84 protein-coding genes are annotated in these 101,409 nt (G+C 52.5%); 26 read left to right on the plus strand and 58 right to left on the minus strand.

Going from position 1 to position 101,409, the window contains the following annotated elements:
• From KKG35_05990 to KKG35_06025, 8 genes are all read right to left on the minus strand, one after another.
• On the minus strand, positions 1 to 449 hold a 449-nt coding region (locus KKG35_05990), incomplete at its 3' end, for a bifunctional ornithine acetyltransferase/N-acetylglutamate synthase (protein ID MBU1737672.1).
• Positions 450 to 478: 29 nt separating this feature from the next.
• Positions 479 to 3,016 carry a preprotein translocase subunit SecA gene (secA, locus tag KKG35_05995; GenBank protein MBU1737673.1) on the minus strand — a complete coding sequence of 846 codons (2,538 nt, stop codon included), beginning with the start codon at positions 3,014 to 3,016 and terminating at the stop codon, positions 479 to 481.
• Between the two features lie 16 nt (positions 3,017 to 3,032).
• Positions 3,033 to 3,494, minus strand: coding sequence for an N-acetyltransferase (locus KKG35_06000; protein ID MBU1737674.1), 462 nt, complete (start codon positions 3,492 to 3,494; stop codon positions 3,033 to 3,035).
• 323 nt (positions 3,495 to 3,817) lie between these two features.
• Positions 3,818 to 4,384: an SPOR domain-containing protein gene (locus tag KKG35_06005; protein ID MBU1737675.1), complete on the minus strand. Its 567-nt coding sequence runs from the start codon at positions 4,382 to 4,384 to the stop codon at positions 3,818 to 3,820.
• An 8-nt stretch (positions 4,385 to 4,392) separates the two neighbouring features.
• Entirely contained in the window at positions 4,393 to 6,051 is a 1,659-nt protein-coding gene (locus KKG35_06010) for an arginine--tRNA ligase (GenBank protein MBU1737676.1), read from the minus strand.
• A 143-nt stretch (positions 6,052 to 6,194) separates the two neighbouring features.
• Complete coding sequence (alr, locus tag KKG35_06015) at positions 6,195 to 7,328, minus strand: alanine racemase (GenBank protein ID MBU1737677.1); 1,134 nt, start codon at positions 7,326 to 7,328, stop codon at positions 6,195 to 6,197.
• 7 nt (positions 7,329 to 7,335) lie between these two features.
• Complete coding sequence (locus KKG35_06020; GenBank protein MBU1737678.1) at positions 7,336 to 7,770, minus strand: hypothetical protein; 435 nt, start codon at positions 7,768 to 7,770, stop codon at positions 7,336 to 7,338.
• Between the two features lie 388 nt (positions 7,771 to 8,158).
• The gene (locus tag KKG35_06025) at positions 8,159 to 8,344 is read right to left on the minus strand and encodes a 4Fe-4S binding protein (GenBank protein MBU1737679.1); all 186 of its coding nucleotides are present in this window, start codon (positions 8,342 to 8,344) and stop codon (positions 8,159 to 8,161) included.
• Positions 8,345 to 8,793: 449 nt separating this feature from the next.
• Between KKG35_06025 and KKG35_06030 the strand changes: the two genes are divergently transcribed.
• Positions 8,794 to 9,153 carry a hypothetical protein gene (locus tag KKG35_06030; GenBank protein MBU1737680.1) on the plus strand — a complete coding sequence of 120 codons (360 nt, stop codon included), beginning with the start codon at positions 8,794 to 8,796 and terminating at the stop codon, positions 9,151 to 9,153.
• Positions 9,154 to 9,880: 727 nt separating this feature from the next.
• Here KKG35_06030 and KKG35_06035 read toward each other — a convergent pair.
• The 5 genes from KKG35_06035 to KKG35_06055 all read right to left on the minus strand — a co-directional run bounded on the left by KKG35_06035 (position 9,881) and on the right by KKG35_06055 (position 15,433).
• Positions 9,881 to 10,516, minus strand: a complete 636-nt coding sequence (locus tag KKG35_06035) for a hypothetical protein (protein ID MBU1737681.1) — start codon at positions 10,514 to 10,516, stop codon at positions 9,881 to 9,883.
• The gene (locus tag KKG35_06040; GenBank protein MBU1737682.1) at positions 10,516 to 11,280 is read right to left on the minus strand and encodes a L,D-transpeptidase; all 765 of its coding nucleotides are present in this window, start codon (positions 11,278 to 11,280) and stop codon (positions 10,516 to 10,518) included. The genes KKG35_06035 and KKG35_06040 overlap by 1 nt, the downstream gene beginning before the upstream one ends.
• Positions 11,240 to 12,397: a L,D-transpeptidase gene (locus KKG35_06045; GenBank protein MBU1737683.1), complete on the minus strand. Its 1,158-nt coding sequence runs from the start codon at positions 12,395 to 12,397 to the stop codon at positions 11,240 to 11,242. The genes KKG35_06040 and KKG35_06045 overlap by 41 nt, the downstream gene beginning before the upstream one ends.
• 102 nt (positions 12,398 to 12,499) lie before the next feature.
• Positions 12,500 to 13,111, minus strand: coding sequence for a hypothetical protein (locus tag KKG35_06050; GenBank protein ID MBU1737684.1), 612 nt, complete (start codon positions 13,109 to 13,111; stop codon positions 12,500 to 12,502).
• 897 nt (positions 13,112 to 14,008) lie between these two features.
• Positions 14,009 to 15,433, minus strand: coding sequence for a cobyrinate a,c-diamide synthase (locus tag KKG35_06055; GenBank protein MBU1737685.1), 1,425 nt, complete (start codon positions 15,431 to 15,433; stop codon positions 14,009 to 14,011).
• 277 nt (positions 15,434 to 15,710) lie between these two features.
• On the opposite strand from KKG35_06055, the gene KKG35_06060 reads away from it, so the two are divergent.
• The 3 genes from KKG35_06060 to KKG35_06070 are packed head-to-tail and all read left to right on the plus strand — an operon-like array spanning position 15,711 to position 18,053.
• Positions 15,711 to 16,340: a tetratricopeptide repeat protein gene (locus tag KKG35_06060; protein ID MBU1737686.1), complete on the plus strand. Its 630-nt coding sequence runs from the start codon at positions 15,711 to 15,713 to the stop codon at positions 16,338 to 16,340.
• A gap of 2 nt (positions 16,341 to 16,342) precedes the next feature.
• Complete coding sequence (locus tag KKG35_06065) at positions 16,343 to 17,488, plus strand: HEAT repeat domain-containing protein (protein ID MBU1737687.1); 1,146 nt, start codon at positions 16,343 to 16,345, stop codon at positions 17,486 to 17,488.
• Positions 17,481 to 18,053, plus strand: a complete 573-nt coding sequence (locus KKG35_06070) for a tetratricopeptide repeat protein (protein MBU1737688.1) — start codon at positions 17,481 to 17,483, stop codon at positions 18,051 to 18,053. The genes KKG35_06065 and KKG35_06070 overlap by 8 nt, the downstream gene beginning before the upstream one ends.
• A 121-nt stretch (positions 18,054 to 18,174) precedes the next feature.
• On the opposite strand, the gene KKG35_06075 is transcribed toward KKG35_06070, so the two are convergent.
• The 3 genes from KKG35_06075 to dsrA form a co-directional block, all read right to left on the minus strand.
• On the minus strand, positions 18,175 to 18,429 hold the full coding sequence (locus tag KKG35_06075) for a dissimilatory sulfite reductase D family protein (GenBank protein ID MBU1737689.1): 255 nt from the start codon (positions 18,427 to 18,429) through the stop codon (positions 18,175 to 18,177).
• A gap of 24 nt (positions 18,430 to 18,453) precedes the next feature.
• Positions 18,454 to 19,584: a dissimilatory-type sulfite reductase subunit beta gene (gene dsrB, locus KKG35_06080; GenBank protein MBU1737690.1), complete on the minus strand. Its 1,131-nt coding sequence runs from the start codon at positions 19,582 to 19,584 to the stop codon at positions 18,454 to 18,456.
• A 76-nt stretch (positions 19,585 to 19,660) separates the two neighbouring features.
• Positions 19,661 to 20,941 carry a dissimilatory-type sulfite reductase subunit alpha gene (gene dsrA, locus KKG35_06085; GenBank protein ID MBU1737691.1) on the minus strand — a complete coding sequence of 427 codons (1,281 nt, stop codon included), beginning with the start codon at positions 20,939 to 20,941 and terminating at the stop codon, positions 19,661 to 19,663.
• A 390-nt stretch (positions 20,942 to 21,331) separates the two neighbouring features.
• On the opposite strand from dsrA, the gene KKG35_06090 reads away from it, so the two are divergent.
• Both KKG35_06090 and KKG35_06095 read left to right on the plus strand, forming a co-directional pair.
• The gene (locus tag KKG35_06090; protein MBU1737692.1) at positions 21,332 to 23,056 is read left to right on the plus strand and encodes an FAD-dependent oxidoreductase; all 1,725 of its coding nucleotides are present in this window, start codon (positions 21,332 to 21,334) and stop codon (positions 23,054 to 23,056) included.
• Complete coding sequence (locus KKG35_06095; protein MBU1737693.1) at positions 23,038 to 23,610, plus strand: phospholipase; 573 nt, start codon at positions 23,038 to 23,040, stop codon at positions 23,608 to 23,610. The genes KKG35_06090 and KKG35_06095 overlap by 19 nt, the downstream gene beginning before the upstream one ends.
• Positions 23,611 to 23,737: 127 nt before the next feature.
• On the opposite strand, the gene KKG35_06100 is transcribed toward KKG35_06095, so the two are convergent.
• The gene (locus tag KKG35_06100) at positions 23,738 to 26,377 is read right to left on the minus strand and encodes a topoisomerase DNA-binding C4 zinc finger domain-containing protein (GenBank protein ID MBU1737694.1); all 2,640 of its coding nucleotides are present in this window, start codon (positions 26,375 to 26,377) and stop codon (positions 23,738 to 23,740) included.
• 204 nt (positions 26,378 to 26,581) lie between these two features.
• Here KKG35_06100 and KKG35_06105 point away from each other — a divergent pair, with 204 nt between their 5' ends.
• On the plus strand, positions 26,582 to 29,485 hold the full coding sequence (locus KKG35_06105; protein ID MBU1737695.1) for an SUMF1/EgtB/PvdO family nonheme iron enzyme: 2,904 nt from the start codon (positions 26,582 to 26,584) through the stop codon (positions 29,483 to 29,485).
• Here the strand turns inward: KKG35_06105 and aroB are convergent.
• From aroB to KKG35_06140, 7 genes are all read right to left on the minus strand, one after another.
• A complete protein-coding gene (gene aroB / locus KKG35_06110; GenBank protein MBU1737696.1) occupies positions 29,482 to 30,561 on the minus strand; it encodes a 3-dehydroquinate synthase in 1,080 nt (359 codons plus the stop codon). The two genes, KKG35_06105 and aroB, sit on opposite strands and share 4 nt — an antisense overlap.
• Positions 30,562 to 31,015: 454 nt before the next feature.
• The gene (gene sat, locus KKG35_06115) at positions 31,016 to 32,296 is read right to left on the minus strand and encodes a sulfate adenylyltransferase (GenBank protein MBU1737697.1); all 1,281 of its coding nucleotides are present in this window, start codon (positions 32,294 to 32,296) and stop codon (positions 31,016 to 31,018) included.
• Between the two features lie 286 nt (positions 32,297 to 32,582).
• Positions 32,583 to 32,984: a flagellar protein FlaG gene (locus KKG35_06120; protein MBU1737698.1), complete on the minus strand. Its 402-nt coding sequence runs from the start codon at positions 32,982 to 32,984 to the stop codon at positions 32,583 to 32,585.
• A 27-nt stretch (positions 32,985 to 33,011) separates the two neighbouring features.
• The gene (locus tag KKG35_06125; protein MBU1737699.1) at positions 33,012 to 33,413 is read right to left on the minus strand and encodes a hypothetical protein; all 402 of its coding nucleotides are present in this window, start codon (positions 33,411 to 33,413) and stop codon (positions 33,012 to 33,014) included.
• A gap of 14 nt (positions 33,414 to 33,427) precedes the next feature.
• Positions 33,428 to 33,916 (minus strand): flagellar export chaperone FliS, encoded by a 489-nt coding sequence (gene fliS / locus KKG35_06130; GenBank protein MBU1737700.1) that lies wholly within the window; start codon positions 33,914 to 33,916, stop codon positions 33,428 to 33,430.
• A 54-nt stretch (positions 33,917 to 33,970) separates the two neighbouring features.
• Complete coding sequence (gene fliD / locus KKG35_06135; GenBank protein MBU1737701.1) at positions 33,971 to 35,410, minus strand: flagellar filament capping protein FliD; 1,440 nt, start codon at positions 35,408 to 35,410, stop codon at positions 33,971 to 33,973.
• Positions 35,411 to 36,368: 958 nt separating this feature from the next.
• Complete coding sequence (locus KKG35_06140) at positions 36,369 to 39,269, minus strand: flagellar protein FlaB (GenBank protein ID MBU1737702.1); 2,901 nt, start codon at positions 39,267 to 39,269, stop codon at positions 36,369 to 36,371.
• A gap of 554 nt (positions 39,270 to 39,823) precedes the next feature.
• Between KKG35_06140 and KKG35_06145 the strand changes: the two genes are divergently transcribed.
• Positions 39,824 to 42,709 (plus strand): DUF115 domain-containing protein, encoded by a 2,886-nt coding sequence (locus tag KKG35_06145; protein ID MBU1737703.1) that lies wholly within the window; start codon positions 39,824 to 39,826, stop codon positions 42,707 to 42,709.
• 74 nt (positions 42,710 to 42,783) lie between these two features.
• Here the strand turns inward: KKG35_06145 and KKG35_06150 are convergent, their stop codons facing one another.
• The 6 genes from KKG35_06150 to KKG35_06175 all read right to left on the minus strand — a co-directional run bounded on the left by KKG35_06150 (position 42,784) and on the right by KKG35_06175 (position 50,857).
• Entirely contained in the window at positions 42,784 to 43,680 is an 897-nt protein-coding gene (locus KKG35_06150; protein ID MBU1737704.1) for a class I SAM-dependent methyltransferase, read from the minus strand.
• A gap of 379 nt (positions 43,681 to 44,059) precedes the next feature.
• A complete protein-coding gene (locus KKG35_06155) occupies positions 44,060 to 45,520 on the minus strand; it encodes a B12-binding domain-containing radical SAM protein (GenBank protein ID MBU1737705.1) in 1,461 nt (486 codons plus the stop codon).
• A gap of 66 nt (positions 45,521 to 45,586) precedes the next feature.
• Complete coding sequence (locus KKG35_06160; GenBank protein ID MBU1737706.1) at positions 45,587 to 47,869, minus strand: N-acetylneuraminate synthase family protein; 2,283 nt, start codon at positions 47,867 to 47,869, stop codon at positions 45,587 to 45,589.
• A gap of 36 nt (positions 47,870 to 47,905) precedes the next feature.
• Positions 47,906 to 48,730, minus strand: coding sequence for an SDR family oxidoreductase (locus tag KKG35_06165; GenBank protein MBU1737707.1), 825 nt, complete (start codon positions 48,728 to 48,730; stop codon positions 47,906 to 47,908).
• Between the two features lie 340 nt (positions 48,731 to 49,070).
• Entirely contained in the window at positions 49,071 to 50,147 is a 1,077-nt protein-coding gene (locus KKG35_06170) for an SPASM domain-containing protein (GenBank protein MBU1737708.1), read from the minus strand.
• 29 nt (positions 50,148 to 50,176) lie between these two features.
• Complete coding sequence (locus tag KKG35_06175) at positions 50,177 to 50,857, minus strand: acylneuraminate cytidylyltransferase family protein (GenBank protein ID MBU1737709.1); 681 nt, start codon at positions 50,855 to 50,857, stop codon at positions 50,177 to 50,179.
• Between the two features lie 471 nt (positions 50,858 to 51,328).
• Here KKG35_06175 and KKG35_06180 point away from each other — a divergent pair, with 471 nt between their 5' ends.
• Together KKG35_06180 and KKG35_06185 are read left to right on the plus strand one after the other, a co-directional pair.
• Positions 51,329 to 52,537, plus strand: coding sequence for a putative DNA binding domain-containing protein (locus KKG35_06180; protein ID MBU1737710.1), 1,209 nt, complete (start codon positions 51,329 to 51,331; stop codon positions 52,535 to 52,537).
• Positions 52,534 to 53,550 carry an AAA family ATPase gene (locus tag KKG35_06185; GenBank protein MBU1737711.1) on the plus strand — a complete coding sequence of 339 codons (1,017 nt, stop codon included), beginning with the start codon at positions 52,534 to 52,536 and terminating at the stop codon, positions 53,548 to 53,550. The genes KKG35_06180 and KKG35_06185 overlap by 4 nt, the downstream gene beginning before the upstream one ends.
• A gap of 502 nt (positions 53,551 to 54,052) precedes the next feature.
• On the opposite strand, the gene KKG35_06190 is transcribed toward KKG35_06185, so the two are convergent.
• From KKG35_06190 to KKG35_06200, 3 genes are all read right to left on the minus strand, one after another.
• Positions 54,053 to 54,274 carry a type II toxin-antitoxin system ParD family antitoxin gene (locus KKG35_06190; GenBank protein MBU1737712.1) on the minus strand — a complete coding sequence of 74 codons (222 nt, stop codon included), beginning with the start codon at positions 54,272 to 54,274 and terminating at the stop codon, positions 54,053 to 54,055.
• Between the two features lie 213 nt (positions 54,275 to 54,487).
• Positions 54,488 to 55,018: a twin-arginine translocase subunit TatC gene (gene tatC, locus KKG35_06195; GenBank protein MBU1737713.1), complete on the minus strand. Its 531-nt coding sequence runs from the start codon at positions 55,016 to 55,018 to the stop codon at positions 54,488 to 54,490.
• Positions 55,015 to 55,230 carry a twin-arginine translocase subunit TatC gene (locus KKG35_06200; protein MBU1737714.1) on the minus strand — a complete coding sequence of 72 codons (216 nt, stop codon included), beginning with the start codon at positions 55,228 to 55,230 and terminating at the stop codon, positions 55,015 to 55,017. The genes tatC (KKG35_06195) and KKG35_06200 overlap by 4 nt, the downstream gene beginning before the upstream one ends.
• A 122-nt stretch (positions 55,231 to 55,352) precedes the next feature.
• On the opposite strand from KKG35_06200, the gene KKG35_06205 reads away from it, so the two are divergent.
• A complete protein-coding gene (locus KKG35_06205) occupies positions 55,353 to 56,237 on the plus strand; it encodes a YkgJ family cysteine cluster protein (GenBank protein ID MBU1737715.1) in 885 nt (294 codons plus the stop codon).
• Between the two features lie 7 nt (positions 56,238 to 56,244).
• Here the strand turns inward: KKG35_06205 and KKG35_06210 are convergent, their stop codons facing one another.
• Both KKG35_06210 and KKG35_06215 read right to left on the minus strand, forming a co-directional pair.
• Positions 56,245 to 56,934, minus strand: coding sequence for a 5-formyltetrahydrofolate cyclo-ligase (locus KKG35_06210; GenBank protein MBU1737716.1), 690 nt, complete (start codon positions 56,932 to 56,934; stop codon positions 56,245 to 56,247).
• A 218-nt stretch (positions 56,935 to 57,152) separates the two neighbouring features.
• Positions 57,153 to 58,277: a D-alanyl-D-alanine carboxypeptidase gene (locus tag KKG35_06215; protein ID MBU1737717.1), complete on the minus strand. Its 1,125-nt coding sequence runs from the start codon at positions 58,275 to 58,277 to the stop codon at positions 57,153 to 57,155.
• Positions 58,278 to 58,677: 400 nt separating this feature from the next.
• Between KKG35_06215 and KKG35_06220 the strand changes: the two genes are divergently transcribed.
• Entirely contained in the window at positions 58,678 to 59,211 is a 534-nt protein-coding gene (locus tag KKG35_06220) for an MGMT family protein (GenBank protein MBU1737718.1), read from the plus strand.
• A gap of 99 nt (positions 59,212 to 59,310) precedes the next feature.
• Here the strand turns inward: KKG35_06220 and KKG35_06225 are convergent, their stop codons facing one another.
• The 10 genes from KKG35_06225 to KKG35_06270 all read right to left on the minus strand — a co-directional run bounded on the left by KKG35_06225 (position 59,311) and on the right by KKG35_06270 (position 72,259).
• Positions 59,311 to 60,366, minus strand: coding sequence for a chemotaxis response regulator protein-glutamate methylesterase (locus KKG35_06225; GenBank protein ID MBU1737719.1), 1,056 nt, complete (start codon positions 60,364 to 60,366; stop codon positions 59,311 to 59,313).
• 102 nt (positions 60,367 to 60,468) lie between these two features.
• On the minus strand, positions 60,469 to 60,948 hold the full coding sequence (locus KKG35_06230; GenBank protein MBU1737720.1) for a chemotaxis protein CheX: 480 nt from the start codon (positions 60,946 to 60,948) through the stop codon (positions 60,469 to 60,471).
• A 46-nt stretch (positions 60,949 to 60,994) separates the two neighbouring features.
• Complete coding sequence (locus KKG35_06235; protein MBU1737721.1) at positions 60,995 to 61,432, minus strand: response regulator; 438 nt, start codon at positions 61,430 to 61,432, stop codon at positions 60,995 to 60,997.
• A 55-nt stretch (positions 61,433 to 61,487) separates the two neighbouring features.
• A complete protein-coding gene (locus KKG35_06240; GenBank protein MBU1737722.1) occupies positions 61,488 to 62,333 on the minus strand; it encodes an HDOD domain-containing protein in 846 nt (281 codons plus the stop codon).
• Entirely contained in the window at positions 62,330 to 62,809 is a 480-nt protein-coding gene (locus tag KKG35_06245) for a chemotaxis protein CheD (GenBank protein MBU1737723.1), read from the minus strand. Before KKG35_06245 ends, KKG35_06240 begins: the two co-directional genes overlap by 4 nt.
• Positions 62,810 to 62,895: 86 nt before the next feature.
• The gene (locus KKG35_06250) at positions 62,896 to 63,762 is read right to left on the minus strand and encodes a protein-glutamate O-methyltransferase CheR (protein ID MBU1737724.1); all 867 of its coding nucleotides are present in this window, start codon (positions 63,760 to 63,762) and stop codon (positions 62,896 to 62,898) included.
• A 90-nt stretch (positions 63,763 to 63,852) separates the two neighbouring features.
• On the minus strand, positions 63,853 to 64,356 hold the full coding sequence (locus KKG35_06255) for a chemotaxis protein CheW (GenBank protein MBU1737725.1): 504 nt from the start codon (positions 64,354 to 64,356) through the stop codon (positions 63,853 to 63,855).
• A 42-nt stretch (positions 64,357 to 64,398) separates the two neighbouring features.
• Positions 64,399 to 66,606, minus strand: a complete 2,208-nt coding sequence (locus KKG35_06260; GenBank protein ID MBU1737726.1) for a chemotaxis protein CheA — start codon at positions 66,604 to 66,606, stop codon at positions 64,399 to 64,401.
• Positions 66,607 to 67,013: 407 nt separating this feature from the next.
• The gene (locus KKG35_06265; GenBank protein MBU1737727.1) at positions 67,014 to 68,723 is read right to left on the minus strand and encodes a hypothetical protein; all 1,710 of its coding nucleotides are present in this window, start codon (positions 68,721 to 68,723) and stop codon (positions 67,014 to 67,016) included.
• Positions 68,724 to 68,854: 131 nt separating this feature from the next.
• Complete coding sequence (locus KKG35_06270) at positions 68,855 to 72,259, minus strand: transglycosylase domain-containing protein (GenBank protein ID MBU1737728.1); 3,405 nt, start codon at positions 72,257 to 72,259, stop codon at positions 68,855 to 68,857.
• A 290-nt stretch (positions 72,260 to 72,549) separates the two neighbouring features.
• On the opposite strand from KKG35_06270, the gene KKG35_06275 reads away from it, so the two are divergent.
• Positions 72,550 to 74,484, plus strand: coding sequence for a LysM peptidoglycan-binding domain-containing protein (locus KKG35_06275; protein ID MBU1737729.1), 1,935 nt, complete (start codon positions 72,550 to 72,552; stop codon positions 74,482 to 74,484).
• An 86-nt stretch (positions 74,485 to 74,570) separates the two neighbouring features.
• Entirely contained in the window at positions 74,571 to 75,383 is an 813-nt protein-coding gene (locus tag KKG35_06280; GenBank protein ID MBU1737730.1) for an SDR family oxidoreductase, read from the plus strand.
• Between the two features lie 75 nt (positions 75,384 to 75,458).
• Here KKG35_06280 and KKG35_06285 read toward each other — a convergent pair whose 3' ends face one another.
• The 3 genes from KKG35_06285 to KKG35_06295 form a co-directional block, all read right to left on the minus strand.
• Positions 75,459 to 75,746 carry a hypothetical protein gene (locus KKG35_06285; GenBank protein ID MBU1737731.1) on the minus strand — a complete coding sequence of 96 codons (288 nt, stop codon included), beginning with the start codon at positions 75,744 to 75,746 and terminating at the stop codon, positions 75,459 to 75,461.
• Between the two features lie 100 nt (positions 75,747 to 75,846).
• A complete protein-coding gene (locus tag KKG35_06290; GenBank protein ID MBU1737732.1) occupies positions 75,847 to 76,896 on the minus strand; it encodes a deoxyguanosinetriphosphate triphosphohydrolase in 1,050 nt (349 codons plus the stop codon).
• Between the two features lie 122 nt (positions 76,897 to 77,018).
• Positions 77,019 to 79,160, minus strand: a complete 2,142-nt coding sequence (locus KKG35_06295; protein ID MBU1737733.1) for a cation:proton antiporter — start codon at positions 79,158 to 79,160, stop codon at positions 77,019 to 77,021.
• 364 nt (positions 79,161 to 79,524) lie between these two features.
• Here KKG35_06295 and KKG35_06300 point away from each other — a divergent pair, with 364 nt between their 5' ends.
• The gene (locus KKG35_06300) at positions 79,525 to 80,037 is read left to right on the plus strand and encodes a nucleoside deaminase (protein MBU1737734.1); all 513 of its coding nucleotides are present in this window, start codon (positions 79,525 to 79,527) and stop codon (positions 80,035 to 80,037) included.
• Between the two features lie 18 nt (positions 80,038 to 80,055).
• Complete coding sequence (locus tag KKG35_06305; GenBank protein MBU1737735.1) at positions 80,056 to 81,066, plus strand: radical SAM protein; 1,011 nt, start codon at positions 80,056 to 80,058, stop codon at positions 81,064 to 81,066.
• Positions 81,067 to 81,321: 255 nt separating this feature from the next.
• Here the strand turns inward: KKG35_06305 and tatC (KKG35_06310) are convergent, their stop codons facing one another.
• The gene (gene tatC / locus KKG35_06310) at positions 81,322 to 82,089 is read right to left on the minus strand and encodes a twin-arginine translocase subunit TatC (protein ID MBU1737736.1); all 768 of its coding nucleotides are present in this window, start codon (positions 82,087 to 82,089) and stop codon (positions 81,322 to 81,324) included.
• A complete protein-coding gene (locus KKG35_06315) occupies positions 82,079 to 82,474 on the minus strand; it encodes a twin-arginine translocase TatA/TatE family subunit (protein ID MBU1737737.1) in 396 nt (131 codons plus the stop codon). Before KKG35_06315 ends, tatC (KKG35_06310) begins: the two co-directional genes overlap by 11 nt.
• 288 nt (positions 82,475 to 82,762) lie before the next feature.
• Between KKG35_06315 and KKG35_06320 the strand changes: the two genes are divergently transcribed.
• Entirely contained in the window at positions 82,763 to 84,064 is a 1,302-nt protein-coding gene (locus tag KKG35_06320; GenBank protein MBU1737738.1) for an adenylosuccinate synthase, read from the plus strand.
• 132 nt (positions 84,065 to 84,196) lie between these two features.
• Here KKG35_06320 and KKG35_06325 read toward each other — a convergent pair whose 3' ends face one another.
• Genes KKG35_06325 through KKG35_06335 form a run of 3 tightly spaced genes read right to left on the minus strand, consistent with a single transcriptional unit; the run spans position 84,197 to position 86,332 of the window.
• Complete coding sequence (locus KKG35_06325) at positions 84,197 to 84,817, minus strand: hypothetical protein (GenBank protein ID MBU1737739.1); 621 nt, start codon at positions 84,815 to 84,817, stop codon at positions 84,197 to 84,199.
• Positions 84,818 to 84,854: 37 nt separating this feature from the next.
• Complete coding sequence (locus KKG35_06330; GenBank protein ID MBU1737740.1) at positions 84,855 to 85,463, minus strand: hypothetical protein; 609 nt, start codon at positions 85,461 to 85,463, stop codon at positions 84,855 to 84,857.
• A 2-nt stretch (positions 85,464 to 85,465) separates the two neighbouring features.
• A complete protein-coding gene (locus KKG35_06335) occupies positions 85,466 to 86,332 on the minus strand; it encodes a hypothetical protein (protein MBU1737741.1) in 867 nt (288 codons plus the stop codon).
• A gap of 944 nt (positions 86,333 to 87,276) precedes the next feature.
• On the opposite strand from KKG35_06335, the gene rpoZ reads away from it, so the two are divergent.
• From rpoZ to glyS, 7 genes are all read left to right on the plus strand, one after another.
• Positions 87,277 to 87,537 (plus strand): DNA-directed RNA polymerase subunit omega, encoded by a 261-nt coding sequence (gene rpoZ, locus KKG35_06340; protein MBU1737742.1) that lies wholly within the window; start codon positions 87,277 to 87,279, stop codon positions 87,535 to 87,537.
• A 14-nt stretch (positions 87,538 to 87,551) separates the two neighbouring features.
• A complete protein-coding gene (gene dnaJ, locus KKG35_06345) occupies positions 87,552 to 88,664 on the plus strand; it encodes a molecular chaperone DnaJ (GenBank protein MBU1737743.1) in 1,113 nt (370 codons plus the stop codon).
• A gap of 203 nt (positions 88,665 to 88,867) precedes the next feature.
• Positions 88,868 to 89,227 (plus strand): RNA polymerase-binding protein DksA, encoded by a 360-nt coding sequence (gene dksA, locus KKG35_06350; GenBank protein ID MBU1737744.1) that lies wholly within the window; start codon positions 88,868 to 88,870, stop codon positions 89,225 to 89,227.
• Between the two features lie 6 nt (positions 89,228 to 89,233).
• The gene (gene galT / locus KKG35_06355; GenBank protein MBU1737745.1) at positions 89,234 to 90,232 is read left to right on the plus strand and encodes a galactose-1-phosphate uridylyltransferase; all 999 of its coding nucleotides are present in this window, start codon (positions 89,234 to 89,236) and stop codon (positions 90,230 to 90,232) included.
• Positions 90,233 to 90,308: 76 nt separating this feature from the next.
• Positions 90,309 to 90,662: a response regulator gene (locus KKG35_06360; protein MBU1737746.1), complete on the plus strand. Its 354-nt coding sequence runs from the start codon at positions 90,309 to 90,311 to the stop codon at positions 90,660 to 90,662.
• Between the two features lie 131 nt (positions 90,663 to 90,793).
• A complete protein-coding gene (locus KKG35_06365) occupies positions 90,794 to 91,534 on the plus strand; it encodes a GTP cyclohydrolase I FolE2 (GenBank protein MBU1737747.1) in 741 nt (246 codons plus the stop codon).
• Positions 91,535 to 91,581: 47 nt separating this feature from the next.
• Positions 91,582 to 93,645, plus strand: coding sequence for a glycine--tRNA ligase subunit beta (glyS, locus tag KKG35_06370; protein MBU1737748.1), 2,064 nt, complete (start codon positions 91,582 to 91,584; stop codon positions 93,643 to 93,645).
• Positions 93,646 to 93,871: 226 nt separating this feature from the next.
• On the opposite strand, the gene KKG35_06375 is transcribed toward glyS, so the two are convergent.
• The 5 genes from KKG35_06375 to KKG35_06395 form a co-directional block, all read right to left on the minus strand.
• On the minus strand, positions 93,872 to 95,785 hold the full coding sequence (locus tag KKG35_06375) for a M48 family metallopeptidase (protein ID MBU1737749.1): 1,914 nt from the start codon (positions 95,783 to 95,785) through the stop codon (positions 93,872 to 93,874).
• Positions 95,786 to 95,801: 16 nt separating this feature from the next.
• The gene (locus KKG35_06380; protein ID MBU1737750.1) at positions 95,802 to 96,398 is read right to left on the minus strand and encodes a LemA family protein; all 597 of its coding nucleotides are present in this window, start codon (positions 96,396 to 96,398) and stop codon (positions 95,802 to 95,804) included.
• Positions 96,399 to 96,465: 67 nt separating this feature from the next.
• The gene (maf, locus tag KKG35_06385) at positions 96,466 to 97,104 is read right to left on the minus strand and encodes a septum formation inhibitor Maf (GenBank protein ID MBU1737751.1); all 639 of its coding nucleotides are present in this window, start codon (positions 97,102 to 97,104) and stop codon (positions 96,466 to 96,468) included.
• Positions 97,105 to 97,623: 519 nt separating this feature from the next.
• Positions 97,624 to 98,367, minus strand: coding sequence for an enoyl-[acyl-carrier-protein] reductase FabL (gene fabL / locus KKG35_06390; GenBank protein MBU1737752.1), 744 nt, complete (start codon positions 98,365 to 98,367; stop codon positions 97,624 to 97,626).
• A gap of 138 nt (positions 98,368 to 98,505) precedes the next feature.
• On the minus strand, positions 98,506 to 99,450 hold the full coding sequence (locus KKG35_06395) for a DUF362 domain-containing protein (protein MBU1737753.1): 945 nt from the start codon (positions 99,448 to 99,450) through the stop codon (positions 98,506 to 98,508).
• A 425-nt stretch (positions 99,451 to 99,875) separates the two neighbouring features.
• On the opposite strand from KKG35_06395, the gene KKG35_06400 reads away from it, so the two are divergent.
• Together KKG35_06400 and arsM are read left to right on the plus strand one after the other, a co-directional pair.
• Positions 99,876 to 100,223 (plus strand): winged helix-turn-helix domain-containing protein, encoded by a 348-nt coding sequence (locus KKG35_06400; protein ID MBU1737754.1) that lies wholly within the window; start codon positions 99,876 to 99,878, stop codon positions 100,221 to 100,223.
• Positions 100,224 to 100,290: 67 nt separating this feature from the next.
• On the plus strand, positions 100,291 to 101,145 hold the full coding sequence (gene arsM / locus KKG35_06405; GenBank protein MBU1737755.1) for an arsenite methyltransferase: 855 nt from the start codon (positions 100,291 to 100,293) through the stop codon (positions 101,143 to 101,145).
• Positions 101,146 to 101,409 lie beyond the last annotated feature (264 nt).

The raw sequence follows: 101,409 nt of genomic DNA on the forward strand, positions 1-101,409 counted from the left end.
ACGGTATCGGTGGTCATAATCGCCAGCGAGACACTGGTGAGTCCGTCTGCCGAAAGCTTTTCCACGAGTTTCGGCACCCCTCTGGAAAAGCAATCCATTTCAAGGTGCTCACCAATCACCCCGGTTGAGGCGACCAGCACATCTTCCTCGGCAAGGGAAAGCGCTTCGGCAACCATGGCAGCCGTCTTCCTGGCCGAAGAGATCCCCGGCTGACCGGTGCAGGCATTGGCGATGCCTGAGTTGACCAGGATTGCCCGGGCTTTCAGGTCGGCAAGCCTTTCCATATCGAGAAGGACCGGGGCGGCTTTGACCAGGCTGGTGGTAAATACTCCGGCGGCAACCGCAGGAACCTCGGAAAAGATCAGGCCCAGATCGAGACGGTCCCTGCCCCTGATTCCTGATTTCACCGCAGCCGACTTGAAGCCCTGGATGGAAAGTTCGCTGGACATTTCTTTTTGCTCTTCTGAGTTTTAATGGATCAAACTGCCTGACCGCAGCATTTCTTGTATTTCTTGCCGCTGCCGCAAGGACACAGGGCGTTGCGACCAACCTTTTCACCTTCCCTGCGAACCGGCGTCCGTTCCTTGGGACTCTCACCCCGGCTCAATTCCATCTCCTGCTTTTTCTCACGCTGCTCACGGGCCAGCCTCTCCACCTCGTCTTCCTGGACCAGCTTGATCAGAAAGAGGTGGTTCAAGGTCTGGGTCTTGATGGTTTCCATGAGTTCGGAAAACATCCCGAAACCTTCCCGCTTGTATTCAATCAGCGGGTTTTTCTGGCCGTATCCCCTGAGACCGATACCCTCTTTCAGATGGTCCATGTTCAGGAGATGTTCCTTCCAGTGTTGGTCGATCACCTGCAGAAGCACCAGCTTTTCCAGATGACGCATGGTTTCAGAACCGTTTTCGGCCTCCTTCTTTTTGTATCCCTCCTGGAGGATTTCCTGGACCCGGTCCGCCAGTTTGCCGGGAGTCAAATCGGCTTTTTCGTCCTCGGTGAAAACCGGCTCCAGGCCAAAACCTTTCGCCAGCCGCTCACCGAGGCCATCCCAGTCCCACTCCGGGGAATGCAGCTTGGGATCCGCCACATCGGCAACCACCAGGTCGGCCATATCGGCGAGCATGTCCTGAATGATCTCCTCGATGCTTTCACTGACCAGGACCTTGCGCCGTTGCTCATAAATCACTTCACGCTGCTTGTTCATGACATCATCGTATTCCAGAAGATGCTTCCGGATATCGAAGTTGTGCCCTTCGACCTTACGCTGGGCGTTCTCGATGGCCTTGCTGATCATGTTGTGCTCGATGGGCTCATCTTCTTCCATGCCCAGTTTTTCCATGATTCCGGAAATCCGATCGGAACCGAAAATCCGGAGCAGATCATCCTCAAGCGAGAGGTAGAAACGGGAGGACCCGGCATCGCCCTGGCGTCCTGCCCGGCCGCGAAGCTGGTTGTCGATCCGGCGGGATTCGTGCCGGCTGGTCCCGAGAATATGCAACCCCCCCAGGTCCGCCACTCCGGCGCCAAGCTTGATGTCGGTGCCGCGCCCGGCCATGTTGGTGGCGATGGTCACCTTGCCTTTCTGGCCGGCTTCGGCGATAATTTCCGCTTCTTTTTCATGCTGCTTGGCATTGAGAACGGAATGGGGAATCCCGGCCTTCTTCAGCATGGCGGAGATCTTCTCGGAAACATCGATACTGATGGTGCCCACCAGAACCGGCCGCTGCTGCTCGTGCAACGCCTTGATTTCACGGATTATGGCCCGGTACTTGGCGTTTCGGTTCTTATAGATCACATCCGCATAATCTTCCCTGATCATGGTGTTGTGGGTCGGCATGATCACCACGTCGAGGTTGTAAATCTTTTTGAACTCAACGGCTTCGGTATCGGCAGTACCGGTCATCCCGGCAAGCTTTTCATACATCCGGAAATAGTTCTGGAAGGTGATCGAGGCGAGAGTCTGGTTTTCTTTTTCAACCTTGACCTTTTCCTTTGCCTCAAGCGCCTGGTGCAGACCATCGCTGTAGCGGCGGCCGGCAAGAGCGCGACCGGTGAATTCGTCGACGATCAGGACCTCGCCATCCCGCACCAGATAATCAACATCACGGGTAAAGACATAATGCGCCTTCAGGGACTGGTTCAGATGATGCAGCCATTCGATATTCTTCGGATCATACAGGTTATCGACCCCCAGCAGTTTCTCACCGAGAGCCACCCCTTCTTCGGTCATGGCGATCGAGCGGCTCTTTTCATCAAGGGTGTAGTGAATATCTTTCTTGAAACTGGGCGTAAACCGGTCGACCCGCTGGTAGAGCTCGGTAGACATATCCGCCGGGCCGGAAATGATCAGCGGGGTCCTCGCTTCGTCGATCAGGATGGAATCGACCTCATCAACAATGGCAAAATGGTAATCGCGCTGACAGAAATCTTCCTTGGCGAATTTCATGTTGTCGCGCAGATAGTCAAAGCCGAATTCATTATTGGTGCCGTAGGTGATATCGCAGGCGTAGGCCGCCCTGCGGTCAGCATCGGACATGTCGTGGACGATCACTCCGGTGGTGAGCCCGAGAAAGGAGTACACCTTGCTCATCCATTCCGCATCGCGGCTGGCCAAATAGTCATTCACCGTCACCACGTGAGCGCCACGGCCGGTAAGAGCATTCAGATAGACCGGCATGGTCGCGACCAGGGTCTTCCCCTCACCGGTCTTCATTTCGGCAATCTTGCCCTGATGAAGAACCATCCCGCCAATAAGCTGGACATCGAAGGGACGCATATCGACCGTTCTTCTCGCCGCCTCCCGAACCACGGCAAAGGCTTCGACCAGCAGCGCATCAAGAGACTCGCCCTTCCCGATCCGTTCCTTGAACTCAACGGTTTTGGCGACCAGCCGGTGGTCGTCCAGTTTCTGAATCTCCCCTTCCAGGGCATTGATCGCATCGACCATGGGCCTTAGAGATTTCAGGACCCTTTCATTCTTGCTGCCGAACACCTTTGTGAGCAAACTTCCAATCATTATCTGAAACTCCCGTTTATCTTTCCCAGATCATCGCTTCTTCGTTACAATCAGGGAATTTTGGGCACTGGATACAATCACTCCAGACCTTGTGAGGCAATTCTCCCTTATCTATCTTCCTGAAACCCATGGCGGCAAAAAACTGCGGCTGGTAGGTCAGGGTGAAAACCCTGCTGATTCCAAAACTGTCCGCCTCTTCCAGGCATGTCTTGACCAGCGCCCTGCCGATCCCCTTTCGCTGACTCCCTTCGACGACCGCGAGCGACCTGATCTCCGCCAGATTCTCCCAGCAGACGTGCAGGGCGCAGGCGCCGAGCACCCCTCCCGCCTCCTGCGCAGGATCGACATAAATGACAAAATCCCGCAACTGGTCATAGAGGGAGCTCAAAGAACGGCCAAGCAGCAGACCTTTGTCCGAGAAATGCTGGAGAAGCTTGTAGATGGCCTTGACATCCTCCATTCTGGCATTACGGATCATAAGCGGAACACTCCTGAAAATTAAAGTTCCCCGGGGCATGCAAATATAATTTGAGCCGCAGGGATTATATGTTCAACGTCAGGATCTGCAAACAGGCTCATTCCGGCAGATCGTTATTTTATTCTACTTACATATCGGGCGTCTAACATACTGCAGGGGACAGTGCAGGTCAAGGAGAGACACCATGACCGGGACTGACTAAAAACCCACTTTCACCCTTTGGGTATCCATCTTGATGTCTCGCAAGCTCGCTTTCGCCCAGGGGCATAAAGCTGCTTAACTTAACTAATCGGTACGAGCAGACAAGCTGCTCAATCGAAGCTTTATCTGTTTTCGGGGACCAGCGCGATAAACGGCTTCTGCTTTTCCTTTTTTTTGAGCATCTCTGCGTACTCCTTGGCCGCATCCATTTTATCAAACCTGCCGATGTATACCCGGGTGAAAGAATCCCCCCCTCCCTCCGGCGCCCGGGAAAAAGCATCATATCCCTTGGTCCGCCAGTCGGCAACTGCCTTCCCGGCGAGTTTTCCATCCTTGAAAGCAGCCACCTGGACCGAAAAGAAAGAGGGGTCTTCTTCAGGTTCAGGGCGGTTTCTGACCTTCTCCTTTGCCGGAGGAGAGGCAACTTCCTTGTCCTGCATCAACACCACCGCCGCTTTTTCAGGCGCAGGTTCTGCGGCAGGAGTCACCAGGGTTTTCTTTTTGATCGGTACTTTTTTCGCCGCCATCTCCGGGCCGGGAGGAGAGCTGAGGATTGTCTGGCCGGCCCAGACCCCCAGGAGAAACATCCAGAGAAAAATACAGAGGCAGACGATGCCGGCACCGAGCAACCCCTTCAGCGACAGTTCAAATTGTACTGAAAATTTCTTTTTCCGGTCAGTGGGGGGCATACCCAACCTCACATGGATTCAGGAGCGCCGACCCCGATAAGGTGCAGGCCGTTGCGCAGAATGATTTTAAGTCCCTCCGCCAGCCAGAGTCTGGCCTTGGAAAGTTCAAGATCCTCGGAGAGTATCCGGTGCTTATTGTAATAACTGTGGAACTGCGCCGCCAGGTCCTGCATATAAAAAATCACCCGATGGGGTTCCAGGTCCATGGCAGCGCTTCTGACCAGTTCCGGCCAGCCCGCCATTGACTTCAGCAGAGCCAACTCCTCCGGTTCCACCAGAAGCTGCAGGTCCGCACCATCGATATCCCCCCGTTCGACCCCCTTTTCCACAGCTTTCTTGTTGATACTCGCAAGCCTCGCGTGGCCATACTGCATGTAATACACCGGGTTCTCCTGGCTCTGCTGGGTGGCCAGGTCAAGGTCGAACTCAAGCTGGCTGTCGGCTTTACGCATCAGGAAAAAGAACCGGACCACATCGACCCCGACCTCGTCGACCAGCTCATCCACCGTGATAAAATTGGCCTTGCGGGTCGACATTTTCACCTGCTTGCCCTCCCGCATCAGGGTCACGAACTGGTGGAGCACCACCGTCACCTTCTGCGGATCATAGCCAAGCGCCTCCACCCCGGCCAGAACGTCGGGGACGGTGGCGATGTGATCCGAGCCGAAGATATTGACCATCCAGTCAAAACCGCGCCTGAATTTTTCCCGATGATACGCAATATCGGGCAGCCGGTAGGTGGGTTCCCCGGTACTCTTGATGATCACCCGGTCCTGATCATGGCCGAACTCGGTGGTTTTGAACCAGACCGCGCCGTCCTGGTCATAGACCAGTCCCTTGTTCCGCAAGGTCGCGACGACATCATCGATCAATCCGTCATCATAGAGGGTGTGTTCGTTGAAGTAGTTGTCGAATTTGATCCCGAGACGGGTGAGGGTCCCGTTGATATCGGCAAAAATTGCCTGCTCCGCCTTCTCCTTGAAGGGGGTGAAATCTGTCACGTCCTTGAGGCTGTCACCGGATTCCCGGATCATTGAATCGGCGATTTCCCGGATATATTCTCCCTGATATCCATCCTCGGGGAATTCAGATTCAAGGCCGAGCTGCTCAAGATACCTGGCCCGCGTTGATTCGCCGAGAACCCGCATCTGGCGGCCGGCATCGTTATAGTAATACTCGCGGGTCACCACGTGTCCGGTGGCGGAAAGGAGCCTGGCAATGGCATCGCCAAGAACCGCCTGCCGGCCATGACCGACACTTAACGGCCCGGTCGGATTGGCGCTGACGAATTCGACCATGACCTTGCGGCCTTTGCCTTCCTCGCTGAGTCCGAATTTCTCATTCTGCCGGCAGACTTCCGGCAGCACCGCCTGCCACACCCTGGGATTGATCACAAAATTGACAAATCCCGGTCCGGCGATCTCGGCACGGCTGATCAGCTCATCATGCTTCGCCACCATCCCGACCAGCCTGGCTGCGATCTCCCGCGGATTTTTCTTTTCCCGCCCGGCAATGACCATTGCCATGTTGGTGGCATAATCACCATGGGACGCCTGGCGGGGCGCTTCAACGGAATAACCGCCGTCCGCTTCCGCCGACCATAACCCCTGAACAACCCCGTCGTTGAAGCATTGATCAAGTATTTCTTTCAAACGTTTTCTGATCATCTGTCTATTTCCGCGAAAATTGATGAATTCATAAAAAGTCGTCTGCGTCCAGATGAGCCAACATTAAATCAACCTGTTAAATGGCACCGTCCGTCCATCTCGTGGCTTTTTACGAGACCGGCAAAATCTATTTCTTCCCAAGATCAAACATAAAACCTGTGATTGCTGCCGCCGAAGGTGCAGAGAACTTCGTAACTGATGGTTTCGAGCCAGCCCGCTATTTCATCGGCGCTGATCTCCTCCAGTCCCTGCCTGCCCATCAGGACAACTTCGTCTCCGGCCTGCACCCGGTCGAGATCGGTGATATCAGCCATGCAGGCATTCATGCATATCCGGCCCACCACCGGGACCCTCTTCCCGCCGATCAGAACTTCTGCCCGGCCGGACAATCGCCGCAGATAGCCGTCGTCATACCCGACCGGCAATACGGCAAGTCTGGTCGGTCGGGTTGTGGTGAATTGATGCCCGTAACTGACACCATATCCCGCCGGGACCTCCTTGACCTGGATCACCCTTGTTTTGAAAGACATTACCGGCTGCAGGGTGATCCCGGAACAGAAATCGCTGCCGGCCGAAGGGCAACAGCCGTACAATGCGATCCCGGGCCGGATCATGTTAAGACGGCTGCCGGGATTCCTGATGGCGGCGGCAGAGTTGGCAATATGAGATACACTGCCGGCAAAACGCTCATGAATTTTCTTCACAAGCTGTGAGAATACCGCCGTCTGCGTATCGGTGGCCGACTGGTCTGATGAGTCCGCCATCGGAAAATGACTCAGCACCCCCGCAAGCTCCACGCCAGCCAGCTCTGAAAAAAGCTCAAGATATTCATCCACCTCGTCGGGCATGATCCCGAGCCGCCCCATCCCGGTATCGATCTTCAGGTGAACCGGAACCTTTTTGCCTTCCTTCTCCGCCCTGGCGGAGAGTTCTTTGATCATCGCGAGATCATACACCACCGGGGCAAGGGCATATCTGATAATTTCGGAAAAATTTTCAGCCATCGCACCGAGCAGAACGATGATCTCTCCTTCAATCCCCGCCTTGCGCAACCGCACCCCTTCTTCGGTTTCCGCAACCCCGAACACAGAAGCCCCGATATCTGCAAGAGCGGCAGCAACCTCAACCAGTCCGTGACCATATGCATCCGATTTCACCACCGGCATCACCCGTGCATCGGGCCCTGCAAGATTGCTGAGATTACGGTAATTGGCCTGGAGATTTTCCAGATTGATTTCGATCCTGTTCCAGGATCCTGAAGGGGTGACTTCTGCCATCATCTTATCAGCTGTTCAGAGGAGATTTCGAGCTTCCGGAGAGGACCGACCACACCTTCCGGCTTGACCAGAAAAGACTGAAGCCCACGGTAAAATAGACCACCCCGATAAACCACAGCGGCAAAGAAGATGCCCTGAGTAACCGGCCGAAGAGGATCATCGCCAGAACCAGCATCCAGGTCCGCCATGAATAGATTCCGCCCAGACATTGATTTTCACCTTTCTCAAGAATTCTGAGCATGTTTTTCTCGGCCACCCGGTCGAGCACCAGACCTGACTTTACAAGACCGATCAAAACAGCCGCCGGAAAAAGCCACTCCAGGCCGGACCCGCTGATCCCGAAAAAACCACGGACCATCAGCATCATCCCGATCAGGCTCCAGAGCAGGGCCGCCAGAAGGATCCGGGTTTTCACCGAAGCGTTGGGCTTGAAACGATTCATAAAATTCTCCCCTCTCTGTTTTACTACAAAGGGAGCCTATTGCAAGATATCCGGGAAAAGAGAAGAAATATTCCAGAACCGGAAAAAAATCTGCCAACCGATAAGCCAATTTCAACAAATAACCGTCAAACTCCTGCGCGGCACCGGCATAAGGGGACGTACAGGGAATGGCACAGCGGTAATGGCAGTATTTACGGCCCCTAAAAAAATGGGCCCGTCTTCACAGTGAAGTGAAAACAGGCCCGAATTTCCATTCCGGAAATTTTCCGTAACCGTTCTTGCACCCTTCGGGGATAAGTTTCGTACGAGCAGACAAGCAGCTCAACTTAAGCTTTGCACCCTTCGGGGATAAGTTTCGTACGAGCAGACAAGCTGCTCAACTTAAGCTTTAAACCTCGGTTACGGTAATGGCGCCTTCCGGGCAAACCTCGATGCAGGTCTCGCAACCAAGACACTCATCCATGTTGACCGGCTCCGACTTGCCATCTTCCATCTCGAAAACCTGTGCGGGACAGGCATTAACACATTCTTCATCGCCATTGCATTTGTCTTTGTCGACTTCTACCTGATACATATTAGATCCTCCGTAAAAATTATTAATGATTTCAGTATATTATCGCTGATGTGGCCCGACCGGAAAAGTTACTGCGAGCCGGCCCTTTAACAATAGAAATTACCTTCTATTTCACCTCCGTTTTTTTGTCAATGAAAAAAAGACACATCACAATAAGTTCTAAGCTTCCCGGCCAACCAGAGAAAAATCGACAAACGGAACCGCAAAGTTTGACCCTCCTGCGGATTTTTTCATACAAGACCAAAGAATCGGTTCATTGCGCTCTCAACAACAGACAATGCGAGGATTCCGAAATGTTACAATGACACCACAGCTCCCTTGCCCATATTTCCAAGGTAGGTGTTGACCTCATTTTGCGGTTGTTATAGAGTGCGACTCGCATTTTTAAATAATAACCATACCGGTCATGACGGAGAACCTGATCGATACAAAAAGTTCTGGTGAAGCGGATGAAAATCAAAAAGAAAGCCAAAGTCTCAAAACCATCCTCAAAACTGGTCGCCCAGAAAAACGAACTGGCCATGATTGCCGGAATCATGGAAGGCAGCCCGGACGGAATCGGCGTCGCAGTGATCCGGTTGGAATGCGGTTGCAAGAAAATGGCCGCCGTGGACAAGACCGGCGAACCGGCCAGCAAGGTCGTTATTTACCGGGACCAGGCAGACAGCATCTGTGACAAGTGCAAAAAAGACAATGGCGATTTCAGCAGGGTCCTCGAACAATTCATCGACTGGGCTGCCCCTGAACCGGACGGCGCAACCCAAAAGCGGATTGAAACCAAGGTTTTCGGAACCTACCCTCAGGCCTGAGAGTTTCTCTCCCGGTGGGTGAGATAATAAGGATTTCCTTTTCGTGCTTTGCTAAAATTTGGAGGCGACCCAGAATTTACCCTCCGAATCACATAACAGTGTTTATGCGTAATGGACTTACAGCTGAATATCTGACCAAAATCAAAACTACGGACAGCATTCAGCGTAAAACAGCTCGAAAATCACGAATAAAACGCGCGCAAATTTTCATTCACTGCCTAATAATCACCACCACAACTTTCCGAGTTTGGCTAATCTCCCGATAAAGCTGAGTTGAGCAGCTGGCCTACTCGCACCGATAAGCGAGCTTGCGAGACATCGAGACTTATACCCGAAGGGTGAAACAAAGGGGTTTCGGCGATTTGTTATTGCACGTGTTCCACAAGTAGCCAGGAGTCAGAAGCCAGGAGAAACCCCCTCCAGTAGCACAGAATACCTGTAATTATCGAGACGGCAGCTATAAAAAATATTGATTACCACTGAAATTCAGCCCGTTTGCTGTCCAACAAGATAAGTGTTTGATATTATTGGCTTATTGATATATCTGTATGGAATGGAACTTCAGTCGAACCCACCTTCGACAAGCTCAGGATGAGCGGTAAAATAGTAATTCCGTTCACTCTGAGCTTGTCGAAGAGTCAATGGCTGAAATTGGGTGGTAACCAGCTAAAAAATTGAGGCTCCCTGTGATTTTCCACATCAGTAGGCGGGCATCGTCTATCGAAGATCAACCGGCCGGGAGTTTAAACAGGCATGGGGTCCCCAGGTCGAAAGACCAATAAAGTTGGCGGGCATCGGACCCGGTGAGGCCGAGCACTATTTCACCATTCTTCGCAGCCGGGGTCCAGGGCCAGAGGTGACGCAGGGTCCGCCGCAGGATCCCGACTCCGCCGGACCAGACCAACCCTGCCCTGCCGCGCCAGTCAACCGTGGCCGGTTCGATCACCAGGCTGGTGCCGTCATCCAGCAGCAGACGGTAATTATCCGGCATTTCGGTCAACTCCAGAATCTCCGGGAGGGTTGTTCCGACAAGAGCCGACTCCTGGTCAGGACCGACGATGGGCACCATCGGCCGCCGCACCGCAAAGAAGCTCTTCTTGGCCACCAACCGCCGCACTTTAGCCCGCTCCGGCTCACCATGAACCACACTGCGGCTGATCGGCAAGCGCCGGATCGTGCTGCCGCCGGCTTTAATGAGAATCACCGAACTCCGGAGATCGATGAGCAGGTAGAGCTTGTCGGTCCGGGCCAGCTTGAGCTCGGCCTTGAGTCGCAGGTTCTCGTCCCGCAGGTCGCCGCGTTCATCGGCCACCACCGGCCCGGCCAGGAGAAAGAGCAAGATGGTTAACGGGAAAAGGCGCATCAGAAGATCATCACCCGGGTGCCAAGCGGCAGATCGCGGTAGAGGCGCTCCAGGTCGCGGTCGCCAAGGCGGACACAGCCGTGTGAGACGTTGCGGCCCAGCATCCTGGTGTAGAGGGTTCCGTGGATGAAGTACCCCTGGCCCAGCCCCAGAGCGTACTCACCCATCATTCCCGCCTCGGCCCGTTGTGCCGGATCGGTCGGAATTTCCAGCCCTTCCTCGATGAAAGCCCAGTCCGGTTTCATCCAGACCGGCTTGGTCAGCCTGGACTGGATCGAGAACTGGCCGCGCGGAGTATCGAAAGTCCAGCTCCGCCCGCCCCGGGGATCAACCAGAACATTGCCACTGCCGCAGGAGGCAACCATCTCGGCCTCGGTATTTTCTCCCCGGCGCAGAATAACCCGGTTTCCTGCAGTGTCGATGACCAGGTTGAGTCCGCTCGGAGCCAGTCGCCGCAGCTGCAGCTCCAGTGCCTTATTGGCCGCCTGCAGGTCGGTAAGCGAGGGTTCCGCGCCGGAGCGGCCGAGTTGCACCTTCACTTTTGGCGAAGTCGACTTGACCTGGATCACCGGCTTTGAACCAACCCGGGCGGCCGACAGCAGGCGCAAGCCAAGCAGACCGGCCAGGGTCAGTGCAGCGACCAGAACCATGATGCACCAGATCTGGTCCCGGCGCCCAAGGTCGGAACGCAGAGCCCGACTGGAGCGAGAAGCCGCTCCCAGCCTAGCGAAGACGAGCCAGAGCCATTGCAATCGGATTATCATAATCAGTGGTACCGACAATAATTACCGGAGTATCTACTTCAATCTGCCCATAGAGTTCGGCCAACTCCTGGTTGTCCAGGGCCACACAGCCTTCGGTCATCCCCTCCCGTCCCCCGCCGTGAATCTCTATCTGCCCGCCGATCCCCGCCCCTTCCGGGATCTCTCCCCGCTGCCTGGCTGCCTTGTAGCGGCGCCGGTCTTCACCGTTCGGATAATCGATCAGCAGGGCCTTGAAAAATTTACTGTAAGGAAGTTTGCGCACCACCCGGTAAACTCCTTCGGGGGTTGCCTGATCCCCGCTGTGGAGTTTTGCGCTGAGAAACCGGAAACCGAGACCAGCATCATAGGTCCGCATCTGCCGGCCACCGCGATACCAGGTCAATTGCCGCTCGGCCTTGCTGACCACCAGCAGCGACCTTCCGCTCCGCCGTGACTCCTCGAGCATTGCGGCAATTTGTCTGCGCCATTGCCCGATTTCCTCCCGCCCGGCATATCGAGCCAGAACCGGGCGTATCCCGGCAACCACCTCGTCCAGCTCCTCGGCAATCTGGCCTAGAGAGGCCACCGCTTCCTCCCCTCGGCCACTCTCCACCTGGCGGGCGGACTTTTCAAGGCCGATCTCCATACGCACCAGCCCCGGCAGCGCCAATCGGCGATCCTTGAGCAGTTCCGAGAGTTCTCGCAGCAGGACCAGACGCACCGTAAGTTCCTGGTGACGGCCGGCGATCAGAGCCGCCTGCCGCTGCCGCGTCTTCCCAATCTTTAAAGCCAGCTCTCTCCCCTGGTCCAGCACCAACCGATAAGCCTCAGCAACCGGCTGATAGTTCCTGAACCAGGCCAACCGTTGCCGCTCCCTCTCCAGAAGGGCCCGGGCCCTGGCTTCCGCCTCCTGGTATAACTGATACTCCACCGGAACATAATGCAATGCTCCGGCCCCGCGCAGTTCCTCCTGCTGCTGCAAAAGCAGACGGACCTCGGCGGGTTCCACACGAACCCCGCATCCCTGAATACCGGCCAAAAAAAGAACGATGAAAAGCGCCGATCGCAGCTTCGGCAAGCACATGGATTCAGGCAATTTGTCTCGCCATGAGAAGTCGACCTCCACGCCGCTCGTCATGAACGGCGGCAGATCCTTGATCTGAAAAAATTACAGGGGCGCAAGGTGCCGGCAAGCCATCACCTCCGCCCCTGTTTTTACACAACAACCGACAGCAACTACTTATTTTTTCTTGGCTTTTCCCTGGGCCGCAAGTTTCTTGGCCAGGGCAGCTTCGATCTCGGTCGAAATAGCGCCAGCCTTCTCTTTTACCGACAGGGCACGCTCTGAAGCCTCGCTGTAATCACCCGCCGTCACCATGGCCTGAATTTCGACCACGGTCGCTTCCAGACCAGACAGGTCAGCCTTCATTACCATAATGTCCGCAGCAGAACCCTTGCCGGCAGGCGCCTGGTTCAACAACTCCCTGGTTGAAACCACGGCAGTCCGAGCCGACTCCAAATCGGCAACAGACTGCAGCCGCAAACGTTCCCGCTCGGCAATGGCCTTGGCCTTAACCGTCTGGGCTTCCGCCATTACTCCGGCCAGCATTTCGTTGGCCTTATCGTAATTTTTGAACATTTTGCCATCCTGGACCTTCACCTCGTCCATGGCTGCGGCCATCGCCTCATTGACCTTCCTGAAGTCCTCGGCCACAAACACCTCTGAGCCATCGCTTGCTGCTGCCTCCAACGATGCCTTGGCAGCCTCAATCTCCGCCACCGGCTGTTTATCACAAGCTGCCAACGACACCACCATGACCAAACTCACCAGAATTGCCACTAACCGCTTCACCTTGCTCCTCCTTCATCGGCTCAGCCATTGCGAGCCTTCCGAAATCGTCTTTCGCGGGATGACCGTCGAACTATTTCGCCGGTCCGGGCGAAAAACGGCGCATTTAACCTCCTTCAGAGTTGTTTAGCAAGAGGGATTTTGGCCCGCACAAATATTATGAACAACCTTAAAACAGGAAGTTAATCCAATCAGCCACCCGCCACCCCGTCACCCGGGCGAGCCGGGTGGCTGACGGAGACCATAAAACCATGGCACCCCTCCCTGCACGACAGAGTAATAAATCTTCATAAAATCTTTTTCTCTGGTCTCCTTAAGTATCAGATGAAATAATAAGTATTTGCTTTTTCGTGCTTCGCTAAAATTTGGAGGCACCCCGAATTTCCCCCGGACTATCCAACAGTGTTTATGCGTAATGGACTTACAACTGAATGCCAAACCGAAAACAAACTGCCCAGCCGCAGAGCAGTGGGGTATCCCAAAAAACATTTTCCGCCCATGGGGTAGGGAATCAAACCACAAGTTATTAAATCCCTGAATCCGTGAGCGTTCGAGAGCGGCACAGATGCAGATAGCGAGCCGGCGAGACCTTCGAGGCGACGACGATGTTGATAATACATATGGTATATCAACGAGTCGGCAACGAAGCAGGTAAGCGACCGCAGGAAGACTCCGGATGTGCCGATCTCGGGCGCCCCGCAGGGCTGCGGGTGAATGTCTGCCCCCGCAGCGAAGAAATTGTTTTTTACGTAATTATAACCACTTGAGCTGATTAATCGCGCGGAGCCGTCACGGATTCAGGAAATCCTTAATATGTCTGTGGGGAGATCAGGGTGTTTTGTACGGGAAAAATCCTTCACAATGTTTCAGGGGTATAAAAGGTTAGATTCTGAAATAGTCTCAGCTCGGCCGGTCTTTAAATTTTCTGGCCGCCTGCACCATTCCCGGCGCCCACTCCGGGGTGCCCAAGGAGTGGACGTGCGTGTACAGGGCAAAGACGTTTTTGTAAACGAGCCCATCCCGCTTTTCGGCAAAGCCGACGCCTCTGTCCATCCGGCAGGCAAGAGTATCGGATTTTCCTTCCCAGTCAACGACTTTACTGTAACGGAATTCGTGACCGCTGATCTCCGTGCCCAGGGGGTAAAAGGGGTTGTCCGCGGTAACCACCAGATCAGTATAACCATGGGCCTGGGGTTTCCGTTCCAGGGTAAAATCCACTGGAAAGATTCCGGCCAGGGTAAACTTCTCCCCCTCCAGGCTGATACTGCGGCCAAGAAAAATCAACCCGCCGCATTCCGCATAGACCGGCAGCCCCTTCTCAACCATCTCCCTGAGCGAGGCAAGGAACGACATGTTCTCAGACAAGGCGCGAGCGCTGGTTTCCGGAAATCCACCGCCGATGTAAAGGGCATCAATTTCCGGTAATTTCTTTTCCGTGATGGCGTTTATTTCTATCAGTTCAACCCCGAGGTTTTGCAGGGCGTCCAGATTCTCCTGGTAATAAAACTGAAAGGCTTCGTCCCGGATGAGACCAATCTTCAGACCATCCCCTTTGCCTGTTTTTGCAAAGGGTGGAGTGATCCCTGCCGACGACCCTTCAGGGCAGGACACCGGCGCCATCATTTGCATGAGCTTACCGAGATCAAGAAATTTCTCGGCCCGGTCCGCCAGGGTGGCAACGGCTACCCCGGCATCGGCATGCTCGGGGCCGGGAGTAATTCCCAGATGCCGCTGGGGAAAAACATCCTCCCGGGACCGGGGGAACGCGCCCAGGACCGGTATCCCCGTGTAATGTTCAACGGAGCGGCGGACAATACTTTCATGCCTGCTGGTACCGACCCGGTTCAATACGACGCCCCGGATCTCGATCCGCCGGTCGAACCGTTGACATCCGGCCACCAGAGCGGCCACGGTTCTCGTCGTCTTGGTGCAGTCAACCACCAGAATCACCGGCAGTTTCAGGAAAAACGCGAGTTCCGCGGTACTGTAGGCCCCTTCCAGGTCAACCCCGTCGAAAAGACCGCGATTGCCCTCCACGAGCACATACTCTGCAAGGCAACTTTGTGTATAAAAGGAATTGAGGAGCACCTCTCTCTTCATCAGATAAGGATCAAGGTTGAAGCAGGGGCGACCTGCGGCAAGACCAAGCCAGCCGCTGTCAATGTAATCGGGCCCCTTCTTGAAAGCCATGACCGTATGCCCTCTGCGGGCGAGCGCGGCAACGGCGCCAACCGCCACCACGCTTTTGCCGGAACCACCGCTCAAGCCGGCAATGACTGCGCCGGCTGCAGGTGTCTCTGAAATATGCGCCTGATTATTTCCCATCATTTCCCGTTCCCGTATCTCACATGCTGTCTCAATTTTCACTCCTGACAAGGGACACTAATCCAGATCAACCCACACTTCAAAGATTTTGACTATATCAGGCCATTATGTTAGTTTCGGAGCCTTGCCAATGAACCTGCAGATGCTTACAAATATACATTCGTCTCAGGCTACAATCAACAACACACAACTATAGAAAACAGGCCATTTTGCTTGCCGGTTAGAACTATCCCGATCATCATCCGGCAACTTTTTAACATATAAATGAGGAAGAAACATGTCTGACACTGAAAAAAGCCCTGATCTCTCACAAGTGATCGCCGAACTGGAAGCAAAATGCCAGGAGCTGCCGGACAACGTAGTTGCCCACCACCATCTGGCAGTTGTCTATCGTAAAGCCGGCAGAAACACTGACGCCCTGAAAAAACTTGAGGAATGCATCAAACTCGACCCTCATTCCGTTGAGGCCCATATCAACACCGGGGCCATTCATTTTGAGAGCGGGGACCTGGATAAAGCAATGACCGCCAATGAAATGGCCCTCCGGATCAACCCTGAATCGGCCCAGGCCCACACCAATATGGGAATGATCTGGTGGCAGAAAGGAGATGCTGAGAAATCCATCGAGGCCTATACCAGGGCCGTTACCAGAGATCCGAAGCTCGTCACAGCCTGGACCGGCCTTGCGACAGCACAGATCATGGCCGGGAATTTCGAAGATGCCCTGAAGGCCGCAAAAGAGAGCATCAAAATCGAGCCGGATTTCCCCCTGGCTCAGAACAATCTCGCGGTCGCCCTTTTTTATACCAGGGATTTTCAGGGAGCAAAAACCGCTGCCGACCGGGCTAAAGAACTTGGCTATCCGGTTGATCCGCGTTTTATCGCCGCAATCACCCAAGAACTTTAATCATGGCTAAAGGCGCCAACATAAAGGTCCTCCCGTGGTGTCCATTCTGCGGACAGAACGTTGACAAACCGCAGGAGCCCTTGCAGAGAAAGATGGACGAGTTCACCACCGGCACCTGTCAGTGCGGGGCAGTCTACACCTGCGATCCCACCGGTTTCAATGTCGGCGCGGCCATGGTCGAATGCCTGGTTCATGCCTGCAATGACAACTGGGACCTTGCCTGGGAATTGATGCCGGATGATGATTACCTCTCGGGACGCCTGGACAAATATGATGAACAGACCCACCAGGTAGTCGAACTCGGCAATCTGGACGGCAGGAAGATCAAAGGGGTTCTCTATTTTATCCGACTGAGCAAAGATTATGCAGAACTTGTCCAAAAACTCGACCTGGAAAAAAAAGACAAAGACAGCCGAACACTTCCGGTTTCAAATTTGAATATTCCGGAGATGGAGCCAAAGCGGGATCCTAAAAGGAAACGGCGGAAGGCCGACAAAAAACAGGTGGCGGAACTTGCCGACCAACAAGACATTGACACCCTTGTCGATCTGGCCTTTGACGACCTGAAAACCCTGCGTTACCTGCAGCGCCTCCTCTACAGTCCCGACGAAAAAAAACGCTGGGAATACGCGCATCTCATCGGCCAGGTCTGCCGGCGATTGTCTACCCGCAAACCCGGAGCGGTCAGCGACATGCTCCATCGAATGTATGAAGCGTGTTCCGATTCGGCCGCGACCCACTGGGGGCTCCTTGAAACCGTTGGGGCGATCATTGCAGCCCGCTCGGACATATATGGCGGCTTTACCCGTCACCTGCTGATGTTCAGAGGCACCGACGATTCAAGGGCCACCGTTTTATGGGCCCTTGGCGAGATCGCGGCAACCAGGCCGGACCTGGTCCGCAACACTCCATTTTACAGCCTGTTCTCTTTCGTTGAACATCCCGATCCTCTAACCAGGGGGCAGGCGATCAGACTTTTCGGCAGAATTCTTGCGGAAGAAACCCGCAGCGGAATAGAGAAACTCCTTGATGACGAGACGGTCATCACCATCTACGAGGGAGGTGAGCCCCGGAGTTATTCCATCTCGGGCCTTGCCAGGGAAGCATTATCTAAAATCGACAACCAGAGAGTGACAGCAGATGAATAATCCGGAAAAGCAGAGCGAACAATCTGAAAATGAGGAAAAAAGCGCCGCCCGGCTTGAATATGAAGCCGGCAAAGAGCAGATGAAGGACAACAACTACGCCCTTGCCGCAAACTCCTTCCACAATGCCCTGATCGGTTTCGAACAGGAGAATGACGAGAACGGGATCGCCAATGCCGCAAACATGCTTGGTGATATCTGTGCCGGAAAAGGCGACACCGAAATGGCCCTCCAGCATTACGACCGGGCCTACCGGATTTGTGAGAAACATGCCGATCGTTTCAGTCTTTTCGACATCGAGAAGAAAAGGGCCAAACTGATGCACGACGCTGGCAGATATGACAAGGCGATAGAATTATACCTGGATGTGCTTGATGAATACAGCGCCCTCGTCAACCCGAAAGGGTCGGTGGAAACCCTGGAAATCCTCGCCGAAATATACCGCAAAAAAGGCGACCTGGAAAAAGCGGCCGATTCATACCGAATGGCAGCTTCGATTCATAAGAACTTCAAACACACCAGACACGCCCAGGCCCTGCTCGACAAAGCTGCCGCACTTGAGAAATAATCTGAAGTATCAGATTATTTCCGAGTTCACCAAGAACAGACAGCTACTTCACTCTAAGGGAATAAAAAAAGCAGGAACCGGTTCGGTTCCTGCTTTTTATCTGAATATATACTGATTCTACTTACTTACTTTCTTCTGCTGCGTCACGCGCCTCTTCGTCTTTGGCGCGTCCTTTCGCACAGTACATGGTTGTACTGCCGCTTGACCAGAAAACCATCTTACCTTCCTTGACCAGATCGTTGGCGGCATTTTTTACCGCCCGCGGTTTGGCATCAGGATCACAGGCGTAAAAATCCTTGACGTAAAGCTGAGCCTTGGGGGCCGTCATCGCTTTATCAAGAATCGCCGCTTTAAGTTCGTCGTTATTGAGAGCCATCGTAATACTCCTTATAGTAGAGTTTTATTTGATATGGCTGGTGAACTTGAACTGAGTGGTGGTTCTCCAGGTATCGTAAGCCAGCCGGTAATCATCAACTGACTTAATGGTAAACGGAATCCCGGTTACTTCAAAGAATTTCTCCCAGCCAATCCTCTCAGCCCACTCACCCAGACGCTCGTACTTACGGGCATTCTTGGCATAGACCTCAAGAATATTCTTGATCGCTGCCACGGTCTCGGGCCAGCGGGGCGGAGTATTGGGCAGGAACGGAATAACAAGCTTGGAGAATTTAGGCATTGACCTGGAGTTGGAGACTTTGCCGCCGACCAGAATCGCAATACCGTCACCTTCCGGGTCTGCCAGAGGCATAGCCGGACACATGGTGTAACAGTTACCGCAGAACATGCAGCGCTCATTTTTAACTGCTACCGATTTAACTTCCTCACCGGCGCTGTTGGTCTCTTTGGAAGGCTTAATAGCACCAAGAGGACATGCGGCTACGGCAAGCGGGATCTCACAGAGACCGGTAATGGCATCATGATCAATCATCGGCGGTTTACGATGCACACCAAGGATCGCGATGTCGGAAGCATGAACCGCACCACACATATTGAGGCAGCACGCCAAAGCGATACGTACCTGGGCAGGCAGAGTCATGCTGGTGAAGTAATCAAACACCTCATCCATAACCGCCTTAACAACACCGGAAGCGTCAGTTGCAGGGGTATGACAATGCATCCAGCCCTGGGTGTGTACGATATTGGTAACACCAGCTCCGGTGCCGCCGACCGGGAACTTGTTGCCACGGCTGGCCAGATCCTTCAACAGCGGCTCAACCTTGGCTTTGGAGTCAACCATGAACTCAATATTGTTCCTGGTTGTGAAACGGAAATAACCGTCACAGTGTGCATCCGCGATATCACAGATCTCACGGATATGCTCAACACTGATCAGACGGGCTGAAGCAACCCTGACGGTCCAGCATTCGTCCCCGGACTCGGATTTGTGCATCAGAACGCCGGGCTGGGTGATCTCGTGATAGAGCCATTTGCCATAATTATTCTTAACAACCGGCGGGAAAAACTGCTCAAAATGAGGGGGACCGATGTCAGTTATCCTGTCTTTCATCGGATTTTCCGGATCGTAACCCATAATATTTCCTCCTTTATGTATAATCCTGTCTAAACTTGATTAATAGTTAGCAAACAATAAACCTTGAAGGTAAATATCACTGAGCGTGACGTTTACGGAATTCCTTGACATCACGTTCCCATCCGCCTTCGACTTCATCCTCACCCCAGAATACGTATGGGTTTGATCGCGGCTCTTTCACATGCTGCGGGACAATATCAACTTCCATAACCTTCAGGAAGGTGGGCAGACCGACTCGCATGATGGTCTCACCAACACGCTCACGATTCTTGCCGACTTCCATCCACCAATCCCAGACTTTCTCGATAACTTCAACAACTTCCTCGAACTCGTTCTCGGGATCAACCTTGATAAAAGGAACGGTCATGGTGGCAAACTGGGCGCCGTCAAGGATCGGGGCCTTGGCGCCTACGCAGATGGTCGCACCCTGGTCTTTACCAGGACGAAGCGCACGAGGCATAACGTTGATACAGTGCATGCAGCGTGTACATTCGCCATTGTCAATTTTCAGCGTGTCACCTTCCATCCACATACATCCGGTCGGACAGAGGTCGATGACTTCCTTCTTGATATTGAACTTACCCCAGTCACGTCCGGAATGCGCACCACCGTTGGAAGCGAATTCGCCATTGATGTAGCCTTTTACAGCTGCCTGGTCGATCCGGATATCGTCTCTCCAGGTACCGATAACAGCAAAGTCGGAACGGGCAATAGCCGCAACACAGTCATTCGGGCATCCGGAGAATTTGAATTTGAACTTGTAGGGGAAAGCAGGGCGATGAATCTCATCCTGATAATGCATGGTCAGATGGTAACAGAGAGCCTGGGTATCCATGCAGGCAAACTCGCAACGGGCCCTGCCAAGACAGCACGACGGGGTACGCAGGTTGGAACCGGAACCACCAAGATCCCAGTTCAGATCATGGGTCAGGTCCCAGAACAGAGGCTCAAGCTGGTCGGTCGTGGTACCAAGAAGAACCAGGTCACCGGTGGAACCGTGCATATTGGTCATACCGGAACCACGTTTTTCCCAAAGGTCGCACAATCTGCGCATCAGGTCTGATTTGTAGAACTTACTTGAAGGCTGGTTCAGACGTACGGTATGGAAATGGGCCACACCGGGGAACTGCTTGGCAACGTCGGAATAACGACCAACGATACCACCACCATAACCGAAAACACCGACGATACCGCCGTGTTTCCAGTGCGTAACCCTGTCTTTGAAAGACAGTTCCATCTGACCGAGAATATCCCAGCACTGCGGGGTTTTCTCAGCCTGTCTCTTCAGGTCACTGACAAAACTCGGCCAAGGACCTTTCTCGAGCTCATCCAACATGGGAGTGTCATGCTTCGGCATTTCATTTCCTCCTTAATATAATTTTGCCAAATAAAATCCTGCTCCACACCGAATCAGGGAGTTAACTGCACAGATGTACAAGCGTATTGCCCTCTCCCAGCATGGAAAAACAATTGTGAATGACAATTCAGAAAATACGAATCTATTCTCCAAGCACCCCTTTGTCAACAAAAAAACATCAATATGTATAAAGGAGAAAACTCTCCTCCAATCAGCCCATATTTATTTCTGGATTACCCAATTTTACCTTGCCGTAATATGTTCCTGATTCCGCATGTTTAAAGGATTCAGCCATTCTGCCTTTGACATCGGAGATGGATTGCGATATTCTCCCTTCCGATCCGCAGAATTTAATTAAACACTTAATTTTTGAATGAAGGTCCAATCATTATGAACAGCAGAGTTCTTATTATTGGTGGAGTTGCTGCAGGGCCCAAAACCGCCTGCCGTCTGAAAAGAGTGCTGCCTGAAGCTGATATTACAATCATCGATCAGGACAACCTCATCTCATATGGAGGTTGCGGCATACCTTATTATGTTTCCGGCGATGTTTCGGATGAAAAAGAACTTCGCAACACCAGTTTTCACATGACCAGGGATGAGGCGTTTTTTCTGAATGCCAAAGGGGTCAATGTCCTGACCCGAACGAAAGCGCTCTCCATCGACAGAATAAACCGTAAAGTAAACGTCTTGCGACTCGACTCCGGCACCGAGGAAAATCTCTCCTTTGACAAACTCGTCCTTTGTACCGGAGCCAGTCCCGTCATCCTTCCTATCCCAGGAGCTGAACTGGACGGGGTGTTCACAATCAGCGACCTCCACAAAGCCATCGCTATCAAGGATCGTCTTGCCAAAGGGCAGATCGGTAAGGCCGTTATTATCGGCGGCGGAGCAATCGGGGTGGAAATGGCTGAGTCTTTTGCCGATCTCTGGGGAGTGGAGACAACCCTCATTGAATTCATGCCGATTCTCCTCCCCAACATTCTTGACCCCGTATTTTCTGCGATGCTGGCAACCCATTTGCGGCAACATGGAGTGAATGTCTTCACCGGAGAAGGAGTTCGTGCCATCGAAGCCGATAACAACGGCAGAGCCTGCAGGGTAATCACCGATGCCAGAACCGTTGACGCCGACATCGTTATTATGGCCGCCGGAGTGAGGCCGCGAAGCGATCTGGCCCGGGAAGCAGGCCTCCTGGTTTCTCCCCGGGGCGGGATCATCGTCAACAACCGTCTCCAGACTTCCGATCCGGATATTTATGCGGCAGGCGACTGCATTGAAACAACCCACCTTCTTTCCGGGAAAAAATGCCACGCCCCGATGGGTTCCCTTGCCAATCGACAGGGACGGATTGTGGCGGACAATCTGGCCGGGATCCCCTCTCAATTCAATGGCTGGGGAAGCAGTTTTATCCTGAAGGCCTTCGATATCTGCGTTGGGGCAACCGGTCTCAATCTCGCTGCAGCCAGAGCTGAAGGGTTCGCCGCAGATGCGGTGATAACCGCCCAGTCCGATCGGGCCCATTTCTTTCCCGAACAATCGGTCATTCCCCTGCAGATGATTTTTGACAGGCAGAGCCGCAGAATTCTCGGTCTTCAGGGGTTCGGTCCGATGGGAGATGCCGTCCTGGCCCGGATTGATGCTGCGGCCGCACTCATCGCAAGGGGTGGAACAATCGATGATTGCAGCCAGCTGGATCTTGCCTACGCTCCACCATTCGCCACTGCCCTTGATGCCTTGAATGCCACCGCAAACGTCGCCGACAACAAGGCCTGCAACAGACTCAGAACAGTCTCGATTGAAGACTACATGGCCTGGATGACCGACCCGGGAACACACCCGGACTGGCTTGCTCTCGACATCCGCCACCCAAACGAGTCCTCTGTTTTTGTTAATAATTTCAGCAACATATGGAGAGCTCTACCATATATTGAGATCAGAAGCAGGTTCAACGACCTCCCCAAAGAAAAGACGCTGATCATCATCTGTGACGCCGGAACCCGTTCATACGAAGTCCAGTGTTTCCTCGACCACCACGGATTTGACAGTCTGGTTCTTGGTGGAGGTTTTAACTGTATAAGAAGGATAGGTGCCGAATGGTGGCCCGCCGGCTGATCATCCCCCTGCTGCTTCTGACCTTCTGCTTCTGCCCGCTGACTCCCCGGAAGGCTGCTTCCGAGACAAGCGCTGAAAACCGCAAGACCGGCATGCCTGAAGTCAGGGTTCTGGCCGACAAAGACTATTTCCCGGTCCTGATCGACCTGATCAGAAAGGGGACGACCTCGATCGACATTTCAATGTTCATCTTCAAGGCTTCCGGGAAAAACAACAATCTACCGACAGTATTGGTCGAAGAACTGGGAAAAGCCCGCAAGAAAGGGTTGAAAATACGGGTTTTCCTCGAAAAATCGGGGCATGACGAGGAGATCAACAGCACCAACCTGCAGACCGCCACCCTTCTGCGGGCAAATGGCATCGAAGTGATTTTCGAATCCCCCCGCATAACCAATCACAGCAAACTCGTGGTTGTCGACCTCCGCTTCTGCCTGGTAGGAAGTCACAATTTGACCCAGGCCGCGCTGAAATATAATCACGAACTATCACTTTTGATTGACAACCAACAGCTTGCCAGGCAACTGACCAAATATATGGAAGGATTTGAGAGGTGAGAGGCGAGATGACTCTTCGACAATTCGACAAGCTCACGTTCACCCTTCGCCGGGCTCAGGGTGAACGGAATTACGGTTATACCGATCATCCTGTGCACCGATCATCCTGAGCCTGTCGAAGGATAGTTCAACTTTTTCTCCTGATGATCCTCACCTTACGTTTTGCTCCGCCGCCAGCCGGGGCAACACCTTTGCTTACCCGCCGGACCCGAACTTTTCTCTTGTTCCCGGGAAGACCACTTCCCCCTCCCGAGACACCTTCTCCTGCAGCCGAGGTCGAATACCCGCAACCCGCCCTGGGGCACCTGAGAATGATGCCACCTCCAGCAACCTTCTTTTCGACTAGAAACGGTGAGCCGCAGGAGGCACATGATTGCCGGTGCGGTCTGGACCAGGCCATGAATTCACAGTCCGCCTCGGGGCAGACATAAAATGGTTTTCCGGTGGGGGTGATCTTGCTGACAATCTTTCCGGTGGCGCATAGCGGGCAATCAAGATCGGCCCCGACACTTTTTTCAAAACTTTCAGAATGGCGGCAGGAAGGAAAGCCGGAGCAGCTCCAGAACCGGCCGAATCGGTCTTCCTTCAATATCATTGAGCTGGAACACACCGGACACACCCTTGACTCCTGTTCGGTGGCGTCCTCAACGGACCTTCCTCGTGGCTGCTCCGCCAGGGACGGTTGCTTGCTTCCCTGTTCTTCATCCGCGAACAACTCTTTTACTTCATCGGGCCATTCGGTTTCAGAATCATCCGGAGTAAAATCCCGGTCTTCGTCCAATAATTGCTCCGCAGCAATCCCCAAGTCAGGTGCGTCAACACTGTCAATCTCATCCTGTTCAGACCGGGATGCTGCAACCGGCCTTTCGGTCCACTCACTGTGATCGGCGACACTCTCTCCGCCCGGAAGATTTTCATCCTCAAACCTTTCTTCCGGGACTTCATTCTCAAAATCCACCGGAAGCGCTTCTCCGGAAATCTCCGGAACAGCCATTTCATTGGTGGTTTCCGCCGCCACCTGACCGGGAGTCGATTTTATGACCTTTGACGAACTCCCCCGGGATTTGAGCTGATCCACAACCCTTACTTTAACGATCACCTTTCCCTGCATGAAAAGGGTCTGATCAAACTGCTGCAGCGCAAAATCAAGGGGCTTTCTGCCGCTCAGAACTTCACCAATGGTCTGCTCTATGTACGCGGAAAGATTGAGACCGATCATTGACGGAAAGGCCCTGGCAATGACCGAGTTCAGGGTGACTAGATTTTCCCGGCAATGGATTGCACCATCTCCATCGAAGTCAATATAGTCACCGGTAATAAGTCCTTCCAGAATAGCGGCAGAACTTTCTGCAGTAATTGAAAAATCGGCCAGCTCCGCGTAAAGACTTTCAAGGGTGTAATATTCCGGCGGAAATCCGGGGGACTTTTCAGGGACAATTCTGCTCACTGCAACAGACTGTTCTTCCTCAAGAGCCAGGAGCGGATGATCGGCCACAACCGACCGCTCACTGATCCCCCGGTAACAGGACATAAATCCTTCATTCACAGCAACCCTGCACTCGGCACCGATATAACACTCACCTTCTGCCCTGAACGTCACGGAGATTTTTTTCACCTTCGCCGGAATCATCTGGCTGGCAAGCCCCCTCCTTCTGAGAATCCCGTAAATCAGCAAGGTGTCATTTTCAATAATCCCCTCCAACTCTTTTTCCGTTACCTCCGGTCTCAAAGGGTACAGGCAATTCTCATCCTGGGCCGCTTTCCGACCCTCCTCCAGCAGTTCACGACCGAATTCTTCGCTGATCCGGCCTCTGATTCTTGCGACAAATCTCTCCCGGGTGCTTTCCGGCAATGGACCGGCAACTGACACCAGGCCGATCCATCTGCCGGATATCTCAACCCCATGCTGCAGTACTCTCAGAGATTCAATCACCCGGGTCGGCTGAATATGGTGAACAACATACGCCTCTTCAATTAATGCCGTCAAACTGCATGGTCCCGGAGGACTGATCTCCATCTCTTCTTCAATAATTTCATCGGCAACTATCGGACCGTCTTTAAAGCTCTCGACCGCCTTTTTTACTTTCTCGGGCTCAAGAAAATAGCCGTCACCACTCTCCCCGGGCGCCTGGCACAGACGCCCCCTGAATTCGTTGCCGGATCCGGTTAAATCCAGATGAACTTCCCATTTCAGGGCCGGAGCGAAGGTCTTGATCTCCATCTCCCGGTCGGCAAGAAAAAAGACGGTGGTCAGACTCGCCAGATTGAGCGACAGTCCGCCCGGTCCGAAACCCGTGCCAATAAGCCTCTGCAGATGTTTCCGGAAGCACCCGTCAAAAAGGCCCCGGACAAAATACCCCGAAGCCATTTTCTCCTGAAAGGGCTCGGAAGAATGGATTGATTCTGCAACTTCTTCCGGAGTCAACCCGACAACCCGAATATGCCTGGGCACGCACCCTCCACTCGATCCGGCAACAATGTACCCATTCAACATCCAGGCCAGATATTCCCCTTCCAGGGAGTTGTCGAAAGCGATCCAGATCTCGCGGTCAAAAGCTGATTCAAGGGCGGAAAGAAAATCCTTCCCGGCGGGGAGTGGATTAAAATCAAAGGCCGGGGGTTCCTTTTTCAGTTTGTCTTTCTTTTCCCTGCATGAAGCAGAGAGCGGGACGGCGGATAATTGCAGGAGGTCGACCTCCCCCCCCATGCACGCCTGCAAAGCCCTGCCCTTTTCCGCTGAATCAACCACGACGAACGGTCTGCCCATGAAATTCTCCCAGAACTCATTCCACAACACACATTCCCAAAATCCTCTGTCGATAGACCTTGACAATTATCATACCTGAGTCTTTTCCCATGAAACCAGTAAAAACTTGGCCGGTCACCATCCGGCAACCCTCAAGTTTATAGCGGTTCGTCACGAAAGGTATTTTTAGGAGAACTGACCTTATCGAATGCTGTACAATAATCCATGCCCAACCTGGTCACAGTGGAGGGGATCAATGAAACCCTCACCCGCATCAACTATAAACCGGACACCCTGAAATTCCGGCTGCTTGAACTGGTCCGCTCATATTTCACCGATCAGGATTCGCTGAACACCCTCACCTCTATCCCCCCCGATGAGATCATCGGCCGACTCTGGCAGACCAGCAACCCTGCTGAAATGAAGGCCAGGCGGAAAAACCTGAGCGGCCTGAAGTCCTCAATCAACAAGGATCTGAAAAAACTTTCCGACTCAGGAGGGAACCCGGAAGGAATCGTCCTGAACCGGGACAATGTCTTTGCCGTTTCCGAGGAAAAGAAAAACCACCTGCTTCAGGAACTCGGAGTCACTCCCGGTTCTCTCAGCCCGATCCGGGATCTCTTCGCCTCGCTTAGAGAAATGGTTGCCGGAATGTCCGGCAATTCGGAGAGTGCTGATTTCCAGCAACTGCTTGCTGAGCTTGAAGAAACAAAAAAAACAATCCGCATGCTCGGCAAACTGCCGGATGATCAGGAACCGGGAGAAAATGCCGGTTCCTCTGAAAATGGGCCAGGGGCCGGGGCCAACGCCGCAGATGTAGCAGAAAGTGACACCCTGCCAAGTGGGGCAATAAACAATGGAGATGCAACCGGGACTCTAGCGGGAAATGGCGACGCGCTCCTTGACCTCATTGATGAAGAAGTAATTGAAGAGATTACCGATGATGAATTCGGCGAGATCGTCGACTACGAGATCCTAGAGGAGGAAGAAGAGCCGCTAGAGCGGAGCGGGTTTGAAGATCATCCGGAAATCCGGGAGAGCAGAGACCTGGAAGCGGGCTCCTTCGATTCTCCTGAGGATTCCGGGAAGGGCATCATTGAAGAAGACCCGGTTTCAAGCGCTTCAACGGCAATCGGGGAGGCCGGGGTTGAAGAAGAAATTGAAATTCTCATCGAGGACGATGTCGAGTTTGTTGATGATGCCCCGGTGGAAGAAATAATTGCCGAGTCCTCCACCGATTCCATTGTTGGTGAAGAAGTTCCTGCCGACATTGATCAGGAAGCAACTGATTCCGTACCGGAAGAGAAACCTGTCGACCATGATATCGTTACCGCTGAAGATGAGTTTGATGAAGACGAACTGCCCGAAGAGAAAGGTTCCGCCTCTGCTGCGGATTTTGACGATCATGGCCACGAGACAACCCTTCAACCGGGTGGGCGATTTGATCGGGGTATTCCACCCGGCGGCGGAACAGATGGAGATGCTGTCGGAGCAACAGACGCAGACCGTCCGGATGTTGGATATTCTGGATCCGCGACAGGAGCCACAACTCCTGGAGGTGTCTCCAGCAACGGTGATTCTGCGAAAGCCGGCGAGGAAGGCGCTGGCGACGAGATTGAGATTCTCACCGAGGATGATGTGGAGTTTGTCGACGACGAACCTGACCAGGATTTTGTCGATGAAATCATTGCGGAAGATATTGATGTCGTTACCCCCACAACTGAGAATCCTGGTGATTCTGGCCTGCTGAACAATACCCCTGAGGCAGTCGGATCTTCAGATACCGGCAGCGAAAACGCCGGCGATGAGATTGAGGTTCTCACTGAAGACGATGTTGAGTTTATCGACGACGAATCTGCTGATGAATTTATCGATGAAATCATTGAGAATGATATCGCCGACACCGTCATTGAGAAAGATGTCTTTGCGGACATAGCCGCTGAGACCATCGAAGATGAAACCCTTACCGAGGATGATGTTGAATTTGTCGATGAGGAATCCGAAGAGGCAGTAATTGACGCAGACTTCACAGACACTGTCATTGAGGAAGAGCTTGCCGGGGATGACACCGAAATAATCGAAGCCGAAGGTTCAGACAATGAACTGGTCCAGGACGAACTCCCTCAACTTGAAGATCTTGAAAATATCGAACCTGTTGAATACGTAACGGAAATCCTGGACGAGGATGAGATTGAGCTGGTCGCTTACGAAGACGATACTGCAAGCGACCACAAACCCACACCGAAACGAAGGCTTCTCGAAGTGCTATCCGATTATCTGGAACCGGAACAGGCTCTTCAGGAAACCGACATCCTTTCGGAGGAACAGGAAGAGTATATCTCGCAGATTCTCAGGCGTTTCACACCCGCCTTTGTCAGAGTCCAGAAAGGGAATTATCAGGTCGGCACACCTCTCGCCACGCCATCGGAACACCCGGCCAGGAATGTTCTCCTCGAATCGTTCCATATCGGCCAGTACCCGGTCACCAATGATCTTTTTGAATTGTTCGTGAGAGACACGGGCTACCAGACAGAAGCGGAAAAGCAGGGCTTCGGACTCGTCTACGAAGGCCAGTTCTCATCCGGCAGAGACCAGGCAAGCGGCAGAAAGGTATTCACTATCAGAAGAGGCGCCACCGCCAACCGTGTGGAAGGCGCAAGCTGGAGAGATCCCTCCGGGCCGGGGCATGGTGCGCTGTCCGGCAAGCACAATCACCCGGTAGTCCAGGTAAGTTTCAAGGATGCGCTGGCCTTTGCCGCCTGGGCCGGGAAACGCTTGCCATCCGAGGAAGAATGGGAAGCCGCCGCAAGAGGGACAACAAACCACCCCTACCCATGGGGTCGCGAATGGCGTGACTCGCTTGGCAATTTCAGTTCATCCCACCTCGGCGGGACATGTCCTGTTGACCATAACGGCCGGGAGGGGGCAAGCCCTTTCGGCATCTGTGACCTGCTGGGAAATGTATACGAGTGGACCTCGACGATCCATAATCCGGCAAAAGGCAGAAGCCAGCCGATGTATATCCTGAAGGGCGGATGCTGGACCTCGACCGGCAGGATCACCATAAGCCAACGGTTGATCGAACCGAACACCTGGTCCAATACCATCGGGTTCCGCTGCGCGGTTTAAGAGAGCCCCACAGCTTTGTCGATCAGGGCATCGGACACATCATCGGTGATGATTACCTTCCCGATTCCGGTCGGGAGCACGAAGAACGTCCTGCCGCCGACTGTTTTCTTATCCGTTTTCAGGTACCCCCTGATCTCTCTGCAATCGTAGCCGTCCGGGATGGCTACCGGTAACCCGTATGCGGAGAGCAGGTCACGGACCTTTGCCGCATCTGCTGCGGTAAAGATATTCTTCCCGACAGCCAGTTGATTTACGGCCACCATGCCGATCGCCACCGCCAGACCGTGATCCAGTTTATACCCTGACGCAGCTTCGACCGCATGGCCGATGGTGTGCCCGTAATTCAGAATCCGGCGCAGATCTGATTCACGTTCGTCGGACGCAACCACTTCAGCTTTGATCTCACAGCTTCTGGCCACGATCTTCTCAATTGCGGTTAGGTCAAGATCAAGGATCGCCTGACGATTTTCATCGAGATAGGAAAAGAAAGCGGCATCCCAGATGACCCCGTATTTGATGACCTCGGCCAGCCCGTTCAGCAATTCAGAGGGCGGGAGGGTTGTTAAAACATCCAGGTCAATGTAAACACATTTCGGCTGGTAGAAGGCCCCGACCAGATTCTTCCCTTCCGGAATATCGACCCCGGTTTTTCCTCCCACCGAACTGTCCACCTGCGCGAGCAGCGTAGTCGGCACCTGAACGAAAGGAACTCCTCTCATATAGGCAGAGGCCAGAAAACCGGTGATATCGCCGGTCACCCCGCCTCCCAGGGCGATGAGCCCGTCCTTGCGGTCAACGCCCAGGCGGGCTAAAGAACTGGCAAGCTCAGCGACGGTATTCAGATTTTTACTGGCTTCGCCCCGGGGAAAAGTGACCAGGTCATACGAAAGTCCTGCCCGGGTGAGGGACTCTCCCAACTGATCTCCGTACAGAGTTGCCACATGGTTATCAGAAACAACAACAAATCGTTTGGCAATATTCCTGGCTTTCAGATCTGTTCCAACTCCCGCCAGAAGCCCTTCCTTTATAATTATCGGGTACGACCTGTCGCCCAGACCCACTGTTAACTTACGCATGCATCACCATTGTTATTCACTCAACTTTCTGAGTTAGGTTAATCTCCCGATAAAGCTGAGTTGAGCAGCTGGGCTGCTCGTATGAAACTTATACCCGTAGGGTGAAATTAAGGGATTTTGGCGATTTTTTCGTGCCTGTATCCCGCAAGAAGTCAGAAGCCAGGAGTCAGAAGCCAGGAGAAAAGCTTAAATAATCAGTCATTCTGGCTCCTGACTTCTGGATTCTGGATTCCAAACCATGGAATGCAGCCATGACTTGGGGGCATTTTATGACAGCAAACCAACATCTTAAGGCAAGTCAGAAAGTTGAGTTATTCATCTCTTTCCCGGAGCGCCATTTCAACCACCCCCAGGATGTCGAGATAAAGAGCCTGCAGGGGGCGATAAAAAAAGGGGATGCCGGTCACTCGGCATCCCCTTATGCTTTCAGATTGAAAACTTTGCCGACGGCAAATTATTTCATTACTGCTCCGGAAGCGGCGCCCTGCATCTTGACCTCAACTTTCTCGGTCAGACCGGCATAGTACTCACGGAGGATAACCAGAACTTCCTCACGACCGAAGTGATCAACAACCTCGGCGCCTTCGGAAAGTGCTTTACGCAGTTTGGTTCCGGAAAGAATAACGCGATCTTCCTTGGTATGCGGGCAGGTACGAAGAGAAGCCATACCATCACACTTGTGGCAGTAGAAGGTCCAGTCAATCTTCAGCGGCATGCACAGCAGGTCCTGACCGGCTTTGCCAGTGGTAGGAACTTTGTCGAAAATGGTCTGTGCTTCGAAAAGACCGTAGAAGTCACCAACACCGGCATGATCACGACCGATGATCATCTTGGTGATCCCGTAGTTCTGACGGAAGGTGGCGTGCAGCAGGGCCTCACGAGGACCGGCATAACGCATATCCAACGGGTAACCTGCCTGGATGACATTGTCTTTGACGAAGTAATGCTCAACCAGACAATCGATCGCTTTCACGCGAACGTTGGCAGGAATATCGCCTTTTTTCAGATTACCGATCAGGGAGTGGATCAGAACGCCGTCACAAACCTCAATGGCAATCTTGGCCAGGAACTCATGAGAACGATGCATCGGGTTACGAAGCTGAAGGGCAGCGATGTCTGACCAGCCGCGCTCTTCGAACATGGCACGGGTCTCAGCCGGGGTCAGGTAGACGCCCTTGTACTCGGCCGGGTATTCGCCCTCGGAGAGAACTTTCACGGTACCGGCCAGGTTGACATCTTTCTGGGCCATAACCATCTGGACGCCGGGATGATCCTTCAGCGCGATATCCCAGAATTTGTCATCTGCAGATTCTTCGCCTTCGCCCTTGAAAACTTTCTCACACTCCCATTTCTTTTCGGCCTCGGTCATCTCATACTTCTCGGAGACCTTCATGGTGGCATAGATCACGCCGTCACGCTCCAGAGCGATCTCGTCACCGACTTTGATCCCATCGGCATCTTTTTTGGTGACGTCCAGGGTGATCGGCAGAGGCCAGAAGGTACCATCGGCCAACTGGAATTTCTCACAAACGCTCTTCCAGTCAGCTTTCTTCATGAAACCATCAAGCGGAGAGAAACCGCCGATACCCATCATGATCACGTCGCCTTTGGCGCGAGCGCTGATCTGGATCTTCTTCATTCCTTTCGCTTTCTCCTGCTCTGCAACCAGCTCATTGCCATGCAGTTTGCAGCAAACCAATCCTTTTCCGCCATGAGGGGCTACTAACTTGGACATTTTACATCTCCTTGTTGAATTTTATGTAAATAAATGAATAGAGCTTCAGAAAATGAAGTTATCCTTATAAAGACGGTCGAAGAAATTGTCAAGGAAAAATTCCGGAGTTCAGGGCAGGATATTTGAACGGAAATTCAAATTGTTTAGGGATGTCTACATCCGCTCAGAATTGCCATGCAAACGAAGATATGCCTTGGTCTGGGCAGAAGACCCCCCAGGCCCCGGCATATCAATTTGGAGTGAGTATTCGGATCCCGGAATTACCGGGTTAGACATGTTCCATCAATCAGATGGTGTCCTCGAAAAGGAGCCCGGCAAGTTCGTCAAGTTTCTGGCGAAGCTTGACAATTTCCTCGGAAGGAAACTGCTTGACCAGCTCACCGCTTTCCCGGTCGGTAATCCTGACCAGGATGTCCTCCGTTTCCTTGTGGAGGCTCAGTCCCAGCCGGTTGCCCATCTGGGCCAGATGTTCCTCGATGACCTCGACCGCCTTGCCCAGTTCCTCCCTGGTCATCGGCTTTTCCTTCTCCTGCCCACCATGCAACGACTTTTCATCCAGAGCCGTCCGGGACGAATCGGCGCTGTTCTGCACCGGCGCCACCTGAGGCCGGTTCCGGTCTTCGATCTCCACGGCCGGAGAAACCGGAACACCGACAACCTTGACATCGGTATTTGTGTTAATGTCCATAACAACCTCCACTTTTGAAAATCATCCCTACCCTCTATTGCTCATAAATCTCGCATCAGGAGCTTTCCCGCGCCTGACACTGTATCCTTTCAGGGCCGCCTTTCCTTTACGCAGATCACCGAGTTTGCCTGCCACAGTATTCCGGCAATCACCCGCCGCCTCATCAAGGGCCTTCCCGACCTTCAACTGCAACTCAATTCTCTTTTGCAGCTCTTTCAGAAAGTTCATTTCACCTGATATGCCGGGATCAGCAGCGACTTTTTCCAGGCACGCTTTCAGACGCAGAAAAGCCCTTTCCCGATCTTCATGTAAAAACATCAAATCGCTTAAATCACCACTCTTCAACGTCTCAAGCTGTTTAAGCTGCAAAGATTCGAAATCCGTACAGGCGCTGTCCAGCTCCAGATCCAGTTCATGGAAATTATCCATACGAGAACCAACTCCTAGATTGAAAAAGACAACTTCCGGGACGATGACTCCGGAGCAAACCCTTTCTCCTTACCCGGGATAGAACGCAAATTTTCCCCCTTGTTTTTACTCCTGCACTCCAGACCGTTTTCCACCATGGCGGTCTGCTCCCACACCTCCTTAAGCTTTTCGATATATTCGCGGGATCTTTGCAGAATTCGGGTATCGTTATTCACTGAAACCTTCGGCAGCTCGACCAGAATGGCCTCGTAAAGACCGCGCAGGAAAAGCGCCGCCTCCGATTTGTCATCCCGGCTTACGGAACCGTTCAGTTCTGAAATGATCGCCACCGCCTTCCCAAGATTCTCACCCCTCTTTCGGGGACTGTTCTCCCTGATCCCCTCTTCGGCATGATCAAGATGGATCAACACCCTTTCAAAAAGCATGTGAATCAGTTTCACCGGATGGATTTTGGTCTGGGATTCCAGATGTCCGTAGATGTCGCGCGCCTGGTTGGGAACCATTTCTGCCTCCTGATTGAGTTTGGTGATACTTAAGTCGTTACAATTGCCATCCGGTTATTTCTTCGCACTTCCGGTCAACATATTCGAGATGCTGTCAAACTGGCTGGTGAGATAGTCGGATATCGACGTCATCTGATTCATATATCGGTCCAATTCGATAAATTGTTTAGTCAATAATTCATATCTTTTATCAAGTCGGGCGGTATCGTTTTCAATCTGCAGTTCCAGATCATCGATTCTTACCTGGGAGGCGGATTTTTCCGCCTCCACCTGACCGGTGGCGAGGGTGTATTCACGGAGGCGATCGTTGATCAAGTCGGCCAGGCCGGTCACGTTCGCGTCCTCGTCCCCGAGGAAAAAGGCCTTGACCCCTTCAGGCTTTTCGCCCCAGGCTGCCTTCAGGGTGGTCTGGTTGATGGTGACCGTACCGTCACGGTTAAATTCAAAGCCGAGATCGACAAAGGAATAGATATTCTTGTCGGTGGTGGTAAATGAACCGTCGCTATCATTATAAACGCGGGTGATCAGATCTTCGCTGCCGGAGAAGGTGGCAATCATCATGGTCTGCAGTTCAAACGGCAGATTCTGAAGGGTGGTATGCATCAACGGCCCGAAAGCGCCTGTTTCCTCATCATAGGAACTGTTGCTCCTGACCTCCTGGACGATTTCATTGTAGGAGTCAACCAGAGCGGTGATCGACTCCAGCACCGCGTCATCGTTGCTGCCGATGCTGACCGTTGAAGTCCCGACCCCGTTCAGGGTCATGGTCACCCCGGAAATGGTATCGCTGAAGGTATTGGTTTGCCGCTGGTAGTCGATGTTGTCGATCCTGAACTCGGCATTAAGGGAATCGGCCGCCGCGCCTTCCTGCTCGGTCATGGCCAGGTCCGGCAGCCAGGCGATGGCCTCGATCCGGTTGTCCTCGCCCGGGCTGTCTGCCTGCAGGAACAAACGGTACGGGGTGTCCGGGTCGCCGTCATTGATGAGCGAGGCGGTCACTCCCGGATTATCGGCATCGTCGTTAATCAGGTCGACCAGCCCGGAGAGGGTGGTCCCATCGGGCACCGTGACCACAATCGAATCGTCACCAACCTTATAGCTGAAGGCCTGGTCGCTGCCCTGGGAATTCACACTGCCGGTAGTTTCGGCCAATCCTGCAGACAACCAGGAACTCCTGGAGGCCAGATCAACAACCTCCAGGGAAACACTTTGCACGGTCGCACCATCCGCCACCTGGACCGAGACGACATCTTCATCCGAGCTGGAGACGGAACGCTGAATAAATGTGCCGGCCAGGGAAAGATTGAGGGCGTTGCTTTTCATATCGAGGAGCTTGTTCTTGACTACGGTGAACTCCTCAAGCTGTGCCTCCAGGGTGGTAATTTTTTCCCGTTTCTGATCGACAACCTGGGTATCCACTTCCCGCAACTGGTCGATAATCCCGTTCAGATCCAGCCCGGAGCCGACTCCGAGAGTGCTTATATTTCCAGCCATGCCTTGATTTCCTCCTGCACCGGAAGTCCGTCTCCCGCCGTGGGCCGCCTTGCTTTCCGAACCTATTCAAGGAACGCCACCCGCGACTGAAACACACTTCAGTTCATACCTATTTATCGTCACCCGCTGAATTTTCTTGAGAGATTTGTTGACGGAAGCCCCATTTCTCCCGCGAAAATCATTTGCAATTTTTGCGCCCGGCAATTCCCTGAGACGATTTTTAATTTTTATGATTACCACTAAAACTCAGCCAGTTTGCTGGTCAACAAGATAAGTGGTTGATATTATTGGTTTACAGAAATATCGGTGTTGAGTGGGACTTCATATGAACCATCCTTCGACAAGCTCAGGATGAGCGGTATACATAGCAACTCAACTTTCTGACTTGCCTAAGATATTGGTTTGCTGTCATAAAATAATCCCAAGCCATGGTGGCATTCCATGATTAGAAGCCAGAATCCAGAAGCCAGAAGCCAGAATGACTGATTTTTTCACCCTTCGGATATAAGTTTCGTAAGAGCAGACCAGCTGCTCAACTCAACTTTAAGCTATTCTCCTGGCTTCTGACTCCTGGCTTCTGCCTTCTTGTGGAAAACAGGCACGAAAAAATCGCCAAAACCCCTTTATTTCACCCTACGGGTATAAGTTTCATACGAGCAGGCTAGCTGCTCAACTCAGCTTTATCGGGAGATTAACTTTACTCAGAAAGTTGAGATAATAATTCCGTTCATCCTGAGCCTGTCGAAGGATGAGCTTGTCGAAGAGTCATTGGCTGAAATTGGAATGACACCCTTGGAGTTTATCCATGATGTCTTTGTGTATGTGATAAATATTCACAATGCAGAATATGTTTTTATTTATATGAAGATTTCAAACAAAAAAAAGGGGCTGCGGACCCTCGTCCGCAACCCCGATTTTACAACGCTGCAAGTTCTAAAAGAACCGCAGGTTTTTCAGATTAGCCCTGGAGTAATGACAGGACGCTCTGGGCACTGGCGTTGGCTTGCGCCATAGCAAAAGAGCTCGCCTGAGTCAGAATCTGCATTTTTGAGAAAGTGGCTGCTTCCTCGGCGAAGTCAACGTCACGGATTGAAGATTCCGCAGCAAAAACGTTTACTCTGGTAACCGAGATATTGGCAACCGTCGAGGTCAGCTGATTCTGGATGGAACCAAGATCGGCCCTGACTTTGTCAAGGTCTTTCAGGGCTGCATCGGCAACAGCGATCGCAGTCTGGGCGCCGGCCTGGGTCAGAACGTTCACCTCGGACAGCCTGTTCATTACCGAAGAACCGACCGTTCCCAGCGAAGTCCCGGCGCCTGCACTGTTTGCCGCAAGAATGGTTCCGGCGGCGAGAACGCTTCCGGACTCAAGATTCTGGGCATTGGTGATGCTGCTCAGGTTGGTCGCCAGGGTCACATTAGCGGTAAGGGTATCACCGGCGTTGTATGTAACACCGTCGGTTCCGGTAATATTGTTGGTCAACACCGTGTCTTTGGCAAAAACAGTGCCGGCCGCAATGGTGGAGCCGGCGGCAACGTTCATCCGTGATCCGGGGGCAACGGTTTCAGCGTTCGCCAAAGTAATATTGGCGCCGAATGAAGAACCGGTGGCCAGAGCGGTGTTGGCGCCGAGAACGGAACCGGTAAGGACCGTCTGGCTGTTGGTCAGCACCGCATCAGCAGTCAGAACGATATCGTGGTTCGCCGCGCTGGAGCCTGCACCCAGAACACTGTTGACTACCACAGTGGACCCGGAAGCAAGAACCATCGCCGCTGTCAGGGTTGAAGCCGCATAAAGAGTGATATCATCATTTGCGGCAACGGACTCGGCAGCCAGGGTGGTGCCGTCGATAAGAGTCGATCCTGCTCCGGCAATCGAGTTGGCGGTGGTGACATTGGTTCCGGTTGTGGTGATATCGTCGTTGGCTGCATAAGTATTGATCAGCCTTGAGTTGACGATGATCGTTGAACCCGAGGTCAAGGTCATGTTGCCGCCGCTGACGGTCAGATCCCTGTTTGTCGTCAGATCCTGGTTCCTTGAAAATGTTCCGGTTGTCAGTGTGGTATTCGCCGCCAGGTCGGTATTGCCGACTGTATTCACATCACCAGCCAGGGTAATATTGGAGGTCGTCGCACCGCTTGCCACTGCGCCCGAAAAAGACAGCGTCCAGGTTCCGACCCCGGAAGTGACAACACCGCAGCCGACACTTGCCACAACAGCCTGGATATCGGCAAGGCTATAGAATACAGTACCGCTGATAATGTTGGACGCCGACACCAGCGTCGATCCGGCGCCAATTGTTCCTGAACCGAAAGTCTCGGCACCCACCCGGGCCGTTCCCTGAATAACCGTTCCACAGTTCAAAACAGCACCACTGATCAGCAGAGAACCGCTGCCAACCCGAACATCACCTGTGGTGCCTGCAAGTGCCGCTACAGTCACTGCAGTTGCAACGGTTGAACCTGAGTCAAATACGGTCCCGGCGAGCAAGGTAGAACCCTCCGCGATCACGATCGCACCGTTGGAAGCGGCTATACCACTGACCACCATATCCGAGGTAATAGAGGTTCCTGAACTCAATACCGTTCCTGCGCCAAGCACAGAGCCGGTACCCGCTACAATCTGACCTGCAGCGGCCAGAGCGGCAATCGTTACCGCGTTATTGATTGCGGTTCCGGAGTTCAGGGTTGTCCCGGTAGTCATGGTTGAACCGGCAGCCAGGACCGAGGTGTTGGTCGTGGTCGTGTTGGCATTGATTTCCAGCGGATTCACGGTCGCAATAGCGAGTCCTGAGCTGCCGCCGTTGGAGACCTGAACTTCCGCAGCGCTCGTCTGGTTCAACTGGATGACCCCAAGGGTGGTCATGTTGGTCTGACCCATGATCGCATTGGTCCCGGTATTGGTTCCGGAGGTGATGCTGGTCCCGGTGAGCTGAATGGCCCGGTCATCAGTTGAGGTCAGTTTCAGCTTCCCTTCATTGTCGACACTGGCCAGAATACCGTGCTCGGAGGTTTTCTGGTTGATGGATTTGACCAGAGCGCCGTCGCTGTCGTTGTTCTGGACATTGATCGCACCGATGGTAACTCCGTTGATCGCGAAGTCGCTGTCGGTGGTGCCGGCAATAACACCAACAGCAGTGGTTGACTCGACAACCGCTGTGGCGGAAACACCGAGAACATCACTGAGCTTGTTGATGGAATCGGTGATCGCGCCGACGCTGTCTTCACGACTGTTGCTGTACTGCAGATCAACCGCATTCAGCGAAAATGTCGCGTCCTGCAGGTTGCTGTAGAACGAAAGCTCGGCCGTTCCGACACCTGAGAAGGTCAGGTTCGAGGTATTGACATGCCCGATCTTGGTTGATTCGGCAGAAGCGATGGAAATACTGACCGTTTCCTGGGAATAGGCGCCAACCTGGAAAGCCTTGTTGGTGAAATTTCCGGAAAGGAGCTTCTGGTTGTTGAATGCAGTGGTTTTGGCAATGATATCAAGCTCTTCCAACAGCTTGTTGATATCGGACTGGATTGCCTTTCTGGACTCGGTCGTCTGCCCGTCCTGGGCGGCCTGAATCGATTTGGTTTTGACCGTGTTGACGATGTTGATGGACTCCTGCAGAGCGCCATCAGCCGTCTGCACCATTGAAATACCGTCGTTGGCATTTCGAATGGCCTGGCCAAGACCCAGGGCCTGAGACCGGAGTGAGTCGGCAATTGCCATACCGGCTGCATCATCAGCGGCCTTGTTGATCCGCAGACCTGAAGATAATTTTTCAAGTGATGCTGAAAGATCGTTGTCATTCTTGATCATGTTTTTGTGGGCGCTCAGCGCTGCCACATTGGTATTGATACGTAATGCCATGGGATTTCCTCCGTCCATGTAGGTTTTTAAGAGGGATTCCGTTCCCTCAGGATGCTTGAAACTCTTTACTTACTTTTACTGCCAAATGCCTCTATTCCGCCTCTCACCTCCTTACGCGCGGCACCATTAAGATTTTCCGTGAAACGTTTTTCTACTCATCTATATCCCGTATCGGCCCGGGGAATGTTTCCTTGAGAGTTTTTTTCACCGCATCGAAAAATATTTTGAAGAAGACCAAAAACCTGGACATCAACTACACCAACAAGACAGGCGGACTGGCGCAAACTCCCTGGAAACCATCCCAGTTTCCTCAGCTGAATTCCCCACCATCTGCAAAAAAAAGGACGATCCCACCCAACCTGCAGCAGTAGGCAAAATTTTCCTTTTCCAATCCGGGAAAACGTCCGATGAGTTTTCTGATAACAGGGCCAACCCGCCCGAACAGATGGAAACAAAGCAGCGCTTTCAATTCCTTTGAAACTGGCACACTACTTGCTTTTCTGTGATCCGGACAACCCGGTGACCCATTACCTTCAGATATAAGGAGCCCTCTCATGCCGGCAACCGCCAACCACCCCGGATACTACGACAAGAACATCAGACTGCTGAAAAAGCACCAGCCTCAAGCGTGGGAGGCGATGCATGACTTCACCCCGGATACTGTTCATGACGTCTACATCACCGGGCACGGCAATACCAATCTGCGGGTCATCGGGCCGGAAGATCAACTCATCACCATGCACCAGAATCCTGAATCCGGGTCGCCGGATGACAACTTTCTTGAATATATCCCGGAAAACTCAACAGGATTTGTCTGCATCCTCGGCATGGGCCTTGGCCACGGACCTCTTGCAGTAGCGAGAAATCGGCAACAGGTACAGGGAATCGCAGTCTTCGAACTCGATCCCGGGATTTTCCACACCGCCCTGCACCACACCGATCTTGCCGATCTTCTTTCCGATCCCAGGCTGTTGTTGTCTGTATCCGCCAAACCGGACATCACCAGAACACTATCAGCGGGGAAAAGCATTCTGATGCTCGAAAGCATCCACACCCTGAGGCATCTCCCATCATTTATCTACAATAAAGACTACGAAAAAGTGAAAGATCAGGTATTTGATTTTGTAAACGGTTTGAATGTCGGCGGCAACACGAGCCTCCACTATGGAGAAACCTTTATCACGAACCGCTTTAAAAATATCGAGACAATCCACCACAACTATCTGCTCGAAAAACTCCGGGACCGTTTTCGGGACACTCCGGCATTTCTTGTTGCCGGAGGGCCCTCTTTGGACGGGAATATCCATCACCTCGTAAAAGTGCAGGGGAAAGGGATCATCCTTGCGGTCGACTCTGTACTCCCGACCTTGCTGGAACATGGCATAACTCCTGATTTTGTCACCGCCATCGACCCCCAGAACCTTGCTTTTGAAAAATTCGCGCCCGTCATGAATCGCAAGGAAACTCATGACATCTCCCTTATCTGTACGCCATGGGTCTCCAGTAAGGTTCCCAGGATTTTTCCTGCAGGAAAAACATTCTGGGCGTTTTCCGCCAACCCCATGGAAGCCTGGCTCAACAAAATCGTGAGAGGCAGTCTTCTTACGGGTGGAGCGGCAACCGTCGCCCATCTGAACATGCAGGCAGCCATATTCATGGGCTGCTCGCCGATCATCTTTGTCGGCCAAGACCTGGCATATCCGGGCAAAAAAGATCACGCCAGGGGAACTGTTCTCACCCACAAAGACAGTGTGGACAGGCTTTTAAACAGTAACAACAACCCTGATCTCATTTGGGCCGACAGTACCAACGGAGAGAAGATTCCTACCAACCGGTCCCTCTTTTTTATGAAAAAACATTTCGAGGAGATGATTCGAAATTCTCCCGGCACCTATATAAATGCCAGTGAAGGCGGGATCAATATCGAGGGAACGACGCCTCTTTCGCTGAACGAATCCATTAACCGCTACTGCACGGAAAACAAGAACATTCATGCCCGTATTCACTCTGCAGAGATTGAGTCCTCACACCCGGATCCGGCCGATCTCATTGAAGAATTCACCACCCTGTCAACGGTTGTCAAAGAGGTGAAAAGACTCATCGATTCCACCTCGAAATCAACAAAGATCGTTCTCCGCGAAATCCGGAAGCGGACAATAAACGGCAAAAAAGCCCGGTCCATCAGCGACCTCCCGAAGCAACTCCAGAGCAGGATTGGCAACATCAACAACGGTCACCGTGAACTGGACCGAAAGCAGATCTGGCATATCCTGAGCGAAGCGACACTTGCGACAAAACGTGATACCGACCGGCTCAGGCTGGAGGTCAGGAGACTGGAAGGGAAACCGGACGGATATATTCAGTGGCTTGCCAAAAGTCTCCAGCTTCTTGAAGAAATAAACTCTGAACGGATTCGTGTCTTGAACTTACTCGAAGGCCACATCCTGCCAATAATCGAGTTCATGAAAAGGGAACAGAAACTCATAAAGAGTCCGAAATCGAAAACCAGCCTGCTGGAATTGGCGCGACTGTATTTCCGGGAAAAGCACCTCTCCCTTCTTGAAAAGACCCTGAACCATATGATTCCGGATACTGAAGCCTCGGCCGAAGTCCATTTCTATCGCGGCATAATTGCGGCCCTCCGGACCGACCATGGCACAGCGGATGAGCATTTCAGCCAGGCAATAGCGCAGGATATCGCCTATCAAGAAAAGATTCGGGATTTCAGGGTAGGTCTGGCCGAAGAATACCGGGCGTTCCGCACCAACACCATTATCGACTCAAGCGCCAAAAGAAAAATGCTTCTTAAAGGCTTACGCTACTGTCCAGACTATCAGCCGATCATTGAAGACCTGCGAAACCAGGCAAAAGAGGGGGCCGGGGAAATCATGCAGCAGATGCAGAACCCCGGCAAGGTCGAGATCGGCAGCAGCAACCTTCAGGCATGGATTAAAGACATCGAGGAAAGCCGCGATCTCCAGAACGCGCTCCGCCCTGAGAATATTGCAGCATTCTACAAAATGCTTGCCGGTCTGCAGCTCCGGGACAACGATATCCCGGGGATCATTGAATCATACAGCCGCATCCTCTCGCTCACCCCGGATGATGCCGAGGCGCATCTCCAGATCACCGATATCCTGTTTAAAATCGGTGAGTATTCCCAGGGGGTAAAACACCTGACCAGGGCGATCGAACTGGACAAATCGAATGCCGTCCATTGGGAGAGCATCGGCGACAAACTGTTTGACACCGGGCAGTTCAACGAAGCGATCTTCGCCTACGAGCAATGTTTCATGGCCCTGCCAAAAAACACCACCCTGCTCAAAAAAATCGGCGACTGCTACATCGCCATGGACCAGCCGGAGGCCGCGAAGGAAGCGTATCTGGCGTTAAAAAAGGTCCTGACCGGAGAAAAGGCAACCCTTCCGACAATCCAGTAAATCTCCCGGCCAAAACTGAAAAAGCCCCGAGAGTTATTGCTCCCGGGGCTTTTTTTATATTTTTTTTTCGTCGGTTATGACTGTCGAGACACACTCATCACCAGAGTGTCGCATTTTCCCGCTGCGGCCAGTTGCTTCTCATAAGCGGCCTGCAGCTCCGGAGAATCGAGAAAACCCCATTCCTTGTGCCCGCCCGGCTTGCCTTTGGCCAGCCAGTAGAGATGATTGCTTATAGGATAGCGCTGCACCTGTTTTATGTAATTCAGCTTAATCCCGGCCTGCCCGACCAGCAGTTCCAGGGTTTTGACCGTAAACAGGTACAGGTGACAGCTCCAGTAGGTGAAATGGGAAAACGATTCGCATTCGTAAAGGGAGAGGAGCGCATCATCGGCATGAGGGACTTCAATGATCAGCTCCCCTTTGTCCGTCAACAGCTCCGCAAGACAAGACAACATGCTTTTCGGATCGGGCAGATGCTCCAGTACATGAAACATGGTAATGACATCGAACCGCAAACCTTCAGCACCTTTGGCAATCGCTTCAACATTCTCGAACACCGCAAGGTCATTGACCCGGAAATATTGCTGCAGCCGCCTTTCAAGCTCGACCCCATAGACTTTTTCGGCAACGGACCGGGCCCGCAGCAGAAACCCGCCGGTCCCGCAACCGAAATCAAGAATCGACTTGCCCTTCAGAGAAGACTGCAGGGCACGAAACCGTCTCTCATCATCATCTTTGGTCTGGGCGATCCATTGCCCGATATCGAGGGGCTCTTCGCCATGCATTCCGGAATCTTCATAAAACTCCCCGACCGCATGATCGAAGGAAGAAAGAAATACCAGCCCGCATTCCTTACATTCATAGACGTCGAGATCAGGATTGTCCCGCACGCTGCCCGGCCGGATCCGGCAATCTCCGCATCCGCACAAGTAGCAGGCAGGTTCTTTATGAAGTTTTTCGGCGGCAAACATTACAGTATCCGATTTCCAGTTTCCTGAATCCGTGAGCGTTCGAGAGCGGTGCAGATGCAAGGCGACGACGATGTTGATAATACATATGGTATATCAACGAGTCGGCAACGAAGCAGATGTGCCGCTCTCGAACGCCCCGCAGGGCGGCGAGTGAATATCCACCTCCGCAACGAAATAAAAATTTCCGGCATATTTACAACCACCTGTGATGATTGATCGCGCAAAGCCGTCACGGATTCAGGAGTTTATGTTCGCGACCGGGAGGTCGCTCCTACAGACCAATAGACATCTTCCCTTGGTGGGAGCGGCCTCCCGGCCGCGAATGCCGAAAAGCGCATAAATCTTTCATCAAGGATTACTGGCATGCATTTCCCGCGGATCAGACGGCTTTTTTAAATTTCTTGCTTTCGAAATGCCGGGCGCCCCGGAACTTTACCTCGCCCTTGAAGTACAGATTCTCGAACCTTTCGATCATCCGCCGGGCCTCTACCAGATCACCGCTGGTATGATTGTAATAATCGAGGATCAGCTCCCGGTTGGCCTTGAGCAGCATTTTATAGAATTCCTGATCCGGGATGGAAGTGAAGTTGACCGTTAAAAGGTCGGAGTTTCTGAATTTTTCGAAAAAGTCCTCCGGCCCCTTCAGAAGTCCCTTGGCGATTGCGTACTCATATAATTCACAACCGGGAAACGGGGTGATCGGCCTGATCGTCCGCAACTCATTGTAACTCTGGAATTTCTTGATGAAATCAACACTCTTCTGCAGGGTCTCCGCGTTGTCGCTCATGATCCCCCAGATGAAGTTGATGCCCATCGGCACTCCGTGCTTCTTCATCAGGGTGGCGGTAGTGAAGTTGTCGGTCACGGTGGTGTTCTTCTTGAAATCATCGAGGCATTCCTGGGTGACCGACTCGAAACCGACGTTCACGTAGCAGCAGCCCGAGTTCTTCAGCAACGTCGCCAGCTCATCGGTGGCGATGTTCGCCCTGATCCCGGCGTTGATATTGTATTTGATCCTGCCGAGCAGACCGTATTCTTCTAGCCCGGCCACGAATTCGCGGAGCCTGGCAACGCTTGCGATAAACACCTCGTCCTGGATGGCAAAGTAGGTGACGCCGTACTCTTCATACAGCCGCTTCATCTCGGTCAGGACATTGTCGATGCTCCGGAAGCGCACCCCCTTCTCCATCCGATAGCAGAAGGTGCAGCGGTTCACACAACCCCGGCCGGTCAGAATCTGGATCGCCTTTTCGTCGTCGTCCTGCAGATGGTACTGCATATTGGTGGTGTAGATCTCCATCGGGAACAGGTCCCAGGCGGGAAAAGGGATCTCATCGATTTTCATGATCGGTTTCCGGCGATCATTCACGTGGATAGCGCCATCCCCATCCTTGAAGACGATCCCCCGGACATCGGCAAGATCGCCGCCCTCGACAATGGTTTCAAGCAGATCAACCATGGTCGCTTCCGCCTCACCAATCGCAACGATATCGGCAGCCGAATTCGCCAGCACATATTCCGGTTCGGAAGAAGGGCCGTGCCCGCCGAAGATGATCTTCGCGCCGTTCCGGTAGCGGTCCACCGTTTCGCAAAGGCCGACCACGGTCTCCTTGAATCTTGCCGCCAGAAAGCCGATTCCGATCAAATCGTACTTCTGATTGACCAGATATTTTTCGGCCAACTCCTCGTTGGTGTAGTGATAGATATCCTGACAGCAGACCGTCACCTCGGCGCCATGCTGCCGGAGCACGGCAGCCATATAGGCAACACCGAGCGGGAACTGGTTGTCCTCTTGATACACATCATGAACGATAAACAACACCTTGCCTTTACGTTTCATACCTTCTCCTTCATACGGATATTAAACGGCGATCATATTCTTAAAAATTCTGTCCCGGCAATACGCTCAGGCAGCATACCTTTTGACCTGCTCCCGGGAAAACCACTGCTCCAGGCGGTCCAGGGCCAGCCAGAACCCTTCGCCGCTGTTTTTATGTCCCTGCCAGATTTCCGGGATGAATGACGCGTCCGGCGAGTACTCCCTGAGCTCCCGGGCCAGGGAAAAGAAGTCGATATCACCCTCGCCGATCTGCAGCCCTTCGCTGTCGAGGCCTTCCGCATCCACAACATGGAGATGCGCGGTATAGGGGCCGACGATTTCGATAAATTCGGAAAAAGACCATTTGAAATAGTTGCAGGCCAGTTTTGAATGCGACAGATCAAGGCAGACCCGCATATCGTGAGCCTTGCAGAATTCGGCGGTCTCCACGGGGTCCATGAAAAGGTTCTGGTATCGCTGCCCGCCGAAATGCCACGGGAAAGGCGGCATGGTCTGCGGGATCAGCTCCACCCCTGCCATATCGAGCTCGGAGAAACTCTGCGCGAGCTTCTCATAGTATTTCCGCCGCACATCGGGTTTGAGGTGCGCGTGCTGGGTCGCACCGCCGACATTGACGATGATCAGGGGGCGCTCGGTCTTGGGGAAATATTTTTTAAGCTTCCGGGTGATATTGATGACCTCCTGCAGCTCTTTAAGAGAACGCTGCCGATACTTTTCGTCAAAAGAGCACAGATCGAGAATATGGTCGCCGGCAAAGAGTTCCGGGCTGTGGAGCACCAGATCAAGGGCAAAAGGCCTTTTGAAGACCTCATCGATATCGATCAGCATGTCCTTGTAACTGAGATGAAATTCCACCAGATCGAAGTTACTCAGGGGCAGCATCTCGTTCAGGTCATGATAGCGGACGGGAATACCGAAAGGCCGGTCGAAATGATACTCCCGCGGCGCGATCTCCTCCCCTTCAACAACCACATCGGAGGGGAAGAAGAAATCCCCGGCCGCAAAATCGTGCTTCGCCCTGGAGCCGACGAGTTCGTTTTTGCGATAGGGAGAGATGCCGTTTCCGGGGCTTTTGACCTCGATCATTTCCCGGGTGATGATCTCACCAGCCCGCAGGTCGCAGTTGATGATCAGACTCTTGCCGAGGACCTCCCGGTTCATCATCTCGCCTTGGGTGATCTTCCGTTCTTCCTTGCTGCCCATGGCCTGCTCGACTTCCCGGAGGCAGGTGACCATGCTGGAAAATTCATCCGGCAGCAGACTCACTTTATGGTCATTTCCCTCCTGGTCGCGGTCCAGGGTGAAATGCTTCTCGATGACCTTGGCCCCGCGACTGACTGCGGCGATGGGGATCGACATGCCCCGCTCATGGCCGGAATACCCGACCAGGCACCCACCGATCTCTTTCAAGCGGTCCAGATAATTGAGATTGATGTCCTTGAACGGGGCGGGATAGGTTGAATTGCAGAGCAAGAGGACAAACTGGGCGCCGTAGAACTTCAGCAGATCAACGGCTTCGACGATCTCACTCTCCGTCGACATTCCGGTGGAGCAGAGAAGCGGTTTGCCGGTTTCGGCCAACGCTTTCAAAAGATCGTGATTGGTCAGGTCCGCCGAGGCCAGCTTGTAAGCGACCATTCCGTAATTTTCCAGATTCCGCAGACTGACCAGATCGAAGGGAGTGCAGAGGGGCAGAACCCCTTTTTCCTTGCAGTAGTCGAAGGCCTGATACATTTCCTCGGTGCTCAACTGGAACCTGGCCAGAAGGTCGAGGGTGTACTGGGCGCCCAGATCGGCGCTCTCATCATCGGCCCGGCCGTTGTTTTTATAGAGCGTTTCCATGTCACGCATCTGGAATTTCACGCAATCGGCGCCGGAGGCGATGGCCGCATCAATCATCCGCCTCGCGACTTTCAGGCTGCCATTGTGATTGTTGCCGATTTCCGCAATCACGAATACCGGAGAAGTCTCGTTCAAACGGAAATCACCGATGAACAGGTTCGGCTCCCGCTTCCGGGCAATGGCGACCAGGCGGTGCTGTTTGTCCACCAGCGGCAGCACCTCGATCTTGCCCTTGAGGCGCCGCTTGATGGTGTCGGGCGAATCGGTGATGTAGGCGAAGTCATACTTTCGGTTGATCGCCACCTCAACCTTCCGGGTCAGGCAGACCTCTTCCTGCTGGACGATCCAGCGGCGGAAATCACCGTCGGTCATGATCCCTTCCAGGATGCCGGACTGGCTGACCGCAATGATAAAGCGGTGCTCATTACGGCCGATCTTTTTCAACGCCCGCGAGATACAGTCTTCCGAAAAGACGATATAGTCGGAAAAATTCCTGTCGATGATCATTGCCTGTCTCCTTACATGTTCACCGGCCCGGTATCCTTACCAGGCCGTCCAGCCTCCATCGACTACCAATACCGACCCGGTCATATAGCTGGAGGCGTCCGAGGCCAGAAAAATAAAGGGGCCGCTGATCTCCGACTTGTCGCACATCCTGCCGATCGGAGATAACGAACTGAAATTATTCAAAAATTTCTCATCATGGCCGTCAAAAATCCCATGGGGCGCGATCGCGTTGCAGCGGATATTGTCGCGGGCGTAAAAGGTGGCGAGATACCTGGTGAAGTTGGGCATGAAGGACTTGCTCACCACGTAATCCACCGGCTTGAACTTCACTTCCCCGTCCCCGTAATCGTAGAGATGCTGATTCGGTGCCACCAGGGAATAGGAGGATGCGACGTTAATGATATTGCCGTGACCTTGTTTAAGCATCTGCCGGCAGGCCGCCTGCGCCATCTGGACCGCGCCGATCAGATTCACTTCCACCGATTTTTTAAGCAGGTCGATGGGATAGTTTTCAAAGCAGCTGGTGGAGATCTTGTCCTTGTTCGCCTGGTCGAACTTGGCATCGATCGCCGCGTTGTTGACCAGCACCTCAATTGTACCGAACCGATCGACCCCGGCCGCCATGCACCGATCGATACTCGCGGGATCGGTCACATCCAGCTCGCAGACCAGAAATTTTTCCGGCGCAAACTCACCGGCAAGTTCATCATGCACGGATGACACCTGTTTCGGATTGTGCCCGGCGACGACCACCCTGGCCCCGTTCGCCAGAAAACTCCGGCTGATCTCCTTGCCGATCAGGCCGAAGGCCCCGGTCACCAGAATTGTTTTGCCCTGCACCGACAACATCTCTTTTGCCATATCCATCCTGCCTGAAGTAGACATCGACAGAAAGTGCGTTTTACTTAAGCACTTAATTTTCCGACTTGTCTTATGTGTTGATTTGTTGTCATAAAATTGTTCAGAGTCATAGTGTCATTCCATGATGTGAATCCAGAAGCCAGTATTCAGAAGCCAGAATGACTGATTTTAAAGCTTCTCTCCTGGCTTCTGAATTCTGACTTCTGGCTTCTTGTGGAACACATGCACGAAAAAATCGCCGAAACCCCTTTATTTCACCCTACGGGTATAAGTTTCATACGAGCAGGCCAGCTGCTCAACTCAGCTTTATCGGGTGATTAGCCATACTCGGAAAGTTGTGTTAAGCACTTAATGCCATTGCGGCGGTGAGGCTGCCGATCAGTTTCATGTCACACTGGGAAGTACACTTGATGCCTTTTTTGAGCTCGAACTGGTCCCGCCTGAATTGCGCGTACTTCTCGCCGTTCCAGATATCGTAAAGCGACTCTTTTTTCGTATCGCCGAGGATGATCTCGTTATTGAAATCCTCAACGCACATGGCCGCTTCGCCGTTTGACTTGATGGTCATCGATGACCACGGGAACTGGCAGAACTCGGTCCAGTGGATCGAATTGGTCCCTTCGTATTTATCCTGGTACCATTGCTGGTCCTGGCTCTTCAGGTAGATATAGACATCCTGCCCGGTAAACGCTTTTTTAAGCTTGGCGAATTCCGCGACCTGGTCCGCCCGTTTCAGGTCGAGCATGGTGATGACGATCGTGGTGTTGAATTTGTATTTCCTCTTCGCCTCCAGCATCTGCAGGATCTTCTGGAAGCTCGCCTCAAAGTTTGAGGCATCGCCCCTGATCTTCTTGTGGAGGAAATCATCCACGCTTTCAATCGAGTACTTGATGAAACCGAGCCCGTTGTTGAACATCTCGACATTTCTCTCGACATCGATATTCGCCGGGTTGCAGCTGAAGTAGGAATAGAGCCCCTTCTCGGTGAGCCGCCTGATTCTCTTCGGCAACTCGGTATCAAGGAGAGGATCGCCATAGCCGTGCAGCTGAAGGACTTTCGGGATCACATGGAGGAAATAATGGTTTTCACTCATGTCATTCCGGTCGATCCGGTAATTCTTCTCGACAAAAGTCTGCCACGCCTCCCAATCTTCTTGTGAGAAAGGCTCTATTTCATCGGCAATTTTATTGAATGTCTCATTGTCCAGTCTCTCGACTTTCCTGGTCATCATCGTGGTCCGCGGGCACATCTCGCACTTCATGTTGCAGGCGTTGGTCGTCTCGATATTGTAGATGACCGGCTCTTTTCTCCTGAATTCCTCGAGTTTTTCGAAGACGTATTCCCGGTCGAACTGCTCACCGGCCATGATTTTCTTTTTGAGGTCATAAACCCGCATATAAAAATGAATATCGATCATCGAAACTCCTCCTTGAATCTGCAGTAACGCTATTCTTGTTTGAGTATGTATTTGTTCATCAGCATCTCGCCGACCACCCAGTCGTCCTGGTCGTCGATATCGATGGCGGTGTAATCAGGCATCTCGTAAATGGCTATTTTCCCGGAAAGCCGGTTCTTCGCCTCCCGGATCTTTCCCACCGAGCTGATATAAAAAGCGCCGTTCTCCATCAGCTCCCCATTCACTTCCTGGCGCCGGGGGCGATTATTAAAATCGTAATTGATCGGCGTGCCGTTACTGTTCCAAAGAAAGATCTTCAGCCGTGCGCAGGAGAGCAGGGAATCAGCGCCCTGCTGCCGGTAGAGCATAAGGGCGTTTCTGAAATCAGAGCTTTGGGTGAGCGGGTTGGTTGCCTGGATCAAGAGAAAGGTATCACCATCATCACCCCCGTGATTCTTGAAGAATTCAAGCACCACACTTTCCGTTGACGACTGGTCCCGGGCATTCTCCTCCTCCCGCAGGTATATCTTCACCTTCGGAAGCCCGAATCCCTCGACCACACTTTTGATCTCTTCACAATCGGTCGCCACATACACTTCATCGACCGTCTCAACATCCGACACCGCTTTCAGGGACCAGTAAATCAGGGGTTTGCCACAGAACAGTTTGATGTTTTTCAAAGGAATGGACTTGCTCCCGCATCGGGCGGGTATGAAAGCTATGGTTTTCATCCGTTTCCTTATACTTCCCCTTGAAAAACAGACCAACAAAGGTGCCTGGCTGATGGAATTTCCCTCGTGCATCCCTGCCGCACGGCCTCGGAATCAAGTATCGACGCTATGAAATTGCAAGATAAATGCCAATCCATCTGTCAGGGACAAACACCCTGTAACAAAGAGCTTATCGGTGGGGAGGGGTAATTACTTGAAGAATGAGGCGGCAAATATTTCCTTAATCGCCAGAAACGCCCGGAAACATGTGCCATGAGCGGTGGTGTTGTGATGGCCTGCCTGATCGTGATTCTCTTTATCAATTCCTTGGTTTTGTCGGAAGTGTCAACCATCTGTTTATCCCAGCACACGAAAATGTTTTAACAAACAAGCTTTGTCGATTAGATTGAGACAGTTTGTTTGAAAAGGAAGAGGGAATGTGATAACTCAAAACGTGTACTTGGCCAATGGACATTCAAATATGGTTAAATGATGAAAAAATTTACCGCCCGAGAACTTGAAACATTACTTGGAGATACTGAATCCGACCGTGTTGAGCGCAAAGAAAGTTTTAAGGGTGACGCACCCAAAAAAGCTCGACAAGCGGTCTGTGCATTTTCTAATGATTTGCCGAATCACAATGATGCCGGTGTCCTCTTTGTCGGTGTAAGGGATAACGGAGAGCCATCGGGGCTTCAAGTTACAGACCAATTACTTCTGTCCTTAGCCGACATGAAAACTGACGGAAACATTCTCCCTCTTCCTGTCCTTTCAGTGGAAAAACGAGTCCTGAAGGGGGCTGAAATGGCTGTGGTAACGGTCATGCCGTCTGATATGCCGCCAGTAAAATTCGAAGGAAGGATCTGGGTTCGTACCGGCCCCCGTCGTTCAATAGCTAATGAACAGGAAGAAAGAATCCTGATTGAGAAAAGAAGATACAAAAACCTGCCGTTTGATATTTTTCCTGTCCCGTCAGCGAAGATCACTGATCTTTCCAAATCGATTTTTGAAAATGAATATCTTCCTTCGGCATTTGCATCAGATGTTCTGGAAGAAAACAATCGCTCCTATGAAGAGCGCTTGGCATCATGCAGGATGATCGTTTCTCCTAACGATCCAACACCCACTGTATTGGGCCTTTTGTCAATCGGCAAAACACCCCAGGATTTTTTACCAGGCGCATTTATTCAATTTTTACGAATTGACGGAATTGAACTGGCCGACCCGGTGGTTGACGAAGAAAACATAAGCGGAGTGCTTCCTGAGATGCTCCGTCGTGCTGAGGAAAAGTTGAAGGCGCATAATAGGACGGCTGTCGACATAGTATCAACCGCAACCCATCAGGTTGAAATGCCTTATCCGCCGGCAGCAATTCAGCAGATTCTGTATAACGCCGTATTGCATCGCACCTACGAAAGCACCAATGCTCCCGTTCGACTGTACTGGTTTAATGACCGAATCGAGATCAACAGTCCCGGTGGTCCATATGGCAATGTAACCAGTGAGAACTTCGGGAAGCCAGGGATAACAGACTATCGTAATCCCAACATCGGTGATGTTTTGAAAACTTTCGGGTATATCCAGGCATTTGGAAGAGGCATTGCCATAGCAAGAAGAGAGATGGAAAAGAATGGTAATCCCGGAATAGACTTTGAAACCAACCAAAATGCAGTTGTATGCACATTAAGAGGGAAAGTATGAATCAGCCCGTACTGACCTTTTTCAATAATAAAGGCGGGGTTGGAAAAACGTCTCTCATATATCACTTGGCATGGATGTATGCTGGCCTCCGAAAACGCGTTGTCATTGTTGATCTGGATCCGCAGGCCAACCTGACGGCGGCGTTTCTTGATGAGGATAAAATTGAAGCGCTTTGGGGCAAACAGGGGCTTGGCGCAACAATATATCAATGCGTTAAGCCGTTGACCGGTGTCGGCGATATATCAGAACCGATCCTGCAAAAGATAACGACGGATCTTTATTTACTTCCCGGCGATGTGAATCTGTCCGGATACGAAGATGCATTGTCGAATGAATGGCCCAACAGCATGGGGGACAATAATCTTTACCGTCCCATGCGCATCTTGAGTTCGTTTTGGCAAGTCATGCAAATGGCCGCATCGAAAGTGCAGGCTGATGTTATTCTGGTGGATATCGGTCCGAACCTGGGAGCGATCAATCGATCCGTCCTTATAGCCACAGACTATGTTGTGATTCCTCTCGGAGCTGATCTCTTCTCCTTGCAAGGTTTAAAAAATCTTGGCCCCACTTTGAGGAGTTGGAAAAGTCTGTGGCAAAAAAGGTTGGAAAACTGGCAAGATAATCCGGAGGTTGAGAGCTATCCGGATTTCCACCTCCCCAAAGGGAAGATGCAGGCAATCGGTTATCTCTGTCAGCAACATAGCGTGAGGCTTGACAGGCCTGTAATGGCATATGATAAATGGGTAAACCGCATCCCCAATGTCTATCGCGAAGCTGTACTCAGCGAAACTGTTAATTCGAACGTCAAACAAATTGATGATCCGTATTGTCTGGCCACGATCAAGCACTATCGTAGTTTGATCCCGATGGCTCAGGAGCACCGCAAACCAATATTTAACCTGACATCGGCGGATGGCGCCATTGGCAGCCATGCCAATGCCGTCCAAGCTGCGAAAAAAGATTTCAAGGAACTTGCAGAAAAAATTGCGAAAGCAATAGGAATCTCGCTATAGTCGTCATCACGTTACTTTATCTCCTGCCGTATTATATCCCTCCTAGAAATGGCCCAGGAAATTCGGACAGGTCGTTAAGTGAAAAAGTCGTTCCAATCTGTTAAATAAAAACCAAACAGAAAGGAGCAGAACATGACAAAGAGACCACGAAGAAATCACTCATCGTCATTCAAGGCCAAGGTCGCAATTGAAGCGATAATGAGTCCGGGACGATCTTGAGTCCGGGACGAGAGTCCGGGACGATCTTAAATAAGAGTCCGGGACGATCTTAAATAATTAACCAACATGATTGTTGGCGAATTTTTGGTAGAAGTACACTCATGCCACGCACAGCAAGAATCGACTCCCCAGGGGTATTTCCCCATGTAATGATCCGTGGGATTATGCGCCGTAACATATTTAAAAATAAGAAGGACCGCGAAGATTTCTGAAAAAGACCGTAAATCCATACAAATTCACTTTGTCATAATTTGTTAGTTATTTAGCATGTCCATAATTATGATCACCTGTTTTCCAGGATGTCTTCCATTGATTGTTCACTGACTCCGCTTTCAAGGCCCTCGGTTACATGTTTCTGCACTGCCGCGATTTTAGCCGCCCGCTCCTGATCTCGGCGAATAAGGTCGCGTACATAGTCGCTGGAATTACTGTAACGTCCTGTTTTCGTCTGTGCTTCAACCCAGTTTTTCATCGGGTCGGGAAGAGAAACATTCATTGTAGCCATAATCATTACCTCCGATAGAATAAATCATGACACATATTGACAGACTTTGCCAAATAATTCCATCTGAATTCCGGGCCCGTTTTCCTTAACAGGTCTCCATGATTGGTTACCTTGCTGGTCAAAATCTTGAAGATCCTGCATAGGCTGAGGGCAAGCTTGACAAAGGCTGAGGGTTAGGCTTGCACTATTGCATTAATCTCCATGCAACTCTTTTTAGTTCTGCGTGGGAACCAGGGTTTTCCTGCCGAACAATCGTACCGCAAGAATACTGATTTCATAGAGGATCACAAGAGGACCGGCCATCAGGACCTGGTTGACCACATCGGGGGTCGGGGTGAGAATGGCGGCGATGACGAAGGCGATCAGAAAGGCATACTTGCGGTTCTTGCTTAGGAATGGCGCGTCGATGATGCCCAGTTTGGCCAGAAAGACCATCGCCACCGGCAGCTCAAAAACCACACCGAAGGCGATCAGAAGGCGCAGGCTGAGGGAAAAATACTCGCTCACCGCGGGCATGGCGCTCAGGTGTTCATTGGAATAGCCCATCAGAAAGCGAAAAGCTGGCGGAAAAACCACAAAATAACCGAAGGCCGCGCCGCCCAGAAAACAGAAAGAAGATAAAACAGTGAATGGCAGAAGCGCCTTTTTTTCATGCTGGTAGAGGCCGGGGGCGATAAAGCGCCAGACCTGGAACAGAATCACCGGACTGCCGAGCAGAACACCACAGGACAGGGCGAGCTTCAGATAAAAAAAAAGGCCTCCTGGTACGAAGTGAAGATCAGGGAGGACTTGTCGGGCAACACATCGAAGAGCGGCTTAAAGAACCAGAACCCGATCTGCTGAATAAAATAATAGGAAACCGCAAAGCCGATCCCCACTGCGACAAGCGAGATGATCAGGCAATCGCGTAATTCGGCCAGGTGTTCGGTGAGAGGTTGTTTATTCAAATCGTCCATCAAATATGTGACCGGTCGGTAAATTTCCGTTAGAATGGGTTGGTTTTCGAATCTCGTCCCGGCCGGAACCGGTCGGATCGGGCACTATACTACAATCAAACCCGACACGAAACAACCGGATAATGAGCATCAACAAAAACCAGTTTGCCGACGGTCTGGAAATCATGCGCCGGCCAATCCTGCCACTCGCCCGTCTGGCAATGCTTCTCTATCTGACCGGCCCCTTCGAGACCGTTGAAGAGCTCCTTGCCGAACTGGTCGAACCCATTGAAACCGGTGGCAGAAACTACGAGCAGCCGGGGCAGTTCCTGCAGGAATTTCTCTCCCCTCTCCGCCTGATGGAATCCCTGAAGAATGCCCGGCCGCCGGCGGCAAGAATTCTCGATGAAAACCAGGACCCGCTTGATCCCATGGAAGGTCTTGAACTTCTGATCTCCCAGCAGGCCCTGACCATGGAACTCGAAAAGATCAACAGCCTTCTCTGCCGACCCTGCGGATGCAAATTGTGCTGCATCGGCCCTGAGGATACTCTCGCTCAGGAATATTTCGAGATACCTCTCACTGAGGATGAATCCCGCCTCTTTGCCCTGTCCGTTGTGAATAATGATCTGAGCAGAAAAAGTCTTCCCGCAGATGAACCACCTGTGACCATCAACGGCCGCCCATTTTATGAGGGAGAAAGCCGTATCTATCACTGGCGTTCCGGTTGGAGCATGGTGCTGCCACGCCACACCTCCTGCCCGGCCCTGGACCGCGAGACTGGCGGCTGCCGAATTTATCCGGATCGCCCGGAGGTTTGCCGTCGCCCGCAGATTTTTCCCTATGTGCTGGAACGCCAACCCTCTCTGGATATTGAATATGAAGGACGCGTTCTCCAAACATTCATCAGGCAGAAAAAGCTCCTGGCCGTCTGGGACTGTCCCTATGTCAAAACTTTGAAAGACGAAATTGCCGATTACGCTGAAGCCTGCGAACTTGAACCGGTCTTCAGGGAAAACAAAGCATGATCGCTTCCTATCTCTTTTCCCTGGTGGCAACATAGTGTTTCCACAATGGAGTCACCCTTTTTATCCGGTCGATACCGATACGGTCCCAGAAAATTGCCGGCCGACTTCTGCTCCCCTCGACATTGTTGAAACCTGTCGGGGTGAGAACTGCATTGCACGGAAAGTCCCATGGATCTCGCGGCAATTCCGCCACCACTCTTTCAGGGTCATCGACGGCGGCGACTACCTGGAACTTGGCGGCAAGACCACCGGTTTCTGCAAGCACAGCAAGGGCGAGATCAAAAAAACCCTTTCCATCACCCAGAAAAAACCCGCTCTCATCGGCCATAAGCGGATGGTCAACCAGCAGATCAATATTCAACCCTTTCAGGTCGCTGTTATCAAGACGTTTCCCATACCTGGCCAAACCTTTATAGGTCACTGCCATCGACATATTTTTGAACGGAATCGCAAATGGCCTGATCAGGAAAAATCCCTCCTTCATCCCCGGCCCGGGCATGACCAGTTCCTTGCCATCGACCAGGACATTCAGCCGGACCTGCTTGAGAAGCATCGAAGGCCCGCAATACACCCGATCAGCTTTCTTGTAGATACCCTGTTTTCTCAAGATTTCAGCAACCCTGCCGGCCTGAGGTTTTAAAAAACTCTCCACTCCGGGGGAAAATTTTTCCCGAAGCATCTCCTTGCTGAATTTCATCCCGATTCTCGTCTGCCTGAAATTTTGACGTTGGTAACTTGTCTTCCGCTACGATACTAATCAATAAAAACTCGGATAGACACAGAATACTGAAGAGAAATACCGTGTGCCGGAATGCATTGCTCTAAAAAAACTTTTGGGAGTCTGAACGGGGTTCTGGTAGTAAAAAAAGAATTCAGAAGTGAAAGTGCTTAGAATCGTACCTAACGGCAATCAGGTTATAGCCGCGACACCTTCTTGGCATCATAAAGGATCTGCAGGGGGCCTGAACTGTCAAGCTTAACCGGCATCAGACCTGAAATGTCCGCGGAACGATCCACTTCCGGTTTTTGTTCTCCTGAAGCCGATGTAGACTGAATGCGACCGAAGCCGAACTCGACCAGCTCCCTGATATCGTCCCACATGGTCTCACTGCCCAGAATTGCTACGGTCAGCAGATCGTCACCTCTTTTGAACTGGCCGACATAGGTCTGCCTGGCGGCATTGGTGAAGCCTGTTTTGCCTCCTTCAGCGCCATCAATCTGCCACAAGGCCCGGTTATGATTACGCAACAGTTTCCCATATCCGGTCCGGATCTTTGCCCTGGCAACTCTCTCTGCAAACTCGGGATTGTCCATGGCCCGGTTAAAAAGGATGGCAAGATCGCGGGCGGTAGATTTCTGGCCGCGGGCCGTGAGACCGGTCGCCGTCTTGCAGACAGTTTTGGTTGCTCCCCAGGCCTTGGCCTTATATGTCATGAGTTTTGAAAAAACCCGCTCGGACCCGGCTATTTTTTCAGCCAGGGCGACACTCGCATCATTGGCTGAAGACAGGAGGACCGCATTGATCAAATCATCGGCCCGGTATGATTTCCCGCGCTGGATATTGATTTTGGAACTTGGCATCGCCGCCGCTTTTCGACTTGCGGGAACCCATTCGTCATCGTCCAGGTTCTGGATGGCAATCAGCCCGGTGAGGATTTTGATGGTGCTGGCCGGTTGAGCAGCAAGGTCAGGATTATGGGAATAAAGAATCTGACCGCTTTCACCATCCATGACAATCGCGCTTCTTGAGGAAATTTTTCTCCTGAGATCGACCGCGGAGATCAACCGCTCTCCGCCATGACTGTCCGGCCTGGTTTTGTGCCTGGAAAAGGTTGAAAGATCTGCCACGGTTGCCGGAAAATCATCCCGCTCCGACTCAGGAGAAGAACTATCCGGTTGAATTTTGTGAACTGAACTGAGGGATGCGACTGGCGCACGCCGTTTCTTGCTGCTGCTCCTGGCCTGGACGGTGGCAGGCACAGCGAAAGAAACCAGCAAAAAGAGAAGGAGGAGATACAATATCGGACAACGATCTCTCATAGGGATTACACTTCAATAAATTTAAAGCCAGGTTGAGCAACATGCCTGCTCAAGCAAGACACTTACACCCGAAGGGTGAAAATAATAATTATTTTACAATGCCATAGTGTATTCTCCTCCTTAAACCTTACCCTACCGGCCTGCAGATTTTTCGTAAGCAAACCAGTAACTTAGAGATATATTGAATCACCACGAAAAGCAAGAATATTTTTTAACTTTCCGCCGTATCACACTGTTTTTATGGCATTAAACAGGACATTATACGCCGAAAAACACACATCATATTGTGTGCTTCTCGCATAAAGCTACAACATGAAGTAAAATCAACCATCCTGTAAGTTGCTGATATTTTTTTAAATTCCACAAAATTTACTCATCAATAAGCACCGGATATCACTCAATGAAACCTCTATTTTCCTCCGCAGTGTATCAAGACGGAAACTTCATTTTCTATTTTATCAGTCACCACAAATCGGTCATTCATATCACCGCATCTTCGGCAAAGCATGAAAGGGCGGCTGCCTTCCTCTCGCTGTTTGTTCCCCAGGCACCGCATATCTCGCCAGCTGAGAAAAGTCACGCCTGCAATCTCATTAGCGCCCATATTTATCAGCCCGACATCCCCGGACGGCATGTAGATTTTGAAAACAATTTCTTCCTGCGGCGAGGGACTTTATTCCAGAGAAAGATATGGCGTCTGCTCCTTGAAATTGGCTACGGCGAAACAATGACATACAGCAAACTTGCATTAAAGGCAGGTGTCCCGGGGGGAGCCAGGGCCATCGGCAATGCGTGCAATGCGAATCCACTGGCCCTGATCATCCCCTGTCACCGGGTGATCGGCGTCAACAATCCCGGCGGTTACGCCGGAGGCAGGGAAGTGAAATTGAAATTGCTGGAAATAGAAGCGGAGCGGTTTAACTGCAGGAAATGAAGCCTCAGAGGAACAGCTTGCTTGCGAGACATCGAGACTTATAACTCAAGGTGGTGCTGAAGTGAGTACCCGCTGGGTGAAAACAGACCTTTTCAAACCTCAGGTCTTGGAGGGAGAGAGAATGTCAATAATCCCGGCCGGGATGTCATCAATATCGAGAATCTTGTCAACTGCTCCGGTGGCAACCGCTTCCTTGGGCATCCCGTAAACCACACAGCTCCTCTCGTTCTGGGCGATGGTCCCGGCTCCAGCCTCCTTCATCTTGAGGATTCCCTGCGCCCCGTCCTTTCCCATCCCCGTAAGGATAACTCCGATGGCGTTTTTTCCACCATAGGCAGCAACGGAGTTGAACAATACATCAACAGCCGGACGCTGATGGTGGACCAGGGGCCCGGTTTTGACATTCACAAAATACCTGGCACCGCTCCGTCTCATGACCATGTGAAAATTTCCCGGCGCAAGCAGGGCCGTGCCGGGAAGGATAGAGTCACCATCTTCCGCCTCCTTGACCGATATCTGGCTGAGGTCGTTCAACCTGTCCGCAAAACTCTTGGTAAAATTGGCCGGCATATGCTGGACGATCAGCACCCCGGGCATGGTCGGAGGAAACTGGGGAAGAATTCTGGCAAGGGCTTCCGTGCCGCCGGTTGAAGACCCGATGGCGATTATTTTATTGGTACTGTCGGCCATGGCAAGATTGCCGAATCTCCCCTGGACAGGGGCCGGGGCCTTCCTGGAACCCGACCCCCAGCGACTCATATCAACCCTGGCGGCCGCCCGTATCTTCTCGGCAAGCTGCACACTCATATCGCCGACAGAATAGGCTTCACCGGGCTTGCATATGACCTCTATCGCTCCGGCATCCATGGCCTCAAGGGCCAAAGCGCCCCCCTCTTTGGCCAGAGAACTGACAATAATGACCGGCAACGGGAAATGCTTCATCAGTTTCTTGAGGAAGGTCAACCCATCCATCCTCGGCATTTCAACATCAAGGGTGACCACATCGGGTTTTAAATTGACGATTTTGTCCCTTGCCACAAAGGGGTCCGGGGCGGTACCAACGATTTCAATGTCCTTCTCCCGGGAGAGTTCCTCGGTGAACACCTTGCGGACAACAGCTGAATCGTCAACAACAAGAACCCGAATTTTATTCATACGATAAATTCCCCGGCCAACTCACTGAAACATGGCGGCTCATTATAACTGAATATTTCTGAAAACCTGCCCACCCGGCGGTTTTAATTGAACAAATCCGCGCTAACCAATCCTGTCAAGATTGCCGAAATCTATCCACAGATAGCCGAATTCCGTCTCATACACGCATGCACCAGGCGCATCAAGAAGACCGCCCGGAGAAAATCCGGTAGACATGGTTGCGGATGGAATCCCCAGCTGGCATTTTGCTTCGGGATCAATTTTCCCCAACAGTCCACCCACCGCCATATTGGCAGCCTCCCGGACCGCATCAATGACCTTTTCCTCGTCGACCGCCTCTTCGTCAATGCCCATGAAATTGATGGCAATGTTTCTGGCCAAATCTTCAGGAAAAAAGAACATTGCCTGGAAAGAAGAGCCATCTCCACAATTGATAGCTATCCTCGCCTCAACATAATGTTTCTCTGACTCCCACATTTCCCGGGGCGGCTGATCCGCCAGGGGTTCGATCGGGATGTAAAACATGATTCCGAAAACATCGGCCAGAGACTGATAAACCATCTGCCTGAGATCGTCATTCATATCACACCTGTACTATGAAATATTTTTTGGCCGATGCCCGGGCCGATCAGAAATCCAAGTCACCACCTTCTTCGGCGACACTGTCTTCTCCAGGGACAAACCCATATTTCTTATTCAGAATCTTCAGCATGATCTCCCGAATGGTTTCCGGCACAAAGGGCTTCTTGATGTAGCCCTCGGCGCCAAGGCGAACGGCCCTGGTGATTTTGGTTTCACTCGCCTCAGTCGACACCATGATCACCGGAATGTTTTTAATCCCGGAATCTTTTTTGAGCTCTTCAAGAAACTGCAGCCCGTCCATGACCGGCATATTGATGTCGGTGAGAATGATATCGACCTTATTACCGCGCACGACTTCAAGTGCCTCGGCACCATTCTCGGCCTCCAGGAATTCTCCCACCGGGACCCCGGACATCTCCACCACGCGCATGACCACGCTGCGGATCGTCTTTGAATCATCAACTATCAACACATTGAATTCCATTGCTTCACCCTCTGGTCCTATCTGACTTATGCAACAGATACGCCAGTGAACATGATCAAATATTCAGAATATCCTCGGCCTTTTCCATCTCCATGACAACTTCGGCCATCAGCAGGTCCATCTTCTCTTCAGTAAATCCAAGCTTCGCCATTTCCTCGCCATTCACCCTTGAGGCAAGACCATCCGCCCCGACCCCGATTCCTGTCGAGATCACCAGGCTGTTGCTTAAGGTGACAACCTTCATCAAAGGTCCACCCTTCAGTGAGTCGAGTTCATGGTGCATCCTGACTGCTTCGACCATCTCCTTGTCAAACTCCCATTTTTCAAGAATTCTGGCGCCAAGTTCCGGATGGGAAATGCCGAGGCATTTGACTTCCGCCTCAACAAAAGAGCAGTTCTTGAGTCGAACCATGGCCATGATCTTTTCAAATTCATCGGCAACAAAACTGCTGACCACTCTTTTGCCGATATCATGGAGAAGCCCTGCAGTAAAGGCAGCCGAGGAATCCACACCCGGGATCTCCCTGGCCAGCATCTTGGCGGTAATGGCCACGGCCACGGAATGCTTCCAGAGATCTCCCTGCTCGAGATCATATCCGGCCCCGACCGCCCCCTTATAATATTTGGCGCTGCTGCTCGCGATAATGATGTCTTTCAGGATCGACTGGCCGATCACCACCAGAGCATCATCCAGTGACGTAACCTTGCGGGAAAGCCCGAAATATGCGGCGTTGCACATTTTCAGGACATTCGCCGTAATGGCCTGATCGAACTGAATCACCTCCGCCAGGTCTTTTGCTTTCACCTCCGGATTATCAATCATCCCCATGACCTTGTGCGCCACTTTCGGGAAAGAGGGAATATGTTTGACCATGCTCAGTATTTCTTCTGCCCTGCTCATATCTCATATACCCCCTTACCGGAAACTTTGAGGGTAGTAACACCTGTTGCCACGTCGATACTTACGGTCCGGTTGACCGTGCCACCGACATCCTCTTTGGCAATCATGACCTTGTTCTTGAGAAACATTTTCCTCAACGTCATGTAGTTTCTCTTGCCGATATTAAATACCCCGTCGGCGTCCATAATCTGTCCTCCGCCGACAACCTTGATCACCATCCGGGTCTTGGATGCGCCAAGCTTGTATGCCTCCTTGAAAAGCAGGGGGATCCCGGTATCCGCAAACATGCAGGGCTTTCTCTCAGCCTTGTCCTTGTCAAGACTTGATTCCGGCAGCATATAATGAAGAATGCCGCCCACCCTGGCCTCTGGGTCATAGATTACCAGTCCTATGCAGGAACCGAGGGAGTAGGTGATCAAGGTATCCTCCGGCGCCTTGCTGACCTTCATATCAGATATTCCAACTACAATTTTCATCCGAAATCGCCCTCCATTTGCCTTGAAACGACTGCCACCTGGTAGTGTTAGACAAACCAACCTACTTACAAAAAGTGCCCTGCCGATTATTTTCTGTAGGCCGTTGCCGCCATCTGCGTAAATCCATGCTTGATATTCGATATACTCTCGGAGTGACCGATGAACAGATACCCTCCGGGCCTGAGGCACCGATGGAATTTTTCTACAAGTTCCTTCTGGGTCTCCCGGTTAAAATAGATCATCACGTTCCGACAGAAAATTACATCAAGCTCCTCCTGCCATGGATATTGGTCCATCAGATTAAAATGCTTGAAACTGATTCTTTTCTTAAGGTTTTCCCGTACTTTCACGAGACCGTCACTCCTGCCCACCCCTTTCTGAAAATAACGCTTCAGAAAAAGCGGCGGCACCTTGACGACCCGTTCCTCTGGATAAACCCCTCTTTCCGCAATTGCCAGAACCTTGGTCGATATATCCGTCGCATGAATATTGAAGTTCAGGGCCGGATATTTTCGCAGATAATCATCAACAACCATTCCCAAAGTATAAGGCTCTTCGCCCGATGAACAGGCAGATGACCACATCGTGATCTGATTTTTTCTGGGGCCAATGGTTTCGATCAATTTCGGCAGAACCTCGGTGACCAGATGATCAAAATGTGCATTCTCGCGAAAAAAACTGGTGAAATTGGTCGATACACTGTCGATCATATGGACCAACTCACCCGCCCCTCCATTGCCGATCACGTGATCATAATAATCCTGAAAAGACTCGATGCCGGTCACCCGCAATCTCTTCCCGAGTCGCGCGTTAAGAAGTTCCCGCTTCTCGGATTTGAGAAATATGCCGGTTTTGTCAAAGATCAGACTGCTGAAAGCCTGAAACAATTCCATCGACATCTTCTCATGGCCGAAGCCCGAAACGGACCTGGCAGAATTATGCGGTTGTTTCATCAGCATTCAATCAGTATTGAATTAACCAGCTGCGGTCGAGCCACGGCTGGAAAGTCACGCACCACGCGACCAGCTTCTACACCGCCAGTATCAGTGTTCACTGAATTGCAGGTCGATCCCTTTGCCGACCACCTTGTCAACATCAACAAGAATTGTCACTTCGCTGTTCACCTTGGCCATCCCGAGAATACTCGTCGAATCACCGAGTCTGGAACCGAAAGAAGGGGGAGGCTCAATGTCCTTGGCAACCACATTCAGGACTTCCGAAACTGAGTCCACTACCATGCCGACCAGAATTGACCCCCCATGGACATCAACAACTATGATGCATGTTCTCTCATCGTAATCCCGGCTGCCCATCTCAAATTTAAGCCGCAGATCAATGATCGGAATTACCCTGCCCCGTAAATTAATCACGCCCTTAATGAAAGACGGAGTATGGGGAACCACGGTGATCTCCATAACTCCGATGATCTCTCTGACCTTGAGAATCTCAATTCCGTACTGCTCTTCGCCAAGGACAAATGTAAGATATTTGTTGGCCCCCTGAGTTGACTTTGCCTTGACTGCTTGGCTTGTTCCAGGATCACTCATCTCTGTTCACACCTTGTTTTCTGTTTATCAACTTTCTTGACCTCACTCGCCCTCGTCATCGGCCGATTCCAGCTTCTGTTTGCCATCACCTGTTGAAATAAGACCCGCAAGGTCCAAAATTAAACCCACCCTCCCGTCACCAAGGATAGTTCCACCGGCAACCCCCGGAATATCTTTCAGGTAGCCGCCAAGGCTCTTGATCACCACCTCCTGCTTGCCAAGAAGCTCATCGACCATCAGAGCCCTCTGGCGACCCTCATTCTCTATCACCACAACGATGGAGTTCCATGGGTCCTCGTTGGCGCCATCAATATTGAACACCTCGCAGAGGCGGATAATGGGGACCAGTTTGTTCCTGACCATCAGGGTCTCCCCTTTGCCTTGAACGGTATTGTACTTCTCCGGTTCCGGCTTCATGGATTCCTGGATGGCGATGGTGGGAATGATGTATCTCTCCTCTCCGACCCGGACGATGATTCCGTCAATAATGGCGAGGGTCAGCGGCAACCTTATGACAAACTGCGAACCCTCTCCGGGCTGGCTTATGACCTCAACCTTGCCTCTGAGTTTGTCCACCGCTTTCTTGACAACATCCATGCCGACCCCCCGACCCGAGACGTCGGTTATTTTATCGGCCGTTGAAAATCCCGGAAGAAAGATCAGGTTGTTGAGTTCGTGATCATTCAGGTTTTCGCCCTCCTTGATAATCCCCCGATCAATGGCCTTCTTCCTGATTTTCTCGCTGTTGAGACCGTTGCCGTCATCTTCAATTTCGATGACGATATAGCCGCCCTTCTGATAGGCACTGAGCTTGACCATTCCGGTCGCCGACTTGCCGATCTTCTTTCTTTCCTCGGGAGTCTGAACACCATGATCCACTGAGTTGCGGATCATATGGACCAGAGGATCATAAATTGAATCGACCATATTGCGGTCAATCTCGGTTTCTTCACCGATCATCACCAGGTCGACCAGCTTGCCGGATTTTTTCGACAGGTCCCGCACCAGTCTGGTCATCTTCTGGAAAGTCTGCCGGATCGGCACCATCCGCATCGCCATGGCCGTTTTCTGCAACTCGCTGGTGATTCTGGAAAGCTGGGAGAAATCCTTTGTAAGTTTAGGATCTGCGATGGAAGAAACCAGCGGGTTCTGCTGGACCATTGCCTGCATGATCACAAGCTCGCCGACCGCGTTGACCAGGCCGTCCAGTTTTTCAATATCAACCTTGATCGAGGCGCCGACCTTCCCTTTTCTGGATTGCCCGTCATCGCTCTTTTTATCACTATCCGGATCAGATCCGGAGGGCTCCTCTCCTTTTCCCGTCTCGGTATCAGCTGGTACCGGATCATCACTCTCTTTTGCCGGAACAGTTCTTTCGGCAGCTTTTCCGGCTTCGGCAGGCAAACTTCCTCCCTCACGGAGAACACTAATCCTTTTTACAAACCCACTGATATCAAACTGTTTGTAACTGTCGACACCTTTCTCGAGAACATCCTTGATATTCTCAACCATCGATTTCAAAGCGTCACCCACGCTTAATACGACATCAATAACTTCCGAGTCCATTTCCCGGACTCCGTTCCTGACATCGTCGAGAAGATTCTCGGTTGTATGGGCAAGCTTGTTGATGGTTTTCAGATTCAGAAACCCGGACACTCCTTTGATGGTATGAAAGGGGCGGAATATATTATTGATAATTTCAAGGTCATCGGGATTCTGTTCAAGATCAAGTACGTTTACCTCTATGGACTCCAGATGATCGAAGGCTTCTTCGATGAAGCCGGTCAGCAGCTCCTTATCCTGAAGAAAATCAAGATTGACATCTTCTTCCGTCGACTGCTCTTTACCGGCAGGCTCTTCAACTGCCTGAGCGCTTGAATCACCACTGAAAATCTGCGGACTGACAGCAAAACCGGTCGCCTTCAAATCATTGCAGAATTTTTCAACATCCGCCGCTTCAGACGTTCCCTTGCGGTTGATCTCCTGCATATAGACAATACATTGTCCGATCCGTTCATAATTCCCGGCCGAATCGTCAAGCTCGGCCATGATGATTTTCTCCAGCGCTTTCTGGAGTAAATCGGCCATTCTGAACAATTCGGGAGGAGAGGCACTCTGGTCAAGGCTCATGAACTCTTCAATAAAGCCGAGCAGCTCACCCACTTCACCAAGGGTCCCCGGCTCCACCATCATGATTTTCAGGGCCATTTCTTCCAGGAGCTCGGAAACCCCTCTTTTCTTTCCTGCCATACCTGCTTTCTCCATAGGAACTTCTTTCACCCTTCGGGCATAAGTCTCGTGCGAGCAGACGCGCTGCTCAACTCGGCTTTATTGCCAAAACCCTGACTCAACATACCCCCGCGACAAATCAAAAATATTCTACCGCGAAAGCTACACCCGTTATCAAGTAGTTTTTTGGAGATACAGGAAATATTCTTAAGAAGGAGAAGGCAGTAACAGGAATTTCCAACTCAGACAGATCGAAAATGAAAAGGAAAGAGAAAACAAAGGGGGGGCGTTTCTGCTGAAGCAGGCCGGGCAGAATATCTATACTCCAAGGCGCTTAAACACAGGGATTTGCTATGAAGAGCAAAACTGTCGGCTTACATATTCAGCAGAGGTTGACTTGGCAATGGAAATCGTTACGCGAGCCTTTCTCACTCATTGAAGAGAGATGTTTTGTTTCCTCCGGCAGGCAGACCTTTAAGCTCCGGGAGAAGTTCAGGATCGAACAGCACTATCTGCTGCTCAATAATCTCAATATTCTGTTTCACTTTACTAATGAGAGACACTTCAGGGTATTTGATCATAATATCATTCAGCAGCCCCCAGCATTCTTTGAAGAGCTGTTTTTTGCGATCGTAATCACCCTCCTTTCTTGCCTTGACGAAGATCCCCGCCGCCAGTCTGCGCATCTCGGCAGCGGCCTTTTCGGATGTCTCACGGATCTTCTCCCTGGCCTGAGCATCATAATCAGTGTCGAGGAGGGCTGTAAAGGCGTTGATCGCCTCATCAAACTTTCTTGATTCCAGGTTATTGACGGCCTTCTCCCACTGCTCGCCCAGAGTCTGCTCGAGAAGCGCCTTCTGTTCTTCAAGACTCCGCATCTCGGCAAGAAGAACATCGTCCATTGTCCTTTGGACTGTCTCACGCATACTCACCGGCAGGTCGCCGGCAAGCATCATCTCCAGGGTTGCCTTGGCCTGGGAGAAATCCTTTTTCTTGAGATAGGCATCGATTCTATCCATCTTGCTGGTGATCCATCCCCTGGCGGAATCCTCGGTCTGGCCGAACATTTGCCTGGCCCTGAAAGAAAAAGGACTGTCAGGGAACTCTTCTTCCAGCTTCTCAACCTGCTCCTTCATGCCGGCAGGAATATTCAAACCATCAAAGGTGATATAACTTCGCAGGACATCCATATACAAAGGCAACTCGCTGGCATCCATCTCGACACCACTCAACAGCGCCAGCTGATCTGCAACCCAACGGTCATCACCCTTCCTTGATTCAAAAAAATCCGCCAGTCGGCGGTAATGTTTTTTGGCCAGATCAATACGACCCGAAGCGAGCAGAAGGTCGGCGACAAGCCTTCTGAGTGAGCGCTCTTCCGGAGAAGGAGTCATCTCTTTCAGAGTGCCATCCAGGACCTCTCCCGCCATTTCCAGTTTGCCGGTTTTCAGGAGGGCAAGACCATACATCCTTCTGGTATCAAGACTCACATCCCTTTCGGGATAGGCTGCCATCAGGTTCTGAAAAGCGATGATCGCCTCCTCATAACGCCCCTTGCCCGCATACTGGCCTACGATTGATTCACTCTGTCGCGCCACACTGTCGGTGTGGCGGTCGATCAGTCCGTTCACGAGAGCCGCACTGGCCATAAAAACCTGTTCACAACCGCTTTCAAGATAAGAAATATCCTGGTTATAAATCTGCCATGGGTCAAGGGAAAGATTCTCGTCCTCGATGGAAGGATGTTCAAGCTTCAGTGCGACTTCCATCAACAAACTGTATCCGCGGAAGATGTTCTCAATCCGGTTGAAACAGTCCGGCCAGTTGGGCGGGCGCCGCGCGAGAAGTTCCAGGTCTTCGATCTGCTCGGCCAGAGTTTGCCAGTTGGACACTTTCTCACCATACAGGGCCAGCCGCTGATCAATCATAGCCACACTGGGGAGAACCATCACCTTCCGCACTCTCACTTCTACAGGCGAAGCTCCTCCAGCCGCCCCACCCTGCTTCAGATCCAGGTCAGACCCGGAGGAACTGGCAATCAATTCCGAGTCCGGGCCTCCACGCTCAGCTGCTTCCGAAAAAGGCTCCCGGGCAACATGCTTTTCAATGGTGTATTCCCCGGAAGAAGGTGGCGCCACTTTGCTCGGAGCGCACCCGCTGAGGGCCATAATATAGGTCAGAATTAAAACGATAAAGCCAAGTTGAGGGACCAGTCTGCTCGTACGAGACTTAAACCCGAAGGGTGAATCTAGAAGGTGTAAACGGCGTTTCATCTTTGTTCAGACATCCAGTAAGGTTTGAAAAATCTTGCCGGCTTGATCCGTCCGCCGCTGATCTCTTCCCCAAAGGTCAGGATAGTCGCGTCAGATTGAGTCTCGGTGCTTGCCAAGCCGCCTCTTTTGGGATCGACCCTGATTTCCATCTGCCCCAGGGCCGGGTATGAAAGGGGATATTCAGTGATCCCCGAAAAGGATATGTCAACCAGATCGAGCTTGGCTGCGTACCCCCTGGTTTTCAGTATGTGGCCGGCGACACTGGTCCAGGCCGGCAGAGCACCTGCCGAACCGGTTATGTTTGTGGTTTTCCAGACCATCGGCGTGTTGTCATCGAAACCCACATATGCCGTCAGAATATACCCTTCAGGAAACGAGAAACCATTCCCCTGGATTATCCCGGGCACTCCTCCGGCAAAACTGGCATTCGTGAATCTGTTGGCAGTTCCGGTCTTGCCGACGACCGGCACATCAATATCAAGTTCGGTAAGCTGCCTGTTCAGTTCCGGATCATTGCTGGTCAATTTAATATTCTGGTCAGCATACCTTCCAGTTCCATATTTGACAACTTTTCTTAGAATATCACCCAGGGCAATCGAAGTCTCCTGGGCCAGAACCTGCCTCTCTGTCTGGAGCGGCTTAAAAATAATCTCACCATCGCTCCCTTCAATGCTTTCGATAATCGACAGATTCTCTCCGCCGCCCTGATCGCCATTCCATCTGATGCTGCCGGTGAGCATCCCTTCATAAGCTCTTGCCACTTCGAGAAGGCTCAGGACATTGGACCCGAGAGGGAAAGAGAGAACCGGATCCAGCTTGCTTTCAATACCCATGGCCCGGCAAAGGCCGATAATATACTGGAGCCCGGCCATAACCCTGAAATCACGCACCTTGTAGAGGACCTCCTGACTGTATGGAGGCAATTCATTCAGGACAGTATACTCCTTTTCAATGACCTCGTTCAGAAGTTCAATGGTGCCGGATGCCAGCATGTTGTCAATCAGCACTCCGTCCCAGAATTCTTCCTCCTCATTTCCCTGCATTGAAGAGATGCTTCTGACCAGCTCCGACCGATCCACCTTGCGCCATTCCACCGGAACAGGCTCATACTCCACCACACCTTCCAGACCCTCTCCATTTTCTTCTCCAGGCTCCGGCTCTTTTCTCTCAAGTTCATGGTAGATATAATCGCCGGTCTGCTGGTTGCGGTAAATGGGAATCTCTTCAGACTCCTCCGCCAGAGAAGCGACACTGATCTTGACCTGATTAAGCCCATCAAGGAATTTTTTATACCTCAGATAGTTCTGTTTCAGGAGACTTTTCCGCAATTTTGCCTCTTTCAGTTTTTTCTTGCGATCTTTTTCCTCTCTGAGGGATTCATCTTCATATATGTTTTCCGTTCTTTTACCATCTGCATTTTCTACCAGCCCAAGATCTTCATCAACAGCTTCAACAAACTTGTCAAAATTTGTACCGTAATGAAACTTGCTGACGATTTCATACTCTTTCATTTTGCCGGCAAATATCAGATCCGGCTCAAGCTCGGTAATAGCCCGGGAAAAAGCGATTTCGTAGAGGGCATCATCATCAACGACAATCCCGAAAGAATCGCGGATTCTTCTCTTGTATGCGGTAGCGGACTCTTCCGGCAACTGGTCCAGTGACAGAAAGGCAAGCACATCTTTAAACTGGGCAAGGGAGAGATGGTCGCAGAGGTGGTAAAGAAGCCAGATTGTGGCAAGATTCTCTGAATGAACACCCGCCCAGCTCATGGAAACCCCCTTGTAGGGGCTGGTGTGGTCAGGCCTGGGGAAATAAGGCATGTTCTGGTACACAAACACATTCCGTTCGTTATTCAGCACGTCCATGGTGTTCCAGCCCAGCTGGAGTGCCGCGGCATAGACGAGAGGCTTCACGACCGAGCCCATGGGTCTCCTGGCAGAAATGGCCCGATTGAAATAACGGTTTTCCATCCCGCCGACCATGGCCCGGATCATCCCTTCCCGCATCGCCAGAAGACCACCCTGGACCTGCGGATATTTCTCAAGGTCAAGAATTTGCGCTCCGGTATCAGCATCAACGTCTCGGACACTGACGTAAACGAGATCCCCTTCCTTAAGCATTGCAAGAAGCTTGGGAATATCACTCTTGCCCGCCGTGGACCAGAGCTGCTTCTCATGTTTGACGAAAGGTGTCAGCAGATTCATCAACCCTTTGCGGTCTATATAAGCGTCAGACCGATCAGGCCTGGTCCCGTCAATCGCGACGCTTATCCTGGGCATAGCGCCATCTTCAATTTGAATGACCCGCCCGAAATGAAATGACCCCCTGCCCTCCTCACGTTCGATGTTTCTGTTATTAGCCAGATATTCCTGCTGCACCGCTTCCCTTTCATACCCGCGCAAACGCACATCCAGGCGAGACAGCTCCTTGCGCAGGGTATAAAAACTTTTCTCCTGAAGGTCTTTTTCAATACTGGTAATGACCTTCACCCCGGAGGTCGCCATATTGCTGATGCCATGCTCACTGAAAGCCTCGACTACCTCCGGTTCATCCATGGCCTCTTTGACCATATCCATGATCGTGTTCAGCGAGAAATACATCTTCCCCTGGTTGAAAGGGATCTCCTGCCCGAGATTTTCCTCAAAAACCGGCTGACTCAAAAGCCCGTTCCTGGCCATCTGCCCCAGGACGTATTTGACACGCAGGCGGGATCTCTCCCGTGCGGCCGCCTGGTCGGCTTCATCTTTTTTAATAAAAGGATTGTAATAATTGGGGCGCTTGACACTTCCGGCAATGAAAGCGCATTCAAGCAGATTCAGCTCAGAGGCATCCTTGTTGAAATAATAACGGGCGGCAACGCCAAGCCCCCTGCCGTTGCCGCTCACATAGAACTGATTGGCATAAAATTCAAGGATCTTCTCTTTCGGGTAGTGATATTCAAGCCGCAGGGCAAAAAGAAGCTCTTTGAGTTTTGAGGCGATCGACCGGTCTTTGCGCTTGAACAGGTTTTTGGCGGTCTGCTGGGTAATGGTGCTCCCGCCTTGCACCACTCGACCTGCCCTGATATTGGCGGCAATTGCTCTCAGTACCCCGAGAACATCTATCCCGTAATGACTGAAAAATTTCCGGTCTTCGGCGGCGATGATCCCGGAGATGAATTCTTGAGGAATATGCTCGTATGGAACGTACTGACGGTGGGCGGTCTCGAAAAACACCCCGACCTTGTCCTTTCCCCCGCTGTAATAAACAGGGCTCTCAACCGCCAGGATCTTTTCGATGCTGGCCTGCTGAATCTCCTCACCAGGGTCCAGAACCACAAGCCATGAGAACAGCAGCAAGCCGACCGCACCCAGGGATGTACCTGTACCCAGCAAGAGAAAAAAAAGTCTTCTTAACATAATCTATTTTCCCGGCAGGAGTGCCGGTAATGGCGTTCCCGTAGTTTATCCACTGATCGGAACCTGCAGCCCCGCACTATGGCATATTTCACAATTTTTTCAACAAAATCAAGTCGTCACACCGTTTTTATTTGCATATACAGACTTTCTCAGTTAAAAAAAACTATTTGAGAAATCCGGTTATTTTTCGATACATAACAATATGGCGCCCATCAGGGTACCAATCAGGGGAAAGTCGAAGACAGCCGCCTGACCGGATTTAACCACAACCATATCCTGCCAAGGAAAACATGAACGATAGCTCCATGAAGCCCGCATATCCCTGCAGGGCCTTGAAATTCCTTGCTCCCGCGCTGAACCTCTTTTTTGCACCCTTCCAGACCATGGGGCTCATTGTTCTCTGCCTGAGCCTTTCGTCCTGCCTCCCGTCCACCTCCGGATACGGAATCACCTCTCACGCAATCCAGGGAAATGACTTCCCGGACGGCAACTCTGAGATTGCGAGCATTACCCAGGAAACAGGATCACCTGAAAGCCTCGTGGAAGAAGACCCGGAGAACGACACCAAAAACCCTGCGCTTGAAATAGCCGCGATTGAAACCGACGCAGTTGTCATAGACGAGATCCCGTTGCCAAGTGAAGAAGAAATAACCTCATTTGAAGCCCAGGAAGAAAACCAGAGTGAATCGCTTTCTTCCCTACTTACTGAGGAAACGGATACAATTCCTGAAATCACTTACGATTACCCCATGGCCATGAACCGTAAGGTCCAGTTCTTTCTGGATCATTTCCAGCACACCCAGCCTGAGAATTTTCGGAAATGGCTCTCCCGTTCAGCACGCTATCTGCCCATGATTCAGAAGAAGCTAAAGGAAGCCGGAATGCCCCTGGATCTCGCATATCTGCCGATGATCGAGAGCGGCTTTCTTCTGACTGCTTACTCAAGTGCCCGAGCGGCCGGACCATGGCAATTTCTTCGCAGCACCGGCAGGATGTATGGCCTGAAAATCGACAATTACGTCGACGAGCGCCGTGACCCTGTCAAATCAACTGCGGCAGCGATCTCCTTCCTCAAAGACCTATACCGGGATTTCAATTCCTGGCATCTGGCAACAGCTGCTTACAACGGGGGCGCGGGCAGAATCGGCAAGGCCATTAAAAAAACCGGGTCCACCGATTTCTGGACTCTTGCCAACAGCTCCCACATCAAACGCGAAACCAAGTATTACGTGCCAAAACTTATCGCCGCCATCATGATCGCCAAAGACCCGGAAAAGTACGGGTTCACCGATATCGAATATGAACCCCCACTTGAATATGAGATTCTGGAAGTCCCCCGCTGGACATCTCTCCAGGCTGTGGCGGTTGCCGGAGACCTGCAACTTGAATATCTGCGCGACCTCAACCGACAGTTGCGGCGCGCCATCACCCCCCCGGAAGTTAAACGATATCCGCTCAAAGTACCGCCGGGCAAAAAGGAACTGATTGAGGCCAGACTGCCCCGGGTCAACGCCATTGTCACAACCAGCTACAAAACCCACGTGGTCAAGAAAGGGGATTCCCTGACCAGGATCTGCAATAACTACAATATCAACAAAAAGACACTGCTGAAAGCCAACAACCTCCGGACAGCGGAATTGAAAGCGGGGCAGCGCCTCAGGATTCCATACAAAACAACCAGCTACAAGCTTTTCGAAGAAAACCAGGTTGCCGGCAGAATCACCCCGGCCGACATGGCCCCGGAAAACCTGGTTCTTCACAAGGTAAAGCGCGGCGAGACCATTTCCGAGCTTGCCCGCCGGTACAATGTACCCATGCACATGATTGCGGCCTGGAACGGCCTCAACAATCTCAACAGCCTCCGGGCCGGCCAGCAACTGGCTTTTTATCTTCAGGATACCAATGAAACCGGAGACGACAGGCTGGCAACTCTTGCTGATTCCTCAAATAACCCGGCAAACGATCAAAAACCCGGCAAAGTCCTGAGAGTCAATCTCAACAAGAATGGTTCCGCGAAGTCTGGTGAGCCCGAAAAATCGAGCAGCAAACTCACCGGAGCGAAACTGACCTATTATCAGGTGAAAGGTGGAGATTCACTCTGGGCAATCGCCGAGAAGTTCCAGACCACCCCTGAAAAAATCAGGCAGTGGAACAGCATGGAAGACAATATCATTTACCCGGGCCATCGACTGCTGCTGCGGGTAATCGACGATATCGACGCCTGAAACGGACCGGAATCCCATCAATCCAACTCCTGCAACATGACCTGAAGCAGGGCCAGCCATATCCCAATCAGATTCAACATAAAATCATGGAGATAAGAGAAAAAAAAGCACTTGTTCTCGGCGGCGGCAAGGGAATCGGCAGAGATATCGGCTTTTTTCTGGCGGATCAGGGCGCAACCGTGGCCATGACCTACCACGACGACTGGCCCGACGAGTCCGCAGCCATGTGTCGGCAACTTGAAGCCCTTGGTGGTAGTCACCTGGCGGTGAAGGTCGACCTGCGAGCCCCGGACCAGATACAGACTCTTCTGCGGAATATTGAAGCAAGCTTCGGAGAACTCCACATCCTGATCAACAACATTGAACGGGGCGGAATGCCCGTTGTCCACGGCCAATATGTCCCGGAGCAATGGACCATGGAGCTAGAAACAACCCTGATGGCTAAACGCTGGGTTTTCCATCACGCCCTGCCATTGCTTAAAAAATCCGGCGGATCGGTGATCAACATCTCTTCCATCGCCGGTGTTGTAGGCCGCAGCGGTCCGGCCGGGATGATTTTCAATGACGGCTACAGCGCGGCGAACCGGGCGATCTCACTTTTGACCGAAACCTGGGCGAGAGAGGGTGCCCCGAAAGTCCGGGTCAATGAACTGATGCTTGGATTTTTTGCCGGCCGACACGCTGAAGGGACCAGAGGATGGGGGATGCTGGACCGAGTACAACAGCAGGCGATTATCGACCACACCCTGCTCGAACGAACAGGCAATAGAGAGGATGTCCTGCAGGCGATCAGGTTTCTCCTGTTCAATGCAGATTTCATGACCGGATCGACCCTCAAGCTGGACGGCGGGTACACCCTGGGAGCGGATCGCGTCCCTCCCATGCCTGAAGGGGTTTGAATAAATTTCTCCTCCGGGCAGACCGGAAACCAACCGGATACACCGGCTGCCGACACTCCACCTCCTGATTTCTGTTTACCCCGCATTCTTTTCCAATGCTTTCACCATATCCTCAACCGCCCAGACCGGGATATGGTTGAACACATATTCCACCGCTACCTCTTTTGCCTTGTCCTTGTCCATTTTCTTGATGTCCAGCTCACCCATCAGCTCTTCGGTGTCAAACCAGCAGATTTCCTTCCCGTTCACCCCGTACACCGTCAAAACCCGGCGATCCGGTTCATGGAGATGCTCCTCATCAACAATCTCGCCAACTATCTTCCTGGCAACGTCATATGGCACAAATTTCACTTCTTCAGACACCTCTCGCTCTCCTTCAATGGATTATCGTTGTTTTATTTTGAACCGCCGGACAACAGTGTCCTCTTCCGGAAAAACCTCCGGAAGAGAAGCTTCTTTTCTATCAGGTGTCAGGCACAAACAGCTTTCGATATAGATTCTGGGCATGTCGGTCGGACATTGAGGCAATGAAATCACACACCCTGCGCTCCAGAGATGACCCTGCCCCGCTATCCCCAGCCTCCTCTTCAAGGACATCCTCATTTTCCATAAAATAGGTATACAGGTCCTTCAGCATTTTGCTCGCCTTGACAAACTCATTATGAACCTGCGGGGATCGATACACCCGATGGAACAGAAAATCACGCAGGACCTGCATGGCTCCCCCGACTTCAGGATCGATGGAAAACTTCAGCTTTCGGCCGCCATTTTCGCACTGCACCGGAACCGTATGGGAAATAACCCCCTCGACCATGCTCATGATCCGTCTTGAATGGCTCACGCCCATAACCCTCTGGCACTCTTCGGGAATATCCTTCTCAGTAATGATCCGGCTTTGAATCGCATCATCAAGGTCATGGCTCAGATAGGCAATGATGTCGGCATACCGGACCAGACATCCCTCAGCTGTCTCCGGCAGCTCATTGCTGTCGGCGGGAATCACTTCTCCGTACCCCTTGGAATGCTTGGCAATCCCGTCCCTGACTTCGTAAGTGAGATTGAGCCCCCGGCCATCGTTCTCAAGAAAATCGACAACCCGCAAGGACTGGCGAAAATGGGAAAACCCGCCGCTGACCAGATCGTTCAGTACCGATTCCCCCGCGTGTCCGAAAGGAGTATGGCCAAGGTCATGCCCCAGCGAGACGGCTTCAACCAGATCCTCGTTCAGTCCCATGGCCCGGGCCATGGTCCGGGCGATCTCGGAAACTTCCAGGGTATGGGTCAGCCTGGTCCTGCAGTGGTCCCCCGTGGGAGCCAGAAAAACCTGGGTCTTATGTTTCAATCTCCTGAAGGCCTGGCTGTAAACGATCCGGTCCCGGTCCCGCTGGAACGCCGTGCGGAGATGACACTCCTCCTCGGGACGCATCCTGCCGCGGCTCTCGGAACTTAAGCAGGCATAGGGAGAAAGAGTATTTCTTTCTCTTTCCTCAAGCCGCTGCCTTACATTTTTCACTGATGTTTTCACGATCCTCCGTTGCAATGCGACAGGACTCTCCTACTAATCGATTTTCACCTTCATTTCAAGGCAAGGATCACCATGGGAAGTCCTGCAATCCATCCTGCGAAAACAAATCATCAGGGAGTTTGCTCGGGGTTATGGACAATCAGCATGGGCTTATGACAATCTTTCGAGACCGCTTCAGCCAGTGAGCCGAAGATCAGCCTCTGGAAACGGGAACGCTTCGGGGCGCCCATGACCACAAGATCGTGATTCTCGGCCTCGCGGTATATGGTCTCAAGTCGGGAATCCGATGAAACGATCTTGCAGCAGAACTTCTTGCAGACAATTTCATGCTGCGCAATCCAGTCGGTCAGAATTTTTTCATTGTCGGCGACATCCCTGACCGGATGATCATAGGGCAGCAGGCGAAGAAGGGTTATGCTGTGTTCACCGACCAGAGAAAGGGCCTTGACGATTGCACTTACCTCCTCAAGCTGTTCCATGTCGGCCAGGGGCACCAGAATCCTCTCGGTATGGAGTATCCCGTAGAAACGGATGACCACCACCGGACAAACCGCCTTCTCCGCCACCTGTTCGACCACCTTCTGAAAACCCTGAATAGTTCCCTCTATCGGATAACCCAGAATCAGGCACTTCGTATTCTCCTCCAGTACCGCAGAAGATATTCCATCGGCAACATCCTTATCCCTGACCAGTTTTTTCAACAGTGGATACCCCATCGCCCGGGTTTCATCCGTTTCCCTGAAAAACAATTTTTCCGGTTCCCTGATCACCACCTTTGGCTTCTGCACCCTCACTGCCATGGGGAGGGCGTGGAAATAATGGGCAATAATCGTGGCAAGTCGGGCAAGGCCACCCACCGTGGCGTAATGGGACGCGCCAAAAATCACCACCCCGTCCTGCTCCGCCGGTGGAACCAGCTTCTTCCAGGTCCATGGCAGAATGACAACCCCGTCATTGCTGCGCATAAGATTCTGTCGCTTTTTCTGGTCCATGCTGCCGTCTGGAGAAGAGGGGCCAGCCCCGCATTCAACGACAACACCTCCTGTCTCTCCTGCCCGGTGCAAGGCGAACCTGGTCAAAATCGGACCCACCAGCTCCGAAAGAACCACCCCCGTCAGGACCACCGGGGTGATAATTTCGGCAAATCCCGAAAGCGCCGGATTCCCGGAGACCAGAAAAACCAACCCGATCGCCACCCCCGCCTGCGGGGTTAAGGCATGACCAAGACAACTCTGGATAATCCTGGGGGCACCGGCAGCTTTCCCCCCCAGCCAGGCTCCGGAAATTTTCCCGACGATCCGGAAGAGAAAATAGGCCAGCCCCAACCACCCGGCGTAGCTTACCGCGGCCAGATTAAGATGGGACCCTGCCAGAGTGAAAAACAGGATGTGGACCGGAGGCTCAAAATCACGTACCGCCCTGAAAAGGCGGACATCCCTTTTATCATGATTGATGATGGTGCAGCCGGCAGCCATTCCTGCAAGAAGCGGTGACAGGTGAAGCATCCGGGCGCTTTCTCCACAGAGCAGCAGCAGGGCAAGTCCGGCGGACAGCATCTCCCCTTTGTTTTTCAACCTGTGCAGCACATAACCGATCACCATCCCGGTTGACGCTCCCAGAAGCAGCGAAAAGCCGATCTCCCTAAGACTGACAAGAACCGTGTGGGCAAAAGAGCCGTTGCCACTGACCAGCAGATTGTTCACCGCGGCCACGGCAAAGCCGAAGTACATGATCGCCAGACCATTGTCGACCGCAACTACAGCAAGCAGAGTGGAGGTAAGCGGCCCTCTCGCCCCGAGTTCTCTCGTTACATGCAGGGTGGTGGCAGGGGCCGTCGCCACGGAAATCGCGCCCAGCAGAAGCGCCAGGACCAGATAATCAACGAATTGCCATGTTCCGCCTCCCACTCCGCTGAATACCGCCACCAGATAGCAACTGACGGCAACCAGAATAAAGGAACCGGTGGTCTCGCCAACTCCGATATACCCCACCGATCTTAACACCTTCTTCACTTCCTTGAACTCGATCTGCTCTCCTATGCCGAAGGCAATCAGCATCAGGGCAATTTCCGAGAAATGTCGAAGCTGATCGCCCGATGTTTCTCCGGAAATGAGTCCAAAGCCGGAAGGGCCGAGAAGCACCCCGGCAAGAATATATCCGGTAACCGAAGGAAGCTTCAGAAGCTTGCCGATCTGGGCCATCACCAGTCCGGCCCCGAGAAGCAGGGCAAATGCCATGGTAACCTGCTGCATCCTGAAATTGGTTCTCCTGAGATAATTGTTGCTGGTTTACCCGGCTTGAATCATTACGCAGAATCGCATGAAAAATCAGGCGGCCCTCATCCCCGGAAGAGCGGGATAAGCAGACGGGTTTAGACAACACATTCTACCAGAACAACTCCCTGAGCGGAAATACATTTGCCGGGAATCCGCCTCCTGCTTTCCCGACCCATTTACTGTTCAACGAATGGATTCCACCCTGCCAAAAACAACTCCCGGTCTTCCCGACATCCACCGGGAAAGACCATTTCCCTCTTGCCGACACCCCGGATTGCTACTACTATGAACGCTTCATCTGAACGTATTGAGTGATAACCACCCTGAACTATTGTGCCGCATGAATAATGATGATCACACCCATATGCTGGCCGCCCTAGATGAGGCCAGAGGCGCACTTGCCGCCGGAGAATTCCCGGTGGGCTGTGTCATGGTCCACCAGGGGCGGATTGTCGCAACCGGCAGAAGAGTAAACAGCTGCGGCCCGGCCGCAAACGAGCTTGATCACGCTGAAATAGTGGCCCTCCGCAGCCTCTTTGCCGATGCAAAGAACGCGGCAAAAATCCCGGAGACGACCGTCTACTCAACCATGGAACCCTGCCTGATGTGTTTCGCAACCCTTCTTCTGAACGGTGTCCGAAGAATCGTTTATGCCTTTGAAGATGTCATGGGTGGAGGAACAGATCTTGAACTTGCTTCCCTCAATCCGCTCTATCGGGCAATGGAAGTGGAGATCGTCACCGGAATCTGCCGGGCCGAGAGCCTCGACCTGTTCCGCTCTTTCTTCCGCAACGGCAAAAACGCCTACTGGCAGGACAGCCTTCTCGCCAGGCATATTCTTGCTCAGGACTGAACGGGAGAAGATTTCCAGATGACCCACGCCGCAGTCAGAACCGTCGGCTTCAAACCGCAGGAGAGAAACGTCTTTCTCCACATCCTGACCGCCTGCAACCTCTCCTGCCGCCACTGCTATATCAATCCGGAGCAGCACGGCAGCGCAGCGATCAGTGAACAGACGATGATGGAATGGCTTGAGCTCTTCCACGACCCGGACAAGGAAACAAATGTGATTTTTCTTGGTGGGGAACCGACTCTACATCCCCACTTGAGTACGGGGATCAAGCTCGCCGGGAAACTGGGCTACCGTTCCGTGACCGTGGATACCAACGGCTACCTGTTTCATGACCTCCTGAACCGAATCTCCCCCGAGGATGCCGTCTTGAGCTTCAGTCTTGACGGGCCGGACGCTGAAACAAATGACCGGATCCGGGGTGAAGGGAGTTTTGCAACCTGTACCGGAAACTTGAAAAGTGCAGTAAAAAAAGGGTTCAAGGTCAGCGTGATCTATACGGTCAGCCGCATGAATCTTGATCAACTGGCCAAAATGCCGGAACTTCTTGCCGCCATGAAGGTCAACCGATTTTTCATCCAGGTCATCGGCCTGCGGGGAAAATCAGCAGCTGACGGTGCCGACCTCCAGCTGACCCCCGAAGAGTGGCTGGAAAAAATCCCTGCGGTAGCTGCAAAAACAGCCGGTTTCGGTATCACCACCTCCTATCCGCGGGTGTTTCTTGACGAAGGCGAAACATTCCATTGTGCAGGGGTGGTCGCCGACAACTATTTCGTCTTCCCCAACGGCAGGGTATACCGATGTCCCCTCTGCGAGGACCATCCCATCCACTCCCTGGAAATACAGAACAACCGGCTGGTCCATCGTCCGGGGATCACCGAAGACCGGCTTTTTCCCCTGCAAATCCCTGAGGGGTGTGTGATGAACAGGATCCTGCAGCCGGGCAATATTCCTTACGACCGGTCGGGACGTCCCGTCAAACGCATCTCGTGCTGTCTGCTGAAAGACGAAGTGTCCCCGATCGCGAAGTAATCAACTCAACTTTCTGAGTTATGTTAATCTCCCGATAAAGCTGAGTTGAGCAGCTGGCCTGCTCTCACGAAACTTATACCCGAAGGGTGAAAAAATCAGTCATTCTGGCTCCTGGCTCCTGGCTCCTGGCTCCTGGCTCCTGGCTCCTGGCTTCTAATCATGGAGTGCCGCCATGGCTTGGGATTTTTTTATGACAGCAAACCAATATCTTAGACAAGTCAGAAAATTGAGTAATATGCGTGAGGCGGACAACCCTCAACCGGCGAGATCCTTGCTCTCCGGGGCCTCTTTCACCTTCTTTTTCCCTGAGAAAATAAAGAGCAGGATGATTCCGGACTCATACAGCACGAACAAAGGCAGGGCCAGCAGGAAAGCCCCGAGAAAATCACCGGCCGTCAGCAGAAAGGAAAGAACCAGAATCCCGAGATAACTCAACCACCTCTTTTCAATAAAATATCCCCGGTCAAGAATTCCTGTTCTACCGGCAGCCATCATCAGAAAAGGAATCTCAAAGGCGAGGCCGAAAGCCAGAGAGGTTCTCGCCACAAAGGTCAGGTATGCATCAAGTCGAGGCATGGCGCTCAGTTGCTCCCCGCTGAAACTCATGAAAAAAGAGAGAATCCGGGGCAAGGCGATAAAATAGGCAAACAGCACTCCGGCGCCGAAAAGAATGGTCGCCCAGAACGTCACGGTCAGGGCAAGACGTTTTTCATGTCTCTTCAGTCCGGGGCCGACAAACATCCACAGTTCATAGCAGAAAACCGGGAACCCGGCGCCAAGTCCGGCCAGAACAGAGATCTTCAGGTAACTGACAAATGCTTCGGTAAGATTGGTGTAGACCAGACCCGAAAGGGAAGGCTCTGCCGCAAATATCGGCTTCATAAGAAAAAACGATATCTGCTCGGCAAAAAGATAGGCAACTCCGGTAAAAATCATCACCGCGACAAACGAGACAATCACTCTCTGCCGCAGTTCCTTGAAATGTTCACCGAAAAATCCGGCGATCGGGTTTTCATCGGCCATCTACATTTTTACCGGCATCGGTTTCAGTCATTTCGGGAGCCGAAACGACATCGCCATCCTGTGAATCGGGATAAAGAGCCTTCCCCGGGCCAGCTCCATCCTCCAGAACCGGGTTATCTCCTTGGGGCCTGTTGCCCTCAATGACCTTGCGTCCGGCGGCGGCAAGCTCCTCGGGCCGTGAAAAACCCTCGGGCAGGTTCTGCTCCCAAGGCTTCGAGTCATCCGCCTCTTCTTTCAGGCTTTCCTTGAAAAGATTGGCCGCTTTTTTCAACTCCAGAACCTGTTTTGCCAGGCCCCTGGCCAGTTCCGGCAATTTTTCCGGCCCGACCACGATAAGTGCGATACCCATGATAAGGATCAGCTCAGGCAATCCGATTCCGAACATCCCTGTGATACCCTCTGAAAATAATTGCTGGATCCTGCCGGTGCGAACCCATCGTAATGAGGCTTTCCGGCAGGGAAAATAATGGAAGTGAGGTTACGGTATTTGCCATGCACTGTCAAGAAGACTCCTCCCGCGACCGGGAAGAAGCACCCTTGTCCTGATGATTGACTTTTAAACCCGCTTTGGCTATGGTGCAGTCGTTGTCCGGCATCCGGCATTACCACGATCGTCGGCAATAGATCAAGCCCCCGCCGGGGCCTTTTGTTTTTTTTATCCGAGGAGATTTGCATGGCTAACGTGGTAATTATCGGCACCCAATGGGGTGACGAGGGAAAGGGGAAAATCGTCGACCTTCTGACCCGGTATGCTGATTATGTGGTAAGATTCCAGGGAGGCAACAACGCCGGCCACACCCTGGTGGTTGAAGGAACCAAATACGTGTTCCATCTGATCCCTTCCGGCATCCTGTACGAAAACAAAAAATGCATGATCGGCAACGGCGTGGTCATCGACCCGGGCGTTCTGCTGGAAGAGATGCACAAACTCTCCGCGAGCGGCCTGCCTGTCACCCCTGACCGGCTGATGATAAGTCATAATGCCCATCTGATCATGCCCTACCACCGGCTTCTGGACGGCGCCAGCGAACAATCCAAAAAGGATGGGGCCAAAATCGGCACCACCGGCCGGGGCATCGGGCCATGTTACGGCGACAAGATCCTCCGCTCCGGGGTCAAGATCGGCGACATTCTTGATCCGGATCTGTTCAGCGATAAACTCCGGGAAAACGTTGAAGAAAAGAATTTCCTTTTGACCAAGAAATACAATCAGAAAGCGATATCCTTCGACGAAGTCTACAGCGAGTATCTCGACTTCGCCGAAAAACTCGGGCCATTCGTCGGCAATGTCTCCGTGGAACTCGACGAGGCGAGAAAGGCAGGACGCCACATCCTCTTCGAAGGCGCGCAGGGCACCCAGCTCGATATCGACCACGGGACCTATCCTTTTGTGACCTCATCGAACACCGTATCCGGAAATGCCTGCACGGGCAGCGGTTTCGGCCCCAGCCATATTGACGAGGTCATCGGCATCCTGAAGGCATACACCACCAGGGTCGGAGAAGGACCTTTCCCCTCTGAACTCTTTGATGAAACCGGGGATTCCCTGCAGAGGAAGGGTGGCGAGTTCGGAGCAACGACCGGGCGCAAAAGGCGCTGCGGCTGGCTTGATGCGGTTCTGGCCCGGGAAGCGGTCCGGCTGAACGGAATAACCGGTCTTGCCATCACCAAACTTGATGTTCTGAGCGGTCATCAAACGTTAAAGATCGCCGATTCATACCTGTGTGAAGGCAAGCGGTTTGATGCCATGCCGGGCAACATCCGCCAGGTCGGCAAGCTTGTCCCGCAATATGAGGAAATCAGGGGCTGGCAGGAGGAAATCAGTCAGGTCAGGGATCCGGCCGATCTGCCGCAGGCCGCCCGTGATTATGTGAAGCGCATCGAAGACATGACCGGCACCCCCCCCTATATGCTGTCGGTCGGACCAGGAAGGGAGCAGACCCTGCTGCTGAAAAATCCTTTTGATAAAGCTTAAGTGAGCAGCTTGTCTGCTCGAACGAAACGTATACCCGAAGGGTGCAAATAACGGGCATCCGGCTATAAAACATTTCCAGAGCCCCTTCTTGTTCTTATATAAGGTGGCTCTGGAATGGAGCAGTTTGAACCTTCAGTTCAGATACGCATATCCTGCCACAACGTCTGCCATATCGACCGCAACCCTGGCCAACAGCTCTGGAACCGCCTGGCCGGGAAGAGGTTCCCGCGGGTTTTCCATCACCATCGCCGCCAGGACTCTTTTCATAAAGTTGTTGTCGGGATATTCCCACGGATACTTACAACTCTGCCTGATGTACCAGACCGTGTTCCCGGTTGAGGTGTTGATAAGCCTGATGGAGACATCCACCCCCGCCCCTCCCAACTCAGTACCGGAAACAACATAATTGACCCGTCCGGCCAGGACCAGATCCACCCCTGCTTTCCGTCCGATGGCAGCCGCCTCCACCGGATCGCCATACTCCTGATCTACCAGCTTTACCAGCGGAAACGATCTTTTTCCCAGCAGCACGTCCCGGAACAGCGCGGCGACCTGATCTGAAAAGGCCCCTTCCCTCCCTTCCGGGACCTGAAAAGGAAGCACCGCCAGGCTTGCCCGGCCATACACATTCTGCAGCGGATGGACGTAGACCACCGGCGCCTGGCGGCCGGAATCACGACTCACCCGGCCCATTGCCGCAGAGCAGCCTGACAGTAGTAAAATCAGCAAAAGAACCGTAGCAATTTCCTTCATATCCATACTCCTCCGGCACACTTTTCCACCGTTGTCATTACTTCTCATAGGCCGACAACCGGCTGTCGACCAAGCCGTCTCCTACCGCAAGCATGGCATTGAGAAGATGCGATCTCTGCACCTCAAGACCGGCAACCGAAAGCACGTCCTGAGTTGCGGCTTCAAGCATTCTGACATTGAGAATCAGGGTATCCGGAGTCAGGGTATAGGTCCCCGTCACCACTGCTTCGACCTTGTGCTGCCCGGAGAGAAGGGAGGTATCTCTGGTGAGAGCAAGCTCCCCGCCATTTTTCCGGACCATCACTTCCGACATCTTTCTGATCTCCACAACCCCGAAACCTTTTCTGAACATCCGGGTGGCAAGAGACTCGGTAATCGCCCTGCCGAAACGCGATGTTTCATAAAGATCATCAATATTGACAAAGGTGGTCAGAATCATCCGGTGATCCGGAGCCAGATCTTTCCTGAGATTTACAGTCAGCTGATTTGTAATCTCCTCACTGATGCCGAAAAAATCAGGCGTAACGACCGACACGGTTCCGCCGTATCTCGCCTTTCCAGGCAGGCACCCGCAAAGCGCGATCAGGATCACGGCCGCCGCAAGCAGACGGGCCATCGCACTGTTCACCTTGTTTCCTGCATCCATGATCATTCCTCCACCGGCTGATAGTGGCCGGTCACTTCCGCAAAAGACCGGACCGGGACCGCGGCCGTGGTCTTCAGCACCCTCCGGCCGGAACTCTTCTCATCTGCCAGCATATACCTGATCTCCCGATCGATCTCCAGGGCAAGACTTGCCGAAGCGAGAATCAGATTGTCGGAATTTCTCAGCACCCTCGCATTCAGGAAAATCCTGTCCCCGGAAACAGCATACGTTCCCGTCACCACCCCCTGGGCGCCCTGAACGAAGCTGAGTTCGTCCATATCTCTCGATAAACCATACTCACCTTCCCGCTGCCTGATCATAATGGCAGGCGTTTTGCGTATCTCGACAACTTCAGCCCCACGGGACTGCAGCTCAGCCACAAGCTGCTCGGCCAGAAACCTGCCCAGCGAAGAAGTGACATACAGATCATTCAGGTTTACGAAGGTGCTGACCGCCAGGACGTACTCATCGGTAAAATCCTCCCGGCTGTTTGCCAGCAGTCGGGCAACCAGTTCCGCCACCTGCACCGGAAGTCCGCCCTCAAGACTTCCCCCCTCCTTCCTTTCCCGACCTCGCGAACCACGGGCCCCGGCCCCTTCCCCCCTGAAAAAAGCGAGCGGATCCCGCCAGTTGAAAACTGCCGGTGCCGGGCCGAAAACCCTTCCGGTTCTGAACACATAATCCGGAGGAAGGGTGTGCGGATAATTATGATAGTACCCTCTGTACTCCAGCGAAGCAGGGTATCCGCCCTCTTTTGCCTCAGGATGCTGCCAGGAAAACTCCTGCCCGCCGCCAGCGGCCGAAACAACTCCCCCGCCCAGCAAAAACAGCAGTGTAAACATCCTGCCCACAAGAAGTCCTCTGTTCATATAACGCCTCCCTGAATATACTATTTCACACACCTGATTGTGGCGCAGATCCAATTCCATAGCTTGACAGCCTATAGGGAGCCTCAATTGAATCTGTACTCCGGATAACCGCCCTGGATATTTCTCCAGGCAGGTCCGTACCTTTCAGAAAGAGCTTCAGCGTGATCGAAATGCCTGTCGGGAAAGACAACCCGAACGCCGGAATTGATCCCCAAAAGCTTCGATCCCGTCTCAAACCTTGCATCAACAAGTGGCGTCCTGACACCGACGGAACACCCGGACAAGGCCATAATCAATAAAAAGAGAAGTATTCCCTTCATCACAAATCTCTCCATCAACCTTTTTTTAAGAACGGACACAACACCTTGATGATGCAAGCAACTGCAGAAACCTGATTGGCAATCTCTGCCTGGCTGGGAAAAATTTTCCCTGATGATGACCACCATTTATCTCTCCTGAAAAATCAAGCGCCCCTTGCCCAGAAACATTCACGAAAAGAATGGCAACCGAGGATCATTGCCCTGCAATGGGTAAAGCATGGTTACCGGACAACTTCACGCCGAATATAATCAACCTGAAAAGCTGAAAACCCTTTTTCAATCCGGCGAAAAATATTCATGCCTGGGCAAATCTGCATGTTTCATGCCATCGCTTGTCGCTCGGGACGATCACAACATCAATATCCCACGCCGAAAAAACACTAAAAAAGAATTGCCAAAAAGAGGAGAACAGCTATAATCCTTTGTTCTGCTTTTATTATTGAACAGGTATTTGTTCCGTCGCCGACAATTCGTCCCGGAACCGCCAATTCAAATGCAGACATAAGAACAACCGGTTATTCAGGCGCATACGGCAAGGAATCACCGCAATTTTCATTCCGGGTTTTCCCTCCGGGCAGAAAAAGCCGTATCCGCTCAATTTTTTTCAGGAGGAATATTTTCGCCATGGCAAGAATTACTGTAGAAGACTGTCTCTCCAAAGTAGGGAATGAAAACCGTTTTGCCTTGATCCATCTTGCGGTCGCCAGGGTAAAGCAGCACCGCAAAGGCAGACCGTTCCTGGTTGCCGGCAAAAACAAGGAAAACATCATGACCCTGCGCGAGATTGCCGCAGGGGAAGTCACCTTTGAAAACCTGCAGGAGCTCGGCAACGTCAAAGTAGAAAAGCCCAAGACCGTCGAAACCAAGAACGCTGTCAACGAATAGTTTTTCAGCCATCCATGCCTAAAGAATACTACGACATACTTGGCGTTTCCCAGTCGGCCTCCACCGACGAGATCAAGAAAGCCTACCGCAAGATAGCCATGAAGTATCACCCCGACCGCAATCAGGGTGACAAAAAGGCGGAAGAAAAGTTCAAGGAAGCGGCGGAGGCCTACGAAGTCCTCGGCAATCTTGAGAAAAGGAAAATATACGACCACTACGGCATCGAAGGGCTGAAGAGCAGCGGCTACAGCGGCGGGCCCGGCAATTTCAATGATATCTTTTCCAATTTCGGTGATATCTTCGAGGACCTTTTCGGCTTTGGCGGCGGTTCCCGCAGGTCCGCCAACGGCCCGGTTCATGGCGCGGATCTTCGTTATGACCTGTCCATCACCTTTATGGAAGCGGTCCATGGCACTGAAAAAGAGATCGAAATATCCAAACCGGACACCTGCTGGACCTGCGAAGGATCAGGAATCAGACCAGGCCACCAGCCTGAGACATGTTCCACGTGCCAGGGTCGCGGCCAGATCATGCGGAGCCAGGGATTTTTCAGCGTCAGCAGCACCTGCCCTTCCTGTGGCGGTCGTGGCCAGATCATAAAAGAGCCCTGCACCGATTGCGACGGCAAGGGATTGCTCGAAAAGAAGAAGAAAGTTTCCCTCAAGATTCCGGCCGGAGTGGATAACGGCGCCAGAATGAGGCTGACCGGTGAAGGCGAGGGCGGAAGAAGAGGTGGCCCGGCCGGTGACCTGTACGTCTTCCTCTATATTGAAAACCATGAGTTGTTCCAGAGGGACGGCCAGGACATCTACCTTGAATTGCCACTGTCCATGACCCAGGCAGCGCTCGGTTGTACCCCGGAAATCCCGACCATCCACGGAGACTCCACACTCGAGATTCCCCCCGGCACCCAGTCCGGCCAGAGGTTCACCATCCGCTCCGAGGGAGTCCCGTCCCTCCGTGGGAAGGGCAGGGGAAACATGATCGTCGTGGTCACTGTCAAGATCCCCGGGAACCTCACCGACCGACAGAAAGAGATACTTGCTGAATTTGCGAAGCTCGAAGAAGAAAAAGAATCGGAGGCTGACACTGGTTTTTTTAAAAAGATTTTTAAAATGACCGGCTGAGAGCAACCCTGAAAAAACTCTTGGTTCCTCTTCGTTTTTTTTCTTCGTTTTGCTATGCTGTACGAGTACCCGGATCCCATTAATTATCGGACCTGCCGTTTTGCTTACCCGGCAGCGACCGCTCTCTTGGTGAAATGGCCCGGGACATTTTTTGCTAAAAAAAACAACTGTTTTCAGTAACAGCCAATTGGGAGACACTGCAAATGGACGAGAAGAAACTGGCTCATTTCAAGCTTAAACTTGAAGAGATGAGCTCCAGCATTCTTAGCGAAGCTGACAAAACTATTTCCGAGATGACCGATCACAGTGACAATTACCCCGACCCGACCGACCGGGCCTCGGCTGAATCGGACCGCAGCTTTGAACTCAGAATCCGGGACAGGGAACGCAAACTTCTGAACAAGATCAAAAAAGCTTCCGACCGAATAGAAAACGGGACGTATGGCATCTGTGATGAATGTGGGGACGAGATCAGCATAGAAAGACTGGAGGCCAGACCCGTAACCACCTATTGTATTGAATGCAAAACCAGACAGGAAGCCGACGAAAAATCAAGAACCTGATGAAAAATGCCTGAACTTCGCAAAGACCCTATTCTCGGTCGCTGGATAATTATCTCAACCGAACGCGGTAAGCGGCCCACCGATTTCATTGTTGAGGGGAACAACAGCAAGGGTGGATTCTGCCCTCTCTGCCCAGGCAACGAATCCACAACCCCGTCGGAAGTTCTCAGCTATGGACGAAATCAGGGGTTTGCCAACCAGCCCGGCTGGAGCCTGCGGGTGGTTCCGAACAAATACCCGGCGCTGGTGATTGAAGGGGATATCGACAAGGAGGGAGAAGGCCTCTACGATAAAATGAACGGGATCGGCGCCCACGAGGTCATTGTCGAAACCCCGGACCACAACGCCTCTTTCTCACACCTCCCCCATGAACTCATGATTCAGGTCTTCTGGGCCTTCAGAGACCGGATAACCGACCTTGAGCGGGACCCCCGTTTCCGTTACGCGATGATCTTCAAGAACTTCGGCCGTGCCGCCGGCGCCTCTCTTGAACACTCCCACTCACAATTGGTCGCCCTGCCCGTTTTGCCGCGCCTTATCGTCTCGGAACTGGAGGGCAGCAAAAACTATTACAAGTACAAAGACCGATGCGTTTACTGCGACATTATCCGCCAGGAGATCAAGCAGGACATAAGAATCGTCAGCCAGAACGAACATTTCATCGCCATCACCCCATACGCTCCCCGTTCACCTTTTGAAATGTGGATTCTGCCGAAACACCACGAATACTCATACAGCTCCATGGGCAAAGACCGTTACGAAAGACTCACCTCGATCTTTTCCGAGGTGATGCGAAGGCTCGACGCCTGTATCCCCGGGGTCCCCTATAATTTTGTCCTGCATACCGCTCCGCTGCGTTCAGAGCCCCTTGAATATTATCACTGGCATTTTGAAATCATGCCCAAGCTCACTTCCATTGCCGGATTCGAGTGGGGTTCCGGGTTTTACATTAATCCTCTGCCGCCGGAAGATGCCGCAAAATACCTGAGGGAAGCCAAGATCTGATTGCCTGCAGGGCACAAAGCCGTACACAACCTAACCCTGGCCTGAATAACCGGGATGAATACAATGAGGCCCATATATGCACAAGATTCTGCTTGTTGATGACGAAGAGAGCATCCACCTCCTCTACCGTGAAGAACTTGAAGATGCCGGGTACGAAGTGCTTTCAGCGATGAATGGAGAGGAAGCGCTGAACATCCTGAAAGGCACAAAGCCAAACCTCGTGATCCTTGATATCAATATGCCCGGAATGAACGGCATCGATGTGCTGCGAAAGATCAAGGAGGCCTCTCCCGATCTGCCGGTAATCTTAAGTTCCGCTTACCAGGAGTTCAAACAGGACCTTTCATCGTGGGCTTCGGATGCCTTCATCGTCAAATCGGCCGATATGAGTGAACTGCTTGAGGCTGTCGAGCGTCATATCAGACGATAAGCCATACTATTTCACTCTTCGGGTATAGGTTTCGTACGAGCAGACGAGCTGCTCGACTTAAGCTTCACCCGGGAGTCGCCTCCAGACAACTGCAGATTCATCACCTGCCATTACCCTGCCCTGACAAAGGCATGAAAGATATCCAAAGCCAGCACGATCACCGCCGCATCAGTATCAAGAAAGTCGGCGTGAAAAACATTTCATATCCCATCTCGGTTCTGGACAAGGCCCACCACCACCAGCAGACGGTGGCGACCGTCAACATGTTCGTCAACCTGCCCCACCACTTCAAGGGCACCCACATGAGCAGGTTTGTGGAAATCCTGAACCGTTTCCACGGCAATATCAATCTGGAAAGCTTCCACCTCATCCTTGAGGAGATGAAGGCAAAACTCCAGGCCGAAGAAGCCCATATGGAGATAGAATTTCCCTACTTCCTGAAAACCGGACACGGTCAGGGTGGGGTCGGGATCAATGAATACAGCTGCCGGATGCACGGGTCCCTTGACCAGGAAGATGATCTGACCCTTGAGACCCGGGTGCCGATTTACCCCCCCCAGGCAAGCCAGAAAGACAACAGCATGCCCAGGTCTCTCGGGCGCTGGGGAGTTGCCGACATCTGCCTGCGGTTCAGACATTTCATCTGGATTGAAGATCTGATAAAAATGGTTGAAGAAGTGACCCTGCATAACTTAAACTGGGCCGACCTGATCAGCGGAACACCTGACAGTCATCTTTCCGTTGAGCAGATCACCAAGGCCATTGCCGTAAAGCTGTCCGGGAACAAAGACATCAGATGGTTCACGGTCACCGTTAGAAACCTGGCTGAGGGATTAAGCACCTTTGCCACGATCGAATGGCCTGATGCCTGAACACCTGAGAGATGAAACACTTATTCATTTAACCACGAGAATTGACAATGCAGCAGGAATTACTGTTTGAGATAGGCACCGAGGAGATTCCGGCGGGCTACATCACCCCTACCCGGGAAAATATGGCCCGCCTGATGGACCGGAAACTGAAGGACCTCGGTCTCGCCCACCAGGGAATAGTTACCGTAGCGACCCCCCGCCGTCTGACCATCAGCGTGAAGGGGCTGGTCTCCGGTCAGCAGGACAGCAGACAGGAAATACTCGGCCCGCCCAGGGCCGCCGCTTTCGACGGTGACAACAAACCCACCAAAACCGCCGAAGGCTTCGCCCGCTCCAAAGGGGTCAGCATGGACGAGATCAGGATCACCGAAACCCCGAAAGGCGAATATCTGATGGTGGTGGTCGAGAAAAAAGGAGAAAGCACCGAAAAGCTGCTTCCCGAACTCCTGACCGAGATGATCACCCAGATTCCTTTCCCGAAATCCATGCGCTGGGGCAGCGGCAGGAGCAGCTTTGCCAGACCGGTCCAATGGGTTCTCGCCCGGTACGGCAACAGCACAATCCCCTGCACCATCAATAATGTGACAAGCGGAGCCACCACCAGGGGGCACCGGTTCATGGCCCCCGGCAGCTTCGAGACAGACAGCCTGGAAGACTATCTCGGCAAACTTCGTCAGGCCCATGTTCTGGCCGACCCCGAAGAGAGGCGGCAGGCGGTTATTGCCGAGATCACCAGCCGTGCGGAAAAAGCCGGCGGCCGCATCCTCCCCGACGAGGACCTGGTCGACATCGTGACCAATCTGGTGGAAAAGCCCCATGCGGTTTGCGGCACCTTCGACCGCAAGTTCCTGGCCCTGCCCAAAGAGGTGCTCATCACCTCGATGCGCGAACACCAGAAATACTTTGCCGTTGTCGATGATGCAGGCAATCTGCTGCCGAACTTCATCGCCGTTAACAACACCGAAACCCGTGACCAGAGCCTCGCTGTTGAAGGTCATCAACGGGTTCTCCGGGCAAGGCTTGAAGACGCCCTCTTCTTTTTCAAGGAAGACCAGAACCACAAACTGGGGGACCGGATCAAAGACCTTTCCGGGGTTGTGTTCCAGGCCGGGCTCGGAACCATGCTTGAAAAAACCGATCGAATTGAAGCGCTCACCGGCTGGCTGGCCGGCAAGATCGCTCCGGATTCGTCAGTTGACGCCCGTCGGGCGGCAAGACTTGCCAAAACTGATCTTCTGACGGAAATCGTCAATGAATTTCCTTCCCTGCAGGGACTGATGGGAAAAGCCTATGCCCTGCTGGAAGGCGAAACGTCAGAAGTTGCCGACGCCATTGCCGAGCATTACATGCCGGTTCGGGCAGGCAGCGCTCTGCCGGCGACCACCATCGGCGCCATGGTCAGCCTGGCCGATCGGATTGATACCATCACCGGTTGTTTCGGGATCGGCAAGCAACCGACCGGCACCACCGACCCCTACGGTCTGAGACGGCTCTCCCTTGGCCTTCTGCATATCATCAGAAACAAGGGCTTCCGCATTTCGCTCACCGAACTGATCAACCACGCCCTCGATCTTTACGGCGCCAGGATTACCGAAGAGAGGGGTGCTGTTCTCACCGCAGTCGTTGACTTTATCAAGGGCCGCTACACCAACGACCGGGTCTCCCCGGAGCTGCCGATTACCGCCATTGAAGCGGTCACCTCGATTGATTTTGATGATATTATCGATTGCTCGCTCAGGATCGATGCCCTGGCTGCCGTTCAGGGTGAAGAAACTTTTACCATCCTGGCCGGTTCATTCAAAAGGGTCCGTAATATCATCAAAGACCACAAAACAGATAGAATTGAGCAGACCTTACTGACCGACCCTGCCGAGAAAGTACTGTATCAGGCTTTGCAGGAGATAAGCTCTGAAGCAGCCCCTCTGCTTGAGGGGCAGAATTATCAGAAGGCCATGGAGGTAATCCTCAAGATGAAAGAACCGGTCGACCTGTTCTTCGACAAGGTCATGGTCATGGCCGAAGACGAAAAGATCAGGAACAACCGCCTGGCTCTTTTGACCTCTATTTCCCACCTTTTCCTGAAGATCGGCGACTTTTCCAGAATGTCCTGAAAGATGCCCTGGCGAGTGTGCTGATTGGTTGGTTCTGTCCGTTAATATGGGATCGCTCGGACCACTTCATCCTTCGATAGTGCGACATGCTCACCATCAGGATGACCGGAAATACTGTTTGCGGGATAAATACCGTTCCCCCTGAGCGTGTCGAAGGGTGATCCAGCATGGCCTTCATGCCTGTGGCAGTGAATATTTGCCACGATTACCCAACGACAACAGGACCCTAGACAATAAAGGGCGGCACCGGGCAGTCCAGGGTGTCGGCGATCACTCGCACCAGTTCAGCCTCCACCGGCGCTATATGGCCATCCGCAGCGGCGCAGGCTCCGCAGGCTTTCAGGAGTTTTTCCTTGTCCATTGGTTTCAATCCGGCCAGTTCATTGAGCGAGCTGTCCAGCTTGTCGCGACTGATCTCATTTTTTGGCAGGAGATGGATCTTCACATCCAGTTTTGCAGCCCCTTTGGCAAATGTCTCCTGGTGATTCAGGCCCTTCTGTTCACTGGAGTAAGCAAGCACCGAGAGAAGGACAGCGCACGATTTTCCGGCCTGTTCCATTGACAGATCATGTTTGCCGCCGGCAGGTTTGTTGCTGAAAACCAGTTCAAGATGGTGCAGCACGATCTTGCGGATCGACCACTCAAACAGGCTCACCCGTCCATCCATCTCGATCAGGGCATTAAGGTTGTTCTGAAAAAGCACGTACTGATCCGGGGTCAGCTGCCGGAGGGCCGGCAGGGCCATATCAACCAGCGGCAGCCTGTACTCATGGCCCACCGAACCGATCTTGATCACGAGCTTCATCGTTTCCTGATACACACCATGGTCTGCGGCAGTGCTCAGATGCTCAAGCTGGCGATCACGGATCACCGGATCGTGATCCAGGAGCAGAAAATAGACCACCGCACGGGCAGCATAGGGATTATGGGCGGCTTTTTTGAGCAGCTCCGGGATTTCCTGAATCAGCTGATGCGCATAGCCCAGATGGACTGCATTGGGGCGACCGATATGCTTAAATGCGGTTTCATTCTGCATGGAGGCAGCAATTCCCGCCGCCATCGTTGCCTTTATCCTGAGCTCATCGGCATCCTCCTGAGCCCGGATATGTTCGGTCACGGTCCTTGATGCTCTGGAGGAGTCAAAACTTCCGTCCCAATCCGGCAGAACCCTGCTGATCCGCTCGGCAAGGGGTGGGTGGGTCGCAAAAAGAGAGCTGAAGAAACCGGTAAATCCCTGGCTGAAAAGGGCGTGGCTGATTTCAGAACTATTGGCGTTGACCAGAATCGAACCGGCCTGGGATGCGCCAATTCTAATCAGGGCGCCACCTATCCCATCCGGATTACGTGTAAACTGCACTGCCGAAGCATCGGCCAGGAATTCGCGCTGCCGGCTCACCGCAGCCTTGATCAGGTTCCCGAAAAAGGTGCCGGAGTACCCGATGATCATCAGCCCGATCCCCAGAAAGACGATCCCTCCCCCGCTGTTCTTGGAACCCCGGGAGGAGCGTGAAGTGGAACGCATGATGTAATAACCGATCAGACCGATCAGCAGTATCCCGTGCAGCATCCCGATCAGCCGGATATTCAACCGCATGTCGCCGTTCAGGATGTGGCTGAACTCATGGGCAATCACCCCCTGGAGTTCATCGCGGCTCAGGGTTTCAATGGCCCCGCTGGTGACCCCGATCACGGCGTCGCTTGTGGAATAGCCGGCGGCAAAGGCGTTGATTCCCGGTTCATGAAGGAGATAGACAGGCGGCACCGGGGACCCCGAGGCAATGGCCATCTCCTCGACCACGTTCAGGATCTTCTGTTTGTTAGTGTCCCCGGTGCCGTCGACGATCAGCTCACCACCCATCATTTCGGCGACACTTGCGCCACCGCCGGAAAGAGACATGATCTTGTAGAGGCTTCCCAGGGTGACTATGGCAATGACCCCGGCGCCAATCGCCCCGAAAACCTGCCAGTCGAACTGGCTGAGAACGGTTGCCGCAGTAACCTCCCGGGTGTCGACAAAGCCGAAAACCACCATCACCAGCAGGTTGGTCATGAGCACGATCGTCAGTACCGCCAGAACAAAGAACAGCACCATTCTGCCGGTACTCTGCCGGGCGTTGTCCTGTGCCTCGAAAAAATTCATCGCTTGAAACCGTATTCTAGAATGAGACTTTCGGCGCCGCCTGGATTGCCGCACTGTCTTCAAACTGAAGCAGGGTGGCATCAGGACCGTGGCCGAAGGCGGCAGCAAAGACCACCGGCGGGAAGGACTGCTTATAGGTATTATAGGCCATCACCTGGTCGTTGAAGGCCTGGCGGGAAAAAGCGACCTTGTTTTCGGTGCTGGTCAGTTCTTCGGAGAGCTGCATCATATTCTGGTTGGCCTTCAGGTCCGGATAGGCCTCCATGACCACGTTGAACCGGCTCATCGCCCCGGCCAACGCCCCTTCAGCGCCCATCAGACCCTGCATTGCCTGGGCATTGCCGGGATCGGAAGCCGCAGCAGCAAGACCTTTGGCCGCGGAATTTCTCGCGGCAATCACATTCTCCAGGGTCTCGCTCTCATGCTTCATATAGGCCTTGGCGGTTTCGACCAGATTCGGGATCAGGTCATAGCGCCTTTTGAGCTGAACCTCGATCTGAGCAAAGGCATTTTTGTAACGATTCCGGAGCCTTACCAGCGTGTTGAAGATGCCGATACCATAGACAAACAAGGCGATGAGCACGGCCAGAACGATAATCGAAGTTATTCCCATTGTATTTCACCCATGATAATTTTTAGGATGTGAACGGCTTACACCAAACAAAATCACGCTCACAATATTACAGAGGGATAGAGTTTGTCAAACCCTTAACGCCGTCCCCGGATAACACCAGAGGGTTGATCGCACCAAGATCAAGAAGTGCGGCAACCAGCTCCGCCATGGGCAGCCCGACCACATTGCTGTAGGAACCGGTTATACTTGCCACCAGCAGCCCCCCCCGCCCCTGAATCCCGTATGCTCCGGCCTTGTCCAGAGGTTCTCCTGAACCCACATAAGCGGCAAGGAGATCGTCGGAAGCATCGATAAAAGTCACTTCGGTGCGGACCGCACCGGTCACCCTGGTTTTGTCACCATTTCTACAGATCGCAAAACCGGTCCACACCTCGTGGGTCCGGCCGGAAAGACTTTGCAGCATGGTCAGAGCTTCGGCAGAACCGTCTGGCTTGCCAAGTATTTTCCCCGCCAGAACCACCACCGTATCCGCCCCGATCACATAGGCTTCCCGATGCAGAGGGGCAACCGCCTCTGCCTTTTCGAGCGCCAGTCTACGGACAAATTGTTCCGGCCTCTCGCCCGGCCGCGCCGTTTCATCAACATCCGCCACCTGCACCGAAAACAGAAGCCCCAACTCCTCAAGAAATCTCTTCCTCCTGGGCGATCCTGAGGCAAGGATTATTTCAGCATGATTATTGAACATCAAAGCAGTCTTGCAAAGATTGGGAAGAAGCAAATTGGCTGGCCGGAGAATTTGACCAAAACATCACATAAAATCCGTAAAAGTTGAGCCCGGTGCAGACGCAAGGAGCATGAAGTCCGGCCATATCAATGACCAAACTTTCTGACTCGTCTTAAGATATTGGTTTGCTGTCATAAAATAGTCCCAAGTCATGGTAGCATTCCAAGATTAGAATCCTGAAGCCAGAACGACTGATTATTTCACCCTTCGGGTACTCACTTCGGTACCCCCTTGAGGAGTATAAGTCTCGATGTCTCACAAGTTCGCTTATCGGTACGAGCAGGCAAGCTGCTCAACTCAGCTTTTCACCCTTCGGGTATAAGTTTCGTACGAGCAGGCAAGCTGCTCAACTCAGCTTTAAGCTTTTCTCCTGGCTTCTGACTTCTGCCTTCTGACTCCTGGCTTCTGACTTCTGACTTCTGCCTTCTTAATGATCCGCCGGACTCCATAGCGCCGCAGCAATTGCGCCTGTCTCGACTTTTACGCCCGTATGGAGTAGCCGCCATCGACCACAACCGTCTGCCCGTGAATCATATCGGCCAGATGACTGCAGAGAAAGAGGGCCACATCGGCGACATCATCAGGGGTGGTCAGGCGGCCGACCGGGGTACGCTCCCGGGCGGTGCCCAGGATCTGCTCACGATTGGGAAATTTTTTCAGGGCTTCGGTATCAACGGCCCCGGCGCTGATGGTGTTCACCAGAATCCCTTTCGGCCCAAGTTCAACGGCCAGATGCCGGACCAACGATTCCAGTGCCGCCTTGGAAGCACCCACCGCAGTATAGTTCTCAACCGCCCGGACGGCGCCAAGACTTGAGACGGCAATGATCCTCCCGCCGTGAGGCATCAGCGGCATTGCCTTCTGGGCGAGGGTCAGAAGAGAACGGGCATTGATATCCATCGCCCAGTTCCAGTGGCGTCCGGTCAGCTCCATGACCGGTTTCAACACCCCGGAAGCGGCGTTGCTGATCAGAAAATCAAGCCGCCCGAACTGACTGCTGATCTGCTCGAACATCATATCCACATCTTCATCATTGGCAACGTTTGCCTTGACCACCAGACAACGCGCCCCTTTCCCTTTGATCAGGGCCGCCGTCTCCTCGGCATCACCCCGGTGCCTGATATAGTTGACGACAATATCAACCCCGTTTTCGGCAAGCCTCGTCACAATGGCCTTGCCTATTCCCCGGGAACTCCCGGTCACCAGCGCCACTTTTCCTTTCAGATTGAACAGCATTGTTTTCAGCTCCTTGCCAATGGCTCGATAAATGGCCAGTCATTATTTGAAAGATTTGCATTTTAAAAGAGTGCAAGAATATCTGTAAATCCGGCAGTTGTAAAGAGTCAGTCTGCAAGAATCACTTTACCGGTCATTGAATCCGGCAACAATTCGTCGACACCCGGAAACGGCCATCCGCAATGGATGAAAGGTCACCGGCTTCAGCGTGTCCGGCAGCTGAAAGTCATCCACCGTCAACTCCGGTGGTCTGCGCAGCGGATAGGTGATGTTTTCCAGATCTGTCCCCGGCAGGCCCCGGCGAATATGCTCCTGCATCAGGATCGACCGCTCCGGATCAGCGCCGATAATCTCCAGCAATGCGGTGTCGAGCGCCACCGGATCAAACGTTGCCCCGACAATTCCAAGGGGATAGGGTTCTCCCCGCATCGGCCCCGCCTTGTGCATGGCGGTGATCCCGTCAACAATCGTGAATGATCCGGGAAAAAGCTCGGGCAGATCGGCCAGAAGGGACTCGAACCGGTTCCCGATATCGCCGTGGACCGCATGGTGCAGGGCCTTCCGCCAGCCGCAGACCACCCCGAAATAGTTCTTCACCGCCAGACTTACATACAACTGGCTGTGCGCCTTTACTTTCGGGAGATTGATCAGAAGATCGCAGTCAAGGGCTTCGGCTGCTATCGGCACCGAAAACCCACAGGGGAGAGCGGTTTTTATCCCTCGACTGAAATTGACCACTTTGACATCAAGATGCGAAAGCGCCTCCGTCATTCCGGTGGCCTTCATCACCATCCGGGCGCTCCCGAAGGCCGGAGAATCACCAACCCGAACCTTCGCACCGTGATCCAGAAACCATTGGGCAACAGCGGCCACAAAATGCGCCGAGGTGCAGGCAAGATGATTGGTGCTGCCTGCCGCAACCAGATTCGGTTTCAGCAACACAACACTCCCTCGACTTAACCGGAACCCGGCCGAGGAGACAACCCGATCAACAGCATCTGCAAGGTGGACCGCCTGATAATCCAGGCAGGACGCCAGGGCCACTGGTATCCGCTTTTCACGCATCGTCATGCCATCTATATATCACATCGGGTATTCGGCTGCATCAGGTCATCAATCAGGAGTCCAAAAAAGGAAATGGCCGGTTCCTAGGGGGAGGAGAAACCGGCCATCGTGGAGAAAGAGAGTTGTTGGAAGAAACTTTATTGCAAACTTGTCTAGATTATAAAGCAAGGGGCATGCCAACTCGTCAAAATTTTCCGGATCAGGCGGCAAACCCTTACCCGGCAATGGTTTTCAATACAAAGACGCCCCATACCCAGATCGATCCCATAGTACAAATATTTAAACCCTGCGACCTGAATGATTACCAGCAAAGCAATATATCGTCACACTCTCAGCAAGTTATTCAATTTTATACCCGAACAGGATGAATGATACCCTCAATATTTTTTGTACCGCTTGACATGTGCATGACCATGCACTAATATTGCTGCATGAACATCCCGCTGGCACAACATACTCCCCCCGAACTGGACAGACTGATTGCCTCCTTTGAATCAAAGGTCTTCAAGTCGATTACCGAACCGGCCCGGGCCGCGATCATCAAATTCCTGATGCTGAACGGCCGCGCCGATATCAGCACCATCGCCTCCCACCTGCCCCAGGACCGGTCGGTGATCTCCCGACACCTGAACATGATGGCTGAGGCTGGAATCCTCATTGCGGCAAAGGAAACCCGGCATATGTATTATTCCCTCAACTGCCGGGCCTTTCTGGATGAGTTTGAACGAATCACTCAGGAAATCAGGGAGTGCATGGCGGTCTGCTGCCCGCCGGAGTGAACCCGCATTTTTTTTACCATGTTATGTGCATATAGGCACACATCAACACCATAAAGGAGAAACCATCATGAAGAACGTTGCGAGCATCAGAGACAGTGTAGCAAAGGCCTATGCCAAAGCGATCGGCAAAGCAGCCCCCTCATGCTGCGGCATATCAGCCTGCTGCGGCACAAAGCCCCGGCAGGGAGAACCGCATGCCACCATGGCCGGATATGGTCAAGCGGAGGTTCACTCACACCCGGAAGCCGCCGCCACGTCATTCGGGTGCGGCAACCCCCTTGCCTTCAGCGGGGTGAAAAAAGGCGACACGGTCCTCGACCTTGGCAGCGGCGCGGGCTTTGATCTGCTGATCGCCGGAGAAAAAGTCGGGCCGAAGGGACGGGTGATCGGTATTGATATGACGGATGAAATGATTGCGAGAGCCAGGAAAAACATCACCAAAGCAGGAGCGAGGAATATTGAAATCCGCAAAGGCATCATCGAGGAGATGCCGGTTGCCGCCAACTCGGTTGACTGGGTGATCTCGAACTGCGTGATCAATCTCTCCCCCGAAAAAGATAAGGTCTTCACCGAGATTCACCGGGTATTAAAACCGGGCGGCCGGATGCTGGTCTCAGACATTGTCGTCTCGGAACTGCCACCGAAATTACGGGAGTTGGAATCCCTTTACAATTCCTGCGTGGCAGGCGCGATCAGCGAGGAGGAGTACATCAGCGGTCTGGCCAGGGCGGGGCTGGTTGATATCAAAGTCACGGAAAGAATGGTTTATGAGGCGGATCAGATCAGGCCAATTTTCGCCGCTGACCAGGCACCGCTCAGTGAACTTTCCGCCGCACTTTCGCCGGCAGAGGCGGAAACCCTGATCAATCAGTCAGCAGGAAAGGTATGGAGCGCCAAGTTCTCGGCCGGAAAACCTGCCTAGAAACCATGGAACTGCAAATATCACCAGGAGGAAAAAATAATGGGTGTGTCATTTACATGCTGCAACTACAGGCAAAACAATAAATGTACCGGGGTAAAGATCCCCTGTGAAGTCGAAGACAAATCCGAGGGTCAGGCTTGACAAATGGGTATCAACCAATCAACATTATGATTTTATTCACTTTTTCGTGTAAATGATCGTCATCTTTCATTTTCTTTACCAGTCGAGAAGCTGACTGACTCAAGCTGGATAAATCGCGCTGCT

The sequence above is a fragment of the Pseudomonadota bacterium genome (assembly GCA_018823285.1).
Taxonomy (GTDB): domain Bacteria; phylum Desulfobacterota; class Desulfobulbia; order Desulfobulbales; family JAGXFP01; genus JAHJIQ01.

What these genes read in the sequence shown, in the direction of transcription:
- secA (MBU1737673.1), bottom strand. Translation starts at nt 3,016, where the DNA reads ATGATTGGAAGTTTGCTCACAAAGGTGTTCGGCAGCAAGAATGAAAGG.
- KKG35_06000 (MBU1737674.1), bottom strand. Translation starts at nt 3,494, where the DNA reads ATGATCCGTAATGCCAGAATGGAGGATGTCAAGGCCATCTACAAGCTT.
- KKG35_06005 (MBU1737675.1), bottom strand. Translation starts at nt 4,384, where the DNA reads ATGCCCCCCACTGACCGGAAAAAGAAATTTTCAGTACAATTTGAACTG.
- KKG35_06010 (MBU1737676.1), bottom strand. Translation starts at nt 6,051, where the DNA reads ATGATCAGAAAACGTTTGAAAGAAATACTTGATCAATGCTTCAACGAC.
- alr (MBU1737677.1), bottom strand. Translation starts at nt 7,328, where the DNA reads ATGGCAGAAGTCACCCCTTCAGGATCCTGGAACAGGATCGAAATCAAT.
- KKG35_06020 (MBU1737678.1), bottom strand. Translation starts at nt 7,770, where the DNA reads ATGAATCGTTTCAAGCCCAACGCTTCGGTGAAAACCCGGATCCTTCTG.
- KKG35_06025 (MBU1737679.1), bottom strand. Translation starts at nt 8,344, where the DNA reads ATGTATCAGGTAGAAGTCGACAAAGACAAATGCAATGGCGATGAAGAA.
- KKG35_06030 (MBU1737680.1), top strand. Translation starts at nt 8,794, where the DNA reads ATGAAAATCAAAAAGAAAGCCAAAGTCTCAAAACCATCCTCAAAACTG.
- KKG35_06035 (MBU1737681.1), bottom strand. Translation starts at nt 10,516, where the DNA reads ATGCGCCTTTTCCCGTTAACCATCTTGCTCTTTCTCCTGGCCGGGCCG.
- KKG35_06040 (MBU1737682.1), bottom strand. Translation starts at nt 11,280, where the DNA reads ATGATAATCCGATTGCAATGGCTCTGGCTCGTCTTCGCTAGGCTGGGA.
- KKG35_06045 (MBU1737683.1), bottom strand. Translation starts at nt 12,397, where the DNA reads ATGACGAGCGGCGTGGAGGTCGACTTCTCATGGCGAGACAAATTGCCT.
- KKG35_06055 (MBU1737685.1), bottom strand. Translation starts at nt 15,433, where the DNA reads ATGGGAAATAATCAGGCGCATATTTCAGAGACACCTGCAGCCGGCGCA.
- KKG35_06060 (MBU1737686.1), top strand. Translation starts at nt 15,711, where the DNA reads ATGTCTGACACTGAAAAAAGCCCTGATCTCTCACAAGTGATCGCCGAA.
- KKG35_06065 (MBU1737687.1), top strand. Translation starts at nt 16,343, where the DNA reads ATGGCTAAAGGCGCCAACATAAAGGTCCTCCCGTGGTGTCCATTCTGC.
- KKG35_06070 (MBU1737688.1), top strand. Translation starts at nt 17,481, where the DNA reads ATGAATAATCCGGAAAAGCAGAGCGAACAATCTGAAAATGAGGAAAAA.
- KKG35_06075 (MBU1737689.1), bottom strand. Translation starts at nt 18,429, where the DNA reads ATGGCTCTCAATAACGACGAACTTAAAGCGGCGATTCTTGATAAAGCG.
- dsrB (MBU1737690.1), bottom strand. Translation starts at nt 19,584, where the DNA reads ATGGGTTACGATCCGGAAAATCCGATGAAAGACAGGATAACTGACATC.
- dsrA (MBU1737691.1), bottom strand. Translation starts at nt 20,941, where the DNA reads ATGCCGAAGCATGACACTCCCATGTTGGATGAGCTCGAGAAAGGTCCT.
- KKG35_06090 (MBU1737692.1), top strand. Translation starts at nt 21,332, where the DNA reads ATGAACAGCAGAGTTCTTATTATTGGTGGAGTTGCTGCAGGGCCCAAA.
- KKG35_06095 (MBU1737693.1), top strand. Translation starts at nt 23,038, where the DNA reads ATGGTGGCCCGCCGGCTGATCATCCCCCTGCTGCTTCTGACCTTCTGC.
- KKG35_06100 (MBU1737694.1), bottom strand. Translation starts at nt 26,377, where the DNA reads ATGGGCAGACCGTTCGTCGTGGTTGATTCAGCGGAAAAGGGCAGGGCT.
- KKG35_06105 (MBU1737695.1), top strand. Translation starts at nt 26,582, where the DNA reads ATGCCCAACCTGGTCACAGTGGAGGGGATCAATGAAACCCTCACCCGC.
- aroB (MBU1737696.1), bottom strand. Translation starts at nt 30,561, where the DNA reads ATGCGTAAGTTAACAGTGGGTCTGGGCGACAGGTCGTACCCGATAATT.
- sat (MBU1737697.1), bottom strand. Translation starts at nt 32,296, where the DNA reads ATGTCCAAGTTAGTAGCCCCTCATGGCGGAAAAGGATTGGTTTGCTGC.
- KKG35_06120 (MBU1737698.1), bottom strand. Translation starts at nt 32,984, where the DNA reads ATGGACATTAACACAAATACCGATGTCAAGGTTGTCGGTGTTCCGGTT.
- KKG35_06125 (MBU1737699.1), bottom strand. Translation starts at nt 33,413, where the DNA reads ATGGATAATTTCCATGAACTGGATCTGGAGCTGGACAGCGCCTGTACG.
- fliS (MBU1737700.1), bottom strand. Translation starts at nt 33,916, where the DNA reads ATGGTTCCCAACCAGGCGCGCGACATCTACGGACATCTGGAATCCCAG.
- fliD (MBU1737701.1), bottom strand. Translation starts at nt 35,410, where the DNA reads ATGGCTGGAAATATAAGCACTCTCGGAGTCGGCTCCGGGCTGGATCTG.
- KKG35_06140 (MBU1737702.1), bottom strand. Translation starts at nt 39,269, where the DNA reads ATGGCATTACGTATCAATACCAATGTGGCAGCGCTGAGCGCCCACAAA.
- KKG35_06145 (MBU1737703.1), top strand. Translation starts at nt 39,824, where the DNA reads ATGCCGGCAACCGCCAACCACCCCGGATACTACGACAAGAACATCAGA.
- KKG35_06150 (MBU1737704.1), bottom strand. Translation starts at nt 43,680, where the DNA reads ATGTTTGCCGCCGAAAAACTTCATAAAGAACCTGCCTGCTACTTGTGC.
- KKG35_06155 (MBU1737705.1), bottom strand. Translation starts at nt 45,520, where the DNA reads ATGAAACGTAAAGGCAAGGTGTTGTTTATCGTTCATGATGTGTATCAA.
- KKG35_06160 (MBU1737706.1), bottom strand. Translation starts at nt 47,869, where the DNA reads ATGATCATCGACAGGAATTTTTCCGACTATATCGTCTTTTCGGAAGAC.
- KKG35_06165 (MBU1737707.1), bottom strand. Translation starts at nt 48,730, where the DNA reads ATGGCAAAAGAGATGTTGTCGGTGCAGGGCAAAACAATTCTGGTGACC.
- KKG35_06170 (MBU1737708.1), bottom strand. Translation starts at nt 50,147, where the DNA reads ATGATCGATATTCATTTTTATATGCGGGTTTATGACCTCAAAAAGAAA.
- KKG35_06175 (MBU1737709.1), bottom strand. Translation starts at nt 50,857, where the DNA reads ATGAAAACCATAGCTTTCATACCCGCCCGATGCGGGAGCAAGTCCATT.
- KKG35_06180 (MBU1737710.1), top strand. Translation starts at nt 51,329, where the DNA reads ATGAAAAAATTTACCGCCCGAGAACTTGAAACATTACTTGGAGATACT.
- KKG35_06185 (MBU1737711.1), top strand. Translation starts at nt 52,534, where the DNA reads ATGAATCAGCCCGTACTGACCTTTTTCAATAATAAAGGCGGGGTTGGA.
- KKG35_06190 (MBU1737712.1), bottom strand. Translation starts at nt 54,274, where the DNA reads ATGGCTACAATGAATGTTTCTCTTCCCGACCCGATGAAAAACTGGGTT.
- KKG35_06200 (MBU1737714.1), bottom strand. Translation starts at nt 55,230, where the DNA reads ATGGACGATTTGAATAAACAACCTCTCACCGAACACCTGGCCGAATTA.
- KKG35_06205 (MBU1737715.1), top strand. Translation starts at nt 55,353, where the DNA reads ATGAGCATCAACAAAAACCAGTTTGCCGACGGTCTGGAAATCATGCGC.
- KKG35_06210 (MBU1737716.1), bottom strand. Translation starts at nt 56,934, where the DNA reads ATGAAATTCAGCAAGGAGATGCTTCGGGAAAAATTTTCCCCCGGAGTG.
- KKG35_06215 (MBU1737717.1), bottom strand. Translation starts at nt 58,277, where the DNA reads ATGAGAGATCGTTGTCCGATATTGTATCTCCTCCTTCTCTTTTTGCTG.
- KKG35_06220 (MBU1737718.1), top strand. Translation starts at nt 58,678, where the DNA reads ATGAAACCTCTATTTTCCTCCGCAGTGTATCAAGACGGAAACTTCATT.
- KKG35_06225 (MBU1737719.1), bottom strand. Translation starts at nt 60,366, where the DNA reads ATGAATAAAATTCGGGTTCTTGTTGTTGACGATTCAGCTGTTGTCCGC.
- KKG35_06230 (MBU1737720.1), bottom strand. Translation starts at nt 60,948, where the DNA reads ATGAATGACGATCTCAGGCAGATGGTTTATCAGTCTCTGGCCGATGTT.
- KKG35_06235 (MBU1737721.1), bottom strand. Translation starts at nt 61,432, where the DNA reads ATGGAATTCAATGTGTTGATAGTTGATGATTCAAAGACGATCCGCAGC.
- KKG35_06240 (MBU1737722.1), bottom strand. Translation starts at nt 62,333, where the DNA reads ATGAGCAGGGCAGAAGAAATACTGAGCATGGTCAAACATATTCCCTCT.
- KKG35_06245 (MBU1737723.1), bottom strand. Translation starts at nt 62,809, where the DNA reads ATGAAAATTGTAGTTGGAATATCTGATATGAAGGTCAGCAAGGCGCCG.
- KKG35_06250 (MBU1737724.1), bottom strand. Translation starts at nt 63,762, where the DNA reads ATGAAACAACCGCATAATTCTGCCAGGTCCGTTTCGGGCTTCGGCCAT.
- KKG35_06255 (MBU1737725.1), bottom strand. Translation starts at nt 64,356, where the DNA reads ATGAGTGATCCTGGAACAAGCCAAGCAGTCAAGGCAAAGTCAACTCAG.
- KKG35_06260 (MBU1737726.1), bottom strand. Translation starts at nt 66,606, where the DNA reads ATGGCAGGAAAGAAAAGAGGGGTTTCCGAGCTCCTGGAAGAAATGGCC.
- KKG35_06270 (MBU1737728.1), bottom strand. Translation starts at nt 72,259, where the DNA reads ATGTTAAGAAGACTTTTTTTTCTCTTGCTGGGTACAGGTACATCCCTG.
- KKG35_06275 (MBU1737729.1), top strand. Translation starts at nt 72,550, where the DNA reads ATGAACGATAGCTCCATGAAGCCCGCATATCCCTGCAGGGCCTTGAAA.
- KKG35_06280 (MBU1737730.1), top strand. Translation starts at nt 74,571, where the DNA reads ATGGAGATAAGAGAAAAAAAAGCACTTGTTCTCGGCGGCGGCAAGGGA.
- KKG35_06295 (MBU1737733.1), bottom strand. Translation starts at nt 79,160, where the DNA reads ATGCAGCAGGTTACCATGGCATTTGCCCTGCTTCTCGGGGCCGGACTG.
- KKG35_06300 (MBU1737734.1), top strand. Translation starts at nt 79,525, where the DNA reads ATGAATAATGATGATCACACCCATATGCTGGCCGCCCTAGATGAGGCC.
- KKG35_06305 (MBU1737735.1), top strand. Translation starts at nt 80,056, where the DNA reads ATGACCCACGCCGCAGTCAGAACCGTCGGCTTCAAACCGCAGGAGAGA.
- tatC (MBU1737736.1), bottom strand. Translation starts at nt 82,089, where the DNA reads ATGGCCGATGAAAACCCGATCGCCGGATTTTTCGGTGAACATTTCAAG.
- KKG35_06315 (MBU1737737.1), bottom strand. Translation starts at nt 82,474, where the DNA reads ATGTTCGGAATCGGATTGCCTGAGCTGATCCTTATCATGGGTATCGCA.
- KKG35_06320 (MBU1737738.1), top strand. Translation starts at nt 82,763, where the DNA reads ATGGCTAACGTGGTAATTATCGGCACCCAATGGGGTGACGAGGGAAAG.
- KKG35_06325 (MBU1737739.1), bottom strand. Translation starts at nt 84,817, where the DNA reads ATGAAGGAAATTGCTACGGTTCTTTTGCTGATTTTACTACTGTCAGGC.
- KKG35_06330 (MBU1737740.1), bottom strand. Translation starts at nt 85,463, where the DNA reads ATGGATGCAGGAAACAAGGTGAACAGTGCGATGGCCCGTCTGCTTGCG.
- KKG35_06335 (MBU1737741.1), bottom strand. Translation starts at nt 86,332, where the DNA reads ATGAACAGAGGACTTCTTGTGGGCAGGATGTTTACACTGCTGTTTTTG.
- rpoZ (MBU1737742.1), top strand. Translation starts at nt 87,277, where the DNA reads ATGGCAAGAATTACTGTAGAAGACTGTCTCTCCAAAGTAGGGAATGAA.
- dnaJ (MBU1737743.1), top strand. Translation starts at nt 87,552, where the DNA reads ATGCCTAAAGAATACTACGACATACTTGGCGTTTCCCAGTCGGCCTCC.
- dksA (MBU1737744.1), top strand. Translation starts at nt 88,868, where the DNA reads ATGGACGAGAAGAAACTGGCTCATTTCAAGCTTAAACTTGAAGAGATG.
- galT (MBU1737745.1), top strand. Translation starts at nt 89,234, where the DNA reads ATGCCTGAACTTCGCAAAGACCCTATTCTCGGTCGCTGGATAATTATC.
- KKG35_06360 (MBU1737746.1), top strand. Translation starts at nt 90,309, where the DNA reads ATGCACAAGATTCTGCTTGTTGATGACGAAGAGAGCATCCACCTCCTC.
- KKG35_06365 (MBU1737747.1), top strand. Translation starts at nt 90,794, where the DNA reads ATGAAAGATATCCAAAGCCAGCACGATCACCGCCGCATCAGTATCAAG.
- glyS (MBU1737748.1), top strand. Translation starts at nt 91,582, where the DNA reads ATGCAGCAGGAATTACTGTTTGAGATAGGCACCGAGGAGATTCCGGCG.
- KKG35_06375 (MBU1737749.1), bottom strand. Translation starts at nt 95,785, where the DNA reads ATGAATTTTTTCGAGGCACAGGACAACGCCCGGCAGAGTACCGGCAGA.
- KKG35_06380 (MBU1737750.1), bottom strand. Translation starts at nt 96,398, where the DNA reads ATGGGAATAACTTCGATTATCGTTCTGGCCGTGCTCATCGCCTTGTTT.
- maf (MBU1737751.1), bottom strand. Translation starts at nt 97,104, where the DNA reads ATGTTCAATAATCATGCTGAAATAATCCTTGCCTCAGGATCGCCCAGG.
- KKG35_06395 (MBU1737753.1), bottom strand. Translation starts at nt 99,450, where the DNA reads ATGACGATGCGTGAAAAGCGGATACCAGTGGCCCTGGCGTCCTGCCTG.
- KKG35_06400 (MBU1737754.1), top strand. Translation starts at nt 99,876, where the DNA reads ATGAACATCCCGCTGGCACAACATACTCCCCCCGAACTGGACAGACTG.
- arsM (MBU1737755.1), top strand. Translation starts at nt 100,291, where the DNA reads ATGAAGAACGTTGCGAGCATCAGAGACAGTGTAGCAAAGGCCTATGCC.